The sequence below is a fragment of the Embleya sp. NPDC025285 genome, assembly GCF_055558835.1.
In genome coordinates, this window is the sequence record NZ_JBVHLU010000008.1 from 68997 (window position 1) to 181738 (window position 112742).

The 112742-nt window shown below is 70.3% G+C and carries 98 protein-coding genes and 3 tRNA genes; 43 read left to right on the plus strand and 58 right to left on the minus strand.

Annotation, left to right across the window (positions count from 1 at the left end):
- Window positions 1-144: 144 nt before the first annotated feature.
- Both ACZ4FV_RS07375 and ACZ4FV_RS07380 read left to right on the plus strand, forming a co-directional pair.
- Complete coding sequence (locus ACZ4FV_RS07375) at window positions 145-2052, plus strand: FGLLP motif-containing membrane protein (protein WP_465322102.1); 1908 nt, start codon at window positions 145-147, stop codon at window positions 2050-2052.
- 118 nt (window positions 2053-2170) lie between these two features.
- Complete coding sequence (locus ACZ4FV_RS07380) at window positions 2171-2482, plus strand: hypothetical protein (RefSeq protein WP_465322103.1); 312 nt, start codon at window positions 2171-2173, stop codon at window positions 2480-2482.
- Between the two features lie 35 nt (window positions 2483-2517).
- Here the strand turns inward: ACZ4FV_RS07380 and ACZ4FV_RS07385 are convergent, their stop codons facing one another.
- Entirely contained in the window at window positions 2518-4143 is a 1626-nt protein-coding gene (locus ACZ4FV_RS07385; protein WP_465322105.1) for an alpha/beta hydrolase, read from the minus strand.
- Entirely contained in the window at window positions 4143-4385 is a 243-nt protein-coding gene (locus ACZ4FV_RS07390; protein WP_465322106.1) for a hypothetical protein, read from the minus strand. Before ACZ4FV_RS07390 ends, ACZ4FV_RS07385 begins: the two co-directional genes overlap by 1 nt.
- Window positions 4386-4802: 417 nt before the next feature.
- Between ACZ4FV_RS07390 and ACZ4FV_RS07395 the strand changes: the two genes are divergently transcribed.
- On the plus strand, window positions 4803-5624 hold the full coding sequence (locus ACZ4FV_RS07395) for a BRO family protein (RefSeq protein ID WP_465322107.1): 822 nt from the start codon (window positions 4803-4805) through the stop codon (window positions 5622-5624).
- On the opposite strand, the gene ACZ4FV_RS07400 is transcribed toward ACZ4FV_RS07395, so the two are convergent.
- Window positions 5594-6364, minus strand: a complete 771-nt coding sequence (locus ACZ4FV_RS07400) for an ABC transporter permease (protein WP_465322152.1) — start codon at window positions 6362-6364, stop codon at window positions 5594-5596. The genes ACZ4FV_RS07395 and ACZ4FV_RS07400 overlap by 31 nt on opposite strands.
- Before the next feature lie 178 nt (window positions 6365-6542).
- Between ACZ4FV_RS07400 and pheA the strand changes: the two genes are divergently transcribed.
- Entirely contained in the window at window positions 6543-7490 is a 948-nt protein-coding gene (gene pheA / locus ACZ4FV_RS07405) for a prephenate dehydratase (protein WP_395867629.1), read from the plus strand.
- A gap of 22 nt (window positions 7491-7512) precedes the next feature.
- Here the strand turns inward: pheA and ACZ4FV_RS07410 are convergent, their stop codons facing one another.
- Together ACZ4FV_RS07410 and ACZ4FV_RS07415 are read right to left on the minus strand one after the other, a co-directional pair.
- Entirely contained in the window at window positions 7513-9159 is a 1647-nt protein-coding gene (locus ACZ4FV_RS07410; RefSeq protein WP_465322110.1) for a bifunctional phosphatase PAP2/diacylglycerol kinase family protein, read from the minus strand.
- A gap of 30 nt (window positions 9160-9189) precedes the next feature.
- On the minus strand, window positions 9190-10005 hold the full coding sequence (locus tag ACZ4FV_RS07415) for a phosphatase PAP2 family protein (RefSeq protein ID WP_395867633.1): 816 nt from the start codon (window positions 10003-10005) through the stop codon (window positions 9190-9192).
- 101 nt (window positions 10006-10106) lie between these two features.
- Here ACZ4FV_RS07415 and serS point away from each other — a divergent pair, with 101 nt between their 5' ends.
- Together serS and ACZ4FV_RS07425 are read left to right on the plus strand one after the other, a co-directional pair.
- Window positions 10107-11384 carry a serine--tRNA ligase gene (gene serS / locus ACZ4FV_RS07420; RefSeq protein WP_402234728.1) on the plus strand — a complete coding sequence of 426 codons (1278 nt, stop codon included), beginning with the start codon at window positions 10107-10109 and terminating at the stop codon, window positions 11382-11384.
- Entirely contained in the window at window positions 11381-12178 is a 798-nt protein-coding gene (locus tag ACZ4FV_RS07425; protein ID WP_465322111.1) for an HAD family hydrolase, read from the plus strand. The genes serS and ACZ4FV_RS07425 overlap by 4 nt, the downstream gene beginning before the upstream one ends.
- A 34-nt stretch (window positions 12179-12212) precedes the next feature.
- On the opposite strand, the gene ACZ4FV_RS07430 is transcribed toward ACZ4FV_RS07425, so the two are convergent.
- The 6 genes from ACZ4FV_RS07430 to ACZ4FV_RS07455 all read right to left on the minus strand — a co-directional run bounded on the left by ACZ4FV_RS07430 (window position 12213) and on the right by ACZ4FV_RS07455 (window position 18724).
- On the minus strand, window positions 12213-13481 hold the full coding sequence (locus ACZ4FV_RS07430) for a CynX/NimT family MFS transporter (RefSeq protein WP_395867639.1): 1269 nt from the start codon (window positions 13479-13481) through the stop codon (window positions 12213-12215).
- The gene (locus tag ACZ4FV_RS07435; RefSeq protein WP_465322112.1) at window positions 13478-14248 is read right to left on the minus strand and encodes a FadR/GntR family transcriptional regulator; all 771 of its coding nucleotides are present in this window, start codon (window positions 14246-14248) and stop codon (window positions 13478-13480) included. The genes ACZ4FV_RS07430 and ACZ4FV_RS07435 overlap by 4 nt, the downstream gene beginning before the upstream one ends.
- Window positions 14249-14467: 219 nt before the next feature.
- Window positions 14468-15421 (minus strand): LLM class flavin-dependent oxidoreductase, encoded by a 954-nt coding sequence (locus tag ACZ4FV_RS07440; RefSeq protein ID WP_395867643.1) that lies wholly within the window; start codon window positions 15419-15421, stop codon window positions 14468-14470.
- A gap of 2 nt (window positions 15422-15423) precedes the next feature.
- Window positions 15424-16242, minus strand: a complete 819-nt coding sequence (locus tag ACZ4FV_RS07445; protein WP_465322114.1) for a hypothetical protein — start codon at window positions 16240-16242, stop codon at window positions 15424-15426.
- A complete protein-coding gene (locus tag ACZ4FV_RS07450) occupies window positions 16239-17042 on the minus strand; it encodes an alpha/beta hydrolase fold domain-containing protein (RefSeq protein ID WP_465322116.1) in 804 nt (267 codons plus the stop codon). Before ACZ4FV_RS07450 ends, ACZ4FV_RS07445 begins: the two co-directional genes overlap by 4 nt.
- Window positions 17043-17206: 164 nt before the next feature.
- Window positions 17207-18724 (minus strand): MFS transporter, encoded by a 1518-nt coding sequence (locus tag ACZ4FV_RS07455; protein WP_465322118.1) that lies wholly within the window; start codon window positions 18722-18724, stop codon window positions 17207-17209.
- A gap of 95 nt (window positions 18725-18819) precedes the next feature.
- Here ACZ4FV_RS07455 and ACZ4FV_RS07460 point away from each other — a divergent pair, with 95 nt between their 5' ends.
- The 4 genes from ACZ4FV_RS07460 (at window position 18820) to ACZ4FV_RS07475 (ending at window position 22491) form a co-directional block, all read left to right on the plus strand.
- On the plus strand, window positions 18820-19521 hold the full coding sequence (locus tag ACZ4FV_RS07460) for a TetR/AcrR family transcriptional regulator (protein ID WP_402234743.1): 702 nt from the start codon (window positions 18820-18822) through the stop codon (window positions 19519-19521).
- Between the two features lie 59 nt (window positions 19522-19580).
- Entirely contained in the window at window positions 19581-20468 is an 888-nt protein-coding gene (locus tag ACZ4FV_RS07465; protein WP_465322120.1) for an LLM class flavin-dependent oxidoreductase, read from the plus strand.
- Window positions 20469-20542: 74 nt separating this feature from the next.
- The gene (locus ACZ4FV_RS07470) at window positions 20543-21346 is read left to right on the plus strand and encodes an HAD family hydrolase (protein ID WP_395867655.1); all 804 of its coding nucleotides are present in this window, start codon (window positions 20543-20545) and stop codon (window positions 21344-21346) included.
- Between the two features lie 170 nt (window positions 21347-21516).
- Window positions 21517-22491 carry a phosphotransferase gene (locus tag ACZ4FV_RS07475; RefSeq protein ID WP_402234746.1) on the plus strand — a complete coding sequence of 325 codons (975 nt, stop codon included), beginning with the start codon at window positions 21517-21519 and terminating at the stop codon, window positions 22489-22491.
- Window positions 22492-22640: 149 nt separating this feature from the next.
- On the opposite strand, the gene ACZ4FV_RS07480 is transcribed toward ACZ4FV_RS07475, so the two are convergent.
- The 16 genes from ACZ4FV_RS07480 to ACZ4FV_RS07555 form a co-directional block, all read right to left on the minus strand.
- Complete coding sequence (locus tag ACZ4FV_RS07480) at window positions 22641-24236, minus strand: protein kinase domain-containing protein (RefSeq protein ID WP_395867659.1); 1596 nt, start codon at window positions 24234-24236, stop codon at window positions 22641-22643.
- A 394-nt stretch (window positions 24237-24630) separates the two neighbouring features.
- Window positions 24631-25767, minus strand: coding sequence for a protein kinase domain-containing protein (locus tag ACZ4FV_RS07485; RefSeq protein WP_465322122.1), 1137 nt, complete (start codon window positions 25765-25767; stop codon window positions 24631-24633).
- Window positions 25768-25931: 164 nt separating this feature from the next.
- Window positions 25932-26465, minus strand: a complete 534-nt coding sequence (locus tag ACZ4FV_RS07490) for a bacterial proteasome activator family protein (protein ID WP_395867663.1) — start codon at window positions 26463-26465, stop codon at window positions 25932-25934.
- Between the two features lie 27 nt (window positions 26466-26492).
- Window positions 26493-29333, minus strand: coding sequence for an FtsX-like permease family protein (locus ACZ4FV_RS07495; RefSeq protein ID WP_465322124.1), 2841 nt, complete (start codon window positions 29331-29333; stop codon window positions 26493-26495).
- A complete protein-coding gene (locus ACZ4FV_RS07500; protein WP_395867667.1) occupies window positions 29330-30079 on the minus strand; it encodes an ABC transporter ATP-binding protein in 750 nt (249 codons plus the stop codon). The genes ACZ4FV_RS07495 and ACZ4FV_RS07500 overlap by 4 nt, the downstream gene beginning before the upstream one ends.
- Window positions 30076-30660, minus strand: coding sequence for a PadR family transcriptional regulator (locus tag ACZ4FV_RS07505; RefSeq protein WP_395867669.1), 585 nt, complete (start codon window positions 30658-30660; stop codon window positions 30076-30078). The genes ACZ4FV_RS07500 and ACZ4FV_RS07505 overlap by 4 nt, the downstream gene beginning before the upstream one ends.
- Window positions 30661-30824: 164 nt before the next feature.
- Window positions 30825-31643, minus strand: coding sequence for a hypothetical protein (locus ACZ4FV_RS07510; RefSeq protein ID WP_395867671.1), 819 nt, complete (start codon window positions 31641-31643; stop codon window positions 30825-30827).
- Between the two features lie 144 nt (window positions 31644-31787).
- Window positions 31788-32525, minus strand: a complete 738-nt coding sequence (locus ACZ4FV_RS07515) for a hypothetical protein (RefSeq protein WP_395867673.1) — start codon at window positions 32523-32525, stop codon at window positions 31788-31790.
- A 186-nt stretch (window positions 32526-32711) separates the two neighbouring features.
- On the minus strand, window positions 32712-33692 hold the full coding sequence (locus ACZ4FV_RS07520) for an NAD(P)H-quinone oxidoreductase (RefSeq protein ID WP_395867675.1): 981 nt from the start codon (window positions 33690-33692) through the stop codon (window positions 32712-32714).
- A 10-nt stretch (window positions 33693-33702) separates the two neighbouring features.
- Window positions 33703-34851, minus strand: coding sequence for a potassium channel family protein (locus tag ACZ4FV_RS07525; RefSeq protein WP_395867677.1), 1149 nt, complete (start codon window positions 34849-34851; stop codon window positions 33703-33705).
- Window positions 34848-36065, minus strand: a complete 1218-nt coding sequence (locus ACZ4FV_RS07530; RefSeq protein WP_402234759.1) for a molybdopterin molybdotransferase MoeA — start codon at window positions 36063-36065, stop codon at window positions 34848-34850. The genes ACZ4FV_RS07525 and ACZ4FV_RS07530 overlap by 4 nt, the downstream gene beginning before the upstream one ends.
- Entirely contained in the window at window positions 36065-36928 is an 864-nt protein-coding gene (locus tag ACZ4FV_RS07535; protein ID WP_395867682.1) for a DUF6457 domain-containing protein, read from the minus strand. Before ACZ4FV_RS07535 ends, ACZ4FV_RS07530 begins: the two co-directional genes overlap by 1 nt.
- The gene (locus tag ACZ4FV_RS07540) at window positions 36925-37677 is read right to left on the minus strand and encodes a TrmH family RNA methyltransferase (protein WP_395867684.1); all 753 of its coding nucleotides are present in this window, start codon (window positions 37675-37677) and stop codon (window positions 36925-36927) included. The genes ACZ4FV_RS07535 and ACZ4FV_RS07540 overlap by 4 nt, the downstream gene beginning before the upstream one ends.
- Window positions 37678-37790: 113 nt before the next feature.
- On the minus strand, window positions 37791-39086 hold the full coding sequence (locus tag ACZ4FV_RS07545; protein WP_402234761.1) for an HTTM domain-containing protein: 1296 nt from the start codon (window positions 39084-39086) through the stop codon (window positions 37791-37793).
- The gene (locus tag ACZ4FV_RS07550) at window positions 39073-39894 is read right to left on the minus strand and encodes a DUF5819 family protein (RefSeq protein ID WP_395867688.1); all 822 of its coding nucleotides are present in this window, start codon (window positions 39892-39894) and stop codon (window positions 39073-39075) included. The genes ACZ4FV_RS07545 and ACZ4FV_RS07550 overlap by 14 nt, the downstream gene beginning before the upstream one ends.
- 228 nt (window positions 39895-40122) lie before the next feature.
- A complete protein-coding gene (locus tag ACZ4FV_RS07555) occupies window positions 40123-41769 on the minus strand; it encodes an AMP-binding protein (protein WP_395867690.1) in 1647 nt (548 codons plus the stop codon).
- A gap of 122 nt (window positions 41770-41891) precedes the next feature.
- On the opposite strand from ACZ4FV_RS07555, the gene ACZ4FV_RS07560 reads away from it, so the two are divergent.
- On the plus strand, window positions 41892-42581 hold the full coding sequence (locus ACZ4FV_RS07560; protein ID WP_395867692.1) for a PaaI family thioesterase: 690 nt from the start codon (window positions 41892-41894) through the stop codon (window positions 42579-42581).
- Window positions 42582-42599: 18 nt separating this feature from the next.
- Here ACZ4FV_RS07560 and ACZ4FV_RS07565 read toward each other — a convergent pair whose 3' ends face one another.
- Both ACZ4FV_RS07565 and ACZ4FV_RS07570 read right to left on the minus strand, forming a co-directional pair.
- The gene (locus ACZ4FV_RS07565) at window positions 42600-42932 is read right to left on the minus strand and encodes a rhodanese-like domain-containing protein (RefSeq protein ID WP_395867694.1); all 333 of its coding nucleotides are present in this window, start codon (window positions 42930-42932) and stop codon (window positions 42600-42602) included.
- A gap of 269 nt (window positions 42933-43201) precedes the next feature.
- Window positions 43202-44014, minus strand: a complete 813-nt coding sequence (locus ACZ4FV_RS07570) for a hypothetical protein (protein WP_395867696.1) — start codon at window positions 44012-44014, stop codon at window positions 43202-43204.
- Between the two features lie 182 nt (window positions 44015-44196).
- Between ACZ4FV_RS07570 and ACZ4FV_RS07575 the strand changes: the two genes are divergently transcribed.
- Window positions 44197-44784, plus strand: a complete 588-nt coding sequence (locus tag ACZ4FV_RS07575) for a TetR/AcrR family transcriptional regulator (protein ID WP_020557109.1) — start codon at window positions 44197-44199, stop codon at window positions 44782-44784.
- Window positions 44785-44847: 63 nt separating this feature from the next.
- Window positions 44848-45693: an ATP-grasp domain-containing protein gene (locus ACZ4FV_RS07580; RefSeq protein WP_402234767.1), complete on the plus strand. Its 846-nt coding sequence runs from the start codon at window positions 44848-44850 to the stop codon at window positions 45691-45693.
- A 7-nt stretch (window positions 45694-45700) separates the two neighbouring features.
- Here ACZ4FV_RS07580 and ACZ4FV_RS07585 read toward each other — a convergent pair whose 3' ends face one another.
- On the minus strand, window positions 45701-47083 hold the full coding sequence (locus ACZ4FV_RS07585; RefSeq protein WP_465322129.1) for a DUF2252 domain-containing protein: 1383 nt from the start codon (window positions 47081-47083) through the stop codon (window positions 45701-45703).
- A 121-nt stretch (window positions 47084-47204) separates the two neighbouring features.
- Window positions 47205-47288 (minus strand) — tRNA-Leu (locus ACZ4FV_RS07590).
- Between the two features lie 387 nt (window positions 47289-47675).
- Between ACZ4FV_RS07590 and ACZ4FV_RS07595 the strand changes: the two genes are divergently transcribed.
- From ACZ4FV_RS07595 to ACZ4FV_RS07630, 8 genes are all read left to right on the plus strand, one after another.
- Window positions 47676-48566 (plus strand): FhaA domain-containing protein, encoded by an 891-nt coding sequence (locus tag ACZ4FV_RS07595; protein ID WP_395867702.1) that lies wholly within the window; start codon window positions 47676-47678, stop codon window positions 48564-48566.
- Between the two features lie 10 nt (window positions 48567-48576).
- On the plus strand, window positions 48577-49113 hold the full coding sequence (locus ACZ4FV_RS07600; protein ID WP_395867704.1) for an FHA domain-containing protein FhaB/FipA: 537 nt from the start codon (window positions 48577-48579) through the stop codon (window positions 49111-49113).
- A gap of 5 nt (window positions 49114-49118) precedes the next feature.
- Complete coding sequence (locus ACZ4FV_RS07605; protein ID WP_402234771.1) at window positions 49119-50699, plus strand: PP2C family protein-serine/threonine phosphatase; 1581 nt, start codon at window positions 49119-49121, stop codon at window positions 50697-50699.
- A 10-nt stretch (window positions 50700-50709) separates the two neighbouring features.
- Window positions 50710-52383, plus strand: a complete 1674-nt coding sequence (locus tag ACZ4FV_RS07610; RefSeq protein ID WP_395867708.1) for an FtsW/RodA/SpoVE family cell cycle protein — start codon at window positions 50710-50712, stop codon at window positions 52381-52383.
- 34 nt (window positions 52384-52417) lie between these two features.
- On the plus strand, window positions 52418-53947 hold the full coding sequence (locus tag ACZ4FV_RS07615; protein WP_395867710.1) for a peptidoglycan D,D-transpeptidase FtsI family protein: 1530 nt from the start codon (window positions 52418-52420) through the stop codon (window positions 53945-53947).
- A 206-nt stretch (window positions 53948-54153) separates the two neighbouring features.
- Window positions 54154-56052: a Stk1 family PASTA domain-containing Ser/Thr kinase gene (pknB, locus tag ACZ4FV_RS07620; RefSeq protein ID WP_395867712.1), complete on the plus strand. Its 1899-nt coding sequence runs from the start codon at window positions 54154-54156 to the stop codon at window positions 56050-56052.
- 232 nt (window positions 56053-56284) lie between these two features.
- Window positions 56285-56422: a DLW-39 family protein gene (locus ACZ4FV_RS07625; RefSeq protein ID WP_020557117.1), complete on the plus strand. Its 138-nt coding sequence runs from the start codon at window positions 56285-56287 to the stop codon at window positions 56420-56422.
- A 135-nt stretch (window positions 56423-56557) separates the two neighbouring features.
- Window positions 56558-56630: transfer RNA gene (locus tag ACZ4FV_RS07630), tRNA-Ala, on the plus strand.
- 111 nt (window positions 56631-56741) lie between these two features.
- On the opposite strand, the gene ACZ4FV_RS07635 is transcribed toward ACZ4FV_RS07630, so the two are convergent.
- Window positions 56742-57344 carry a DUF5324 family protein gene (locus ACZ4FV_RS07635; protein WP_395867960.1) on the minus strand — a complete coding sequence of 201 codons (603 nt, stop codon included), beginning with the start codon at window positions 57342-57344 and terminating at the stop codon, window positions 56742-56744.
- Window positions 57345-57545: 201 nt separating this feature from the next.
- Between ACZ4FV_RS07635 and ACZ4FV_RS07640 the strand changes: the two genes are divergently transcribed.
- Both ACZ4FV_RS07640 and ACZ4FV_RS07645 read left to right on the plus strand, forming a co-directional pair.
- On the plus strand, window positions 57546-58076 hold the full coding sequence (locus ACZ4FV_RS07640) for a peptidylprolyl isomerase (protein WP_465322132.1): 531 nt from the start codon (window positions 57546-57548) through the stop codon (window positions 58074-58076).
- 62 nt (window positions 58077-58138) lie between these two features.
- A complete protein-coding gene (locus tag ACZ4FV_RS07645; RefSeq protein ID WP_395867716.1) occupies window positions 58139-59014 on the plus strand; it encodes a rhomboid family intramembrane serine protease in 876 nt (291 codons plus the stop codon).
- A gap of 183 nt (window positions 59015-59197) precedes the next feature.
- Here the strand turns inward: ACZ4FV_RS07645 and crgA are convergent, their stop codons facing one another.
- A complete protein-coding gene (crgA, locus tag ACZ4FV_RS07650) occupies window positions 59198-59449 on the minus strand; it encodes a cell division protein CrgA (protein WP_020557121.1) in 252 nt (83 codons plus the stop codon).
- Between the two features lie 130 nt (window positions 59450-59579).
- Here crgA and ACZ4FV_RS07655 point away from each other — a divergent pair, with 130 nt between their 5' ends.
- The 7 genes from ACZ4FV_RS07655 (at window position 59580) to ACZ4FV_RS07685 (ending at window position 64982) form a co-directional block, all read left to right on the plus strand.
- Complete coding sequence (locus tag ACZ4FV_RS07655; RefSeq protein WP_465322154.1) at window positions 59580-60329, plus strand: DUF881 domain-containing protein; 750 nt, start codon at window positions 59580-59582, stop codon at window positions 60327-60329.
- A 49-nt stretch (window positions 60330-60378) separates the two neighbouring features.
- Window positions 60379-61071, plus strand: a complete 693-nt coding sequence (locus ACZ4FV_RS07660; RefSeq protein WP_395867718.1) for a class E sortase — start codon at window positions 60379-60381, stop codon at window positions 61069-61071.
- A gap of 88 nt (window positions 61072-61159) precedes the next feature.
- A complete protein-coding gene (locus tag ACZ4FV_RS07665; protein ID WP_395867985.1) occupies window positions 61160-61372 on the plus strand; it encodes a hypothetical protein in 213 nt (70 codons plus the stop codon).
- Window positions 61369-62007 carry an aminodeoxychorismate/anthranilate synthase component II gene (locus tag ACZ4FV_RS07670; protein WP_395867720.1) on the plus strand — a complete coding sequence of 213 codons (639 nt, stop codon included), beginning with the start codon at window positions 61369-61371 and terminating at the stop codon, window positions 62005-62007. The genes ACZ4FV_RS07665 and ACZ4FV_RS07670 overlap by 4 nt, the downstream gene beginning before the upstream one ends.
- Before the next feature lie 500 nt (window positions 62008-62507).
- A complete protein-coding gene (locus tag ACZ4FV_RS07675; RefSeq protein WP_402234778.1) occupies window positions 62508-63503 on the plus strand; it encodes a class E sortase in 996 nt (331 codons plus the stop codon).
- A gap of 65 nt (window positions 63504-63568) precedes the next feature.
- Window positions 63569-64348: a class E sortase gene (locus ACZ4FV_RS07680; protein WP_465322134.1), complete on the plus strand. Its 780-nt coding sequence runs from the start codon at window positions 63569-63571 to the stop codon at window positions 64346-64348.
- A 97-nt stretch (window positions 64349-64445) separates the two neighbouring features.
- The gene (locus ACZ4FV_RS07685; protein ID WP_402234784.1) at window positions 64446-64982 is read left to right on the plus strand and encodes a hypothetical protein; all 537 of its coding nucleotides are present in this window, start codon (window positions 64446-64448) and stop codon (window positions 64980-64982) included.
- Window positions 64983-65256: 274 nt separating this feature from the next.
- On the opposite strand, the gene ACZ4FV_RS07690 is transcribed toward ACZ4FV_RS07685, so the two are convergent.
- Both ACZ4FV_RS07690 and ACZ4FV_RS07695 read right to left on the minus strand, forming a co-directional pair.
- Entirely contained in the window at window positions 65257-66141 is an 885-nt protein-coding gene (locus tag ACZ4FV_RS07690; RefSeq protein WP_402234785.1) for a phosphotransferase family protein, read from the minus strand.
- A 92-nt stretch (window positions 66142-66233) separates the two neighbouring features.
- Window positions 66234-66677: a glycine-rich domain-containing protein gene (locus ACZ4FV_RS07695; protein ID WP_465322136.1), complete on the minus strand. Its 444-nt coding sequence runs from the start codon at window positions 66675-66677 to the stop codon at window positions 66234-66236.
- Window positions 66678-67157: 480 nt separating this feature from the next.
- Between ACZ4FV_RS07695 and ACZ4FV_RS07700 the strand changes: the two genes are divergently transcribed.
- Window positions 67158-68414 (plus strand): helix-turn-helix transcriptional regulator, encoded by a 1257-nt coding sequence (locus ACZ4FV_RS07700; RefSeq protein ID WP_465322138.1) that lies wholly within the window; start codon window positions 67158-67160, stop codon window positions 68412-68414.
- Window positions 68415-68428: 14 nt separating this feature from the next.
- On the plus strand, window positions 68429-68794 hold the full coding sequence (locus tag ACZ4FV_RS07705; protein WP_465322140.1) for a hypothetical protein: 366 nt from the start codon (window positions 68429-68431) through the stop codon (window positions 68792-68794).
- 783 nt (window positions 68795-69577) lie between these two features.
- Here ACZ4FV_RS07705 and ACZ4FV_RS07710 read toward each other — a convergent pair.
- The 9 genes from ACZ4FV_RS07710 to dnaA form a co-directional block, all read right to left on the minus strand.
- A tRNA-Ile gene (locus ACZ4FV_RS07710) sits at window positions 69578-69651 on the minus strand.
- Window positions 69652-69701: 50 nt separating this feature from the next.
- Entirely contained in the window at window positions 69702-70124 is a 423-nt protein-coding gene (locus ACZ4FV_RS07715) for a DUF3566 domain-containing protein (RefSeq protein ID WP_395867738.1), read from the minus strand.
- Between the two features lie 399 nt (window positions 70125-70523).
- Window positions 70524-73148, minus strand: coding sequence for a DNA gyrase subunit A (gene gyrA, locus ACZ4FV_RS07720; protein WP_391587269.1), 2625 nt, complete (start codon window positions 73146-73148; stop codon window positions 70524-70526).
- An 82-nt stretch (window positions 73149-73230) separates the two neighbouring features.
- Entirely contained in the window at window positions 73231-75267 is a 2037-nt protein-coding gene (gene gyrB / locus ACZ4FV_RS07725) for a DNA topoisomerase (ATP-hydrolyzing) subunit B (RefSeq protein WP_395867740.1), read from the minus strand.
- Between the two features lie 393 nt (window positions 75268-75660).
- Window positions 75661-76188: a DciA family protein gene (locus ACZ4FV_RS07730; protein ID WP_395867742.1), complete on the minus strand. Its 528-nt coding sequence runs from the start codon at window positions 76186-76188 to the stop codon at window positions 75661-75663.
- Window positions 76181-77323, minus strand: coding sequence for a DNA replication/repair protein RecF (gene recF, locus ACZ4FV_RS07735; RefSeq protein ID WP_395867744.1), 1143 nt, complete (start codon window positions 77321-77323; stop codon window positions 76181-76183). Before recF ends, ACZ4FV_RS07730 begins: the two co-directional genes overlap by 8 nt.
- Window positions 77324-77341: 18 nt before the next feature.
- On the minus strand, window positions 77342-78283 hold the full coding sequence (gene gnd / locus ACZ4FV_RS07740; protein ID WP_395867746.1) for a phosphogluconate dehydrogenase (NAD(+)-dependent, decarboxylating): 942 nt from the start codon (window positions 78281-78283) through the stop codon (window positions 77342-77344).
- A gap of 191 nt (window positions 78284-78474) precedes the next feature.
- Complete coding sequence (gene dnaN / locus ACZ4FV_RS07745) at window positions 78475-79608, minus strand: DNA polymerase III subunit beta (RefSeq protein ID WP_395867748.1); 1134 nt, start codon at window positions 79606-79608, stop codon at window positions 78475-78477.
- An 843-nt stretch (window positions 79609-80451) separates the two neighbouring features.
- Complete coding sequence (gene dnaA, locus ACZ4FV_RS07750; RefSeq protein WP_395867750.1) at window positions 80452-82437, minus strand: chromosomal replication initiator protein DnaA; 1986 nt, start codon at window positions 82435-82437, stop codon at window positions 80452-80454.
- Between the two features lie 350 nt (window positions 82438-82787).
- On the opposite strand from dnaA, the gene rpmH reads away from it, so the two are divergent.
- From rpmH to ACZ4FV_RS07790, 8 genes are all read left to right on the plus strand, one after another.
- A complete protein-coding gene (gene rpmH / locus ACZ4FV_RS07755; protein ID WP_010849920.1) occupies window positions 82788-82925 on the plus strand; it encodes a 50S ribosomal protein L34 in 138 nt (45 codons plus the stop codon).
- Between the two features lie 16 nt (window positions 82926-82941).
- Window positions 82942-83445 (plus strand): ribonuclease P protein component, encoded by a 504-nt coding sequence (gene rnpA / locus ACZ4FV_RS07760; protein ID WP_395867752.1) that lies wholly within the window; start codon window positions 82942-82944, stop codon window positions 83443-83445.
- A complete protein-coding gene (yidD, locus tag ACZ4FV_RS07765; RefSeq protein ID WP_020557146.1) occupies window positions 83442-83786 on the plus strand; it encodes a membrane protein insertion efficiency factor YidD in 345 nt (114 codons plus the stop codon). The genes rnpA and yidD overlap by 4 nt, the downstream gene beginning before the upstream one ends.
- A 2-nt stretch (window positions 83787-83788) precedes the next feature.
- On the plus strand, window positions 83789-84946 hold the full coding sequence (gene yidC / locus ACZ4FV_RS07770) for a membrane protein insertase YidC (protein WP_395867754.1): 1158 nt from the start codon (window positions 83789-83791) through the stop codon (window positions 84944-84946).
- 68 nt (window positions 84947-85014) lie between these two features.
- On the plus strand, window positions 85015-85566 hold the full coding sequence (locus tag ACZ4FV_RS07775) for a Jag family protein (RefSeq protein WP_395867756.1): 552 nt from the start codon (window positions 85015-85017) through the stop codon (window positions 85564-85566).
- A gap of 82 nt (window positions 85567-85648) precedes the next feature.
- Window positions 85649-86401 carry a 16S rRNA (guanine(527)-N(7))-methyltransferase RsmG gene (gene rsmG / locus ACZ4FV_RS07780; RefSeq protein ID WP_395867963.1) on the plus strand — a complete coding sequence of 251 codons (753 nt, stop codon included), beginning with the start codon at window positions 85649-85651 and terminating at the stop codon, window positions 86399-86401.
- 268 nt (window positions 86402-86669) lie between these two features.
- Window positions 86670-87602: a ParA family protein gene (locus tag ACZ4FV_RS07785; protein ID WP_395867965.1), complete on the plus strand. Its 933-nt coding sequence runs from the start codon at window positions 86670-86672 to the stop codon at window positions 87600-87602.
- Window positions 87599-88804 carry a ParB/RepB/Spo0J family partition protein gene (locus ACZ4FV_RS07790; protein ID WP_402234795.1) on the plus strand — a complete coding sequence of 402 codons (1206 nt, stop codon included), beginning with the start codon at window positions 87599-87601 and terminating at the stop codon, window positions 88802-88804. The genes ACZ4FV_RS07785 and ACZ4FV_RS07790 overlap by 4 nt, the downstream gene beginning before the upstream one ends.
- Before the next feature lie 381 nt (window positions 88805-89185).
- Here the strand turns inward: ACZ4FV_RS07790 and ACZ4FV_RS07795 are convergent, their stop codons facing one another.
- The 9 genes from ACZ4FV_RS07795 to ACZ4FV_RS07835 all read right to left on the minus strand — a co-directional run bounded on the left by ACZ4FV_RS07795 (window position 89186) and on the right by ACZ4FV_RS07835 (window position 101848).
- Entirely contained in the window at window positions 89186-90364 is a 1179-nt protein-coding gene (locus tag ACZ4FV_RS07795) for an N-acetylmuramoyl-L-alanine amidase (protein WP_402234798.1), read from the minus strand.
- Window positions 90365-90602: 238 nt separating this feature from the next.
- Window positions 90603-90929 carry a thioredoxin gene (gene trxA / locus ACZ4FV_RS07800; RefSeq protein WP_395867763.1) on the minus strand — a complete coding sequence of 109 codons (327 nt, stop codon included), beginning with the start codon at window positions 90927-90929 and terminating at the stop codon, window positions 90603-90605.
- Between the two features lie 93 nt (window positions 90930-91022).
- Window positions 91023-91964 carry a thioredoxin-disulfide reductase gene (trxB, locus tag ACZ4FV_RS07805; RefSeq protein WP_402234800.1) on the minus strand — a complete coding sequence of 314 codons (942 nt, stop codon included), beginning with the start codon at window positions 91962-91964 and terminating at the stop codon, window positions 91023-91025.
- A gap of 166 nt (window positions 91965-92130) precedes the next feature.
- A complete protein-coding gene (locus tag ACZ4FV_RS07810; RefSeq protein ID WP_395867767.1) occupies window positions 92131-93072 on the minus strand; it encodes an anti-sigma factor family protein in 942 nt (313 codons plus the stop codon).
- Window positions 93069-93782, minus strand: a complete 714-nt coding sequence (gene sigM / locus ACZ4FV_RS07815) for an RNA polymerase sigma factor SigM (RefSeq protein WP_395867769.1) — start codon at window positions 93780-93782, stop codon at window positions 93069-93071. Before sigM ends, ACZ4FV_RS07810 begins: the two co-directional genes overlap by 4 nt.
- An 84-nt stretch (window positions 93783-93866) precedes the next feature.
- Window positions 93867-96017 carry a protein kinase family protein gene (locus ACZ4FV_RS07820; protein WP_465322147.1) on the minus strand — a complete coding sequence of 717 codons (2151 nt, stop codon included), beginning with the start codon at window positions 96015-96017 and terminating at the stop codon, window positions 93867-93869.
- A 239-nt stretch (window positions 96018-96256) separates the two neighbouring features.
- Entirely contained in the window at window positions 96257-98917 is a 2661-nt protein-coding gene (murJ, locus tag ACZ4FV_RS07825) for a murein biosynthesis integral membrane protein MurJ (protein ID WP_395867773.1), read from the minus strand.
- Window positions 98918-98969: 52 nt separating this feature from the next.
- Window positions 98970-101351, minus strand: a complete 2382-nt coding sequence (locus ACZ4FV_RS07830) for a DUF6049 family protein (RefSeq protein ID WP_465322148.1) — start codon at window positions 101349-101351, stop codon at window positions 98970-98972.
- 35 nt (window positions 101352-101386) lie between these two features.
- On the minus strand, window positions 101387-101848 hold the full coding sequence (locus ACZ4FV_RS07835) for an NUDIX hydrolase (protein WP_395867777.1): 462 nt from the start codon (window positions 101846-101848) through the stop codon (window positions 101387-101389).
- A gap of 129 nt (window positions 101849-101977) precedes the next feature.
- Here ACZ4FV_RS07835 and ACZ4FV_RS07840 point away from each other — a divergent pair, with 129 nt between their 5' ends.
- Window positions 101978-103465 (plus strand): CCA tRNA nucleotidyltransferase, encoded by a 1488-nt coding sequence (locus ACZ4FV_RS07840; protein ID WP_395867780.1) that lies wholly within the window; start codon window positions 101978-101980, stop codon window positions 103463-103465.
- A gap of 33 nt (window positions 103466-103498) precedes the next feature.
- On the opposite strand, the gene ACZ4FV_RS07845 is transcribed toward ACZ4FV_RS07840, so the two are convergent.
- From ACZ4FV_RS07845 to ACZ4FV_RS07865, 5 genes are all read right to left on the minus strand, one after another.
- Window positions 103499-104161, minus strand: coding sequence for an LppU/SCO3897 family protein (locus tag ACZ4FV_RS07845; RefSeq protein WP_402234816.1), 663 nt, complete (start codon window positions 104159-104161; stop codon window positions 103499-103501).
- 144 nt (window positions 104162-104305) lie between these two features.
- Window positions 104306-104695: an LppU/SCO3897 family protein gene (locus ACZ4FV_RS07850; protein ID WP_395867784.1), complete on the minus strand. Its 390-nt coding sequence runs from the start codon at window positions 104693-104695 to the stop codon at window positions 104306-104308.
- A gap of 242 nt (window positions 104696-104937) precedes the next feature.
- Window positions 104938-106257 (minus strand): MFS transporter, encoded by a 1320-nt coding sequence (locus ACZ4FV_RS07855; RefSeq protein ID WP_402234819.1) that lies wholly within the window; start codon window positions 106255-106257, stop codon window positions 104938-104940.
- A 144-nt stretch (window positions 106258-106401) separates the two neighbouring features.
- On the minus strand, window positions 106402-107481 hold the full coding sequence (locus tag ACZ4FV_RS07860; protein WP_395867788.1) for an inositol-3-phosphate synthase: 1080 nt from the start codon (window positions 107479-107481) through the stop codon (window positions 106402-106404).
- 48 nt (window positions 107482-107529) lie between these two features.
- Window positions 107530-108189 carry a PadR family transcriptional regulator gene (locus ACZ4FV_RS07865; RefSeq protein ID WP_395867789.1) on the minus strand — a complete coding sequence of 220 codons (660 nt, stop codon included), beginning with the start codon at window positions 108187-108189 and terminating at the stop codon, window positions 107530-107532.
- Window positions 108190-108561: 372 nt separating this feature from the next.
- Between ACZ4FV_RS07865 and ACZ4FV_RS07870 the strand changes: the two genes are divergently transcribed.
- Window positions 108562-111087: a transglycosylase domain-containing protein gene (locus ACZ4FV_RS07870; RefSeq protein WP_465322150.1), complete on the plus strand. Its 2526-nt coding sequence runs from the start codon at window positions 108562-108564 to the stop codon at window positions 111085-111087.
- A 106-nt stretch (window positions 111088-111193) separates the two neighbouring features.
- Window positions 111194-112642 (plus strand): glycosyltransferase family 87 protein, encoded by a 1449-nt coding sequence (locus tag ACZ4FV_RS07875; RefSeq protein ID WP_465322151.1) that lies wholly within the window; start codon window positions 111194-111196, stop codon window positions 112640-112642.
- The last annotated feature ends 100 nt before the right edge of the window (window positions 112643-112742 follow it).

The window sequence follows — 112742 nt, forward strand, 5'->3', positions numbered from 1 at the left end:
ACCACGAGCGCCACGAGCGCCACGAGCGCCACGAGCGCCACGAGCGCCACGAGCGCCACGAGCGCCACGAGCGCCACGAGCGCCACGAGCGCCACGAGCGCCACGGTGAGCGTGACACCCGGCCCGGTGCGACCGGGAGATTCCGTGGCGATCCGAGGATTCGGGCTGGCCGGCTGCCCGACGAACAAGGTGGACGTCTACCTCCTGTCGGCCAACGGCGGCAGCTCCGGGGAGTACCTCGACCTGCTCGCGGCCGACCTGCCGGTGGACACCGCGCACGGGGACTCGATCGCGTTCCGGCACACGATGCTCGCCCCGACCTTCAGCTCGAACGGGGCAGCGAGCACGGACCGGCCGGTGAACCGGATCGCGGTGCGCTGTCCGGGGCAGGAGAAGGCCCTCGCGGAGACGGCGATCGAGATCAACGCGTTTCGTCCCGAGGAGACCCGTACCCCACCGGCCGACCTGCGCACCAGGCACCTCGTGCTGGAGCCGGCCACCGGCGTGCCCGGCACCGAGGTCACGCTGTGGACCGACCTGCGCTGCGGGGACGCGAACGCGAGCGACGACGCACGCGTGACGTGGGGTGGACGCGACCTCGCCAAGCTCAGCATCTCGGGCACCGGTGCCGAGGCCCAGCGCTTCATCGTGCCGGACGGACCCGATCGCGGCCCACGCCCGATCACCGTGACCTGCTTCGCGCAGGGCGCGGGCATGCCGGACAACGGGGTCGTCCAGCGCGCCGACTTCCAGGTCGCCCGGCCCGAATTGACGCTGACGCCCACGCAGCCGACGGCCGGTCGGCCGTTGCGCGTCGAGGGCAGCGGGTTCGTCACGTGCGGTCGGCCGGTCGACGGCGGGGCCGGGACACTGACGGTGCGTCATCGCGGCACCGTGCTGGGGACGGTGCCGGTGGCCGCCGACGGGCGGTTCGCGAGCGAGATTCGGGTACCGCGCGAACTCCCGGGTGGAGAAGGGATGTTGACCGTCGCGTGCGCGACTGGCGCGGGCTACGACGGTGACTTCTCGGTACGGGTCGCGGTGCTGGGCGCGGCCGGGACGAGCGCGGTCTCGGAGCGGTCCGAGGCTGCGGTGAACCTGCCGAGCCCGAGCGCGTTGTTCGACGAGCCCCGGCCGGTGGTGCTGGCCGGCGCGACGGCGGTGGTGGCGCTTCCGGTGCTTGGCTTCTCGGCCGAGCTGTTCAACAAGACGTGGGAGCAGAACCGGCTTCGGATCCGACGCCGCCTGCGCCCGGGGGCCGCGCGCCCGCGATCGCAGCCGCGCATGCCCGAGTTGCAGGTGCTCGTCTTCGTGCTGCTCTCGGCCGCGTTCTGCGTCGCGGTCGAACCCGGTACGGGCTGGAACGCGGGCACCGCCGCGCTCGCGCTGGCACTGGTGGCGGCGGTTCCGCTGGGCGTGCTGGTGTACGAGGGTTCGGCGGAGGCCTACCGAAGGCGTATCTCCCGCATCCGGGCCCTGCCTCGGCTGGTTCCGGGAGCACTGGGCGTCGCCCTGGTGCTGGCCGTGGCATCGCGGCTGCTGCATCTGACGCCGGGCTATGTGTACGGGCTGTTCCTCGCCTTCACCTCGGCCGGCCTGCGGCGGCTGGCTCCCTCGGACGAGGGCCGCGCGATAGCCCTCGGCTCCTGGTCCCTGGCGGGCCTCGCGTTGGTCGCGTGGGTGTGGCGCATCCCGGTGACCCACGTCCTGAACGAATCGGACGGCGCGCCCTTCGGCTGGGTCTTCGCCGAGGACGTGCTCACCCAGTGCTTCGTGGCGGCGGTGGTCGGCCTGGTCTTCGGCCTGCTGCCGATGCGCTTCATGGACGGCCACGCCCTGTGGCAATGGAACCGCTGGGCCTGGGCGGCGATCTACGCCTTGGCCCTGTTCCTGTTCGTCCTGGCCCTCCTCGACCCCACGGGCGCCGCCAACGGCCTCACCCGAGACATGTGGCTCCGCTCCACAATCCTCTTCGCCACCGCCGCACTCGCATCAATCACTTTCTGGGCCTTCTTCCGTCTCCGGCCCCCTACGAACCATCCGACGCTTTAAAGCAGGGCGCGGAAACACGAACCGCGACGCGATTCTTTTCCTGCACACCGATAGCTCGCACTACGTACCCGGCCTTAGGGTCTTGCGCTCGCATAACTGTATTCTTTACTTCCGGAGCATGAGCGTAGTCGACGATGGTCCAGCCCTGAACTTCAAGGCTGTCACGGAGGCGCTGGATAGACGAGCCAACATCGACAGCATCAACCTGATCGATCTGCCAAAAATGGGCCGCTTCCCAAACCTTCTCGCTTCCTTCCAGGTCAGATTCGCAGCCGGATACATGAAAGACATCTTTGGCCTGGTGATTCCCTTGGACTCCCAAACCGTCCAAGACTCTGCTGGACGTCACCCGCAGCGACTCTCTGACCTTTACATAGGCAGGATCACCGTCAGAGAGACTATCTCCGCTGCTCCCACTACAGCTGACTAGGAATCCGACGAGCGAGAGAACGTAGAAGCAGCGTCTCATGGGCGATCCCCCCACAGAAGGCGAACATCCTCATAGTTTCCGGAAACAATCGCGGCCTGATTATCCAAGCTGGCCGAATGACGCGCAGACCAGTACTCACTGTGCCCGTCAGCCCCGTCGGTGGTAATACGATTCGCTCCAAACCCTGAATCATCCGGGGTAACCCGCCGGGGCCTCCTACCATCAACCGGCGCATGCGCTCCAGAGCCGAGTCCGGTAACCACATCATTCTCCGCCGCCGCCACCCAAACGTGATGCGGGTTAATATGAAGATGTGCTGCGCGAGTTACATGCACCCCCGGACTTCCGGCAATGATAATGTCTTTCGCAGCAAGTCCCCCACTGTGATGCGCCGCTTGCCCCAGAACGACAGAACCATAGCTATGACCAATTACCGTCACGTGATTATTCGAGTCAATTCCCTGGGAAACGCCAACTCCCCTCAAGAAGTTCACGAAGACAGGCGCCGCAGTGTCGGCATACGACGTACTTATGGCATGCGTCAATGTGTCAGGAGCGTCATACCCTATCCATGTAATCGCAGATACCTCGCCCGGGTCCGTCATTTGCTGGGTAGCCAACCAAAGACTCCGCATCCTGCTGACATGCGAACCAATTCTCGCCAATCCCGCTCCCGTCCCCGGAACGTAGACCGCTGTGTGGGCAGCTGTGTCGGGGTTGCCGATGGCGACGATTGCGCGGCCGTCGCCCTTGGCGCTGAAGCCCATCAGGTAGAGGTCGTCGCCCGAGCGCAACGTCGCCTCCAAACCCTCGATCGCCGCCAGGCGTTCCTTGAGCGCCGTGACTCGGAGGCGCCACTTCGCGTCGTCGGTGCGGCCCGCCGCGTCCCGCTTGGCACGCGCGGTAGCAAGTTCGGCGACGAGCCCGGCCTTCGCCTCGGCCAGCGCGACCCGATTGGCGCGGTCCCGGATCTCCGTCGGCAACCCGTCCATCACCCCCAGCACCGCCGGATAGCCGGCCAGATACATCGCCCGCTCCGAAGGATTCAGCCCCGCCCACCACTTGGCCGCAGCGACCGGATCGCCCCTCGGAATGGTGGCGAGGTCCAAACCCGCCAACGCCATCACGCACGTGCCGTCGGCGGCCGTGTCCGCCCAGTCGGCCGTCCCCGTCGGATACAGCCGGGCCAACGTCTCCGCGCAGTGCGTGTCGACCTCGGTCGCCTTCCGGACCGGCGCGGCCAGGAGCTGCTCCAACTCGTGCCGCCGCGAGATCATCGCCGCGTCGGCACGGCTCGTCGGATCGGCCGGCTCCATCCGCCCGTCCTCGAACACGGTGAATCCCGCAGCCGCCGCCTCCGCCAATCCCGCCCACAAATCGCGCTGCGCGTTCCGGAGTTGGTCGGCCGCCGTGTCCAGGACGGTGAGCACGCACCGGGCCTCCTGCGCCGCCACCATCACCTGCTCACCACGCGCGGCCAACCCCCATGCCGCCGCGTCCGCGTCCGCACCCTCCCAGCGCGAAGCTCGCAGCGGCCCGCCCACCCCTGTAGTCGCCCGCCCGACCAACCCGTCCAACGCGGCCGCCAGGTCGGTCCACTCGACCACCGCACGGTCCAGGCCACCCAACGCGGCGTCGCGCAGTTGAGCCAGCGTCACCATCAGGGCCGCGCCCCGGCGAACGCACCCGCGACCGCCTGATCGGTGCGATCGTGCGCGTCGGCGTTCGTCCACAACACGTCGCCGACAACGCCGTACCCGTCGCCGAGCGCCCGCAGATGATCCGCCCACACCACCGTCAGCGCCACCGCCGCCCCCGCGACCGCGAACCCCGGACACCCCGAGACCCCCGCACTCGGCCCTCCGGCCGCCCGCCGCAGTGCTCCCGCCACCTCCCGAGCCACCGTGGCTCCTTGCCGCAACGCCCCCGTCTCGACCCGAATCGCCGCGCCGCCCCCACCCTCACCGCCACCACCAGCCAAAACCCCTCCCAGTGGTTGCCTGATCACTCAATGCAATCAAACGATACCCACCGAAAGCCGTCACTCCGTCGCCGAGCCCTGCGAATCCCCCGAGGGCGAACAGACTCACCAACCGGCGCGTAACCCCACCGCCTACCGCTCGTTCATACGTATGGGCGAACGCAATGAGCCGTTCGGGGGACGCGGGCGGCTCGAAGCGGTGGGTGGCACCGGCCGACATGTGGGCATCGCGGTGACCACAAAATCGCCCGTGAATCCGCAGGTCAGGCGAATACTGTGTCAAATCCGTACGGAATTAATCGGGACAAACGGCGCCGCCGACCCGAGCAAGGGGCCGAGATGAGCCACGCGAACGCAATTGAGGTTTTCACTTTTGCCGGCAGGGACCAGGTGCGCGTCGCCATGATCGACGGAGATCCCTGGTTCTGTGCCGCCGACGTGTGCACGGTGCTGGCATTCCAGTCCAACTCGCGCCGGGCGGTCAGCGCCCTCGATCCGGACGAGAAGAGCACGGTTGTCGTCCACAAAACCGCAGGTCAGGAGGGTAATGTAAGCAATTCTTACAGTACCAATCGGGGCAATCCGAACATGACCTTCGTCAGCGAGTCGGGGCTCTACACACTGATCCTGCGCAGCAACAAGCCCGAGGCCAAACCCTTCCGCCGCTGGGTCACCCACGACGTCCTCCCCACCATCCGCCGAACCGGCCGCTACACCCCCGCCACCAGCGAAAACATGGATGCGCTGCTCTCCCGCGCGATCGGTTCGATCACCGATCTCGCCGCCCGCACCGGCGATCTCACCAAGGCGATCGAGATCAACACCATGGCCGTCGCCCGCCTCACCACCGGGTTCGAGTCGGCGGCTCCGTTGTCCACAGTTACCTCTAACGCGCCCCCTCCCACCTCGGAAACCCACAGCCCCACCCAAGTTCTCCACAGCGATTTCCACAGGGTTATCCACAGGCCCGCGCAACTACCCACACCCGGTGATCGGCGTCGTCTCACCCCCGAGGTCGTCGCCGAGTGCCGGCGTCGGGCCCGGGACGGGGTGTCGGTCTATCGCCTCGCTCGCGAGCACGGTGTGAGCGACTCGACCATGCGCTCGGCGGTGCGCGGCCAGACCTACCGCTACGTGCCCGAGCCGCCCTTGTGCCCCTGACCCGACTGCGTCCGCGCCAGCCGCCCCCGCGCCGCCAACTCGATGGTCAAAGCCACCGCGACCGCCTGGACCTGAAGCAGCGCGACCAACACGAACAACTGCACCGCCCCCGCCTGCAGCGGTGTCGCCCCGCCGAGCAACATGCCCACGAAGGCCCCGGGCAGGGTCACCAACCCCACCGTCCTGGTCTGGTCCAGAGCCGGGATCAGCGCCCCCGCCGCGGTCGGCCGACAGATCTCCATCGCCGCGTCGCGATCGGAGAAACCCAAGGTCAGAGCCGCTTCGACCTCACCGTGGCGCTGTGCCAACTCCTCCAGCGCCCGCCGCCCCGCCAGCACCGTCGCGGTCATCGCACCGCCGATCAGGATGCCCGCGATCGGGATCAGCACGATGCCCTCGGCAGGCAGCAGACCGGTCGCCCACAGCAGGACCAGAGTCGGCGCCGTCGCCGTCACGATCGGCACCGCGGGCCAGAACAACCGTCGGTTCGCGGTCACCCGCCCGGCCGCTGTCAAGGCCGCGACGGTGTACATCATCACCACGAACAGACCCGCGAAGCCGAGTCGGTCCACCGCGTGTGTGATGACGAAGGACACCGCGAGCAACTGCGCCGTCGCCCGGAGCCCGGCCACCACCACCGCCCGGCCGTGGCCCAGTCGCGCCACCCCCGCGACCGCCATGGCGACGACCAGGAGCAGCACGGTGACGATCCCCAGGGTGGGGGTCACCGGGAGCAGTATCGCGGCGTTTTCCACAGGCCCAGCCTCACCCTCTCGGCGGTACCGCGCAGCGCGGGCGTCCACAGTCCACAACGCGTGCACACACCGCGGGCACCCGCCTCCCGCAACCGTCGCAGCCCACCCGTCCGCACCCCGGAACACGGCCGATACACGCCGGCCGGCTCAGTACAGTGACGACATGTCCGACGCTCGTACGCCCGCCGCCGCGCCCCGCTGGACCTACCTCGGCCCCGCGGGCACCTTTACCGAGGCCGCGCTGCGTACGCTGCCCGGCGCGGAGCACGCCGAGGTCACCCCGATGGAGTCGGTGCCCGCCGCCCTGGACGCGGTCCGGCGCGGCGACGCCGACGGCGCGGTGGTCGCGCTGGAGAACTCGGTCGAGGGCGCGGTGTCCATCACGCTGGACGAGTTGGCGACCGGCGCCCCGCTGGTGATCACCGCCGAGGTGCTGCTGCCGATCGCGTTCGCGCTGTTGGTGCGTCCGGGCGTGGGCCTGGACGACATCAAGACCATCTCCAGCCACTCGCACGCGCAACCGCAGGTGCGCAACTGGCTCACGACGAACCTGCCCGACGCGCACTGGTACTCGTCCGCGTCCAATGCCGACGCCGCCCGGCTGGTCCAGGAGGGGCGCTACGACGCGGCCCTGGCGGGCGAGTTCGCGGCCGCGCCGTACGGCCTGGTGCCGCTGATCACCGACATCCACGACGTCGAGGGCGCGGTCACCCGCTTCGTGCTGGTCGAGCGCCCGGACCGGCCCACCCGGCCCACCGGCGCGGACCGCACCACGGTGGTCGCGTACATCGTGGACGACCACCCGGGCGCGCTGCTGGAGATCCTCCAGGAGTTCGCGGTCCGCGGGGTCAACCTGACCAGGATCGAGTCGCGGCCGACCGGGGACGGGCTGGGGCACTACTTCTTCTCGATGGACGCCGAGGGCCATGTCGCGGACGCGCGGGTCGGCGAGGCGCTGATGGGGCTGCGTCGGGTGTGCGCGGCGGTGCGCTTCCTCGGGTCCTATCCGCGTGCCGACCAGGTCCGTCCGACGCTGCGTCGCGGGACCTCGGACGCCGAGTTCGCGAACGCGAGCGAGTGGCTGGCGCGCGCTCGCGGCGGCGGGATCTGAGTCGACGCTCCGCGGCAAGGCCTCAGGGAACACGCACCGTGAGCGAGCCGGGCCGGATCCGGACCGAGAGCCGGGTGCCGGGCCCGATCGGGTCGCCGTCCAACTCGCGCGGCTCCGGGCGATCGGTCTCGATCAGCACCCGGTGACCGGTGAAGTGCTCGATCGGGCGCAGCCGTTGCTGCTTGACCGGCACCACGGCCGGCTCCTGGTCACGGCGCCGGCCTATCACCCGCACCGTGGCGTGCGCCCAGCCGGTCATCCCGTACGGCGCGAACACCACGACGTCCAGGAGCCCGTCGTCCGGCGTGGCCCCGGGCAGCAGTTGCATGCCGGCCTGGAGCGCGCCGACGTTGCCGACCAGCACCATTCGGGCCCGCCGCCGGATCGGCTCGCCGTCGTCGACGGTCAGCGTCACCCGCATCCGCCGATCGCGCAGGTGCCGGGCCCCGGAGACCACGTACGCGGGCCAGCCGACCTTCTTCTTGAGCGCGTCCGGCGCGTCCGCGACCATCGCCGCGTCCAGGCCGATGCCGGCCATCGCGGTGAAGCAGCGCGGTTCCACGCCCGCGGTGCCGGCGAGTTCTTCGTCCGGGTCCACCGTGCCCAGGTCGATCCGCCGGTCGCGCCCGTGCATCGCGACGTGCAGCGCGTCGGCCACGTCGATCGGCAGCCCGAGGTTGCGCGCGAGCAGGTTGCCGGTGCCCGCCGGGATCACCGCGAGCGGGGTGTCCGTACCGGCCAGCGCGCCGGCGCACTCGCGGATCGTGCCGTCGCCGCCCGCCGCTATGACCAGGTCGACCCCCTCGGCCAGCGCCTTGGCGGTCACCCCGGCGCCGGGGTCGAGCACGGTCGTCTCCAGCCACAGCGGCTCGGCCCACCCGGCGTCCTGCATGATCCGGTCGATCCGGGTGCGCGACTCGGCGACGTCGAGCTTGATCGGGTTGACCACCAGCGCCGCGCGCGGCCGTCCGCCGTCCGCCCCCTGCGGCGCCTCGCGCCGGCGGGATCGAAATCCCCAGATCGATTTCGGGGACAACAGCGCGCGGTTCATCACCGCCAGCACAACGCTCGCGTACAGCAGCGACATCAGCACGTCGCTGAGGTGGTGCATGCCCCGGTACATCCGGCTCCCGGCCACCGCCAGCGGCACCGCGCCGAGCAGCACCCACACCAGGGCGACCACCGCGCGCCCGCGCAGCCGGCTCGCCAGCAGCACCGCCAGCCCGGCGTACAACGCGAACGCGGCGCCGGTGTGCCCGGAGGGGAAGCTCGACGTCGCGGCGGCCTCGTCCAGGCGCGGCACGTCCGGCCGGTCCCGCGAGACGAAGAGTTGCACGAGGAAGAACACCAGGGCCTGACCGGCCACCGAACAGGCCAGGAACAGCGGGCCGCGCCAGGAGTGGCCGACGATCCGGGCCACCACCGCCGCGAGCAGCGTGGTGGCGATGATCACACGGGTGTCGGCCAGGGTGGAGAACACGTGGGTGACGTCGTTCCAGCCCCCCGAGCGATGCTCGGCGAAGGTGCGGTCGAGGTCGTCCTCGATCGTGAACGGCCAGACACCGTCCAGGCTCTTGGTGATCAGCAGACCGAGGCCGACCATGACGAAGGTCAATATGGCAAGGGGCAGGACGATACGGCGCAGGAACCGTCCTGCTTCGGTCAGCATGACCGACATTCTTACCCGGCCACGGATCCTTCAGTTCCGCCGATCCGAAGAGTGCCCCTCCGTTCCGGGCCTAATGTGCCGAATCTCCGGATCCGGATCGTGCCCGTCGATCTCCGGTTCCAGCCCCTCGTCGGTCGCGTCCACATCCCGCAGTCCGGCGTCGCGACGCCACCATTCAAAGACCGCGGACGTCGCGGCGAGCACTATCAGGCCGAGGACCCAGCCGCCGAGCACGTCCGTGACGTAGTGCACACCGAGTGCGACCCGGGTGAACCCGACACCCACCGCCGATGCGATCGCGACCACCCACGCGATCGGCCGGCACGCCCGCGGGATCAGCGGCAGCAGCGCCAACAGCAGCACTCCGGGGCCGACCACGCCCATCAACGCGTGCCCGGACGGGAAGGACCAACCGCCCGCGTGATCGACCGGGTTGGGCAGATTCGGCCGGGCCCGGGTGAAGACGAGTTTGAACATCGCGCCCAGCAGCCCGCCGACCGCCATCGTGACGACCGCCCACACCACCAGCCGACGGGCGCCGCGCCACCACAACCACACGCACATGATCGCGACCAGGAGGCGGTACATGTTCGGATCCCAGACCCAGTCACTGAGGATCCGCAGCGCGTGCTGCCATCCGGGATGCTCGCGGACCCAGTCGTTCAGCCCGGTCGCGACGTCCTTGTCCAGGTCGAGCAGCGGCGACCACTTGGTTTCCACCAGGAGGGCGAGCAGCCCGAACGGCAGGGCGCCCACGAGCAGGGCGAGTGCGACCAGGGTCATCCTGAGGCCGAACCGTCGGTCGGGGTCGAGGCGCCTTCTGGTCCAGGTCGGGGTGGAGGTCATCTCTCATTCTTAGCCCGAATCCCGCCCGTCACTTCATTCACCCGCCATCGGCTTCGACGCACTCGGGAAATCCGTTGGCGGTCCCCCGGTAGGCTTCGGGTGTGATCGACCTGCGACTGCTCCGTGAGGATCCCGACCGTGTCCGCGCTTCGCAGCGCGCTCGCGGCGAGGACGAGACCATCGTCGACGCGCTGCTCGCGGCGGATGAGCTCCGCCGCTCGTCGGGCTCCCGGTTCGACGCGCTGCGCAACGAGCAGAAGTCGATGGGCAAGCAGGTCTCCAAGGCCAAGGGCGACGAGCGGCAGGAATTGCTGACCCGGGCCCAGGCGCTGGCCGGTGAGGTCAAGAGCGCCGACGCGGAGCAGGCCGAGGCCAAGGCCGAGACCGACCGGCTGCTCAAGGCGCTGGCCAACCTGATCGACCCGGACGCACCGGTCGGCGGCGAGGAAGACTTCGTCACGATCGAGGAGATCGGCACCCCGCGCGACTTCGCGGCCGAGGGCTTCGAGCCGCGCGACCACGTCGAGTTGGGTCGCGTGCTCAAGGCGATCGACGTCGAGCGGGCCGCGAAGGTCTCCGGCTCGCGCTTCTACTACCTGACCGGCATCGGCGCGCTCCTCGAACTCGCGCTGGTCAACATGGCGATCGCGCAGGCGACCGAGGCCGGCTTCACGCCGATGCTGACGCCCGCGCTGGTGCGCCCGCCCGCGATGGAGGGCACCGGCTTCCTCGGCCAGGCCGCGGAGAACGTGTTCCACCTCGAGGCCGACGACTACTACCTCGTGGGCACCGCCGAGGTACCGCTCGCGGCGTACCACATGGACGAGATCATCCCGGCCGCCGAACTGCCGCTGCGCTACGCCGGCTTCTCGCCGTGCTTCCGCCGCGAGGCCGGTACGTACGGCAAGGACACCCGCGGCATCATCCGGGTGCACCAGTTCGACAAGGTCGAGATGTTCTGCTTCGTCGCGCCCGAGGAGGCCGAGGCGGAGCACCGGCGTCTGCTGGCGTGGGAGAAGGAGTTCCTGAACCGGCTCGAACTGCCCTACCGGGTGATCGACGTCGCGTCCGGCGACCTCGGCTCCTCGGCCGCGCGCAAGTTCGACATCGAGGCGTGGATTCCGACCCAGGGCAAGTACCGCGAGGTCACGTCCACCTCGAACTGCACCGAGTTCCAGGCCCGCCGGCTCCAGGTGCGGATGCGCGACGAGCAGGGCACCCGCCCGCTGGCCACGCTCAACGGCACGCTGTGCGCGGTGCCGCGCACGATCGTGGCGATCCTGGAGAACCACCAGCGGGCGGACGGCTCGGTCGTCGTACCCGAGGCGCTGCGTCCCTTCCTCGGCGGCCGTGAGGTGCTGGAACCGGTGCAGGCGTGACCTTCTCCCTGGTCGCCACCGACCTGGACGGCACGCTCCTGCGCGAGGACCACACCGTCTCGGAGCGCAATCGTGCGGCGTTGGCCCGGGTCACCGCGGCCGGCGCGAAGCACGTGATAGTGACCGGGCGGGCGGTGACCTGGACCCGTCCGGTGTTCCAGGCGCTGGGCTACCGGGGCCTCGCGGTGTGCGGGCAGGGCGCGCAGGTCTACCACGCGGGCGAGGACCGACTGCTCACGTCGGTCACGCTGGACCGACAGTTGGCCAGGCTCGCCACCGAGCGGTTGACCGAGGAGCTGGGCGCGGTGCGGTTCGCGGTCAGCCGGGATGGCCTGTGCGGCGAGATCGTGGTGGAGCACGGCTACCCGTACAACCCGTTGTTGCCGGTGCGTGTGGTCCGAGAACGCGACGAGTTGTGGTCGGAGCCGATCCTCAAGCTCTACCTGCACCACGAGGACTACGACGACGACCGGTTGACCGCGTGCGCGCGCAAGATCTGCGCCGGTCTGGTGGACGTCACGCACGCCGGGACGGGCATCGTCGAGCTGTTGCCCCTGGGCCTGAGCAAGGCGGTCGGCCTGTCCCTGGCCGCGCGCAAGCTGGGGGCCAGGGCCGCGGACACCATCGCGTTCGGCGACATGCCCAACGACGTCGCGATGTTCAAGTGGGTGGCACACGGCGTCGCGATGGCCAACGCCCACGCCGAGCTGCTCGCCGTGGCGGACGAGGTGACCCTGTCCAACATGGACGACGGCGTCGCGGTGGTCCTGGAACGGCTGTTCCCCGACCACTGAGCGCCCGTTCCGGCGAGCCGAGCCTAGTCCCACCTCACCCGACGGGTGCACGATCGCCCGGCACGACCTCGCGCGCCACGCGCACGTGCATCGGGCGCGAGGCGCCCACCCCGCAGGCGAGGGCGCACACGCACAACACCAGCATCAACACGATCGGCACGGTCCACCCGTCGGTCGCCTGACGCAGCGCCCCGGCGGCCAACGGCCCGAACGCGGCGAGCACGTACCCGACCGCCTGGGCCATCCCGGACAGTTGCGCGGCCGTGTTCGGATCCGGCGAGCGCAGCACGATCAGGGTCAGCGCGAGCGAGACCGCGCCGCCCTGCCCCAGCCCCAGGAGCACCGCCCACAACCACGCACCGCCCGTCGGCGCGACCATCAGCCCCACGTAGCCGGCCGCGACCAGCCCGATCGAGGCGATCACCAACGGGCTCTGGTTGCGCATCCGACCGGCGATGATCGACCCCGCGAGCGAGGCCGGGATCTGGACGAACGTGTTGAACGCGAAGATCGTCGCCGCGGTGCCCTTGCCCATCCCGTTGTCGGTGAGGATGGTCGGCATCCACGCCAGCAGTACGTAGAACAACAGCGACTGCAGGCCCATGAAGCCGGTCACCAGCCAGGCCAGCGGCGACCTCCACAGACCCGGCACGTGCGGCATCGCCGCCGCGACGCTCCCGCGCCGACGGCGCACGTGCGGCAGCCAGACCGCCACCGCCGCGAAGGCGAGCAGCGCCCAGACGCCGAGCGCCGGCTGCCAGCCGTGCCCGATCGCCTTCTCCAGCGGCACCGTCGCGCCGGCCGAGACCGCCGCGCCGAACACCATGGCCGCGCTGTACACGCCGATCATCGCCGCCGCCCGATGCGGGAACTCGCGCTTGACCACACCCGGCATCAGCACGTTCAGCACCGCGATCCCGGCACCCACGAGCGCGCCGCCCGCGAACAGCGCGGTCAGGTCGGGAATCACCCGCAGCAGGATCCCGACGCCCACCACGACGAGCGCGCCGAGCAGCACCGTCTCGGTGCCGTACCGGCGGGCCGCGATCGGCGCGAGCGGCGAGATCAGGCCCAGGAACAGCACGGGTATCGCGGTGATCAGGCTGCCCGTGGTCGCGGACAGGTGGAACACCTCGCGCAGTTCGCCCACCAGCGGCGACACACTGGAGAGCCCGGCCCGCATGTTGAGCGCGATCAGCACGATGCCGGCGAGCAGCAGCGCGCCGCCGGTCGCCCGCGCGGTGCTCGTGCCGGTCCGGCCGGACCTGCCGGTCGGGGGTATGCGCAGTTCGGTCGTGCTCATGCGTCGTGCTCCATGGGGTGGTGCCCTGTCGGGTCGTGCAGCAGTGCGTCCAGGGCGATCACGGCAGGTTCGAGGATGCGCCGCACGGCGCGTTCGGCCGCGTCCGGATCGCCCGCCTCGATCGCGTCGGCCAACGCCACGTGCAGGGCGTGCGACGCGTCCGGCAGGGTGCCGTCGCCGACCACCGTGCGGATGCTGCGCCACAACGAGTCGCTGAACCAGCGGTAGGTGGAGACCAACGCCGAGTTGTGCGACGCGATGGCGATCGCGGTGTGGAAGGCCACGTCCTGCTCGACCAGGTCGTCCAACTCGCCCTCGGCCACGTCGCCCCGGTCGAAGTCGTGCGGTTCCGGGGTGTCCGCGCTGCCGTCGGCCGCGCCGCGCCTGCTCAGAGCGGCCCGGATCCGGTCCAGGTCCGCGGTGTCCCGGCGCTGCGCGGCGAGCCGGGCGGCCTCCACGTCCAGCGCTCGGCGCATCTCGAAGATGTCCCGCAGGTCGGCGTGTTCGATCCGGCGGACCAGGTCGCCGGGGTCGGTGGTCGAGCGTACGTAGGTCCCGTCGCCCTGGCGCGACTCCAGCATCCCGGCGTGCACGAGCACCCTGATCGCCTCGCGCACGGTGTTCCGGCCGACCCGGAGCCGCTCGGCGATCACGCTCTCGCTCGGGATGCGCGCGCCGATCGGCCAGGTCCCGGCCTTCAGTTGGGCACGGAGCTGGTCGATCGCGTCGTCGACGAGGGATCGCCGGCCGGCTGCCTGAAGCGACATGGACTCTCCCGAATTCGTGGGGTTGCCCAGTCATCCTACAAGTAGCTGCATAGTGCACGCGATAGGGCGGCAAAAAGCCGGCGCCCGCGGCCCGAGGTCCACGCACGCCGGCTTTCCCCTTCGACCGGTGCGACCGGTCCGACCTGCGCAACCGGTGCGACCAGTCCGATCCACGCGACCGGTGCACCGGTGCTGCCGGTGCGATCCGCGATCGTCGCGTCACGCGGCTCCCCGCAGCGGCGTGCCGGCGGCCTCGACCGTGCCGTAGACCTCGGCCAGCAGTCGGTACGAGCGCTCCCGGTCGGCCGGGTCGTGGGTGAACGTGTTGACCACCAGCTCGTCCACCCCGTGCCGGTCGGCCAACTCGTCCAGCCCGGCCCGGACCCGCTCGGGCGTCCCGGTCAGCAACGCACGCGCGTTGTGCCCGGCCCGCTCGCGCTCGGCGCCGGTCCAGCGGTGCGCGCGGGTGCGCGCCCGGTCCGGGAAGGGCTCGTCGAAGCCGAGGTCCTTGCGGCTGCGCCAGAGCAGGTACGCCGAGCCCAATTCGCTCGCGTCGGCCTCGGTGTCCGCGACGATCGTGCGGACCGCGAGGGCGGCGCGAGTACGGTCCGCGCCCGCCGGCCCCGCGCGGAACGTGTCCAGCGCGCCGACACCGAGCCCGGGGTTGAAGAAGTGCGCGAACGCGAAGTGGGTGCCCAGTTCGGCGGCGAGGGCGGCGGATCGGGTACCCGCGCCGAGCAGCCACACCGGCGGCGGGACGTACCCGGGGAAGTCCTGCGCCGGGTCGCCCAGGTGCCCGAGCAGTTCGGCCACCTGCTGTGGAAAACGGTCGGCCGGGCCACCCGCGCGGCCGATCCCCAGGTCCACCCGGTCCGGATACAACGCGGCCAGCACCCGGAAGACCTCGGCCGGCTTGGCCGGCGCGTAGCGCGGCAGCAACACCCCGCCGCTGCCCACCCGCAGCCGGTGAGTGTGCGCAAGCAGCGTCGCGACCAAGACCTCGGGCGCGGTACCGGCGAAGCTCGGCGAGCCGTGGTGCTCGGCCACCCAGTAGCGGTGGTAGCCCAGCCGGTCGACGGTACGGGCCAGGTCGAGAGTCGCGGTGAGCGCGTCGGCCGGCGTACCGCCCGCGGGGATCGGCGACTGGTCCAGGACGGAGAGGCGGATGGACATGATCAAGCTCCGTTCTCGATGCGCACGGCGTGTGCGGCGTGGGTGGTGGTGCTCTCAACGCGAGCAGTGCTCTCTTCGTGAGCGGCGCTCTCTTCGTGAACAGCGCTCTCGCTGTGAGCAGCGCTCTCAACACGGGCGGCGCTCTCTTCGTGAGCAGTGCTCTCGTGGTGACCACTGCTCTCAACGTGAGTGGTGCTCTCCTCGCGAGCAGCGCTCTCGACCTGACCAGCGCTCACGTCGAGAGCAGTGCTCTCCTCGCGAGCACTGCTCTCAACACGAGCACCGCTCTCCCCGCGAGCACCGCTCTCAGCCCTCCCCGCACCCCCAAGCACCCGCTCGCCACCCGTCGGTCGCGTCGTCGCCGGGACGATCCGGAAGTCCCGCAGGAAGACCAGGTTGTGCAAATCGGCGGCGGCGATCGTGCGCAGCGTGGGCAGTTCCTCGATGGCCTGCTCGGGGGTGAACACGTTCAGCGGCCATTCCCGGACCGTGCCGCCGCGTAGGTGCGGGTGATGGAAGCCGGCGCCGTAGACCGCCCGCAGCGTGATCGGCGGGACGCCGGCCGCGCGCTGCTCGGGCCAGGACAGCGCCCAGATCGCCTCCAAGCCGCCGTCCGGCGCGCGTCGGACGCCGCTCGCGGTGTACTCGCCGGTGCCCAGCAGCAGGTCGGCGTCCAGTTCGGCGAGCGCCCGGCGGGCCTGTGGGTCGAGCAGCGCGACGGCCGCGCCGAACAGCCTTTCCTTGTCCCGGCGCGAGACCACGTCGCCGTGGGTGCCATCGCGCAGGTCCGCGAAGTGCCGCAGCAGAGCGGTGGTGTTCATCGGGTCCTCCTCGGGGACGCGGTGCGGTGGGCCGCGGCGTACGCGGTGCCCAGGCGGTGTCGGAAGGCCGGGTCGGTCAGGAAGGCGCCATGCCCGGTGCCGGCGAGTTCGTGCAGGTCGATCGGGACGCCGGCGGCGCGCAGTCGGCGGGCGTAGTCGCGGACGTCGTCCACGACCGGGTCGAGCGAGCCGACCACGAGGATCGCCGGGGCAACCCCGGTGAGGTCCTCGGCCTCGTCCGGCGTGCTGTACAGCGGTCGCGCGCCGGCGGCGGCCGGGTGGGTCGGCGCCTCGCCCCGGTACGCCCGCCAGGCCGAGCCCAGCGCCGCGCGGGACGGGAAGGCTCCCGGCCGACCGCGGTAGGACCCGGCTCGGCACCCGGGGTCGATCGGCGGATAGGCGAGCACCTGCGCGGCGAGCGGCCGGCCGAGGTCGCGCCGGGCCAGCGCGGCGGACGCGGCGATCGTGGCGCCGGCACTGTCCCCGCCGACCGAGACGTGCTCGGCGTCGGCCCAGTCCAGCACGGTCAGGACGTCGATCAGCGCGGCGGGGTGCGGGTGTTCGGGGGCCAGTCGGTAGTCGACACCGACCACGGTGGTGGCCGCGATCCGCGCCAGGTGGGCCAGGGCCGGCGCCCAGTCGACGGTGGCTCCCGAGCGCCAGCTCCCGCCGTGCGCCCAGACCAGCAGGCCGGCCGAGCCGGTTCCGCCGGGAAAGACCCGGACCGGGACGTCGTGATCGGCGCCGGGAACGATGATCGTCGGCGGCAGAGTGTCGGGAGTGGTGCGGGTCACGGCCATGACGAACCTCCTCGGTCTTGTCGTGAAGCCTGGGCGCACGAACTTGTCGTACGGCCTCGGGCGTACGAAGCGGGACGGGACGGCGCGGCGCGGGACAGGGCTACGCGGGACGCGGGCCGGGCCCGCGCGGCCAGGTTGGTGCCCGCCGAGCCGCCGGTCGGCACTCAGACCGTCGTCCGCCGAGCCCGACGCGGCGCCAGGAACAGCCCCGCGAGCAGCGCCCCGAGCAGGACCAGGGCCGAGTCGATCAGGATCGCGACGGCGACCCCGGACAGGACCGCGTCGGGTCCGGTGTTGCCGAGCGAGCTCATTCGCGCGGTGGCGATCGCGCTCATGATCGGGATGCCCATCGTGATGCCGACCTGCTGGGTCATCGTGGCCAGACCGGTGGCCAGGCCCTGCTCGGCGTCCGGCAGGCCCGAGGTCGCGGTGACCATGAAGCCCACGATCATCAGCATGTTGCCGATGCCGCCGACGAAGGTCGCCGCGAGCAGCAGCCAGATCCACCCGCCGGAGCTGCCGAGGGCGACCAGCGACAGCGTGGCCAGGGCCTGGACGACGCCGCCGCCGACGATCGTGGCGCGGGTGCCGAACCGGCCCACCGCCCGGCCGCCGAGCGTGCCGCCGATGACCGTGCCGATGCCCAGCACGCCGAACGCGAGCCCGGTGGCCAGCGGCGAGTAGTCCAGGACCTCCTGGAGGTAGAGCGTGAGCAGGAAGACCAGCGAGGTCTCGGTGACGAACGCGATCAGGCCGGTGATGTTGCCCCACAGCACGCTGCGGCGCTTCATGATGCCGACCGGGACCAGCGGTGAGGCGGAGCCTCGCTCGATGAACCAGAAGGCGACCAGGAGTCCGGCACCGGCGATCAGTGCCCCGAGGGTGGTGGGCTCGCCCCAGCCCTCGGCGCCGGCCTGGGTGAGCCCGAAGACGAGTGCCAGCAGACCGCCGGTGACCGCGATCGCGCCGGGGACGTCCAGCTTGGGCCGGTGGGTCGGCCTCGAGTCGGTGATCACGGACGGCGCGAGGATCAGCACCAGCGCGGCGACGGGGACGTTGACGAAGAAGGCCCAGCGCCAGGACAGCATGTCGGTGAGCAGGCCGCCCAGGACCGCTCCGGCGGTGAAGCCCGCCGACATCAGCGCGCCGTTCAGGCCCAGCGCCCGATCCCGCAGCGGTCCCTCCTTGAACGCGGTGGTCAAAAGCGACAGGCCGGCCGGCGTCACCGCGGCGGTGGCCAGGCCCTGGAGTACCCGCGCGGTGAGCAACATCTCGGGCGAGGTGGCGAAGCCGCCGAGCGCCGAGGAGGCGCCCAGGAGGGCCATGCCGCCCAGGAACAGTCGCTTGCGGCCGAACAGGTCCGCGACGCGGCCGAAGAGCAGGGTGAATCCGGCGGCGGTCAGCGCGAACGCGGTGGCCACCCATTGGAGGTTGTTCAGCGAGAAGCCGAGGCCCTCGCCGACCACGGGCAGCGCGACGTTCAGAATCGAGAAGTCCACCGCGATCATGAACTGGGCGCCGAGGAGAAGGGTGAGGATCAGCTTCTGCTGTCCGGTCATCCGGTCGCCGCGCGATTCGGGCGGGGCGTCCGGCGATGCGTCGGCCGATGTGGCTGGCGGTGCGGCGGGCGGTGCGGCGGGCGCGGCCTCGACGGGCCTCGCGCGGTGGTCGAGCGTGGACATGTGCGTCTCCCGAGATGCTCTAACGGGTCTGCTTTCCCGTTAAGATGTCCCGAAGGTAGCACGCTGGATCGACTTAATGGAACAGGAGTCCCGTTATGACTTCGGATGGTCTCGCCGGCGATCCCCCTCCCGGCTCCGCCGACCGCTCTGCGGAACCGGCCGACGCACCGGCCGCACCGACCGCACCGACCGACGCACCGGCCGATCCGGGCACGGTCCGACCCGGCGGACGCACCGCCCGGGTCCGCGAGGCCGTGCTGCGCGCGGCCGGGGATCTGCTCGCCGAGCGCGGCTTCGCCGGTCTCGACCTGGCCGATGTCGCACAGCGCGCCGAGGTCGGCAAGACCACCGTGTACCGGCGCTGGGGCAACACCACGGGCCTGGTCGCGGACCTGCTGGTGGACATGGCCGAGAGCTCGGTGTCGCGCGCCGATACCGGGTCGCTGCTCGGCGACCTGCGGGCCAACGCGCACCTGGTCCGCCGCACGCTCACCGACGAGCGGCAGGGGGCGCTGTTCAAGGCGGTGATCGCCGCGGCGACCTGCGACGCGCGGACCTCGGAGGCGCTGCACGCGTTCTACGCGACCCGGATCAAGGAGTGGGCGCCCTGCGTCGAGGCCGCGATCGAGCGCGGCGAGGCGCCGCCGGGCACCGACCCGCACGAGGTGATCCGCGCGGTATCGGGGCCGCTGTACTACCGGCTGCTGGCCAGTGGCGACCCGTTGGACGAGGCAAGCGCGGAGCGCGCCGCGACGGCCGCCGCGGCCGCGGCCCGCGCGGGTGCCTACGTCCCGTAGCCGACGGGCCGGCCGGCCCGTCCGCCGGTCCCGCTCGGTCGGGCACGTATGGTCGACGGATGCGTTTGAGCACTGTGATCCTCCCGATCCACCGCTGGACCGAGGGCCAAAAGGTCTGGCGTCGCGCCGAAGACCTCGGCTTCCACGCCGCGTACACCTACGACCACCTGTCCTGGCGCAGCTTCCGCGAGCAGCCCTGGTTCGGCGCGGTGCCCACACTCACCGCCGCCGCGACGGCCACCGAGCGGCTGCGTCTGGGCACGATGGTCACGTCGCCCAACTTCCGGCACCCGGTCACGCTCGCGAAGGACCTCGCGGCGATCGACGACATCTCCGACGGTCGGCTGATCGCGGGCATCGGCGCGGGCGGCTCCGGGTTCGACGCGACCGCCCTGGGACAACGGGAGTGGACCCCGCGCGAGCGCGCCGACCGCTTCGCCGAGTTCGTTCCGCTGCTGGACCGGTTGCTCACCGAGCCGGCGGTGACCGAGCAGGGCGCGTACTACACCGCCCACGACGTCCGGATGATCCCGGCCGGCCGGCGGAGCCCGCGGCTGCCGATGTACATCGCGGCGACCGGCCCCCGGGGCATGCGGCTGACCGCGCGGCACGGCGAGGGCTGGATCAGCTACGGCGACCCCCGCGACCCCAAGGCCGTCCCGGCACAGGACTGCCCCGCCGTGATCGCCAGACAGTTGGCGCGGCTGTCCGACATCTGCGCGGAGGAGGGCCGCAAGCCCGACGAGCTGGAGAAGGTCCTGCTCCAGGGCTCGACGCTGGAGCGACCGCTGGACTCGGTGGACGCGTTCGTCGACTACGCGGGCCGCTACCGGGAGGTGGGCATCACCGAACTGGTGCTGCACTGGCCGGTGCCGGACTCCGTCTTCGAGGCGGACCCGACGGTCTTCGAACGCATCGCGACCGAGGGCCTGGCCCAACTCGACTGAGCCGATCCGTGCCGACGGGTCGGTCGGCCCGGCCCCCCGGACCGGGTGAATCGTTTCTGAGCGAGGATGTACCCGTGACGATCACGAATCGCCCACGCCTAGTGGCCACCGACCTCGACGGCACCATCGTGCGCGACGACGGATCCATCTCCGAACGCACCCTCGCCGCGCTCGAACTCGTCGAGTCCGCCGGCGCCGAGGTGGTCTTCGTGACCGGCCGGCCGCCGCGCTGGATGAGCCGCGTCGCCGAGGTCACCGGCCATCGCGGCCTGGCCATCTGCGGCAACGGCGCGGTGGTCTACGACCTGCGGGCCGAACGTGTGGTGGGCACCCACACGATGGACGTGACCGCCGCGCGCAAGGTGACCCGGCTGCTCCGCGAGGCGGTACCGGACGTGTCCTTCGCGGTCGAGACCGAGACCGGCTTCATGCACGAGCCCGACTACCCCGCGCTGGAGCGCGACGTGTCGATCGTGCACGCGGTCGGTCCGGTCGAGGAGTTGCTCACCGGGCCGGTGCTCAAGCTGCTCGCCCGGCACCACAGCCTGGATCCCGACGTGTTCCTCGCGCTCGCCCGCGACCGGGCCGGCGCGTACGCGGAGTTCACCCACTCCTCCTCGATCGCCCTGGTCGAGATCAGCGCGCTGGGGATCAGCAAGGCCAGCACGCTGGCCTGGTTCTGCGCGCAGCGCGGGATCCGTACCGAGGACGTGGTGGCGTTCGGCGACATGCCCAACGATCTGCCGCTGCTGGCCTGGGCCGGACAGGCGTACGCGGTGGCAAACGCGCACCCCGACGTGCTCGCGGCGGTGATCCGGCATACCGGGAGCAATCAGGACGACGGCGTCGCCCAGGTGCTGGAGAAGTTGTTCGGCTGAGCCGATCGCGCATCGCCCGGTATCGGTGTACGCACCAACCGCCTCCTCGAACGCGTGACAGCAAAGACACGCTTACGCGTGAAGGTTGCACAGAGTAGCAATATGATTGCTTTCCGTGACATAGATTGACGCCCGTGTACATCCCCTCCCGGCCAGGGTCCCCACTGGCTGTGACGATCGATCGCTACCGGGTCGGCAAGGCACTCTCGTTCCGACCCATCGCCGAGGGCCTGCTCAACCGAGGCTACGAGGTCGTCACCACCAGGGGACGCTGGTTTCTCAAGCATTATCTGAACCAACGACCCGACACCATCCGCTTCCAGCACCACACCACCCAGCGGCTCGCCGCGTGCGGGATACCCGCGATCCCGCCGGTGGCCGACCGGCACGGGCGCACCGCACTCACCTCGCGCGGACGCTGGTTCGCGCTGTACCCCTGGGTGGACGGCGAGCACCGACGCGGCACGGAACTCGACGCCCGGGGCTGCGCGCGGGTGGGCGCGCTGCTCGGCGGCGTGCACGTGACGCTGCCGAAGTTGTTGCCGCCGATCCAGCAGCCGCTGCTGGTGCCCACGGCCGACCCGCACGAATCACTGGCCACCGTCGAGCGGCTGCTCACCCGGATCCGCGCCCGGCCCGGCCCGAACGCCTTCGACCGGCTCGCCGAGCTGCGCCTGATCGAGCGCCGCGCGATGCTCCTGCGGTACGCGCACCGCAGACCACGAGACCACGAGGCGCCGGGAACCGGCTACGTACACGGCGACTTCCATCCGCTGAACCTGCTGTACCGCGCCGGCGAGCCGGTCGCGATCATCGACTGGGACCGGCTCGCGGCGCTGCCCGACACCGAGGAACTGGTCCGGGCCGCGCTGATCTTCTTCACCGATCCGATCTCCGGCACGCTCGACCTCGCTCGGGTACGCGGTTTCGTGGACGGCTATCGCGCGGTGTTCGATCCGGGGCCCACCCAGCTCGCCGCCGCCGTGCACCGGCTGTGGTGGGAGCGACTGAACGACTTCTGGATGCTCACCCGGCACTACCTCGAGCACGACCCGCGCTGTGCCCCGCTCTTCCCCGCGTCCGCCGCGCTGATCGTGTGGTGGACGATGGCCTACGACGAGGTCCTCAAGGCGTTCCTGGGCTGACGAACCGGCCCCGCACGAGAAAACCCGCGCGCGCCACCGATCGTGGCTCGCGCGGGTTTCGCGTCTTCGGCCCTGAGGTCTCAGGCCCGCAGGTCGTGCGACCCGGAGGTCGTGCGACCCAGGGGTTGTGCGACTCGGGGGCGTACGACTCAGGGGGTCGTACCGCTGCCGCCCGCCGGATTGCCCCCGGCGGCGGCGCCGCCGGAGTCCGGCGGCTTCGTCTCGCCGCCGCCCTTGGTCGAACCCTGCGGCACGGTGGCCGACGTGCTCGGCCGGCTCGTCTCGGACGGCTTGTTCGACGGGGTCGAGGACGGCGAGTGCGACTGTCCCGAGGTCGTCCCGCCCGGATCGCGCGTGTTGGACGGCGGCGTCGTCTGCCGCCACGTCTGCGTCGGGTTGGACGGGGTCGCGCCCGACGTGCCCTTGGTGTTCGCGTCGGGGCTGGGCTGGTTGTTGTTGTTCCCCGGTTGCGCGCCACTGTCGTTGGTCACCGACACGGCGGGTCCGACCGGATCGTCATCCGAGGGGCTGTCCCCGTCCCCGGGCAGGCCCTTGACCAGGAGCACCGCACCGACCAGCACCAGGATCACCGCGAGCGCGGCCACCAGATAGAGCGGCAGCCTGCGCTTGTGCGCCGGCTCCTGCGGCAGGATCGGCAGTGGCCCGGTGCCGCCGTCGTTGGCCGGCGGACGCTGCTGCGACCCGGTGCCCGACTGCCCCGGCAGCGGTGGCATCGCCGCCGTCGCGTCGGTGGAGCCGGTGTGCCCCGCTGCCGCGGAACCCGCGGCGACCTGGCTCCACGAACCGAACTCGGGCCGGTTCTGCTGGGTGGGCACCCGCGGCGGAACGGCGACCGAGACCTGCTGACCGGCGAGCGCGCGACGGATGTCCATCCGCATCTCGTCGGCCGTCTGATACCGGTCGTCGGGGTTCTTCGCCAGCGCCTTCAACGCGATCGCGTCCAGGTGCGGAGGCACCCGGGGGTCCATCATCGACGGCGGACGCGGCTCGTCCTGGACGTGCTGGTACACCACCGACAGCGGCGTGTCACCGTTGAACGGCGGACGCAGCGCGAGCAGTTCGTAGAGCAGGCAGCCACTGGAGTACAGGTCGCTGCGCGCGTCGACGGTGCGGCCCAGGGCCTGCTCCGGCGACAGGTACTGCGGCGTGCCCATGACCATGCCGGTCTGGGTCATCGTGGTCGCCGCGCTGTGCATCGCGCGGGCGATCCCGAAGTCCATCACCTTGACCGCGCCCGAGTTGGTGATGATCACGTTCGCGGGCTTGATGTCGCGGTGGATGATGCCGTTCCGGTGGCTGTACTCGAGGGCCTCCAGGATCCCCTCCGTGACCCGGAGCGCCTGCTCCAGCGGTATGGGGTTGCCCTCGCCGAGCAGTTCCCGGACCGTGCGGCCCTCGACGCACTCCATCACGATGAACGGAACCAGTTCGTCGCCGACCTGGTCCTCGCCCGTGTCGTAGACCGACACGATCGCGGGGTGGTTGAGCGACGCCGCGTTCTGCGCCTCGCGGCCGAACCGCGAGCGCGCGACCGGATCCTGCGCGAGGTCCGGGCGCAGCGTCTTGACCGCGACGGTGCGACCGAGCCGCACGTCGTGGGCCATCAACACCTCGGCCATGCCGCCTCGGCCGAGTTGGCGACCGAGTTCGTAGCGGCCGGACCCGACCGTCTTCACCTGTGTGCCGGACGTCTCACGTTCGTCCGGTCCCGTCGGCGCGGTCATCGCTCCTCGCCCTGCGCGTCGGGGCGGCCCGTCCGGGGCCGCCGAACTGTGGCGATGGCGTGCGCCGCGAGCAGGGGAGAGCGGAAAGCACCACGGGAGCGGGGGAGCACGACGGTTCCAACGATCGGCCGGCCACAAAGGCACGCCGATTCGGGCGTCAGGGTTGCGGCCGGGGACTCGGAGCTCATCCTCGACAGTCCCCTCACGTGGCGCCGGGGCGTTGGCCCGCGCCGGTGTGCAGATGAAATGTGGCGCATCCTCGCGTCAAGTCCCGAAACGATACCGGGATCAGCGGTACTCCGTGTGAATTGCCCATGGTAACGGGATTCCGGATCCCCGGCCGATGCCTTGTGTGCTCTGGGCACCGCCCACCCGCGGGATCCGGCCGACTCGATCAACGCAACATCAGGATCGAGGCGAGCACCGCCAGCACGCCGAGCACCGTCGCCGCGAACGCGGCGCCCACACCGGTCTTGCGGCCGTACGCCCCCGGCGCGCTGTGCGCGCCCGCCGAACGGGCCCGGGGTCCGAACCCGGACAACACCCGCGCCCACGGCGGACCGCCGGCGGACGGACGGGCGGGCCGCTGCGGCGTCGGCGTCCCCGGCGGCCGCCCGGACTGCGCCGGGACGCCGGCGCCGTACAGGACCGAGTCCCAGACGTCCGCGGGCAGGATCCGACGCACCGACTCGCGCATCCGCCCGGCGGTGTCGAAGCGCAGGTGCGGGTCCTTGCGCAGCGCGTGCAGGACCAGGTCGTCGACCGCGCCGGGCACGTCGGGCCGGTACACGGACGGCGGGGTCGGCTCCTCGCGCATGTGTCGATAGGCGATGTGCACCGCCGTACCGCCGTCGAACGGCGGCACCCCGACCAGCAGCTCGTGCAGCAGACATCCCACCGAGTACAGGTCGCTGCGGGTGGACGCGGGATGTCCGAACGCCTGCTCGGGTGAGAAGTACTGCGGGGTGCCCATGATCCGACCGGGGTCGGTGAGCGCGCCGTCGGTGACGAACAGCGCACGGGCGATGCCGAAGTCCATCACCTTGACCGCGCCGCCCGGGGTGATCATCACGTTGACCGGCTTGATGTCGCGGTGCACCAGGCCGCGGTCGTGGCTGTACTCCAGCGCGTCCAGCACCTTCGCGGTGATCGCGAGGGCACGCGGCCACGGCAGTGGACCGTGTGCCTCCAGCAGATCGCGCAGGGTCAGCCCCTCGATCAGCTCCATCACGATCCACGGCACGAGCACGCCGTCCTCGCCCGGGTCCGCACCGGTGTCGAACACCGAGACGATCGTGGGGTGGTTCAGCGCCGCCGCGTGCTCGGCCTCGCGGGCGAACCGCGAGCGCGCGACGGTGTCCTCGGCCAGGTCGCTGCGCAGGCGTTTGACCGCGACGAGCCGATCGAGCACCAGGTCGTGGGCCTCGTACACCACGGCCATGCCGCCGCCGCCGATCCGGCGCCCGGTGCGATACCGCCCGCCGCCGAAGACACGCCCGTTCGCCCGAGCCGGGTCTCCCGAAACGGTCACCGTCAGGCCGCCCTCCACGCCGCACGACTCGCGCACGACCCCGGCACGAATCGACCTACCGAAAAGCGCTCCCGTCGCACCGCCGACAGCCTGTCAGAGACGCGACGGGAGCGCACCGGGTCGGCGCCATCGAGCACCGCTCCGGGGTACGCCCCTCCCAAACGCTAGAGGTACGGACCCGACTGGGTGTGCGGCGGCTCACCCTGGCCACCGGGGACCACGCCGGGCGGGAGTGCCCGACGCATCGTCTCCAGTTGCGCGCGCGCCGCCATCTGCTGCGCGAACAGCGCGGTCTGGATGCCGTGGAACAGACCCTCCAGCCAGCCCACCAGCTGTGCCTGCGCGATCCGCAGCTCGGACTCGCTGGGTACCGAGTCGTGCGTGAACGGGAGCGAGAGCCGCTCCAGCTCCTCGACCAGTTCCGGGGCGAGTCCCTTCTCCAGCTCCTTGATCGAGCTGGCGTGGATCTCCTTGAGTCGCACCCGGCTCGCCTCGTCGAGAGGAGCCGCGCGCACCTCCTCCAGAAGCTGCTTGATCATGCTGCCGATGCGCATGACCTTCGCGGGTTGTTCGACCATGTCGGTCACCGCGAGTTCACCGCCCTCTTCACCGAGGCCGCCGCCGAGCGCCATGCCATCCGGCCCGACGATCACCACCTGCGGGTTCTCACCATTCGCTTCGCTGTTCGGCGTGTCCATACATCTCATCCTAGGAGCGCCGAGGGCTTAAGCCGTCCTGCCGCGCACCACCGCACGCGATCGTGTCAAAAGCGCCGCGAGCAGGGCCGCGAGGATCGGCAGCACGATCAGCGCGAGGCCCAGTTGCGACCACGGAATCACCAGTTCGGGAGCGTGCAGCCGACTCTTGGCCTCGGCCGGCATCACGTCCCACACGGCCGACTTCTGTCCTCGCCGTACGACCACCCCCGCGAGTACGCCCGCCGCGAGTCCCAACGCGGTCCCCAGGAACGCGATCACCCCGCTCTGGAACGCGGACAACCGGCGCCGCACACTCGGCGGCGCGCCCACCGCACCGAGCGTGGCCAGGTCCTTCTGCGCGTCGGCCAGTGCCAGCCCGGTGGCCACCCCGGACGCGCCGACCGTGACCACCAGCGCGAACACCGCGAGCAACAACATCCGCGCGTCGCTCATCGGCTGGAATCCGCGCTCGACGAAGACGAAGCCCTGCTCGGAGACCTTCGCCACCTGCTCCTCCAGCCGCTGCTTCTGCGCGTCCGAGGGCGAGCGCCCGGCGTCGTAGACCAACCCGGCCGGTTCGACGACGGCCCCGAGCACGCGCGCCGCCTCCGGCGAGGCGAACATGCCGGACAGGCCGAAGGGGGCTTGCACCGACACCGCGGGCAACCGCACACCCGGACGTTCCGACTCTGCCGCTCCCGGGGAGGGCATGTGGACCGATCCGAGGCCGGAGAACACCTCCTGTGACTTGACCTCCGCCTTGCCGTCCGGCCCGACGTACCCGTCCTCGAACAGGACCACCCCGCCGCGGGACAACACCTCGATCGCGCGTGGGTCGTCCGCGCCGGTCAGCTTGCGCAGCAGATCCGCGTCCCCGACCACCGACTGGAAGAAACCGTTCCGGGCCCGGGTCTCGTACCGGCATCTGGGATCGTCACGCCACCGGTCGTCGCCGGGGCGGGCCGGGCAGCGGGCCTCGGGCAACTTCTCCGGCCGGAAGGTGACGCACCTGCCTTCCTGCACACAGGTTCCGCCCAGCGTGCCCAGTGGTCCGCCCTTCGCGTCGGGCAGGATCCGCTCGACCGCCCGCCGGATCTCCTCGGCTCCACGCGTGCTCACCGCCGTCTCGCCCGGCGGCCCGCTCCCCGGCACACGCCCGGGGAAACCGATCAGGACGTGGTTCTCCTGGGCGTTGGGGCGGTACCTGTTCCGTTCGTCCGCGTTCTGGCTCGACCAGACCACCGCGATCACCACCGAACCCGCCACCGCGGCCATCACCGCCGCCACCGCCGGCGCGCTGCGCGGGCGGCTGCGGGCCGCGTCGCGCAGCGCCAATCGGGGGCTCAGCGGCAGGAAGCGACCGAGCTTCGCGGTCGCTCCGATCAGTGCCGGGCAACACGCGACCAGGCCCAGTTCGGCCACCACCACACCCGCGACGATGACCTTGTCGTTCGCGCCGTCCGCGCCGTACAGCGCGATGGCGACGCCGAGCGCGGCACCGAAGACCCCGGCGATCGGCAGCACGCGCGAACCTCGGCGCACCCCTCGGCGGCCGGACAACGACGCGGCGATGTCCTCACGGGCCGCGAGCCAGGCCGGGATCAGCGCGGCGAGTACGCCGACCGCCACCCCGACCGCGCCGATGCCGAGCAATTCGAGCGCGCGCACGTCGTAGCGGCCCAGCAGCCGGCCGGACTTCTCGGCGAACCACGGCCGCAGCAGGGCCGCGACCGCCATGCCCAGGGCCGTGCCGAGCACAGCGCCGACCGCGCCGAGCACGACACCACCGCCGAGCACCACCCCGCCGATGTGTCGACGGCTGCCACCCGCGACGCCGATGAGCCCGAGTTCGCGCCGCTTGCGGCGCGCGCCCACCGCGAAGGCCGGGCCGGCGAGCAGGATCATCTCCAGCAGGCCCAGGCCCACGCCGATGCCACCGAGCCTGAGCGCGCGCGAGTCGACCCACTGGCGCGGGGTCTCGTACTGCAACTCGTCGCTCGCGGGCGGATCCTCGAGTACCACGGCGGACTTGACCACAAAGCCCTGCCGGTTGGCCTCCTTGACCTTCGCCCACGACACCCCGCCCGGCACCCGGATCAGCTCGTCGACCTGCTCGGCGAACGAACCACTCGCCCCCGGCAGGGCACGCATCGCGTCGAGCACCGCGCCCGGCCGGCCGATCACCACGGACTTGCGCAGATGGTTCGGCAGATCGACCGTGCCGACGATGCGAAACGTGCGACCGGTGGACTTCTCGGTCAGTCGCCCACCGACCCGGTATCCGCCCGAACGACGCAACTCCTCGGTGACGACCACCTCGTCGAGGGCTTGCGGGGCCCGCCCCCGACGCTGGAACACCATGCCTTCGGCGAGCGGCGCGGTGTAGTCGAACTCGCGGATCTGTACCTCGGTCCGACCGTGCTCCGTGGACACCGTCCCGTACCCGAAGCGGTCGATCAGTCGCTCGGTCACCCCGGGAATCGCCGCACTCGCCGCCCGGGAAGCCGGCCGATCGGGCAACCCGCCGGTCGGCAGCAGTGTTACGGACTGCCCGGGCGGCGGCCGATCCAGGTCGGCCGGACGCCACTCCTCGCCTTCGACATCCTGTCGAATCGCGACCGCGGGCGACGAGGTCCCGTCGCCCTGCCGCTCCGAAGCGGTATCCCGCACCAGGGCGTCCGCCTGCCCCATCGAGCGCGAGATCACCTCGTCGGTGTCCAACTGCACGCTGCGCCAGGACACGTCGGCCGCGCTCATCCCCAGTACCGGAAGCGCGATCATCGCGACGATCAGCGCGCTGCGTCCCTTGGCCCGCAGCGCGTCCCGACGGGCGATCCGCAAGGTCGCCCGCCACGAGCCCACGCTCATCGCGAACCACCCCGGGACAGCAGCGACTCGGCGTCGGCCGTGGAACCGGTGTCGTCCACGAGCCGACCGTCGCGCAGGAACACGATCCGGTCCGCCCACGCGGCGTGCCGGGCCTCGTGGGTCACCAGGACCACTGCCGCACCGGCCTCGCATCGCGCCCGCAGCACCCGCAACACCGCCTCGCCCGTGGTCGAGTCGAGCGCGCCCGTCGGCTCGTCGGCCAGCACCAGTCGGCGCTCGCCGACCAACGCGCGGGCGATCGCGACGCGTTGTTGCTGGCCGCCGGACATGTCGTCGGGAAAGCGGTCGCCGAAGTGTTCGAGACCGACCTCGGTCAGCGCCGCCTGCGCGGCCTGCCGGGCCCGGCGGATCGACACGCCGTCGAGTTCGAGCGGCAGCGCGACGTTCTCCGCGGCCGTCAGTGCCGGGACCAGGTTGAGGTCCTGGAAGACGTAGCCGACGCTGCGCCTGCGCAGCGCGGCCATCCGGCGCCGGTTGAGCCCGCCGAGTTCCTGCCCCTCGACCAGGATCTCGCCGTGGGTGGGCCGGTCCAGTCCGCCCGCGAGCATCAAAAGGGTCGACTTGCCCGACCCGCTCGGTCCCATCACGGCGAGCATCTCGCCCGGCGCGACGGCCAGATCCACCTCGGCCAGGGCTTCGACGCGCACGTCGCCCCGACCGTGGATCCGGCCCACCGACCTGAGTTCCAGTACCGGTTCCACTGTGCCCCCTGTGCCCTTGGTCATCGACGCGCCCCGCGCTTGCGGACGGGTGCGGGTCGCTCGTCCGCGGGAGTCGGTGCCGGCTCCCGCTCGGCTGCCCGGCGGGCCAGCCGCGCCTCGCAGTGGTCGAGCCAGCGAACCTCGGCCTCCGCGTGGAAGATCAGTGATTCCAGGACGAGTTGCCACGCGAGGTCGTCCTCGGCGGCGCGGGTCTTGAGCCGGGTGTAGTCCTGCAACGCCCGCAACGTGTGCGCGCGCTGTCCCTGGACCACCGACCGGACGTCGATCCCGGGCACCGTGACCGCCATCGCGAGCTTGATCGCGAGTTCGTCCCGGGGCGGGCTGGTGCGCGAGACCGGCGCCTCGAACCACTCGCGCAGTTCGGCCCGACCCTTGTCGGTGATCCGGTAGAAGACGTGCCCCTCGTCGTCCTCGCCGTCGGGTGCGACGAGTTCGTCGCGGTCCAGGCGGCCGAGCGTGGTGTAGACCTGACCGACGTTGAGCGGCCAGGTGGATCCGGTCCGGGCCTCGAATTCGGTCCGGAGCTGATAGCCGTATCGAGGGCCCTGATCGAGCAATGCGAGCAGACCGTGCTTGATGGACATACCGAGTATGTATACCCGGTATGCTCAAGAGCGCAAGACCGGCACGCGGTGGGAGCGTCCCGGGAAACCGCCGGCGGGAGGAGGCTTGGTCGCGACCGACGACGAGGCGAACGACCCGCCCGCGGCCGAGCCGAGCCCGACCGGGCTCGACCGGCGAACGAGGGTCAGCGGTCGTTGGAGGGGGAGCCGCCCCGGCAGTTGAAGTTGAACGTGTACCGCTCGGTCTGCGCGTTCGCGACCGGCTGGAGGATCAGCAGTTGCAGGACACCGCTCGCCTCACCGAACAGTTGCGGCGGGATCGCCCAGGTGATCGGGATACTCGCCTGGCGCGGGCCGGAGCCGGTGAAGTGCAGGATGTCCTGCGGGAGCAGCAGCCCCCTCTCGTACACCCACTGGAAGACGATGTCGCCGGGACCCACCCCGTCCACGAGCACCGTTCCGACGAACGTCACCTGATCGAGTCCGTTGCAGCGCACGTAGGAACCGTTGGCGCGGTCGGCGCTGAGCCGTACGTCGCTCACCCGGAACCGCTGACCCAACGGCGGCGGCGGGGTGGGTGTCCGGCCGCCGGAGCCGGTCGTCGCGGCGGCGCCGCCGGATCCACCGGACTGTCCGCCGGGGGCGGGGGTGCTCGTCGTGTTCCCGGTCCGGCCACCGGAACCGGGCGCGTTCCCGGGCGGTGCCGTCACCGTCTCGGTCACGGTCACCGTGGGCACCGGAACGGGCTGCCCACTCGTGGGCGCCGAACCGTCGGGCGCGGGCGTGGCACCGCCGGTCGGTGCCGGGCCGGCCTCGATGCTCTGGTCCTGGGCGGGCAGTTGCGGCGGGATGTCGGCGGGCGAGGGCCCGCTCCGATCGTGTCGGGCCTGCACGCCGGGGCCGGAGCCGCAGATGTTCGTGAGTACGAGCAGCGTGATCAGGGCCAGCGCGATGATCGTCGGGCCCAGCGGTATCCGCCGGTGAAACCCGCCGATCGACCACATCACGCCTCCTTCCCCCACCACCGGTCGGACGTTGCCGGAAGGTACCGCTGTATCACGATTCGCATCCTCGACGAGCCTGCACCCTTCATCCGCGATGCGCCAGACACCCAGTCTGACCGGCGGGACCGACGTCCATCCCGCCGGTCAGCGTCGTCGCGGTGCCGGGAAACACCGGACGAGCAGTCCACCGGCGCAGACGATACCGGCTCCCCCGAGGCCCATCAGAGTCAAATTCACAACGGATGGACCGGTTTTGGGCAGCGTGGGCGGCGCATCGAAGACCGAAGAGGTGACCGGAGCCGAGGGGTCGGTCGGGGCGTGCGGGTCGGACTCCATCAGGTAGCGCGCGACGATTCGGCCGCCGGAGCGCACCGCGTACACCCCGGGTCGATCGTCCTCGGCGACCTCCGCCCCCCAGGACCGCAGCGCGTCCAGGCCGGCGGCGCCGCCGGTGAGCACGAGTTCGTTCTCGACGTCGAGCACCGCCCGGCCCGACTCGTCGGTCACCGGGCGGGCGCCGTGTCGGGCCAGCCGGTCGAGCAGTCGTTCCCACTCCTGCTGCGTCGGCGCGTCCGTGACCGGCGCGGGTCGGGGCGGCCCGGTCGGCTCGGCCGGCGCGTCCACGTGCACCGGCGGATCCGGGCGCAACTCGGGCGCGGCCGGCGGCCGGCCGCGCGGGGACGCCCCCGGGTCCGGCTCGTCGGCCGGCGGCCGTGACCCGTCGACCGCGCCGGCCGAGGGCAGGGGTGACGGGCCCGCGAGCGCCGGGGCATCGGGCAGCACCGACGCGCCGGGGAGCGCCGAGGCACCGGATAGGACGAGGGCCGCCGTGAGCACACACCCGGCAGCCAGTCGACGCGCGAAGCCGCCGGGGGTAGGCATGCGGTCAGACTAAGGAAAATCGACAAAAGACCCATTCAGCGACATTCGGCGCAATGGAATGGTCATCCGATTTTCATTCGTCCGGACCACACCGCCCGGACCACACCGCCCGGACCACACCGCCCGGACCGCGCCGCCCGGACCGCGCCGGCGCGTCGTCTGCCGCGCCGGCGGCCCCGGACCGCGTCAACGCACCTTCAGCAGGACCTTGCCGATGTGTCCGCTCTCCTCGAGCACCCGGTGCGCGTCGGCCGCCTCGGCCACCGGCAGCACCCGATCGACGATCGGCTCGACCCGGCCCGCGTCCAGGAGCGGCCACACGTGTTCGCGTACCGCCGCGACGATCGCGGACTTCTCCGACATCGGGCGGGCCCGCAGCGAGGTCGCCGCGATCGCGGCCCGCTTGGTCAGCAGCTTGTTGAGGTCCAACTCGCCACGGGCGCCGCCCTGGAGGCCGATCACCACGAGCCGGCCGTTGACCGCGAGCGCGTCCACGTTGCGATCGAGATACTTCGCGCCCATGTTGTCCAGGATCACGTCCACGCCGGCCCCGTCGGTGGCCTCGCGGACCCGGGACACGAAATCCTCGTCCCGGTAGTTGATCGCGACCTCGGCGCCGAGTTCGCGGCAGCGCTCCAGCTTGACCGCCGAGCCCGCCGTGGTGAACACCCGCGCGCCCGCGGCCGAGGCCAGCTGGATCGCCATCGTGCCGATCCCGCTCGACCCGCCGTGCACCAGAAAGGTCTCGCCCTTGCGCAGGTGGGCGACCATGAACACGTTCGACCAGACGGTACAGACCACCTCGGGCAGCGCGGCGGCCGTGATCAGGTCCATGCCCGCGGGCACGGGCAGCAGTTGGCCGGTGGGCACCCGGACCCGCTCGGCATAGCCGCCGCCCGCCAACAGCGCGCACACCCGGTCACCGACCGCCCAGCCGGACACGCCCGCGCCCACCTCGACGATCCGACCCGACGCCTCCAGGCCGGGGTAGGCCGAAGCGCCGGCCGGCGGCTGGTAGAAGCCCTGTCGCTGCAACAGATCGGCCCGGTTGACCGCCGACGCGGCCACCTCCACCAACACCTCGCCGGGTTCGGGTTTCTCGTCCGGGACCTCGGTCCAGTTCAGTACCTCGGGTCCGCCCGGTTCGGCAATCGTGATCGCAAACATGGCCACCAGCCTATGAGTCGCCCGTCTTCGGCTGCGGCTTATGCGTCTTGATCACCACGAGTCGGTCACCCGCGCCGAGCACCGCCGCCTCCGGGTCGTCGTGCCGCAGCGTGCGGTGTCCGCGCACCACGGCCACCACCAGATCGCCGCACTCGCCAGGCGACTTGCCCGCCTCGCGCTTGTCGATCGGCCGCTCGATCAGGTCCATGCCCTCGCCGTAGTGCATGAGGTCCTCCATCACCTCGCCGACGTTCGGGCTGAGCATGGAGACTCCCAGCAGCCGGCCCGCCGCGCTCGCGGTGGTGACCACCGAGTCGGCCCCGCTCTGCCGGATCAGCGGCGCGTTCTCGTCCTCGCGGACCGCGACCACGATCCAGGCCCGCCGATTCAACTGCCGCGCGGTCAGCGTGACCAGGGCGGCGGTGTCGTCCCGGTTGACCGAGACGATGATGTTCCGGGCCCGCTCCACCTCGGCCCGGCGCAACACCTCGGCCCGGGTGGCGTCGCCGGACACCACCACGAGCTTGTCGTCGTCGCTCGCCTCGGTGACCGCCTCGGGGTCGGAGTCGACGATGACGATGTTCTCGCGCGAGACCCCCTGCGCCATCAGCGTGTGCACCGCGCTGTACCCGGTCGTGCCGTAGCCGACCAGGATCGTGTGGTCGCGCAACGTGGACCTCCAACGGTTGAGCCGCAACTGCTCCCGCGTGCGCTCGGTGAGCACCTCGAGGGTCGTGCCGACCAGGATGATCAGGAAGATCACCCGCAGCGGGGTGATCACGACGACGTTCACCAGGCGGGCGCCGTCGCTCGCGGGGGTGATGTCGCCGTAGCCGGTCGTGGACAGGGTGACCGTCGCGTAGTAGACCGCGTCGAGCAGCGAGACGTGCTCGTCCACGGTGTCGCGGTAGCCGTCCCGGTCGAGATAGACGACCAGGATGGTGACCGCCAGAACCAGCAGCGCCATCCCGAACCGGCGCAACACCTGCATGAGCGGACCGGGACGGTCCTTGGGGATGTGCACGGTCGCGCCCGCCTGACCGGCCAGGCCCGCCGGTCCGTCGGTACGTTTCTTCAGTGCCGGCAGCGGCCGGGCCAGCGCACCGCGCGGCCCGCGCCGATCGGCCGGTCGGTCGTCGGGGAAGCGCACGGTCTTCATCGCGGCGCCCCGAGCACCTCTACCCGATCGCCCGCGCGCACGCCGCCCGGCGGCACCACCGCGATGCCGTCGGCGACCGCGAGCCCGCGCAGCATCGCCGGGCCGGAGAAGGCCAGCGGCCGATCCGCGCGCATCGGCACCAGCCGGGTGTCCCTCGGGTGGCCGGCGATGTCGGCGCCGACCCGGATCCGGCGCGGGCGCGGCTCCGGGCGGCCGGAGAGCCGGCGCAGCAGCGGTACCGCGAGGGTGAGCATGCCGGCCACCGCGGCCAGCGGGTTGCCGGGCAGGCCGACCAGGTAACGCCCGGCGCCGGGACGCTCGCCGGGCAGGTGCGCGAGCAACATCGGATGACCCGGGCGGACCGCGACGCCGTCCACGAGCACGTCCGCCTCCAGGTCGGCGAGCAGCGGGTGCACATGATCACGCGGGCCGTCGGCGGTGCCGCCCGTGGTGATCACCACGTCGGCGCGGGACGCGCTCACGTGCCCGCGCAGCGTGTCCAGGCTGTCTCCCACTCGGCGCACTCGCAGCAGGTCGGCGCCGAGGGTGCGCAGCCACGGCGTGATCAACGGGCCGAGCGCATCCCGGATCCGGCCTTCCCTGGGCAGCCCGGAGTCGAGCAACTCGTCGCCCAGCACCAGGAGTTCCACCCGAGGCCGGTCGACCACCACCAGTTCGTCGTAGCCGGAGGCGGCGGCCAGCCCGGTGACCCCCGGCGTGACCGTGGTGCCGGCCGGCAACAACTCGTCGCCGCGGCGGCACTCCTGGCCGCACGCGCGGATGTCGGTGCCCTGCTGGATGTGCACGTCGCCGAACAGCGTGCGGCCCTCGACCCGGCTCTGTTCGCTGCGCAGCACGGCGGTGGCCCCGCGCGGCACCCGCGCTCCGGTGGCGATCTCCACCGCGTCGCCGTCGCGCATCACGCCGATGCCCTCGCCGGCCTCGCCCGCGAGCAACCGGCCGCGCACCCGCCACGGCCCGGGTCCGGCGACCGCCCATCCGTCCATCGCCGAGGTGTCGAAGGAGGGCAGGTCGGTGAGCGCGACGATGGGCCGGGCCAGCACGTGGTCGCGCGCGTGGTGCAGGGTGCGCGAGACCACGGGCAGCGGTCGGCCGGCCGCGCGGGCCGTGGCCCGGGCCTCGGGCCAGCCCAGTGCCTGCGGCGGGTGCGACTCGGAGCGCGGCATGGTGGCCCGGTCCTCCCGAAGGGTCATCAGGCGCCCGGCTCCGCGCCGGCGCGTTCGGCGAGCTCTCGGGCCTGCCGCAGCGCCTCGGCCACGGCGGCCGCGCCGCCGCCGCGACTGGCCGCCGCGTAGCCGACCAGGAAGGAGGTGAGCGGCGCGGCCGGTCGCTGTACGTTGTGCGCCGCCACCCGGGTCATGTCCAGCAGCGCCGCGATGTCCACGTCCAGTTCGATGCCCAGCTCCTGTTTGACCGCTTCCGTCCACTCTTCCAAGCCAGTCATGTCTCTCCTCTTCGGGGCTGTGTCCATCCTCCCCGACCGGGCTCGCGCGCCGCGCACATCCGCCCAGGTGTCGCAGTCGAAGACGGCGTCGGGATCGGCCCGGATCCGGTGCAGCGCGAGCGGCTCGACCACCCGGCGCAGCGGCGCCCCGGCCGGTTCGGGCAGGGCCGCGACGCCCGCCCGCAGGGCCGCGGTGCGGTAGGCGGCGAGCAGGATCTGATCGCGCCCGTCGGCGTCCACCGCCACCGCGCCGGCGTACCCGTCGCCTCGATCCACCGCCGGCTCCAGGGCGGCGACCAAGCGGTCGATCAACGCGGTGGGCACGAACGGCAGATCGGCCGCGAGCAGCACGACCGTCTCGGCGCGAACCAGCGGCAGCGCGGCGGCCAGCGCGGCCACCGGTCCGCCGCCGGGCGGGTCCTCGCGCACCCACACCACCTCGCGCCGGGTGTTCCGGCGCGGACCGGCGACAACGGTCCGCTCGGCTCCGGCCGCGGCGGCCAGCACCCGGTCGAGCAGCGAGACGCCGGCCACGAGCAGGCCCGGCTTGTCGGCGCCGGCCAGCCGGCGGGCCGCGCCGCCGGCCAGGACCACCGCGTCGTAGCCGCTCACGTGGGCGCGTTCGCGGAGGTCTCGGACCAGCGGAAGAGGGTCATCCCGACGCTGGTGGCGAGGTTGTAGCTGGAGACCCTCGGTCGCATCGGGATGGCCACGCGCCGGTCGGCGCGCCCGCGCAGCGCCGCCGAGACGCCGTGCCGCTCGGTGCCGAAGGCCAGGATCGCGTCGTCCGGGATCTCGGTCGCGCGCAGGTCGACGCCCTCGGGGTCGAGCACGAACAGGGGGCCGGTGGGCAACGCGTCCGAGTCCACCCGGGCGACGCCGGTCGCGAAGTGCAGTCCGGCGCTGCCGCGGACCACGTTCGGGTGCCACGGGTCCAGGTCGCCGGTGGTCAGCACGGCGGCGACGCCGAATCCGGCGGCGAGCCGGACGACCGCGCCGACGTTGCCGAGGTTGCGCGGGTTCTCCAGGAGCACGATCGGCGCGGTGCGCGCGGGTTCGCCGGAGGGGCCGGCCTCGGGGCGGCGGGCGAGCGCGACCACCCCGGTGGGGCCGCCGCGCGGGATCAACTCGCGCAGGAACGGCACGGACACCTCACGCGCCGTCTCCTCTATATAGCCGCCCACGTCGGCCGCGAGTTCGTCGGCGAGGGCGCGCACCGCCGCCCGGTCGGTGGTCAGCACGACACGGATCTCGGCGCCGAATCGCAGTGCGTGCTTGACGGCGTGGAACCCGTCCAGCAGCACCGCGCCGGGCGACGCGGCCCGCCACAGCGCGAGGGTCTCCATCTCGTGCGCGTTCATGACAGCAGCGTAGGACCTGCCGCGCACGGGTCTCGGCCGGCCGGCGGGCGGTGCGCGCCTGCCGGCCGCCGGGTCCGCGACGGGCGGGATCGCCCGCCGACGGTCGAGAGCGATCAGACCCGACCCGAGGTCGAGGCCACTCCTTCGAGTCCGCCGGGTACCGGCGGGGCGGGCGCCGCCTCGCGGCCCGCGGGCGTCGGGGCCGGCCCGGTGGGTCCGCGGCGCAGCCGGTCCATCAGTCGGCCGACCACTCGCGAGCGGGTCCAGATCAGGAACGCGGTGGGCAGGAACAGCGCGTCGCCCACCGACATCGACGCGGAGAAGGCGGGCAGTCCCAGCAGGATCGCGATGCCGAAGTGCATGCCGAGCAGGATCACGATCGCGACGTACTTGACCCGCTTGGCGAACAGCATGAACACGAAGCCGACCTGGATGAAGACCGTGAGGTAGCCCATCAGGACGCCCATCTGGGCGTTCTCCCCAAGCGTGTGACTGAGCCCGGGCCACGGTGCGAAGTACTCCAGGTTCAGCACGTAGTGCATGGCCGTGCCGTCCTGCCAGTACGAGCCCTGCACCTTGTACAGCCCGGCCGCGCCGTAGATGAAGCACACCTCGGCGGCGATCACGAACAGCGCGCAGTTGTGCACGACGGTGACCAGGCCGGCCCGTACCTGTTCGGCCGCACGCGGCAGCCGCCACAGCGCGCCGAAGACGATCGCGATGCCGGGGATCCAGATCCACTGGCAGACGAACGCGAAGGAGAACTCGGGCTCCGGGGTCCACGAGTCGGCTCGGCACGTGGTGCCGAGCGCGACCATCGCGAGCAGGCCGACCAGCACGCCGACCTCGTGTCCGGGACCGGTGCCGGGGCGGATCCCGGTGCGCCTGGCCCGGCGTGCGTCCAGCGACCACACCCGTCCACAGGCGGTGAACGCGAGGTAGATCGACATCAGCAGCAGGACGGTGTCGCCGCCGTCGGTCATCAGGATGGACCGGCTGTTGAACGAGACGACCATGACCGCGAACAGCACGCTCATCGCCCGGGTGTGCCATCCGAGCACGAACAGCGCGCTCACCACGATCGCCGCGAGGTAGACGCCTTCGAACCACCAGCGCGTGTCGCTCTCCAGGAGCAGGCTCACCCCGTCGATGCCGCTGAGCAACTCCCTGGCCATCTCCGGCGACCACGCGGACCGGTCGCCCCAGATCTCTCGGCGGTTGAGGTATTCGCGGATCAGGCCGACCAGGAAGACCAGGCCGTAGCCGATCCGCAGCAGCGCCGCCTGGTGCACGGCGAAGGTACGGGTGCTCACCGTGTCCAGGGCGGACACCAGTCGACGGGCGACGGCGTCCTCCACCCGGCGGTACGGGCTCGCCGCGACGCGCGGCGTCGGGTCAGCGGAAGTCATCGGGCTTCGTCTCCCACCAGCCGAGCATGCGGTACGAGGTCTCCGGCTTGGTCTTGGCGTCCGGCCTGCCGATCGGCGTGGTGGCGACCCGGACCCGGACGGATTCGACCGAGCGGTTCGCTCCCGCGTCCTGGAACCGGTGCACCACGATGCGCCGCAGGTAGTTCTGGGTCAGCGGGCCGCGCGCGCCGATCGCCGATTCGTCCTTGGCGTCGTGCGCGTCGGCGTAGCTCGACCACGCGCGTCGGATCATGTTCTGGTCGGCCTTGCTCGGATACGGGTTGCCCCGGATGTGCTTCAGGTCGTCCCCGGTCAGGTCGGACCAGTCGGACTCGACGACGGTGCCGTCCGCGTTGCGCACCCGCGACTGGGCCTGCACGCGGAAGTTCTCCGACATCGGGTTGGGCGCGAACAACGCCCAGTTCTGCTCGAAGTAGGGGTAGATCCAGGTGCCGGTCGGCTTGCGGTAGTCCTGGGTCAGCGTGTTGTTGGGCGCGACGTGCAGGAACACGAAGAACACGTGGACCAGGGTGACCAGGATCGCGAGCACGGCGAACAGCGCGGAGATCGAACGCACCGCGGTCGAGCGCCGTTCGTCCGCGGGCACGGCCGTGTCGATCGGCACGTCCACGGGGGAGCGCTCCCCCGACTGTTCCGGGATCCGGGCGATCACCGGGTCCGGGTCGGACTCCGTGCCCCGACCCGTCGCCGGGCCGGCGGCCGAGACGCCCACCGTCGCACCGGTCTCGGATCCGGGCCTCGACCGGTCCGCCGGTTGTCCGGGCACCGCGTCGTCAGGCGACTGCATGCCTCTCCCGTGGTCGATGGGTCCACCGGTCCGGACCCGTGCTGCCGGCACGCTACCGGGTCCGGTCCGTCGCACGTACCGAAACCGTCGCCAACCAAGCCGTCGAGGCGATTTCGGTGACCCACGACCACGTTCCGCGCCCGAGCGCCGGCCCCGACCCCGGTCGCGGGTACGGACCCGCCGGGTCGAGGCGGCGCGGCCGCTCGGCTCACAGGTCCAAGGCGCGGCTCACAGGTCCAGGACGCCCTCCCGCCCGTGCGCGCGGTAGCGGTCGAGCAGTTCCGCCCGCCCCGCGTCGTCGAGCAGGCCGTACCCGGCGCCGCGCGCGGGCCGCCACCACACCGGCCCCGCCGCCCGAAAGCCCGCCCGCCGCAGACCGACCTTGTGCACCTTGTTGGTCGCCGTGGTCGGCACCTCGTCCACCACCCGCACGAACGTCGGCGCCATCTTGGCGCCCAGGTCCGACTGCTCCGCCAGGAACGCGGCGAACTCCTCCGGATCGAACACCGCGCCCTCGCGCACCTGTACGGCCGCCATCACCTGATCCCCGGTCACCGGATCCGGCACCCCGTAGACGACCACGACCTCGAACGGCGCGAAGCGCGCCAGGATGCCCTCGATGCCGGCGACCGCCAGGTTCTCGCCGTCCACCCGCAGCTTGTCGTCCGAGCGGGCGGCGAAGTACAGATATCCGGCGCCGTCCCGGTAGAAGTGGTCGCCCGTCCAGTACTGCCCGTCCCGGGCCCGGGCCGCCGACGCCTCCTCGTTGCGCCAGTACCCCTCGAAGCCGTTGCGCCCGGTGTTGACCAGCTCGCCGATCGCGGCGTCCCCGTTGACCAGCCGGCCCGCCGCGTCGAACTCGGCCCGGGCGCACTCCTTTCCGGTCGCCGGATCCAGCACCGAGGCGTTCTCGGGACACGGCCCGACCGCACCGGCGGGGGTGCCCGGCCGCCAGTTGACGCTCATCCCGCCCTCCGACGAGCCGTACCCCTCGGTCAACGCGCACCCGAAGCGCGCCTCGAAGCGCGCCATGTCCACCGCGCCCGCCTCGGTGCCGAATCCGGCGCGCAGTGGGTTGTCCCGGTCGTCGGGCCGCTCCGGGGTGGCCAGCAGGTAGGAGATCGCACGGCCCACATAGGTGAAGTACGACGCGCCGTAGCGCCGGATGTCGGGCAGGAACGCGGACGCCGAGAACCGCCGGCGCAGCGCGACCGCGCCGCCCGCGCGCAGCGCCGGCGACCAGTTCGCCATCAGCGCGTTGCCGTGGAACATCGGCATGCAGATGTAGTTGACGTCGTCCGGCCCGAAGCCGAACTGCTCGGACAACACGGTCCCGGCGCCGGCCAGCCGGCCCTGCGAGCAGATCACGCCCTTGGGCGCCCCGGTGGAGCCGGAGGTGAACACGATCAGCAGCCGGTCCGAGGGGTCCGCGACCAGTGCGGGCAGCGCGGCGTCCGCGTACGGCCGCAGTCGCTCGTCGTACCCGGGATCGTCGACCACCAGGATGCGCTCGGCGGGGATGCCCAGGTCGAGCCCGTCCAGCAGCGGCAGGTGCGCGCGCTCGGTGACGATCACCGCGCACTCGGCGTGCGTGATGTCGCGCGCCAGTTCGGCGCCGCGCCGGGTGGAGTTGACCCCCACCAGGGTGGCGCCCGCCACCGCCGCGCCGGAGAGCCAGATCGGGAACTCGGGCACGTTGTCGAGCAGGACTCCCACGTGCGGCTCGGCCCCGCCCGGCAGCAGGTCGGCCAGCAGCGCGGCCCGCGCGGCGGCGGCGCGGGCGAGTTCGTGGTGCGTCCAGGTTCGATCCTCGAAGTAGAGCCCGGTCCGTTGGTCGCCCCACTGGTGATGGACGAGTTCCGCGATCGTCACCATGCCGCACTCCCTCACCGAGATCCGGTCGGGCCGGATCTGATAGACCGTTAGATCTGATGCACCGTCATATTCTTTGCCCGCATTCTTGGCAAGATCAAGAAAAGTGTCACGGAGGTACGGGTATGAACTCGAACACCAGGCCGCTGCCGCCGGCCTCGGCCACCGCCCTCGCCGAACTGATGGCCGGCACGCTGCCCGGCCCCGAGAGCGTGACCCCGCAGGCGCTGGAGCTCGCGGATCGGGTGCGGGACCTGGTCGAGGCGGTGGTGTGGACGGACGTGGACCCGGCGACGCGCGCGGACGCGGCCCGGCGGGTCGCCGAACTGACCGCACTGCTGGGCGCCGCCCGACGCCCGCAGGCGGTGTCGCTGATCCGGTATCCGAACGGCAGGCTGGAGCACCTGACCCAGATGGGCTCGGGCCGGCTCAATCCGCAGGCGCCCAGGCTGGTGTTCGAGGAGGTCGCGCCGAGGCCGGACCCCTCGGCCGAGCCGGAGTCGATCGAGATCCACGCCCGCTGCACGCTGACCGCGGCACACGGCGGTCCGCCCGCCCGCGCGCACGGCGGGATCGTGGCGGTCGTACTCGACCAGTTGCTCGGCGTCGCCGCGTCCGCTGCCGGGGCGCCCGGGCTGACCGCCGGGCTGGACATCCGCTACCGCCGGGCGACGCCCTACGACGTACCGCTGGAGCTGACCGGACGCTGGACCGGTCGCGAAGGGCGCAAGAGCTTCGCGACCGGCGAGATCCGCGCCGACGGCGAGGTGACCGCCGAGGCGACCGCGGTGTTCATCGCGGAACGCCGCTCCTGATCGGGGCGGTGGCCGCGATCACACCACCACCGGGGCGAGGGTCGTCTCACTCACCATGGGTCGCCCGGCGGCCTCCCACGCGAGCATCCCCCCGTCGACGTTGATCGCTTCCCAACCCTGCTGCCCCAGATAGTGCGCGACCTGGGCGGAGCGCCCGCCGACCCGGCACATCACGTACACACGCGTGTCGTGCGGAACCTCGTCGATCCGCTCCAGGAGCGTGCTCATCGGGATGTGCCGGGCACCGGCCACATGACCGGCGTCCCATTCGTGCACCTCCCGTACGTCCAGGACGAAGGCGTCGTCAGGGACCGCGGCGGCGGGGACGGCCGGCGGGGGCGACAGGTGCATCGGATCTCCGGTGGGTCGGGCGCCCGGAACCCGTCCGGCCGCGCTCATCGCACATTGTCGGTCATCGGCGCCGCGCACAGGTGCCTCGAAAGAGCGAACCGTCCGGCCGTCATCCGCGACACGCGGCCGAAATGACGGCTGTGTACCGCCGCGGCGAGCAGGGTGGGCGGCAACCTCCCCGGGCCGACCGACGCCCATCCGGCCGGCCCGGGAGGGGTCCAGGCCCGGACGGGCAGCCGGCCCGGGCGATGCGGCGAGCCGAGCCCCGATCAGGACTCGACGAGCGTGCCGAGCACCTTCTCCTTCTCCGCGATGTCGTGCAGGAGCTGATCGGCCAGGTGCTCGAGCAGTCCGTCCGGGTCGTGCGGGGCGAGCTGGAGCAATTGCCCCATCGCGCCCTCCATCAGCTGATCGCGCAGGCCGGCCAGTTCGGACCGCCGGTGGGTGAGCCAGGCCAGCCGGCTGCGCAGCCACTGCCCCCGACTCTCCGCGTCCGGGCCGATCGCACCCTCCGGGGAAGTGGCCCATTCCGTGCCGAGGGCCAGCAGCTCGGTCACGTCGCCGCGCGCGTAGGCGGCGTTCACCCGGGCGATGAAGGTGCCTCGGCGCTGCTTCTCCTCGGGATCCTGGACCAGGTCCGGGTGCGCCCGGCGGGCCAGCTCGCGAAAGAGCTTGCGGGCCTCGGCTCCGGGGCTGACCCGGTGCACCTCCGGCACCGGCAGCGGCTCGTCGGCCGCCTCGCCCGGCTCGCCGCCGCCCGCGCCGTCCAGGGCACCCAAAAGCGAGTCCAAGTCCGGCATGTCCGTCACCACACCACGCAATTCGACCGCACGCCGGATGTCCGCCGGATCGCCGGTGTGCGCCGCGATCGCCTCCGCGATCAACGCGTCCAACTCGTCGAGCCGCTCGTACAGCGGCCCGAGCCGGCGGTGGTGCACGATCGCCAGGTTGTCCAGCTCGACCTGAAGGGTCGTCACATCGACTTCGTCGTCGAGCAGCGCGGTCTCCGCCGCGGCGACCTGTCGTTCCAACTCGGCGATTTCGGGGTCCGACCAGGGGGTCGGCGCGCTGACCTCGTCCATCACGTCCCTTGTGTGCTGTTCTGTTCCCGCGCGACACCGGCCGGCGGGCGCGTCTGCCGGACTTTGAAGATCAAATCACTCGCAACACCCCCCAGCAGCCTATGTGGTAGGGCAGCATGGTCAGGCCGTCCCTGGCCAGTCGATCCAACAAAGCAGTTGGCTAGAGGGGATAAGATCCAGCCATGCCGCCCGACACCGCACGCACCCGAGCCAAACTTCTCGACGCCGCCCGCGCGGAGTTCGCCGAGCACGGCATCGCCGGCGCCCGCGTCGACCGCATCGCCCTGCGCGCCGGGGTGAACAAGGAGCGCATCTACGCGTACTTCGGCAACAAGGAGCAGCTCTTCCAGCACGTGCTGACGGAGTCGCTCCAAGAGCTCAACACGGTCGTCACGATGCCCAACGACGACCCGGCCGAGTACATCGCCCAGGTCTACGACTTCTACTGCGCCCGCCCGGAGCTGCTCCGGCTGCTGGTGTGGGAGGCGTTGTACTACGGTCACGACCCGGTTCCGGACGAGGAGCGGCGAGTCACGAGCTACGCCGCCAAACTTCAGGAGTTCGCCGACCATCTCGGCGTGAAGCCCTCGCCCGACGTCGCCCAGTTGCTCTTCTCGCTCATCGGCGTCGCCGCCTGGCAACAGACGATGCCGCAGATGTCGCGGGTACTGCTCGGGGCCGACTCGGAGTCCGAGGAGGCCCGGGCGAACCGGCGCAAGCACCTCATCGAGTTCACGCGAGCGTCCATCGCGTCGATGAAGCAGTCATAGGGCGCACGGCCGGATGAAGGGTCCACCCTTCATCCGGCATGCCCACGCAATACCGTCCTCCCCATGACACCACCCCCGGGGGAGGGCGCACCCGAGGTCCTGCTCGTCCCCACGGACCCCCTGAACCCCCGCCGCACCGACCCCCACTTCGCCCCCGAGGCCGAGGCAGCGCTCGCGCTGGGGATCCCGGTGGCGCGCGTGGACCACGAGGCCCTCGTGCGCGGCGACGCGCACGAGGCGGTGCGACGCGTCCCCCACGACCGGGGACCGCTGCGCTATCGGGGTTGGATGATCCCCGGGCCGCACTACGCCGCGCTGGACGCGGCGCTGCGCTCGCGTGGGGCGAGCCTGGCCACCTCGCCCGAGCACTATCGGGCGGCCCACGAACTCCCGGGTTGGTATCCCCGCTTCCGCGACCTGACGCCGCGCACGGTGGAGGACCCCGCGCTGCTCGGCGCGGGCCCCGCGATCGTCAAGGACTGGGTGAAGTCGCGCAAGCACGAATGGCACGAGGCGTGCTTCGTGCCCGATGTCGCCGACGTCGCGCACACCCGCTCGGTGGTGCGCACCTTCCTCGAACGGCAGGGCGCCGAATTGCAGGGTGGCGTGCTCTATCGCGCGTTCGAGGAGTTCACCGGCGCCGAGACCCGGGTGTGGTGGGTCGACGGTGTCCCCGTGCTGAGCACGGCGCACCCCGACACACCCGCCGGGCACACCGAGCCGCCTAACCTGACCGCGGTCCGCACGGCCGTCGAAGAACTGGGCTCGCCGTTTTGCACCACGGACCTGGCCCGGCGCCGGGACGGCGCGTGGCGGGTGATCGAGGTCGGCGACGGGCAGGTCTCGGACCTGCCCGCCGGCGTCCCGCCCCGGGCGCTGCTGGAGCCCTTGTTCGCCGCCCGCCGCTGACCCCGGGTCAGACCCCGGTCTCGGCCGGCAGCCGACCCGAGCGCACGGCCGCGAGCAGTTGCTCGTGGTCGGCCTCGGTGCGATCCGCGTAACGCACCGCGAACTTGGCGAACGCCTCCTCCAGCTTGTCGCTCTTGCCGCAGTAGCCGGCCAGCACCTTGGGGTCCACGGAGTGGCTGTGCGCGCGGGCCAGCAGCGCGCCGGTCATCCGCCCGTAGTCGTCTATCTCGTGCGCGGCCAGCGCGCTCGGGTCGATGCTCCCCTTCATGTTGCGGAACCGCCGCACCATGTACGCGCGCCCGTCGATCGAGGTCCACCCCAGCAGCCCGTCGGTATGGGCCTGCATCCACTTCTGGCCGACCACGACCCGGCGCCCCTCGTGCTCGACGTGGGCGGGCGGCAGATACGGCGCGAGCGCGGAGGGCCGCGCCTCCTTCACCTGGAGCACCAGCGGTTCGTCGCCGTTGCCCAGCAACAGCACCACGTACGCCCGGGTACCCACGCTGCCGGTGCCCACCACCCGAAACGCCACGTCCTCGATCGCGAACCGGGCCAGCAACGGCCGCCGTTCGGTGGAGAGGGTGTCCACGTAGCCCTCCAGGCCGGCGGCCACCGCGCGGGCGAGGTCGTCGTCCACCGCGGTCAACACCGGCGGCTCCGGAACGAAGTGCCAGGTGCCGTCCGAGCGTTGCCGGGTCGACTTGGCCGCGAACCGGGCGCTGGTGTTGCGCCGGGCCTTCGCGGTCACCTGGGCCAGCAGCCCGGACAACTCGCCCGCGTCCGCGTGCGCCACCAGCGACTCGTCGGCGATCGCGTGCCACGCCTGCAACACCGGCATCCTGGCCAGCACCGCCATCGTCCTGCGATACGAGGCGGCCGCGTCGTAGGCGGCCGCACGGCACGCGTCCGCGTCCAGGCCGCCCACCCGACCGGCCACCACCAGCGAGGCGGTCAGCCGCTTGAGGTCCCACTCCCACGGACCCTGCACGGTCTCGTCGAAGTCGTTGAGGTCCATCACCAGGCGTCCCTCGGCGGTGCCGAACACCCCGAAGTTCCCGGCGTGCGCGTCACCGCAGATCTGCCCGGTCAACCCGGTGACCGGCTGCGCGGCCAGGTCGGCCGCCATCAACCCGGCCGACCCGCGCAGGAACGCGAACGGCGAGGCCGCCATCCGTCCGATCCGCAACGGCACCAGGTGCTCGAGCCGCCCGGCGTTGGCCCGCTCGACGCTCTCCACGACACCGGGCCGATCCACCGCGGGCTCGAAGTCGGCGTGCGCGCCGCGCGACACCCGCTCGCGCAGCCCCTTGCCCAGCGCCTTCGACGCCACATCGGACCTGTCCCGAAAACCCGGGACGACGAATTCCCGCCCCACCGCAGTACCCGACATCTACCGATCCTCCCCGGAGCCGGCGCACGGCCCACCGCCAAGACCCGCCACGACACCACCGGACCTACCCGGCAGGGCATACAGAAAGGCCCCAGGTCGATGACCTGGGGCCTTTGCTCGGTGCGCGAGGGGGGAGTTGAACCCCCACGCCCTTTCGGGCACTGGAACCTGAATCCAGCGCGTCTGCCTATTCCGCCACCCGCGCGAGCAATCAAAGATTAGCACGGGCGCGAGGTCCGATACGAATCCATACCCGCAGGCCGCACCGCTCACACCATGAGCATCCGTATGGACACCCAGAGCAACCAACGGTTCATCTTTGTGGACCGGGATCCCCACGACCCCCGCCTCTCCGGCATGCTTGCCCTGCACCGTACGGTGAACGGGGTTCGACCCCGGCCACGCACACGGTCGCGGCACAACTACTGCAAGCGAGCCACGGAGGGGGCAACAGGGTGTAGGAATCCCTGTGAAAGCCAACACTCCTTACAGTGGCCACGGTAGGGAACCGCGCCCGTTTCCCACGCGTGGATACGATCAGTGAGCAGACTGTAGGACCGGACCGGCCGATCGCGTACGGAAGGAGGTGCCCGTGGGTCCCCTGAAGAAGTTCGAGCAACGGCTTGAGGGCCTGGTCAACGGCGCCTTCGCCAAGGCGTTCAAGTCGGATGTCCAGCCCGTCGAGATCGCCAGCGCGCTCAAGCGCGAGTGCGACAACAACGCGACGATCTGGAACCGCGACCGAACCATGGTCCCGAACGACTTCGTCGTCGAGCTCGGCCAACACGACTATGAGCGCCTGAGTCCGTACGTGCAGCAACTCGGCGGCGAGCTGGCGACCGTGGTGCGGGATTACGCGCAACAACAGCGCTACTCCTTCATCGGTCCGGTCGAGGTCCACTTCGAGCATGCCGACGACCTGGACACGGGTCTGTACCGTGTGCGCAGTCAGGCACTCGCGGGCAGTCAGTCGCACCATGAACAACAGCAGCCCCCACACCAACCGCCCTTCCCGGGCGGGGGGCCGCAACCGGAGCAGCCACCACAGGGTTATGGATACGGTCGACCCGGCGGGCCACCCCCGCCCGGGGTGCCCGCACCACCGCCCTTCGGCCCGCCCGGGACCCCGGGAACGCCGACGCCTCCCCGGCCGCAGCCGGGGGAGCAGGCAGCCTACGGTCAGAGTCCGCCGCCGGCACCACGGCTGCGTACCTGGCTGGAGGTCAACGGGGTGCGTCACGAGCTCACTGCCCCGGTCGTGAAGTTGGGCCGCAGCACCGATGTGGAAGTTCGCGTGGACGATCCGAGCGTCTCGCGGCACCACGCCGAGATCCGCATCGGCGCTCCCGCGTCGATCACGGACCTCGGTTCGACCAACGGGATCGTCGTCGACGGTCAGCACTGTCAGCGTGCCGGTCTGCGCGACGGATCCCGCATCGTGCTCGGCAGCACCACTGTCGTGTTCCGCCAAGCCGAGGGGTGACAACGGGCGCATGTCTGAGCTGACCCTCACCGTTATGCGGTTGGGTTTCCTCGCTGTGCTGTGGTTGTTCGTGATCGTCGCCGTACAGGTGATCCGTAGCGACCTCTTCGGCACTCGCGTGACCCAACGACCCGCGCGGCGCAGAACCGCCGCGCCCGCCGCCGGTGGAGGAGGTGCCGCTCCGCCCTCGCAGGCGCAGCCGGCCCCGCCTCCGCAGCGGCAGCAGGCCCGGCCCCGCCGCGGCCAGCGCAACAACCCCAGCAAGCTGGTGATCACCGAGGGCTCGCTGACCGGCACGACGATCAATCTGACGGATCAGCAGATCACCATCGGCCGGGCGCACGACTCGACCATCGTGCTCGACGACGACTACGCGTCGAGTCGGCACGCCCGCATCTACCCTGCGCCCGACGGCAGCTGGGTGGTCGAAGACCTCGGGTCGACGAACGGTACCTACTTGGACCGTACGCGCCTGACCGGTCCGACCCCCGTGCCGCTCGGTGCGCCGATCCGCATCGGCAAGACCGTTATCGAGCTGCGCAGGTAGCCTGAATGAGCCTCTCTCTCCGCTTCGCCGCCGGATCCCACAAGGGCATGATCCGCGAAGGCAACGAGGACTCCGGCTATGCCGGCCCTCGGCTGCTCGCGGTCGCCGACGGCATGGGCGGGCAGGCAGCGGGCGAAGTCGCCAGCTCCGAAGTCCTGTCCACCATCGTCGAACTCGACGAGGACGTGCCCGGAGCCGACCTGCTGGACGCGCTGCGTTCGGCGGTCGATCGCGCCAACGACCGACTGCGTGTGATGGTCGACGACGATCCCCAGCTCGAGGGCATGGGGACCACGCTGACCGCGCTGTTGTGGACGGGGAGCCGACTCGGCCTCGCCCACATCGGCGACTCCCGTGCCTACCTCCTGCGTGACGGCGCCCTGGAACAGATCACCCAGGACCACACCTGGGTGCAACGCCTGGTCGACGAGGGCCGGATCACCGAGGAGGAAGCCGACCACCATCCGCAGCGCTCGCTGCTGATGCGTGCCCTGGACGGGCGCGGCCACGTCGAGCCGGACCTGTCGGTGCGCGAGGCCCGCCCCGGCGACCGTTACCTCATCTGTAGCGACGGCCTGTCGGGGGTGGTCAGCCGGGAGACGATGGAGGGCACCCTCCTCACCTACGCCAACCCCAACGACGCGGTGCAGGAGCTGATCCAGCTCGCGCTGCGCGGCGGCGGCCCCGACAACATCACGTGCATCGTCGCGGACGTCGTGGATCCGTCCGACCAGCCCTCGGACAGCCCGATCGTGGTCGGCGCGGTGGCCAGCATCGTGGACGACACCACGACCCTGCCGACCACACCCGCCTCCCGGGCCCGCGAGCTGACCGCCGGCGAGTACGAGACCGAGGCGCTGGTCTCCGAGCCGGGCAGCCGGCGCAAGCCCAAGCCGAAGTCCACGCTGCGCAGGACCCTGCCGATCTGGGGCGGTGTCGCGGTGCTCGTGGCCGCGCTCGGCGGCGCGTACTACTGGACCCAGACGCAATACTTCGTGGCCGACAAAGGAGACCACGTCGCGATCTACCGGGGGATCGACTCGAAGATCCTGGGCCTCAACCTCGCGAGCACGTATCAGAGCTACGACGACGTGAAGCTCACGATGATCGGCCAGACCAACCGGGACGCGGTCAACAGCACGCTCGACGCGGCCAGTCTGACCGAGGCCCGGCACACCATCGACCGGCTCAAGCGGCAGGCCGACGTGTGTCGCAGGGCCTACGCGGCGGACGACGCGAAGAAGGTCGAGGGTGTCCCCGGCGCCCAGCCCGCCGGCAGCGTGGACCTGTTCCCGCAGCAGAACCTGGGCACGCCGGCCGCGCTCCAGACCAACGCACCGGTGGGCAAGCACACCCCGACCACCGCGTCGCGCAGTGGCCGCTCGTCGGCGCCACCGACCGAACCGGGCAGCAAGGGCAGGGGTCTGTCGACCACCAGCCCGAGCGCGCCTGCCGGATCGGCGCCACCGAGTTCCGCACCGCCGGCCACGGCGCCGGAGGCACCGGGATCGGGGCTCACCGCCGAAGAGGCCGACCTGGCCAAGCAGTGCTATCCGCGACCGCCCGGAACCACCGGAACGAACTGAGGGGAGCGCCGTGAGCAACACGACGATCACCCCCCAAGCCGCACCGAATCGCCGCAACACCGAGTTGATGATGCTCGGCTTCGCGGTTCTGGTGCCGATGCTGGCTTATGCCAACGTGGGACTGGCGGGGGACGGGTCACTGCCGTTGGGGAGCCTGGTCAAGTACGGGCTCGGCCTCGGCGTCTTCGCGGGCCTCGCCCACCTGCTGGTGCGCAAGTTCGCGCCGTACGCCGACCCGCTGTTGCTGCCGTTGGCCACGTTCCTCAACGGCATGGGCCTGATGTTCATCAGTCGGCTCGACCTGGACATCGTCAAGGGGATCGGCCTCCCCAACAACGTCAAGGGCACCGCGGCGGCCTCGTCCCAGTTGATGTACTCGGCGATCGGCATCGCGCTGTTCGCGGGCGTCGTGGTGATCATGAAGGACCACCGGCTGCTCCAGCGCTACACCTACTCGTTCATGGCGCTCTCGCTGGTCCTGCTGGTGTCGCCGATCCCGTTCCCCGGCGACATGTACGGCGCCAAGATCTGGATCCGGCTCGGCCCGTTCAACTTCCAGCCCGGCGAGTTCACCAAGATCGTGCTGACGATCTTCTTCGCGGGCTACCTGATGGCCAAGCGGGACGCGCTCGCGCTGGCCAGTCGCAAGGTGATGGGGCTGTACTTCCCGCGTGGTCGGGACATGGGCCCGATCGTGGTGGTCTGGCTGCTGAGCATCCTGATCCTGGTGTTCGAACGCGACCTGGGCACCTCGCTGCTGTTCTTCGGCCTGTTCGTGGTGATGCTCTACGTGGCCACCGAGCGCACGAGTTGGCTGCTGTTCGGCGTGATCATGGCGGTCGGCGGCGCGACCATCGTCGGAACCTTCGAGCCGCACGTGCACGACCGCGTGGCGGCCTGGCTGAACCCGTTGGCGGTCTACAAGGGCGACGGCTCGGTGCAGTCCGAGCAGCTCGCCCAGGCGCTGTTCGGCTACGGCACCGGCGGTCTGCTCGGTACCGGCCTCAACCAGGGCCACCCGACCGAGATCGGCTTCGCGGCGCGCAGCGACTTCATCCTCACCACGGTCGGCGAAGAGCTGGGCCTGGCCGGGATGATGGCCGTCTTCATGGTGTACGCGCTGCTGATCGAGCGCGGCCTGCGCACGTCGCTGGCCGCCCGCGACCCGTTCGGCAAGCTGCTCGCGGCCGGTCTGTCGGTCTCGGTCGCGCTCCAGGTCTTCGTGGTCGCGGGCGGCGTGACCGGCCTGATCCCGCTGACCGGTATGACGATGCCGTTCCTGGCCCAGGGCGGCTCGTCCGTGATCACCAACTGGGCCCTGATCGCGATCCTGATCCGGATCAGCGACACCGCCCGCCGACCCGCCCCACCGGCCGGGGCGTTCGACCCGAGCGAGGGCGTCGCGCCCCGGCGCGGCTCGCACGCCTCCAACCGCGGTGGCACCCCCGCGGCCGGCACACCCACCCCGTCGACGCCGAGTTCGACGCCGGCCGGCGGTTCCGCCTCGCCCGAGGCGCTGACCGTGGCGGGCGGGGTGCCCAGTGCCCCCGGCGGCCCCGGCGCGACACCGCCCGCGGGCGGATCCGGAACGCCACCCAGACCCTTCGTTCCCCCGCCGAACCCCGGCGGCGGCACTCCGTACGGCCCACCGGGCCAGAGCGGCACCGGCGGGCAGAACCCGTGACGGCCGCAACGCACGTCCAGGGGAGGGACATACCGTGAACAAGCCTTTGAGGCGGGTCTCCGTCTTCTGCCTGATCCTGGTCGCGGCGCTGATGCTTCGGGCCAACTGGGTCCAGGTCGTCAAGGCCGACGACTATGCGAGCAACAGCCACAACAAACGGGCGATCTACGAGAAGTATTCGCACCCGCGCGGCGACTTCCTGGTCGAGGGCAAGCCGATCACCAGCTCGGTCAAGACCGACGACAAGCAGTACGAGTTCCTGCGCAAGTACGAGTTCGGCCCGATGTACGCGCCGGTCACCGGCTACATCTCGCCGTTCGTCGGCAAGAACCTGCTGGAGAGCATCGACGACGACATCCTCAGCGGCAAGGACAGCCGGCTGTTCGTCCGCAAGGTGCTGGACACGGTGACGAACAAGGGCACCCGGGGCGGCAACGTCGCGCTGACGATCAACGCCAAGGCGCAGGAGGCCGCGTACAACGGCCTCAAGGACAAGACCGGCGCCGCGGTCGCGCTCGACCCGGAAACCGGCAAGGTGCTCGCGATGGTCAGCACACCGTCCTACGACCCGAACGTCCTCGCCCAGAACAACCGCAACGAGGTGGCCGAGGCGTACGACCAGCTCACCTTGGACACGGACAAGAACCGCAAGAAGCCGGACACCAAGTTCGACCCGAAGATGCCGATGGACAACCGGGCGATCCGGTACACCTATCCGCCCGGTTCGACCTTCAAGCTCATCACCGCGGCGGCGGCGCTGTCCGAGGGCAAGGCCAAGCCGAACGAGGCACCGACGGTCCCGCTCAAGGGCGACACGCTGTTCTACCCGTCGTCGACGCAGGGGTTGAGTGAGAAGAACCACCCGGGGTGCATCGGTGCGACCGTGCAACGAGCGCTCGAGCTGTCCTGCAACACGGTCTTCGCCCAACTGGGCACCGACGTGGGCGAGGCCAAGTTGAAGGAGCAGGCCGAGAAGTTCGGCTTCAACAACTTCGGCAAGGGCGCCAACGACAACCCGCTCGACATTCCCAGCCGGGTCAAGCCCAGCCTGTTCCCGGGCGGCAACGACGGCGGACAGCTCATGCGGTCCTCGATCGGCCAGGAGAGCGTGGCGTCCACGCCCATGGAGATGGCCATGGTCGTCGCCGCGATCGCCAACAACGGCAAGGTGATGAAGCCGTACGTGGTGGACGAGTTGCGGGCGCAGAACCTCTCGGTGCTGGAGAAGACCCAGCCGCAGATGCTCAGCGAGGCCGTCTCGACCGAGGTCTCGGCGCAGTTGCGGGACATGATGCAGGGCGTCGTCAAGGACGGCACCGGCAAGCCCGCCGCGATCCAGGGCGTCGAGGTCGGCGGCAAGACCGGTACCGCGCAGCAGGGGTTCAACAACGGCAAGAAGCCGTACGCGTGGTTCGTCTCGTACGCCAAGGGCGCCGACGGCAAGAAAATCGCCGTCGCGGTCGTGGTCGAGCCCGACGACAACGTCGAGCGGGACGACATCGCCGGTGGCCAGCTCGCCGGCCCGATCGCCAAGTCCATCATGGAAGCCGTGGTCAAGAAGTGAGCCATGGCCCGCGATCGCACACCTGATCACTCCGACCACTACTGCAATCAGATACCGACGTGCCCTCGTGACTCGGGTGTGACGGTCCCGCGGGGCGTCGCACCGGTACCGTGTCGGAGAACGCGCCGGACCGGTCGGGCAACCGACCCGGTCTCGGCCGGCCGAAGACCGAAGGCCGTGGACCGGTAAGGGAAGGGCTGGAAGTTATGGAAGAGCCGCGTCGCCTCGGCGACCGGTACGAGATCGGCGCGGTCCTCGGCCGTGGTGGCATGGCCGAGGTGTACATGGGCCGTGACATTCGTCTGGGACGCAGTGTGGCCGTCAAGACACTGCGCGCCGATCTCGCCCGTGACCCTACGTTCCAGGCCCGGTTCCGACGCGAGGCACAATCCGCCGCCTCGCTGAACCACCCGGCGATCGTCGCGGTCTACGACACCGGTGAGGACTACATCGACGGGATCTCGATCCCGTACATCGTGATGGAGTACGTGGACGGCTCGACGCTGCGCGAGCTGTTGCACTCCGGCCGCCGGTTGTTGCCGGAGCGCGCGCTGGAGATGACCGCCGGTGTGCTCCAGGCGTTGGAGTACAGCCACCGCAACGGGATCATCCACCGCGACATCAAGCCCGCCAACGTCATGCTGACGCGGCAGGGCACGGTCAAGGTGATGGACTTCGGCATCGCGCGGTCCATGGCCGACAACGGCATGACGATGACGCAGACCGCGGCCGTGATCGGCACCGCCCAATACCTCTCCCCGGAGCAGGCGCGCGGCGAGACCGTGGACGCCCGCACCGACCTGTACTCCACCGGTTGTCTGCTCTACGAACTGCTCACCGAGCGTCCGCCGTTCATCGGCGACTCGCCGGTCGCGGTGGCCTATCAGCACGTGCGCGAGGATCCGCTGCCGCCGAGCACCTTCGATCCGGAGGTCTCGCCGACGATCGACTCGATCGTGCTCAAGTCGTTGGCCAAGAACCCGGACAACCGGTACCAGAGCGCCGATGAGATGCGCGCCGACATCGAGCGAGCCCTGCACGGGCTGCCGGTGGGCGCGCCGAGCGTGATGGCCGCGCCGATGGGAGCCGACCCGGCGACGCAGTACCTGCCGCCGACGGCGGGCGGGGCGACCCAGGTCATCCCGGCACACGGTCAGGGGCCGAACACCGGACAGTACGAGCTCGACGACAACGATCGGCGCCGGGACGAGCCCGGGAAGTCCCGGGGCGGTGCGTGGATCCTGCTCGCCCTGGCCTGCATCGCCGTCCTGGTCGCCGCGTTCTTCGTCGGCAAGACGCTGATGGGCGGCGACGAGGACAAGTCCGCGAGCGCGCCGGTCCTGGTCGGCAAGACCGTGGACGAGGCGAGCAGGGCGGTCGAGAACGCCGGCTTCAAGCTCAAGATGAACGACGATCCGACCCAGTGCCCGCAGGTCGCCGGCTCCGTGAAGGGGAACATCTGCAAGCAGATCCCCGAGGCCGGGGCGAGTGCCAAGAAGGGCGACACGATCCAGGTCTGGGCCTTCGGCGGTCCGAAGAAGACCACCGTCCCCACCGGTCTCAAGGGGCTGTCCGACGAAGAGGCCACGGCCAAGCTCAAGGCCGCGAACCTGGTCGCCGAGGTGCAGCGCAGTCAGACGCTGACCAACTGCACCCGCGACACCGTGTGTTCGACCAGCCCCGACTCCGGCACCGAGCTGAACGAGGGCGACAAGGTCACCCTCAACGTCTTCAGCGGCAAGCCGCAGCACGACATGCCGAACGTGGTCGGCTCGTCCTATGACGACGCCAAGGCACAGTTGGAGAACCTGCAGCTCAAGGTGACCAAGTCCGAGCAGTACAGCGCGGACAAGCCGGTGGGCACGGTGATCAAGCAGAGCCAGAACCCGGGCGGCAAGGTCACCGAGGGCAACACGATCAACCTCACCGTCTCCAAGGGCCCGCAGCCGGCCACCTCGTCGCCGCCGCCCTCCTCGGGCAGCCCCGGCGGCAGCACCGGCGGTGCCACCACTCCGCCACCGTCCACGGGCGATTCCCGTGGTGGCGGCGGCAACCCGATCATGGGCGGCGACCTCCGCGGCGGCCACGGCAACTGGCCCAACTGACCGAGGACATCCGCACACGGCAGGGCAGAGGGCCCCGGAGGCAACCGCCTCCGGGGCCCTCTGCTTCTCCCGTCCCGCCGGCCCGGCGGGTCACCGACCGGCGCCTGACCGGGGCTTTCGGTATTGGTCGGTGCCTCCGTGCACCTGTTATTGTCGAGCCCAACCCGGCCGCGGCGCTCCGGCGTACGGACAGGTGCACGAACGTCACTCGCAGGACGGAGAGGCCACGCTGATGAAGAAGCTGATCCTGGTGGCTTTGGCTGCTGTAGGTGGCCTGTTGGTCTACCGCCAGATCCAGGCGGATCGGGCCGAGCAGGATCTGTGGACCGAGGCGACGGACGCGGTTCCGGCGGGCACTGCCACCCGCTGAACAGATCTTGCGGGAGACCCCGCAAAAGCTTGAACCCATCCGGGGGAAGGGCGCGTTTCACGTGAAACGTCCCTTTCCCCGGATGAGGTGTTGTCCACCCCGACCCGGATTACCGGTAATCTGGTTCGGCACCGAGGGGCCTTAGCTCAGCTGGTAGAGCGCTGCCTTTGCAAGGCAGATGTCAGGGGTTCGACTCCCCTAGGCTCCACAGACCGCGCACCCGAGGTGCGCACGACGAAGGGCCCGCCGCACCATCCGGTGCGGCGGGCCCTTCGTCGTATGCCGTGAGTCGACTGTTGTGAGTCGACGCGGGTCGCGGTCAGTCGGTCTTCGGCGCGGTCGAGCGGAACTCGTCCTCGGCGGGCTTGACCTCGTTGTCGAGCGTCTCGACGGTCGTCGGCGTGGTCGCCGAGCCCTGCGGCGCCACATCCGGTTCGTCGGTCAGCCACTCGGGCTGCGCGTTGCGCCGCCGCCACCACGTGAAGACCACGTAGCCGCCGCCCGCGACCGCGGTGATCAGCAGGAACCGACGGCCTCGGCCGCGGCGCCGCTTCTTTCGGGTGACCTTCTCGATCTCCGCCGCGGTCACCTCGCCCTTGATCACCGACAGCGCCGCACCGGCCCGCGAGAGGGCCTCGTCACGGACGGGCTCGGCCGCCTCCCTGGCCTGGTCGACCACCAGGTGCACACGCGGCACCACGTCGTGGCGGACCCGGTGGCGGGCCATCTCCACCGCGTGCTCCACCCGCGGGGCGGCGTTCTCCTTGGCCTGCACCAAGGCGGGGACCACTCGTTCGCGGGTGGTCTCCACCGCTCGATCACGAGCCGCGCCCGCGTAGTGGGCCGCCGCGTCCTTCGCGTTGGCGGCGTGTGGGGCGAGCCGCTCCCTGGTCCTGCCGGTCGCCTCACGTACCGGATCCATGCGGGTCACGACATCCTCCTACTCGCCGGGTTCATCCGCTATCTGTTCCCGACGATCCCGGGATCATGCGCCGCGTATCCGCCCGGGATCCGTACGGTGGAACCGTGCCGGCGGCGGCCTCGTGGCAGGAGCCGCCCGCAGCATGCGAGGATTTCGAGGATTCAGGAAGACCGTCCGTGCAACCGTAGGGAAGGCGCATCAGTGGCCGAGGATCTTTTCGCCACCATCAAGACCAACCACGGGGACATCCGCATCCGGTTGTACCCGAACCACGCGCCGGAGACGGTCGCGAACTTCGTCGAGCTGTCGCAGGGGCAGCGCGAGTGGGTCCACCCGGGCAAGGGGCAGAAGACCACCGAGCGCCTGTACGACGGCACCGTGTTCCACCGGGTCATCTCCGGCTTCATGATCCAGGGCGGTGACCCGCTGGGCACCGGTACCGGCGGCCCAGGCTACCGCTTCGCCGACGAGTTCCACCCGGATCTGCAGTTCTCCAAGCCGTACCTGCTGGCGATGGCCAACGCGGGACCGGGCACCAACGGCTCCCAGTTCTTCATCACCGTGGGTGCCACGCCGCACCTGAACCACAAGCACACCATCTTCGGCGAGGTCGCCGACCCGGAGAGCCGCAAGGTCGTCGACGCGATCGCCGGCACCGAGACCGACATGCGTGACCGTCCGGCCTCCGACGTCGTGATCAACACCGTCGAGGTCGAGACCGTCAAGTCCTGAACCCCGAGCACACGGGCCGGGGCCTTCGGGTCCCGGCCCGCGTCGCGTGCCTGAAGGTGAGCATGAGCCCCGACCAGCAACAACCGGGCGCGGCGGGTCCGGCCGGACCGCCCGTGTGCTACCGGCATCCCGACCGCGAGTCGAACATCCGCTGCACGCGCTGCGAGCGCCCCGTCTGCGGCGATTGCATGGTCAGCGCGTCGGTCGGTTTCCAGTGCCCGGACTGCGTACGGCAGGGCACCCGGCAGGTACGCGAGGCACGCACCGTGGCCGGCGGCCGGATCGCGCCCGCGAACGCGATCGTGACCAAGACCCTGATCGGGCTCAACCTCGCGGTCTTCCTGCTGGTCCTGGTGGTCGGCGACAAGTTCGTCGACCGGATGATCCTCTTCGGCCGCTACTTCATGGGCGGCGAGTGGCAGGGCGTCGCCGAGGGTCAGTGGTACCGGCTGCTCACCGCCGCGTTCCTGCACCAGCAGATCTGGCACATCGCGCTGAACATGATCGGCCTGTGGATGCTGGGACCGCCGCTGGAGGCCGCGCTGGGCCGGATCCGGTTCATCGCCCTGTACCTGGTCTCCGCGTTCGGCGGCACCGCGCTGTCGTACCTGATCGCGGACCCCCATCAGGCCTCGTTGGGCGCGTCCGGGGCGCTGTTCGGGCTGTTCGGCGCGATGATCGTGCTCGGTCGCCGGCTCCGGTACGACCTGCGCCCGCTGCTCATCCTGCTGGCGCTCAACCTGATGATCACGTTTCTGAACATGAGCGCGATCGACTGGCGCGCGCACATGGGCGGGCTGGTCGCGGGCACTCTCACCGCGATCGGGATGGTCTACGCACCGCAGCGCAATCGCACGCTGATCCAGGTGGGGACCGTGCTCGCGGTGACCGCGATCATCGTGGCGATAGTGCTGATCAGGACCGCACAGATCACCTGATCGATGTCACCCGATGAATCTGCTTAATGACCCACGGTGATGAATCCGGGATGCAAGCCGTTACTCGCATCCCGGTCACTCGTTGGACCGTAAGGGGTTATCCACAGGATCTGCTCGGTTATCCCCACTGTGGATAACTCTGTGGAGTCCTCCTTGGAAAACCCGCTGAACTGCGCCGACGCGCTACTTCCACTGCGTGGAGACGCCGAAGCCGGCGGCGATGAAGCCGAAGCCGACGACGATGTTCCAGTTCTTCAGGGACTCGACCGGGAAGCGCATGTCGGTCACGTAGAAGACCACGATCCACAGCAGGCCGATCGCGAAGAGAGCCAGCATGAACGGCGCCACCCAGCGGCGCGAGTCCAGCTTTATGGTCGTCTTCTTGGGCGGCGGCGGGGTGAAGTCGTCCTTCTTACGGATCCGGGACTTCGGCACGAGAGTCTCTCCTGTCGATGTAGCCGGACGAGTGGGTGCGCAGCACACGCGACACGATCCGGTGATGTGTCGGTTAGCGTAGTCGCTGTCAGGTCCGGAAGGAGGGTACGGCGACGTGCGTATCTCCGCCATGCGGCCGTCCGGGATGTCCTGGCGTGCGATTGTACCCCGGTTGTCCGCTCTTGTGGTTTTCGCCCTGGCCGGTCTGCTGTTCTGGATCAGCGCCGACACCTCACACGGCACCAATCTGCGCAGCGACGCGCAGATGCTTCGGCTCTCCGACGTGATCCGGGACCAGGGCCGGCGCAACGAGAGTGCCCAGCACGACCTGTCCAAGCTGCAGCGGGACGTCGACTCCCTGGTCCAGGAGCAGGCCAACGACCCCCAGGCACGCGGCCGGATCGACGCGGTCGCGGACCCGGCCGGAGTCACCCCGGTGTCCGGCGAGGGTCTGACCGTGACCCTGACCGACGCCCCGCCGGACGCGAAGTCGCGGGTGCCCGGGGTGCGCGAGCCCACCGCGGACGACCTGGTGGTGCACCAGCAGGACATCCAGGGCGTGGTGAACGCGCTGTGGAGCGGCGGCGCGCGGGCGATCCAGATCATGGACCAGCGCATCGTGGCCACGTCCGCCGTGCGGTGTGTCGGCAACACGTTGATCCTGCACGGTCGGGTGTACTCGCCGCCGTACGTGATCTCGGCGGTGGGCGACACCGGTGCCCTGCGGCGCGCCCTGGACGAGAGCAAGAGCGTGTCCAACTACACCGACTACGTCGAGGCGTTCGGACTCGGTTGGAAGGTCGAGGACAGGAAGCGCCTGGACGCACCGGGGTACACGGGCCCGCTTGGCCTGGAGTATGCGAAAGTCTCCGGGACGTGATCGACAGCGGTGAACCGAGGGGAGTCTGACGACAGTGTTGCGGACCGCGATGCGAGGCCTCGGGGAGGTCTTCATCACACTGGGCGTCGTCATCCTGCTGTTCGTCGTCTATCAGCTCTACTGGACCGGAGTACTGGCCGATCGGGCGCGCGCCGACGAGATGCACAAGCTCGACGAGGCGCGCAAGCGGACCGTGGCGGCGGCGCCCAAGAACGTGCCGGTCGCGCAGACGCCCCCGCCGGCCCCGTACGAGGACGGCGAGCCGTTCGGCACCATGTACGTGCCGCGGTTCGGGAGCGACTGGTACAAGACGATCCGGCCCGGGGTCACGCCGAAGGAGCTGCAGAAGGGCCTGGGTTGGTACAAGGGCAGCGCGCAGGCGGGCGAGGACGGCAACTTCGCGATCGCCGGGCACCGCAAGACCTACGGCGACCCGTTCCTGAACGTACCCAAGCTGCAGGTGGGCGACAAGATCGTGATCGAGGGCATCACCGAGTGGTTCGTCTACTCGATCGACAAGCCGGTCAGCCTCTCCGGTGACAAGGCGGTCCTGAAGACCATCCCCGAGGACGTGCACGTGCTCGACCCGGTGCCGGAGAAGGCCTATACGACGGCCGGGAAGTACATCACCCTGACCACCTGCGAACCTGAGTTCGGCAGCACGCACCGGTTGATCGTCTGGGGCCACCTGGAGTCGCGCACTCCGTTGGCGGCCGGCAAGCCGGCGGCGTTGCAGGGATGAGCGAGTCGAGCCGCGCGGGCGGCGAGCGAGAGAGGGCCTGGGCCTGATGTACGGCTGGATCTGGCGCACTCTGCCGGGGAACGCGTGGGTGAAGCTGTTGATCTCCCTGCTCCTGGTGTTGGCGATCGTGTACGCGCTGTTCACGTGGGTCTTCCCGTGGGCGGAACCCCTGCTGCCGTTCAGCGATGTGACGGTGGATCAGGACAGCGTCACGAACACCACCGGTCCCGGCGCGCCGCGCCCGGCCGGTGCGACCGGTGCGACCTCCCCCACGACCCTGCCGGGAGGGCTGCCCGGATGAGCGCGCGCATTCTCGTCGTGGACAACTACGACAGCTTCGTCTTCAACCTCGTGCAGTACCTCTACCAACTCGGCGCGACCTGCGAGGTGCGCCGCAACGACGCGGTGACCGTGGAAGAGGCCGAGGAGTTCGACGGCGTCCTGCTCTCGCCCGGTCCCGGGACGCCCGAGGGCGCCGGGATCTGCATGGAGATGGTTCGTCGCGAGGGCGGCCGGGTGCCGGTCTTCGGGGTGTGCCTGGGGATGCAGTCCATCGCGGCGGCGCACGGCGCTACCGTTGGCCGGGCACCCGAGCTCCTGCACGGCAAGACCAGCCCCGTGCTGCATGAGGGGTCGGGCGTCTTCGCCGGCCTGCCGTCGCCGTTCACCGCGACGCGCTATCACTCGCTCGCGGTGGACCCGGACACGATTCCGGCCGAACTGGAGGTGACCGCATGGACCGAGACCGGCGTGATCATGGGCCTGCGGCACCGCGACCGACCGGTCGAAGGCGTGCAGTTCCACCCGGAGTCGGTGCTGACGGAGTACGGCCACCGGATGCTGGCGAACTGGCTGGTGACATGCGGGGACCCGACGGCGCCGACCCGCTCGGCGGGACTGGCTCCCGTCGTCGGGCGCACGCCGCTCCCGGCCTGACCGAGCCCCCGATACCCGACGGCGGGTACGGATCGGCCGAGATCGCGCCGTACGCGCCCGGAACGTATGCGGGCGACCTGGTGGAGCCCGGCTTCGCCGCACCGCCCACAACGGCCCTTCCCGCCGTTTCCGAGCCGATTCCGGGTGGCCGCGCCGCCCGGCGGCGGGCCGCGCAGGCCCGACAGGCCGAGGCGGCGGCGGGAAACCCGCTTCCACCGCCGACCGGAAGCCCGCTGCGGCCGCCGACCGGAAATCCGCTTCGGCCGCCGATGGGTGGCCCGGTCCGGCCGCCGACGGGGCCGCCCGCGGACGCGTTCCACGGGGCTCCGGCGCCGCCCGGGGTATCGGGGCCCCGGGTATCGGGGCCCGGTGCGCCGAGGCACAGGGCGGTGGGGCCCGGGACGCCGGGGCCGGGAGCGTTGGGGCCCCCGGCGCCGGGGCCACGGGCCCTCGGACCGGCGGGTGTCGAGCATTCGTCGGCCGCCGCGGCCGACCCCGCCGTGTGGTTTCGGGAGGAGGCGGGAACGGCGATCGCGGGCCCGACGCCGGTTCCCGCACTCGACCCCGCGTACGACCCGTCCCTGGGTGCCACGTCCGTCCTGCCTCCCGTACCGAGCGCCGCGGCCGTGCCGAGCGCCGCGGCCGGCGGCGCGACCGTCTCCGGTGGCCGGGCGGCCCGGCGCAAGGCACAGCGGAAGAAGGGCGGCCGAGGAGCCGCCGACCGCCCGCCCGCCGGCCCGGCGGTCGCCGAGGGGGCCGGTCGGGCCGCGCGGCGCCGGGCGGCCAAGCCGTCGGTGGGCTCACGCGTGCTGACCGCCGGTGCCCGACTCGTCGGCGAACTCGCCATGACGGTGGGCGTACTGCTGGTGCTGTACGTGGTCTACCTGACCTGGTGGACGAACATCGTGGCGGCCGAGAAGGCCCGGGAGGAGGCGCAGGACATACAGCAGAGCTGGAACAACACGCCCGGTCAGGTGGTCGACCCGCGCAACCCCGGCCAATACGTCGCGCCGAACAAGGGGTTCGCGCTGATGTACATCCCGCGGATCGGGATGGAGAAGCAGGCGGTGGCCGAGGGCACCGATCGGGCCAAGGTGCTCAACAACGGCCTGGTGGGCCACTACACGGACCCGCAGACCGCGATGCCCTGGGACGCCCAGGGCAACTTCGCGGTGGCCGCGCACCGCAACGGGCACGGCGAGCCGTTCCGCTACATCAACAAGCTCAAGCCCGGCGACAAGATCGTCGTGGAGACCGCGACGACGTACTTCACGTACACCGTCGACGCCGACCTGCCGGAGACCTCGCCGCAGCACATCGAGGTGATCGACCCGATCCCGGACAAGGGCCCGTACAAGAAGGCCGGCCGCTACATCACGCTGACCACGTGCACTCCCGACGGGGCGTCCACATACCGCCTGATCGTCTGGGGACACCTGGAGGAGGAGCGGCCCCGATCGCAGGGCAAGCCGGACGCGCTGCTCCCGGCCAAGTGAGAACACGTCACATTCCGGCCTCCGGGTCCTGACCTAACTGCTTGTCTATGCCAAGCTGTCGACCCATGGGCGTTGTGCGCAAAACGATTCGCGTCGGGGCGGAACTGCTCCTGACACTCGGCCTGGTCGGGCTGCTGCTGTGTGTACACCAGCTCTACTGGACCAACTTCGAGGCCCGCGCCGAGGCCCGCAGTGAAGTGGAGCAGCTCCGCAAGGACTGGGCCAAGGCGGGCACCCCCAGCGCGCCGGAGGCACAGGAGGAGGCGCCCCAGGCGCAGCCGCCGACCGACATCCTCACCGGCCCCACCGACGTGAGCACGGACGGCGGCAAGGACGGCCAGCAGGTGCCCGGTTCGCGCGGCAGCATCCGCGGCGACACGATGGCCGTCCTGTGGATCCCCAGGCTCGGCTCGAACTGGTTCCAGCCGATCATCGAGGGCTCCAGCCTGGCATCGCTCTCGAAGGGCGTCGGCCACTACACCTACCCGCCCTACGTCGGCCCGGGCGGCGCGGGCAACTTCGGCCTCGCCGGGCACCGCAACGGCCACGGCGAGCCGTTCCGCCACCTGAACAAGCTCAGGGCGGGCGACAAGGTGGTCGTGGAGACCAAGACCCAGTGGTTCACGTACACGATCGTCAAGGGCCCGTTCATCACCAAGCCCTCCAACGGCTCGGTGCTCACCGCACGACCCCCGGACCTGGGCGGACCGGCCGGCCGCCGGCTGATCACCCTGACCACGTGCGATCCGGAGTTCACCTCGCGAAACCGAATGATCTACTGGGGCGAACTCACCGTCACCGAAGCCAAGGTCGGCAACACCAAGCCGGCCGCCCTGCGCAACTGACCCACCGAGGGCGGCCCGACCCACACCCCCACCCGACCGGGAACGACGGCCTCATCCCACGGGGCGCCACGGGCCATCGGCTGTAACATCCTCGCTCATGCTCAGGAGACGATGGCCGTGGCGTGGTGGCAGGCAGGGCGAAGCCGATTCGTCCTCGCCCGGAGACCGCCCCTTGGTCGCGCTGGTCTCGCTCGGCACACGGCCGTCCTTCCCGAGTGACCGGATACGGATGTGGCTCGTGGAGTACGTCCGCCTCCTCGGGTTGCGGTGCGACGACGTCACCATCGACGCCGGCGCCATGCCGCGAGCCGGCGAATCCGCAGCCTGGGCCGAGCAACTCGCGCCCCGACTCGACGGCGCCGATGTCGTGCTGCTCCTGCGCCCGCAAGGCCCGCCCGAGGCGTGGAAGGTCACCGACGAAATGGTGAAACTCGCCTGCGACGCGGTCCGAACACGCTGGGCGGCGAAACCCTTCGGCGAAGTCGTGTACACCCACAGACGACTCAAGGTCCTGGACGTGCCCGGCCCGCACGACGCCTGGTTCCGCTTCCGCGACAGAGGCAGCCCCTGGTATCCCCAGGACGTCGTCGCCGCGGTAGGACTACGACTCCGCACCCTCCTCGAACGCGCCTAGGCGTGTCCTCGATCCCCCGCCGAACTCCACGACGCCGGGGCCGCCGCCCCGCGTGCCTGGGCCTGCCCGGTCCGGCAGGGCGGGGGCGGTTCGATCAGCCGCTGCGGTGCGTACCGGCGGCCCACATCGGGGCGTGACGTCCGAGCACCCATGCGCGTAAGCGGGCAATAGTCTCTGTCCTGGCTTGTCGGCTTCTCTTCAGGGATCACGGATCGGCTCATCCCGGGACCGTTGGGCGACGGTCTCCGGGCGCTTCGGTTCGCGGGTCGTGGTGTCAGTCGAGCCGGTATCGGGCCCATTCCCGGGCGGTGTCGGCAAGTGCTCGTGAGTGCGGCCGTGCCCGGGCGGATCGGGTGATGAACTCCCACATCCCGGACAACTTCACGGCGAACGCGTCGATCACCCGGTCGGGCGCCTTCGCGAAAGCCGGCACGTGCATCGCCCACGCTTCGGCCGCTTCGGGCGTATGGCCTTCGTGCATGAGGCGGACAACCACGTACGCGGCATCGATCCACGCGGCACCTCGCGCCGACCATGCCCAATCGATCACGCGCACCCGATCATCCTTGGTGAGCATGTTCGCCGGGTGCAGGTCGGAGTGAACGAGGGTGTCGCCGTCCAATGAGGCGCCACGTTCGAGCGTCACGAGCACCCCTATGTGTGCGCGTGCCCAGGGATCAAGGTCATCGGGTGACTTCGTATAGACGGCAGCCCACCCGGGGGCGGCGCCCCATCGGTCGGCGATCGAGTGCAGTGCGGCGGAGGGACACGGCGTCAACGTCTCGGCCATCGTGACGACCAGGTAGCCGATCACGTCCAGGTCGCAGGACGTCGGCGACAGCGACGGATACCGTCCGGGCACGTACTCGAACCCGAGCATGTGCCACCCGTCCTGCACCACACTCCACAGCAGCGCAGGGGCGAGCGACACGGGCAGGAACGGCGCGACGGCGGCTTCGTTGCGGTGGGTCCACGCGTACGGCCGGTCCGCACGAACCCCCTTGCAGAACACCCGGCCGTCCCGCGTCTCGAGCGTCGCCGAGAACTCCGACGACTTGCCGAACTCGGGGGCGTGCATCGAAAGCACGGGGCCGGTGTGCTGCTGGATCTTCTCCCGGACCGACTCGGGTAGTTCGGTCCAGGCATGGCGACGGGGCATGATCGATGCTCTCTCGCTTCAGGGCGGATGGGTTGAAGGGGCGCCCCCGCTCGTGACGATGCCGATCGGGGGCGCTCCTCACCTACGTGTGATCACGGGCTGTCGTGGCATCCCGCGTGGCACTGGGAGCAGTCGGCCGCGGCGACCGCCCACAGTTCGGCATCGACCTCGAAGCCGGCCGCCGTGATCACCTCGGCCGTGCGAACGACTTCGGCCCGACCCTGCGCCATAGTGCGCGGCCCGATGTCCGGCACGTGATGAACGAACCGGCCGATCCGGTCGCAGTACTCGGCGTAGTCGACCGTGTGGAGCACCCACGCGTGCCAACCGACGTCGATGAGGGCCGCCGGAACCATGCGTACCTTGGGGTCGGCCGCGCTGACCGATAGGAACTCGGCGGTCCCGGTGACAATCCGGTCGGCGAGATCGGCGTCGATCTCGGGACGGTCCGCTCGGATGCGTGCTGTAAGCCTTGCTCGAACCGCGGCAGGGACGAGTACCCCTGTCGCAGCCTTCGGTGACAGCGTGCTTGTCATGCTCGTTCCACCCTTCGCCAGACTTGAATTGGTGTGGCGCTGGATCCGCCCGACATCCCGCAGGAGTCGAGCGGCTCCGTTCAACGGAGCCGCGTCATTGGGCCGACGCAGCCAGGAGGTTGCTCACCCGCAGGCCCACTCCGGCGCCGCTCGGATTCCGCGCGGCAGAGGGCAGCTCGCAAGAGGGCATCGACATGGAGGCTCGGGCGTGCCACCCCAGGGCATGGCGTAGCTCGTGAAGGTCTCAGGAGCACGTACGTCGCTTCGGTTTCCGTCGGGCGTCAGTCGGTAGACGCGGAGCGACATCTCGTGTCCAACGGGCAGCGCCATCGGTCCCGCATTGTGAACAACCGTCATGGCTTCAGCGAACCGTCTGGAGTTGGGCTTCTCCACCGCATCGAAGCGGCACTCTTGATGCACATCCGATGCACGGGCCGTTCCACCTGGTAGTTCACGGTGAGACAGGGGAAGGAGGCCCGCGTGGGCCTTTCAGATCGCCGCAAACTCCTGGGCTACAGTCAGGAATCATTCGCATATGCACTCGGTGTCGACCGCACAACGGTGGGGCGCTGGGAGCGGGGGGAAACCACACCCCAACCTCAACTTCGGCCCAAAGCAGCCAAATTGCTGCAAGTGGATCTCGCCGGCCTCGATGCTCTGGTCATCCCCTTACAGGCTGGTTCCGAGAGACACACCGGGTCGCCGGCAGGCGACCGCCCCGGCCTGGAGAGCATTGACGACATGATTCGACGCGACTTCCTGCGGGCGATAGCCGTGACAAGTGCCCTACTAGGCATGCCTGTTCAGAACGCGGAAGCACTCACAGAGGTGGCCCAGCGGGGCCGCACTACTGACTTGTTACAGATGAACGATCATCTGTGGCAGGTGTACCTGCGCGCCCGAACCAAGGGATCGGTGCGCCCGATCGTGCGGGATCAGCTCTCCACGCTGAACAGTTCGATGGACGGTGGGTCGACCGCCGAACTCCAGGGACTGTGTGGGGCTGCGGGTGATCTATTCCAACTGGCCGGTGAACTCGCCTTCGATGGAGACCGCTACGCCGATGCCGCGGCCTCCTACACCCTGGCTGCGGTCGCCAGCAGGGAAGCGGGGTCCTTCGACCTGTGGGCGTGTGCGCTGGTGCGACATGCCTACGTCGAGCTGTACCAGCACCGCTATAGGCAAGCGGCCCGAACGTTGTCGGGCGCTGAGCAAGTAGCACGCCGCGGGGATAGTTCGCTCTCGACACGGCATTGGGTTGCCTGCGTCCAGGCTGAGGCGTACGCCGGTCTCGGCGAAATGACAGCTTGTGAACGTGCGCTCGACAACGCGGAACAAGTGGTCGAACTCGATGGCCCCAGCCACAACGGCGGTTGGCTTCGGTTCGATGGCTCCCGGCTCGCAGAGGAACGCGGTGCCCGCTACGTACAACTCGGGCACCTTGACCGAGCAGAGAACGTCCTGGTCGGCGCCTTGGCTCAAGGCGCGCTCGCACCTGGGCAATCCTTTCGGCGACGCGCAGCCGTACTGACGGATCTTGCAGCGATCGGTGCGAAGCGACGGGACCCGGACCAGGTGGTGACCTACGGTCGGGAAGCTCTTCAGCTCGCCCGTGAGTCATCGTCCGGATACGTCGCCCGTAGGCTCCAAGGGCTGCTGGGTGAGTTCGGTCAACCGGCTCATGACGGTCGCATTGCGGACCTGCAAGCCGAGATCATCGCACTGAACATGGCGTGACGAGAGGGGTAGGCATGTCGGAGCACCATGGGGCACGACTGTTCCGCGAGACGTGGATCTCAAGCGTTCACAAGTACTTTCCGGGCGAACCGAAGCCGGGATACGTAACTCCTTGGGACGACACCCCGGAGTGGGAGCGGGAAGCTGCGGGCGCCGTCTTCGACCAGGTCCGTCAGTTCCTGGAAGTCAGTGCCGGCCACGCGACCAAGCTGACGCGTGAACAGAAGGGACGCTTCGTAGCGACCTGCTGGACGGCTCAGATGTTCAAGCACTTCGAGGACCCGAAGCCGGGCTACGTCGCGGACTGGTCGGATCTGCCGGATTGGCAGCAGGAGACCGACTCCGACATCTTCGAAGCAATCGAAAGTTCCCAGAGCTAGTCAGAGCCCGTCGCCCTCTCTGATGACCTCAAGGGCGATTCCCGCGAACTCCACAGCCTGAAGGCCGACGTCCCGCCCGACTTGGGCCCCTACGGAAGACGACCCACGGCCCCAGGCCCCGGTGTGCCGGGGCTCGGGGCGGCACACCGGGGTTTCGGCGCGCGGGTCACGCAACCCGGGCATCAAATGGGGTCCAACGAAGCCGCGGCGCCAGAGCCGAGCCGAGGACAACTCGAGTCCTATACAACGAGCGCGCCCCCGGCGTGGACGAGGGCCGCGGGTCGCCCCCCAGGCGACTCGCAGCGCAGCTGCGAACCTGTCTCGCGGAAGTCGGCTTCACCACCAAGCCGTGCTCCTGGTCCCCATCGTGGTTTCGCGGTTCTTGGCCGCCGGCGCGGCTCCCCCTGGACCGAAGGCGGAGGCGGGAGGTGCCCCGGCGGCTTGGTACCGCGCGGCCCCGCGTGCGGGGTCGCCTTGAACACGTAGAGAAGGTTTGGACGCATCGCGCCGGCAGCCGCGGCTGTCGCCCAGGTCGATCGTCTCCGCCGTGGCTCGCCGAACGATGATGTGCCGGAAATGGAGCAGCGGGTATCCGACGTCCTCGAGGCTCGCTGGGACGGCTCGCTCTTGGCTCTCGACGCGAACGAACGGAAAACGCTCGTCGGGCTGCTTCCGCGCTTGGGGCCGGCGGCCTGATCCGGGTTTCCCCTAAATCTCCCCCAAGACGATCAAGGGCCCTTCCCCGAGACACGGGGAAGGGCCCTTGATCTGCACTTATGAGAGTGGGCCTAACAGGACTTGAACCTGTGGCCTCTTCCTTATCAGGGAAGCGCTCTAACCGTCTGAGCTATAGGCCCGCGTGCGTGCTCGAAGAGAGTACCGCACCGCTTGCCCGCCACCAAAATCCTTAGTCCTCCTCGGCCAGCGTGACCTCGATGCCTCCGGTGAAGGACGCGGTGAGGTTGTAGAGGAAGGCTCCGAGAGTGGCCAGCGCGGTCACCAGGATGACGTCGACGATGGCCACGATGCCGCTGAAGAAGAGCGTGTTCTTCAGGGACAGGAAGTGCTGGAGGTCGAAGCCGGCGTTGTTCTCCGACTGGGTCGCCTCCTTGACCGTGTCGCCCACCGAGGTGAACACGCCGAGGCCGTCCAGGACCAGCCACAGCACGCTCACCGCGACCATCAGCACCACGCCCAGTGCCAGGGACAGCAGGAAACCGACCTTCATCACCGACCACGGGTCCACCCGCGCCGCCCGCAGTCGGGCCCGCCGGGAGCGCGCGCTCGGTCGAGGCTGCGCCTCCGGCCCGACCCGCCCTTGCTGCGCCATGGACCGCCCCGCTGGGTGACCGGCCGACGGAGTCCCGCCGGCCGGGGTGCCCCGGGTCGGGCGCGGCGTGGTGATCGTGCCGCCGGCCGTCGGGCGGGCGGCGGCGGGTGTGCCGTTGACCGCGGCCGGCGGCCGCTCCGTACCCTCGCTCGCCGCAGACGCGGGAGGGAAGGGGGACGTGAACGGGGTGGGCGCCGAGGGACGCGGCGGACGTGCCGCCGCGTCCTTGGCGGGCCCGGTCCCCTTCACGGGAGGTGGTGCGACCGGCTTCGGCGGCACCGGCCCCGTGGGGGGCGGTGCCGCCTCGCTACGGCTCGTGCTGTCAGCGCGCCCGCCGGCCCGACCCCGGTCGGCGCGCTCGCCTCTCCCGCCGGCCGACTTCCGGTCTGTGCTCACGCGTCACCCTTCCTGCCCGCCGGGCGCGACCTCCCCTTCGACGGTGGAGGTCGGCTCGTGCGTGCCATCGGCCGCACCGGCTTCGGCCCCGTCGACCTCAGGGTCGATCTCGGCCTCGGGCTCAGGTTCGGCGTTACGTGCGATGCCGACAACGGCGTCGCCCTTACCCAGGTTGATCAGCTGCACACCCATCGTGTCACGTCCGGTGTGCCGGACACCCGCGGCGCGGGTACGGATCACTCCACCGCCGAGGGTGATGGCGAGGATTTCATCCGTGTCGTCCACGACGAGAGCCCCGACGAGTGAACCTCGGTCCTCGACGATCTTGGCGGCCTTGATGCCCAGGCCCCCACGTCCCTGGACGCGATACTCGTCCACACTGGTTCGCTTCGCGAAGCCGCCATCGGTGGCCGTGAACACGAAAGTACCCTCGCGCACCACGTTCATCGACAGCAGTTCGTCACCTTCGCGGAAGCTCATCCCCTTCACCCCGGATGTCGCCCGACCCATCGGCCGCAGCGTCTCGTCCGTGGCGGTGAACCGGATCGACTGCGCCTTCTTGCTCACCAGCAGCAGATCGTCGTCCGCGGAGACCAGTTCGGCGCCGATCACCTCGTCGTCGTCACCGGCCTCGTCCGAGCGCAGGTTGATCGCGATCACGCCCGCCGCGCGGTTGGTGTCGTACTCCTTGAGCGCGGTCTTCTTCACCAGACCGGCCTTGGTGGCGAGCACCAGGTACGGCGCGACCTCGTAGTCGCGCAGGTCGAGCACCTGGGCGATCTTCTCGTCCGGCTGGAACGCCAGCAGGTTGGCCACGTGCTGACCACGCGCGTCCCGACCGGTGTCCGGCAGCTCGTACGCCTTGGCCCGGTAGACCCGGCCCTTGTTGGTGAAGAACAGGATCCAGTGGTGCGTGGTGGTCACGAAGAAGTGGTCGACGATGTCGTCCTGCTTGAGCTGCGCGCCGCGCACCCCCTTGCCGCCGCGCTTCTGCGAGCGGTACAGGTCGGTCCGGGTGCGCTTGACGTAGCCGCCGCGCGTGATGGTGATGACGATGTCCTCTTCGGCGATCAGGTCCTCGATGGACATGTCACCGTCGAAGGGCACCAGCGCGCTGCGCCGGTCGTCACCGAACTTGTCGACGATCGCGGCGAGTTCCTCGCTGATGATCTGCCGTTGCCGGTCCGGCGAGGCCAGGATCGCCTGATAGTCGGTGATCTTCGCCATCAGCTCGTCGTGCTCGGCGGTGATCTTCTGGTGCTCCAGGGCGGCCAGCCGGCGAAGCTGCATCTCCAGGATCGCGTTGGCCTGGATCTCGTCGATCTCCAGGAGCCCGATCAGGCCCGTGCGCGCCTCGTCGACCGTGTTCGAGGCCCGGATCAGCGCGATGACCTCCTCGATCGCGTCCAGGGCCTTGAGCAGACCACGCAGGATGTGCGCGCGCTCCTCGGCCTTGCGCAGCCGGAAGCGGGTCCGCCGGACGATCACCTCGATCTGGTGCTCCACCCAGTTGCGGATGAAGAGGTCGATCGAGAGCGTGCGCGGGACGCCGTCCACCAGCGCGAGCATGTTCGCGCCGAACGTGTCCTGCAACTGGGTGTGCTTGTAGAGGTTGTTCAGCACGACCTTGGCCACCGCGTCGCGCTTGAGCACGATCACCAGGCGCTGGCCGGTGCGCGAGGAGGTCTCGTCGCGGACGTCGGCGATGCCGCCGATCTTGCCGTCCTTGACCAGGTCGGCGATCTTCTGCGCGAGATTGTCCGGGTTGACCTGGTACGGCAGTTCGGTGACCACCAGGCACTGCCGGTTCTGGATCTCCTCGACCTCGACCACCGCGCGCATCGTGATCGAGCCGCGGCCGGTGCGGTACGCGTCCTCGATCCCGCGTCGGCCGACCACCAGCGCGCCGCTGGGGAAGTCCGGGCCCTTGATCCGCTCGATCAGCGCGTCCTGGAGTTCCTCAGCCGATACGTCCGGGTTCTGCAGGAACCACTGCGCGCCCGACGCGACCTCGCGCAGGTTGTGCGGCGGGATATTGGTCGCCATGCCGACCGCGATGCCCGCGGAGCCGTTGACGAGCAGGTTCGGGAAGCGCGCCGGCAGGACCGTCGGCTCCTGGTTGCGGCCGTCGTAGTTGTCCTGGAGATCGACGGTGTCCTCGTCGATGTCCCGGAGCATCTCCATGGACAACCACTTGAGCTTGCACTCGGTGTACCGCATGGCCGCGGCCGGGTCGTTGCCCGGCGAGCCGAAGTTGCCGTTGCTGTCCACCAGTGGCATCCGCATCGACCACGGCTGGGCCAACCGGACCAGCGCGTCGTAGATGGAGGTGTCGCCGTGCGGGTGGTACGTACCCATCACGTCGCCGACGACGCGGGCGCACTTGTAGAAGCCCTTCTCGGGCCGGTATCCGCCGTCGTACATCGCGTAGAGCACGCGGCGGTGCACCGGCTTGAGGCCGTCGCGCACGTCGGGCAGGGCGCGCGAGACGATCACGCTCATCGCGTAGTCGAGATAGCTGCGCTGCATCTCGGTCTCGAGCCCGACGGGCTCGATCCGCAGACCGCCGGTACTGTTCACCGCGTCCGCCGGGTCGCCTTCGGGCGCCGGGGTGTTCTCTTCGGCCATTGCTGGTCAAAGTCCTTTCGAGGTGTGGCGTGGGGCCGACTCGGGTGTGGACATCCGCGCCGCGGCGGATCCCCCCGGCTGGTCAGATGTCCAGGAACCTGACGTCCTTGGCGTTGCGCTGGATGAACGACCGGCGGGCCTCGACGTCCTCGCCCATGAGCACCGAGAACAGTTCGTCGGCCTGCGCCGCGTCGTCGAGCGTGACCTGGCCCAGGACTCGGTGGTCGATGTCCATCGTGGTCACCCGCAGCTCCTCGGCGTTCATCTCGCCGAGACCCTTGAAGCGCTGGATCGAGTCGTCCTTGGCGCGCTTGCCGGCCTGTCGGCCCAGTTCGAGCAGCGCGTCGCGCTCGCGGTCCGAGTAGGCGTACTCGAAGTCGTCCCGGCTCCACTTGATCTTGTAGAGCGGCGGGCGCGACAGGTACACATGGCCGGCCTCGACCAGCGGGCGCATGAAGCGGAACAGGAAGGTCAGCAGCAGGGTGTTGATGTGCTGACCGTCGACGTCGGCGTCCGCCATCAAAATGATCTTGTGATAGCGCAGCTTCTCGATGTCGAAGTCCTCGTGCACACCGGTGCCGAAGGCCGAGATGAGCGCTTGGACCTCGGTGTTCTGCAGGATCTTGTCGATCCTGGCCTTCTCGACGTTCAGGATCTTGCCGCGGATCGGCAGGATCGCCTGGTACATCGGGTCGCGGCCGGACTTGGCCGAACCACCGGCCGAGTCGCCCTCGACGATGAAGATCTCGCACTTGGACGGGTCGTTGCTCTGGCAGTCGCTGAGCTTGCCCGGCAGCGACGCGGTCTCCAGCAGACCCTTGCGCCGGGTCAGGTCGCGTGCCTTGCGAGCCGCCATGCGCGCGGTCGCGGCCTGGATCGACTTGCGGATGATGTCCGCGGCCTCGGCGGGGTTGCGGTCGAGCCAGTCGGTGAGGTGCTCGTGCACGACCCGCTGTACGAAGGTCTTGGCCTCGGTGTTGCCCAGCTTGTCCTTGGTCTGGCCCTCGAACTGCGGGTCGCCGAGCTTGACCGAGATGATCGCGGTCAGACCCTCGCGGATGTCCTCGCCGGCGAGGTTCTCGTCCTTCTCCTTGAGCAGCTTCTTCTCCCGCGCGTAACGGTTGATCAACGCGGTCAGCGCGGACCGGAAGCCCTCTTCGTGGGTGCCGCCGCCGTGCGTGTGGATCGTGTTGGCGAAGCTGTGCACACCCTCGGTGTACTGCGAGTTCCACTGCATCGCGACTTCCACCGAGATGGTCCGACCCTTGTCCTCGGCCTCGATGTCGATCACCGACGGGTGCACCAGCTCGCCCTTGCGCGAGTTGAGATAGCGCACGAAGTCGGCGATGCCGCCCTCGTAGTGGTACGTGACCGAGAGCTGCTCGCCCTTCTCGTCCACGTGGTCCGGGCGCTCGTCGGTGAGCGAGATGGTCAGGCCCTTGTTGAGGAAGGCCATCTCCTGGAAGCGCCGGGACAACGTCTCGAACGAGTAGACGGTCGTCTCGAAGATGTCCCCGTCGGCCCAGAAGGTGACCTGGGTGCCCGTCTCGTCGGTCGCCTCGTGCCGCTCCAGCGGCGCGGTGGGCGTGCCCAGCTTGTAGTCCTGCGTCCAGCGGTAGCCGTCGCGGCGGATGTCCACCGCCAGGCGCGAGGACAGCGCGTTGACCACGGAGACACCGACGCCGTGCAGACCGCCGGAGACCGAGTAGCCGCCGCCGCCGAACTTGCCGCCCGCGTGCAGGATGGTCAGCACGACCTCGACCGCGGGCTTCTTCTCGACCGGGTGCATGTCGACGGGGATGCCACGCCCGTTGTCGACCACCCGCACGCCGCCGTCGGCGAGGATGGTCGCCTCGATGTGCGTCGCGTGCCCCGCGAGGGCCTCGTCGACCGAGTTGTCCACCACCTCGTAGACCAGGTGGTGCAGGCCGCGCTCACCGGTGGAACCGATGTACATGCCCGGGCGCTTCCGGACCGCGTCCAAGCCCTCCAGGACCTGGATGTCACTCGCGCCGTACGACGCCGAGTTGCTCGCGGCAGAGGTTTCCGGCGAGCCGGCCACGTCATTCTCCTTGGGGTTGCCGGAATCGGCCACGAAGCGCCCTTTCTGGCACAGCACGGCTCCCTGCCCGGGAGCAGGATCGGCAGGGAGCGTCGGACGACCGGCCGGCCGGCCCGACACGCCCCCGGGCACGGAGCCGCGGAAGTCGAAACAGGATCCGCATGAGCGGTATTGCTGGTTCAGTCTACCGGTCGGGGCGACACAAAGATGGGTTCCCAAGGGGCCTGTGTCCGCGTGTGGCGCCCTGATGTGCCCTGTCGCATGTCCCCCTACTTGCCCCGGGGTCCCGAATCGCTCTCATGCCTGTCCACGCGGCGCGACCGACTCGGACGGTAACAGCGTGTCAGACCGGTATGACACCGGACACATCGCCCCGGTCGGCGGCGGTCATGGGCGCCGCGGCCCGCCCACGGGCGGGCGCGAGCCCGATCACCCATGGCCGAAAACCGACTAGGGCTGCGCGCGCCACTGTCCCCGGCGGCGTTCCTGCGCCGGTCCCAGGACCCGGATGAACGTGACGGTGCCGTCGCCGAGTTCCTGGTTGAGCCGGGCCAGCAGTTTCGGCGCGAGCCACCGCACGTGGGTCGCGTAGTTGTCGGATTCGGCGCGAACCACCAGTTCGCCGTCCTCGAAGCGCTCCGGGCGGCAGTTTGCCGCCAGCGCCGGTCCGACGATTTCCGGCCAGCGCTGCAGGACACCGTGCACCGCCGCCGGGGTCTGCCAGCCGCGCTCGGTGACCAGGCGTCCCATGATCTGCCGCAGCGGCTGGGGGTCGCGATCGTCGGGACCGGAACCACTGCGTTTCAAGCCACGTCGGGCCTGTGCCTGGTCCTGTCGAACGTCGTGGCGGGTCCGCGCCTGGGCCCGGGCCTGAGTCAGCGCCGCGCGGGCCAGGTCGATCCCGCGAGTCGGCTCGGCGGGCGGCTGCTCGGCCCGCCCGGGGCCGCCGGCGGGCGGGATGTGGGCCTCGTCACTCATCCCCGACCCTCCGAACCTCGCCCGCGGCGACGTCGTAGCGCGCGCCCGAGAGCGCGGCCGGCACGTCCTCGGCCACGGCGGCCGTGACCAACACCTGCTCGCCGTGCGCGACCATCTCCGCGAGCCGCGCCCGCCGCGTGACGTCGAGCTCGGCGAACACGTCGTCGAGCACCAGAACCGGCTCGCCGCCGTCCGCGCGCAGCAGTTCGTAGGAGCCCAGCCGCAGCGCCAGCGCGTACGACCAGGACTCGCCGTGGCTGGCGTAGCCCTTGGCGGGCAGCGGGCCCAGGCGCAGGACGAGATCGTCGCGGTGCGGGCCGATCAGCGTCTGGCCGCGCTCCACCTCCGCCGCCCGGCCCGCCGCGATCGCCGCCGTGAGCACCGCGTGCACGCCGGCCCGGTCGGTGGGCAGCGGATCCTCCGACATCGAACTGCGGTAGTCCAGGACGATCGGTCCACCGCCTGTGGACAACGCGTCGTAGGCCTTGTCCACCAGCGGTTGCAGCGCGGCGACCAGATCGAGCCGGGCACAGGTGAGTTCGGCGCCGGTCGCGGCCAGGTGCTCGTCCCACACGTCCAGCGTACTCAACGCGCCGCTGCGACCGCCGCCCGCCCGCCGGGCCAGGGCCGCGGTGCGCAGCAGCGTGTTGCGCTGCTTGAGCACCCGGTCGTAGTCCTGGCGCACGCCGAGCAGGCGCGGGGTGCGCGCGGTCAGCAACTCGTCCAGGAACCTGCGGCGTTCGCCCGGGTCGCCCTTGACCAGCGCCAGGTCCTCCGGCGCGAACAGCACGGTGCGCAGCAGGCCGAGCAGGTCGCGAGGCCTGGTCGCGGCCGAGCGGTTGATCCGGGCGCGGTTGGCCTTGCCGGGATTGATCTCCAACTCGGCCAGCGCGCTGCGGCCGTCCTCGCGGACGATGCTGGCCCGTACGTACGCCCGCTCGGCGCCGAGCCGGACCAGGGGCGCGTCGGAGGCGACCCGGTGGCTGCCGAGGGTGGCCAGGTATCCGATCGCCTCGACGAGGTTCGTCTTGCCCTGGCCGTTGGGCCCCACGAACGCGGTCACGCCCGGTTCGAGGGGAACCTCGACCCGGGCGTACGACCGGTAGTCGACGAGTGAAAGGTGCGCTACATGCATGGGCGGGCGGGCCGGCGATCAGCCCGCGTCGGCCTCCTTCGGCGGCGTGGTGTCGGCACCCGGGGCGTCGGCCCCCTTGTGCGTCGACGCGGCGGTGACCGCGTGGCCACCGAACTGGTTGCGCAGCGCCGCGACCATCTTCATCTGCGGCGAGTCGTCCTGACGGGAGGCGAACCGGGCGAACAGCGACGCGGTGATCGCGGGCAGCGGGACCGCGTGGTCGATCGCCGCCTCCACGGTCCAGCGACCCTCGCCGGAGTCCTCCGCGTAGCCGCGCAGGCCCTCCAGGTGCTCGTCGTCGTCCATCGCGCGCACGGCCAGGTCGAGCAGCCACGAGCGGATGACCGTGCCCTCCTGCCAACTGCGGAACACCTCCCGCACGTCGGTGACCACGTCGGCCGCCTCCAGCAGTTCCCAGCCCTCGGCATAGGCCTGCATCAGCGCGTACTCGATGCCGTTGTGCACCATCTTCGCGAAGTGCCCGGCGCCGACCTTGCCCGCGTGCACGAAGCCCGCCGGACCCTCGGGCTTGAGCGCGTCGAAGATCGGCTGGACCTTCGCGATGTTCGCGGCGTCGCCGCCGCACATCAGCGCGTAGCCGTTGTCGCGACCCCAAACGCCGCCGGAGACACCGCAGTCGACGAAGCCGATGTTCTTCGCGGCCAGCGCCTCGGCGTGCTTGATGTCGTCCGTCCAGCGGGAGTTGCCGCCGTCGACGACCACGTCACCGGGGGACAGCAGTTCGCCGAGCTCGTCGACCGTGGCCTGGGTGGCCGCGCCCGCCGGCACCATCACCCACACCACGCGCGGCTCGGGGAGCGCGTCCACAAGTTCCTTGAGGCTGTGCACATCCGCGACGTCCGGGTTGCGGTCGTAGCCCACGACCGTGTGGCCCGCGCGCCGCAGACGCTCGCGCATGTTGCCACCCATCTTGCCGAGGCCGACGAGTCCGAGCTGCATCCTGAAATCCTTCGTTCGCTGCTGCGATGCCGGGTGGGGCACCACCGAGGCCGCTTCCACACCCCTTGTGGGGGCTTTTCACCGCGTCGACGGTACGCGGGTAGCGGTTGCCCGTGCTGCTGCGGGGTCATGCACGGTGGTCGCGGCCGAACCCGGGTGTGGATCGTGCCCGGTTCGGCCGCGGCCCGGCGTCAGCCGGACAGGCGCACCGGCATGATCAGGTAGCGGTACTCGTCGGTGGCCTCGGCCTCGACGTCCGGCTTGCCGGTCATCACGGCCGGCTTGGTGGACGTGGTGAAGGAGATCTGGGCGACCGGGGAGCCGATCGCGCTGAGCCCTTCGAGCAGGAACGTCGGGTTGAAGGCGATCGAGATCTCCTCGCCCTCCAGCGTCGCGTCGATCGCCTCGGAGGCCTGCGCCTCGTCGCCGGAGCCGGCTTCGAGCACCAGCCGACCGTCGGAAAACGACAACCGCACGGGGGTGTTGCGCTCGGCGACCAGGGACACGCGCTTGACGGCGTCCACGAACGGGGCGGTCTCCACCGTCGCGACGGTCTCCGACTGCTCCGGGAACAGCGCCCGGTACTTGGGGAATTCGCCTTCGAGCAACCGCGTGGTGGTGCGTCGACCGGCTCCCTCGAAGCCGATCATGCCCTCGCCGATCTTGTCCCCGGAGAGCGCGATCTGCACGCTGTCGCCCTGGGTCAGCGACTTGGCGGTGTCGTTGAGGGTCTTGGCGGGCACCAGGGCGACCGCCGAGGAGAGGCCGTCGGCCTCGGGCTTCCAGTGGAACTGGCGGACCGCGAGCCGGTATCGGTCGGTGGCGGCGAGGGTGACCAGGTCGCCCTCGATCTCGACCCGGACGCCGGTCAGCATCGGCAGCGTGTCGTCGCGGCCGGCCGCGATGGCCACCTGGGCCACGGCGGCGGCGAACACGTCCCCCTCGACCGTCCCGGCGGCGGTGGGCATCTCCGGCAGCGCCGGGTAGTCCTCCACAGGCAGGGTGGGCAGGGTGAATCGGGCGCTGCCGCAGACCACGGTCACCTTGGAGCCGTCGGTGGACACCTCGACGGGGCGGTTCGGCAGGCTCTTGGAGATGTCGGCGAGCAGTCGCCCGGACACCAGCACCCGGCCCGGTTCGTCGATCTCGGCCTCGACGCCGCCTCGGGCGGAGACCTCGTAGTCGAAGCTGGACAGCGTCAGTCGCTGGTCCGCCGCTTCCAGGAGCAATCCGGCGAGGACGGGAACCGCCGGCCGCGCCGGGAGACTCCGCGCGGTCCACGCCACCGCATCAGCGAGAACGTCACGCTCGACCCGGAACTTCACCGGTTCACCGCCTCCTGCCGTTACCGGCCGTCTGTCTGTCGTCTGTCTGCCGTTCGTTGGTTCGGCATCGGTGCCGGGCCGTCGGGGCCTACCACCGGGACACAGTCTGACGCACCGGGCCGACAGCCCGCGCAGCCCCCGGCAAACCCGCAGTCCACAGATTCGGGCCGACCCGACCGTTTTCCGTGGATCTCTCTTGAACTCCGTGTGGTCGTAGTAGTAGGGGGTGTGGATACCGTGGATAACCGGTATATGCACAGGTCAGAGGCTGTTTTTTGTCCACTTCGAGGTGTGGGTGGACCAGTGGATAAACCCCCTGTGTCTGTGGATGCCCGAATTGGCTCCACAGGCCGTCCCCAGCCGTACCCGTACTTGTCCCCAGTCAATCCCCAGGTTGAGGGCCACTTGTCCCCACCCTCTGCGGACGCCGCTCGGCACGGGATTCACCGTAAGGGGTGAAACCGGCCCGACTGTGGACAGATCCGTGGACAACCTGGGGACAAGCTCGGAATTTCGGTGGACGGGACGTGGACAACCAGACAACACAGCGGTGGACGACGCGCGAAGGAAAAGTTATCCACAGTCTGTGGAGGAATCCGCTCCACATCACCACAGGAACCTGACCTGCCGGCTCGCCGGCGTTTTCCCCAGGATCCCGGAGCCATTGTGGGGAACTCGACGGCAAACGCGTCATCCCCATGGTGTGGACGCCCAAGTCGGCGCCGATCGGTGGATAACTCGGCCTCCGTGGAGACGATGAGACGAAGGTCACATCGGACATGCGAAGGCCGGCGGCCCCGAAGGGGAACGCCGGCCGGTACGAAGCGGTCTCGAGACGCCGAATCAGCTCTTGATGCGGTTCGTCAACTCGGTCACCTGGTTGTAGATCGAGCGCCGCTCGGCCATCAACGAGCGGATCTTGCGGTCCGCGTGCATCACGGTCGTGTGGTCGCGCCCGCCGAACTGGGCCCCGATCTTGGGCAGCGACAGGTCGGTCAGCTCACGGCACAGATACATCGCGATCTGGCGCGCGGTGACCAGCACCCGGCTGCGCGAGGTGCCGCACAGGTCCTCGACGGACAGGCCGAAGTAGGCGGCGGTGTGCGCCATGATCGTGGTCGCCGTGATCTCCGGCCCCGCGCTGTCCGGGATCAGGTCCTTGAGCACGATCTCGGTGAGCTGCAGGTCCACCGGCTGGCGGTTCAGGCTGGCGAACGCGGTCACCCGGATCAGCGCGCCCTCCAACTCGCGGATGTTCCGGGAGATCTTGCTGGCGATGTACTCCAGTACGTCCGGCGGCGCGTTGAGCCCCTCCTGGATGGCCTTCTTGCGCAGGATCGCGATCCGGGTCTCCAACTCGGGCGGCTGCACGTCGGTCAACAACCCCCACTCGAACCGGTTGCGCAGTCGGTCCTCCAGCGTGACGAGCTGCTTGGGCGGCCGGTCCGAGGAGATGACGATCTGCTTGTTCGCGTTGTGCAGCGTGTTGAAGGTGTGGAAGAACTCCTCCTGCGTCTGTTCCTTGGTCTCCAGGAACTGGATGTCGTCCACAAGCAGCACATCGACATCGCGGTAACGCCGGCGGAAGCCGTCGGCCTTGCCGTCGCGGATCGAGTTGATGAATTCGTTGGTGAACTCCTCGGAGCTCACGTAGCGCACCCGGGTGCCCGGATACAGACTCTTCGCGTAGTGCCCGATCGCGTGCAGCAGGTGGGTCTTGCCCAGGCCCGACTCGCCGTAGATGAACAGCGGGTTGTACGCCTTCGCGGGCGCCTCGGCCACCGCCACCGCCGCCGCGTGTGCGAACCGGTTGCTGGACCCGATGACGAACGTCTCGAACAGGTACTTGGGGTTCAGCCGCGCGGCGGGTTCGTGTTCGACCACGCCGTGCTCGCGCCCGGTTCCGGGCCGGGCCAGCCGCAGCGGTCGCCCGCCGGGCACGTCGGCCGGTGGTACGGGCGGTGCCTGGTGGGGCGGCTGGGACTGCTGGGGCGGCTGCGAGGCGCCCGGCGGCTGCTCTCTGTCGCCGGATTGATGTGTCGAATTATCCACAAAGCTGTGGACGGACGGTGTGGAAAAGCCGGGCGGTCCGAACAGGTCCTCGCGATCCGCGAAGAGCGTTCCGTCGGACGGCGGAATTCCCGGATGATCCGAGGGGGCGCTCGGGCTGCCTCCGTACCCGTATTGATCACGAGAATCCCGCGGGTCGCGCGCGTCGCGCGGATCGCGGGTGTCCCGGGGCTCACGCGGCTCGCGGGGATCACGAAGATCCCGCTGCTCACGGCCGTCCCGACCGTCCCGGGGATCGCGCTGCTCGCGCGGGTCACGCTGATCCCGGTACGGTCCCGGCGCGTAGCGCTCGTGCGGGTAGTCCTGCTGGTACTGCGGCTCGGCGTACGGATCACGGTCCTGGCGATACGCCTGCTGGCCGTAAGGCTCCTGGGGGTAACCGTCGCGGCCGTAGCGGTCGCCGCCATAGGAGGAGCGTCCGTACGGGCCGGGGTTGTAGTCGTCGTGCCGGGGCGAGCGGTCGTGCCGCTCGGGCACCGGCTCGGGTTCGCCGGCTCCCGGCTCGACGCTGACCGCGAACCGGATCGGCCGGCCGAAACCGTGGCTCAACGCGTCCGTGACCACCTGGCGGAGCCGGGTCTCCAATACTTCCTTGGCGAACTCGTTCGGCACCGCCAGCAGCGCGGTGTCGGAGAAGAGGGTCAGCGGCTGCGTCCGCTGGAGCCATCCTTTGTCCTTGGCCGTGACCGAGTCGTCGGTGGCCAGTCGTTCCAGGAACCGTGCCCAGACTGCGGCGAGGTCGCTGGTGATGTCAGCCACAGTGCACGCTCTTTCATTGCATCGACGCAGGTCTCGGGAGGGCTCCCAGTGTCCCGGACCCCGGGAGCGAGCGCTCCGGTCCGACCCACCTGTTCACGGTAGTGGCGCCCGGTAACCTGCTCAACCCGTTGTCCACAGCCTGTGTACAGCCTGCTCGATACTGTGTTTCCGCAGGTGGGCGACGTGCCCCGGATCCCCCATTTGACCCCGTCGCCTATTGGTACGTACCGTGGGCCGGTCTAGTTGTCTGACGACCGCTGCCGCATGTCCGAGATCATGTCGATGCGGACGTACGGTGGTGGCCGGCGGTCTTTTCTGCCGGCCCACGATTCAAATCCTGGAGCCCCCGAGTGAGCAAGCGCACCTTCCAGCCGAACAACCGTCGCCGGGCGAAGACCCACGGGTTCCGGCTGCGCATGCGCACCCGTGCCGGTCGCGCCATCCTTGCTGCCCGTCGCCGCAAGGGCCGCGCGGAGCTTTCCGCCTGAGTTCGCGGATCTCTCCGTGCTGCCTGCCGATAACCGGCTGAGGCGGCGCGAGGACTTCGCGATCGCGGTTCGCCGCGGGCGTCGAGCCGGCCGTCCGAACCTGGTCGTCCACCTGCATCGCCAGGAGACGAGTGGGCTCGTGACGTCCGAACGCACCCCGGTGACCGCACGGCCGTCCGAGCCGGACACCCTGCGCCAATCTGTGGCAGAGGACCCGCACGCGGATGTGGAGCACGCTCCACCACCGCGTGCGGGTTTCGTCGTGAGCAAGGCTGTCGGCCCCGCGGTTGTCCGTAACGTCGTCAAGCGTCGGCTACGCCACCTCATACGCGATCGGATGGCCCTGCTCCCGGCAGGTAGCCTGGTCGTGGTACGGGCATTGCCACCTGCTGCCCAGGCGGAGCACTCCGCCCTGGCACGGGATCTGGACGCAGCGTTCGACCGGCTTCTGGGCCGGGCCGGGCGCCCTGTCGCGGTTCGCACGGACGGACCCGCGGCCAAGCCGGGAGCGACGGCGTGAAGTACCTGTTCATGGGGTTCATTCGGGTCTATCAGTGGACGATCAGCCCGATGCTGGGGCCGGTGTGTCGCTTCTACCCGTCGTGCTCGCATTATGGGTATGAGGCGATGTCCGTCCATGGCGCGTTCAAGGGCACCTACCTCACCGTGTGGCGCATCCTGCGCTGCAACCCCTGGAACTCTGGCGGTGTCGATCCTGTGCCGCCGCGCACACGCCGACCGTGGCGACTCCCCGAACGGAAGTCGCGCTCGGAGTCGGAGCCGCACGAGCGGCAGCAGACGTCCAGCACCGGCCGTACCGAGCCCGCGCCCGGTGCGAACACCACCGCCCGAGGAGCTTGACCGTGGGGATTCTTAACCCCCTATATACCGCCGTATCCTGGATCATCGTCCAATTCCACTCGTTGTTCAGCCCGATCTTCGGCAAGGACAGCGGTTGGTCCTGGGGCTTGTCCATCGTCTGCCTCGTGGTCGTCATCCGGATCTGCCTGATCCCGCTCTTCGTGAAGCAGATCAAGGCAACCCGCGGACTCCAGGCGCTGCAGCCGCGGATCAAGGAGGTCCAGAAGCGGTACAAGGACGACCGTGAGCGTCAGTCCCAGGAAATGATGAAGCTCTACAAGGAGACGGGTACCAACCCGCTCTCGAGCTGCCTTCCGATCCTGGTCCAGTCGCCGTTCTTCTTCGCCCTGTTCCACGTACTGCAGCGGATCTCGCAGAACCGCACGGTCGGTGTGATCGACCGTGACCTGGTGAACAGCGCGCAGCAGGCGCACATCTTCGGTGCGCCGATCGCCGCCAAGTTCACCGACTCGGCGGCTAAGATCGCCGGCCTCGGGGCCGACCTGACCACCGTGCGCATCGTCACCATCGTGATGATCGTGCTGATGTCCGGGTCGCAGTTCTTCACTCAGCGCCAGCTGATGACGAAGAACACCGACCCCGCTTCGCTCGTGGGCAACCCGTTCGCGAAGCAGCAGAAGCTGATGATGTACGCGTTCCCGATCATGTTCGCGGTCTTCGGCATCAACTTCCCGGTCGGTGTGCTCGTCTACTGGCTGACCACCAACGTGTGGACGATGGGCCAGCAGCTCTTCGTGATCAACCGCAACCCCACCCCGGGCAGCCCGGCGTTCAAGGTGCGGCAGGAGAAGCTCGCGGAGAAGGCGCGCAAGCAGGGCAAGGTGCTGCTTCCCGACGGCAAGGTGATGGACGCCGCCGAGTACGAGGCCCAGCAGGCCGAGCTCAAGGCCCAGGCCGCCCGGCGCCAGCAGCCCACCAGGCTCACCAAGTCGCAGCGCAAGGCCCGGGCTCGGGAGGACGCGGAAGCGGCGGGCAAGGACGCCGAGGAGACCTCGGAAGCCGGTACCGCGGCGAGCAACGGCACCGCCCGGTCGAACGGCTCGGTCAAGGGCTCGACCGCGCGGACCCCGCACTCCGGTGCGCGTAACGCCGGCCCGCGCAAGCAGACCCAGAGCCGGAAGCATCCGAGGAAGAAGTGACCACCCTCGAAGGGCCGGCCGCCGCCCACCCCAACGACTCGCTCACTCGTCCACAAAGGAGTTCCCCTGTGACGGAAGGCACGACCCCCGCCGTCGACTCACCCGCCGCCTCGCGTCGGATCACGCTCACCGCGGAGGAGATCAGCCGTCTGGAGCAGGAGGGCGAGATCGCCGCGGACTACCTGGAGGCCCTGCTCGACATCGCCGACCTCGACGGCGACATCGACATGGACGTCGAGGGCGGGCGCGCGTCGGTCTCGGTGATCGCCGGGGACGAGAGCGAATCCTCCGGCGCAGACCTCAAGCGTCTGGTCGGCCGCGACGGTGAGGTCCTGGAGGCTCTCCAGGAGCTGACCCGGCTGGCGGTTCACCGGGAGACCGGCGAGCGCAGCCGGCTGATGCTCGACGTGGACGGGTTCCGTGCCGCCAAGCGGGCGAACCTGGCGGAGATCGCCACCGAGGCGGTGGCAGAGGTCAAGGCTGCGGGTACCTCTCTCAAGCTCAAGCCGATGACCCCGTTCGAGCGCAAGGTCGTGCACGACACCGTCGCGGAGGCCGGACTGCGCAGCGAGTCGGAGGGCGAGGAGCCCAATCGCTGCGTCGTCGTCCTGCCCGCCTGATCGGGTCCACGGATCCGTTTCCGCAAACCGTCGCGCCGGCCCCACCTGCATCACAGGTGGGGCCGGCGCCGTTCCTGGGATGATGTTCCACGTGAAACGTCAGGACGACACGACCCCCGATCCGCCGGTGGACGAGCGCGCGCCCGAGGCGCCGGAGGCGGCAGGCCGCCTCTTCGGTGCCAACCTGGACCGCGCGATTCGCTATGCCGATCTGCTGGCCGGGCCCGGTGTACGCCGGGGCATGGTCGGCCCACGCGAAGTCGGCCGGCTCTGGGAGCGGCACCTGCTCAACTGCGGGGTGGTCGCCGAATTGATCGCGGAGAACGCGATCGTGCACGACGTCGGTTCGGGCGGTGGCCTGCCGGGCATCCCGCTCGCGCTGGTCCGACCGGACCTGCGGATCACCCTCGTCGAGCCGTTGTTGCGGCGCACCACGTTCCTCGACGAGGTGGTCGAGGAACTCGGCCTGGACAACGTCGAGGTGTTGCGCGGCCGCGCCGAGGAACTGCGCGGCCGTACCGCCGCCGACGTGGTCACCGCGCGCGCCGTCGCGCCGTTGGCCAAGCTGGCCGGGTGGGGGCTGCCGCTGCTCGGTTCGGGCGGCGAGATGCTCGCACTCAAGGGCGACTCGGCGGCCGAGGAACTGTTGGAGTCCGAGGCGGACCTGCGCAAGCTCGGCGCGGTCTCGTGGCGGGTCGAGCACGCCGGGGCCGGGATCGTCGATCCGCTGACCACCGTCGTGCGGGTGCGGATCGGCACCGTGTCGGCCAAGGAGTCCAAGACGACGAAGGCGCGGCGGGCCGCGAAGACGACCAGGCGGCGTCCCGGGAAGTAGTCCGTCCCCGGGTTGGGCCGGACGGCTGAAACGCCGTTCCTGCCCGCTCGGGGTGTGTCGTGAGCGTGCTCCCACCGCGATACCCGAGATCGTGTTTCACGTGAAACGCCTTCCGTGGAAACGCTTCTACTCACCTGAGGCGCGCCGGAACGTGACACCCTCTGAGGGTGCCGCCGCAGTGCGTGGTCATTCCGTCGGCCCGAGTTCCCATGTCGCCGCGGCAGGAGAGGAGAGTGGACCGTTGCCGTCCGAGTACCCGACAGCCTCGATGCCGGCGCCCCGAGTGGGTGCCCCCATCGACGTTTCACGTGAAACAGAGGCGCCCGGTATCGAAGACACACCCATCGCCCGAGCGGCCAGACAGGCCGTCGAGACGATGGGCCGTGCTTCGGAGGGGCTTCCCCGCCCGGAGCGCACCCGGGTCATGGTGGTCGCGAACCAGAAGGGTGGCGTCGGCAAGACCACGTCGACCGTGAACCTCGCGGCGGCGCTGGCCATGCACGGTGCCCGTGTCCTGGTGATAGACCTCGACCCGCAGGGCAACGCCTCCACCGCGCTCGGGGTGGACCATCACGCGGGCACGCCGTCGATCTACGAGGTGCTGGTCGAGGGCCGCGACCTGGCCGAGGTCGTCCAGCCCGTGCGCGACGTCGAGGGCCTGTTCTGTGCGCCGGCCACGATCGACCTCGCCGGCGCCGAGATCGAACTCGTCTCGCTGGTCGCTCGGGAGAGCCGGCTGCAACGCGCGATCGCGGCGTACGAGCAGCCGTTGGACTACATCCTGATCGACTGCCCGCCGTCGCTCGGCCTGTTGACCGTGAACGCGCTCGTGGCCGGTGCCGAGGTGGTCATCCCGATCCAGTGCGAGTACTACGCGCTGGAGGGCCTCGGGCAGTTGTTGCGGAACGTGGAACTGGTCCGGGCGCACCTGAACCCGAACCTGGCGGTGTCGACGATCCTGCTCACCATGTACGACGCCCGGACGCGGCTGGCCTCCCAGGTGGCCCAGGAGGTGCGCGACCACTTCCCGGACGAGGTGTTGCCCACCGCGATTCCGCGTTCGGTGCGCATCTCCGAGGCACCCAGCTACGGGCAGACCGTGATGACCTACGACCCGGGTTCCACCGGGGCGTTGTCGTATCTTGAAGCGGCTCGGGAGATGGCGCTGCGCGGCGTGGCGAAGGCGAAGGAGGAAGTATGAGCGGGCAACGCAGGGGATTGGGCAAGGGGCTCGGATCGCTCATCCCCCCTCGACCGTTGCAGCCCTCGTCCTCCGCTGCGGCGACCCTGCGCAAGATGGCGGAGATAGCGACGGACGAGTCGGCGCTGTCGCCGACGTCGGTCCCGGTGCAGGATTCACCGAAGACCGAACCCGCGCCCGCCGCCGCGCTGTACGCCGAGTTGTTGCTCGATCTGATCGTGCCGAACTCCCGCCAGCCGCGTGAGGTGTTCCACGAGGACGCGATGGCCGAGCTGGTCCAGTCGATCCGGGAAGTGGGCGTCCTCCAGCCGGTCGTGGTTCGGGCGACCGCCGAGGGCACCTACGAGCTGGTGATGGGCGAGCGGCGGTGGCGGGCCTGCCGCAAGGCCGGGCTGACCCACATCCCGGCGATCGTCCGGGTGACCGACGACGACAAGCTGCTGCTCGACGCGCTTCTGGAGAACCTGCACCGCTCCGAGCTCAACCCGCTGGAAGAGGCGCTGGCCTACCAGCAGTTGTTGGAGGAGTTCGACTGCAAGCAGGAGGAGCTGGCCGACCGGATCGGTCGCTCGCGTCCGCATCTGACCAACACGATGCGGCTGTTGAAGTTGCCGGTGGAGGTCCGCTCCAAGGTCGCGGCCGGCACGTTGCTCGCCGGTCACGCGCGGGCGTTGTTGGCGCTGGAGGATCGACCCGACGAACTGACCAAGCTTGCCAAGCGGATCATCGCCGAGGGCATGACCGTGCGGACGGTCGAGGAGATCGCCCGCTCGATCAACAACGAGGGTCCGGCCAAGTCCAAGGCGCACAAGCCGCGTGCCGGTCGGATCGTCGCGCCCGCGTTGAACCATCTCGCGGACCGGCTCAAGAACCGCTTCGAGACGGAGGTGAAGGTCGTCCTCGGGCAGAAGAAGGGGAAGATCGTCGTCGAGTTCGCCTCGATCGAGGACCTGGAGCGCATCCTCGCCTCGATGGCACCCGGCGAGGGCGACCACTTCGCCAAGCGGCTGTCCGAGCCGGAACTGCCCGGTCAGACCGGGCCCGTTCGGGCCGGCGCGGCTTCGGCGGACGCGGCGGACGTGGACGCGGTGGCGGTGACGCCGGTGGACGTGGACCCGGTGGACGTGGACCCGGAGGACGCGGACCGGGAGGCGGATTCGACGTCCGCAGCCGGCACGGAAACCTCGTTGCTCGTCCCGTAGTCGGCAAAGGAACGCGGGAAGGGGCCCTCGGTCGTTGACCGAGGGCCCCTTCCTTGCTTGTGTTTCACGTGAAACGTGTCGTCCGGCCCGCCGTGCGCGGTGTCACTGTTCGCGCCGCGTTTCACGTGAAACGCGGCACCACCCGTGGAGGGGCGATGAGATCGATGCGCTGGGTCGTCGCAGGTCTCGGAGTGGGTGCCGTCGGCGGATTCGTCGGCGGGCTGCTCGCCGGGTCGCCGCGTCCGCGAGGGCCGGTCCCGACGCCGTGGACGCCGGACGGGCCCGTGATCCCGGTCCACGCGCTGCCGCGGGGTTCACGCCGGCCGGTGGATCCGGTCGTACCCGAGGACCCGACGTGCGATCGGGCGAAGGCCGATCGGCTCAGGTGAAGACGGGCAGCCGCAACATCCCCGTGGGGACGTCCTCCTCCGGCGGCAGGTAGAGCCGCTGGAGCGCCACCACCACCGACTCGGCGGCGTGGTCGCGGAATTCCGACGAGGCCAGTCGGGCCGCGTCCTCCGCGTTGGTGAGGTAGCCCACCTCGATCCGTACGGCGGGCATCCTGGTGCGCCGCAGCAGCGTCCACGCCTTCCCGTGCGTGCGGCCGTCCACCATGCCGGTGCGCGCCACGAGTTCGCGCTGGACCAGGCTCGCGAAGTGCTCCCCGGTCGGCGAGCGCCGCCCGTACCGGTCGCTGCCGCTGCCGTAGTAGTACGAGGAGACGCCCGCGGCGCGCGGACTCTCGTTGCGGTCCGCGTGCAGGGATATGACCAGGTCCGCGTCCGTGGCGTTGGCGAAGGCCGCGCGATCCTCCTCGCCGATGCCGTCGGAGTCCAGGCCTCGGGTGAGGTACGCCTGCACGCCCAGGGCGGACAGCCGGCCCTCCAGCCGCCGGGCGAGGTCCCAGACGATCTCGGCCTCGGTCAGCCCGTGCGCCGTCACGCCCTGATCCGTGCCGCCGTGGCCCGGGTCGATGACCACGGTCTTGCCGGCCAGCGAGGGGCCGGAGCGGTGCAGCAGCTCCGACTCGCGCATCGCGTGCGGTTGGCCGCCGACGACCGTGCGCGCGAGCCGGTCGAGGGCTCGGAACGTGGCCGGTCCGCACGTACCGTCCGCGCCGAGTCCGTAGTTGCGCTGGAATTCGCGCAGGGCGCGCTCGGTGGCCGGGCCCAGGATGCCGTCCACCCGGCCGCAGTCGAAGCCCATGTCGAGCAGTCGCTGTTGCAGGGTGGCCACGTCGTCCCCGACCGTCGGGTGACCGATCGAGTAGGACAACATGCGGTCGCCCAGGCGCCACCGTGCCTCGTCGAGGTGACGGTAGGTCTCCGGGCCGACGACGCCGTCCACGGTCATCGCGCGCTGCTGCTGGAAATGCCGGACGGCCAGGTCCACGGAATCGTCGAACACCGCGTCCGCGTAGCCGCCGTGGCCGTCCGTGTCGCCGGTGCCGTGGACGGCGTGGGCACCGGCGGGCAGGAGGCCGAGCAGCACCAGTTTGGACCTGATCTCGGCCACTGCGGGGCCGGTGTCACCGCGTCGGTACCGCCGCTGCATGGTCATGGAAAGGAGTCCTCCCGAGTTTTGACGCAACACTCGATCGTACGCGCGCATTCGGCCGTTCCCGTACCGGAGCGGGGCTCTCGGGGCCCGGATTCCGGCTCGAGCGGGCGGGGTGTGCGGCTCGCGTTCGCCGCCCACCCGCCGGTCGACGGTACGCCCTGACACGCACGAGGGGCGCTTCCCGGTTCCGGGAAGCGCCCCTCGTGTGCCGTGCGGCCGGTGCGTGGAACGCGTCGGCTCAGACGTACTCGGCAAGCTCCTTGAGCAGCATCGACTTCGGCTTCGCGCCGACGATCGTCTTGACGATCTCGCCGCCCTTGAACACGTGCAGGGTCGGGATCGACATCACGCCGTAGCGGGTGGTGATCTCCGGGTTCTGGTCGATGTTCAGCTTCGCGACGGTGAGCTTGTCGGCGTTCTCCTCCGCGATCTGCTCCAGGGCGGGGGCGATCTGGCGGCACGGGCCGCACCACTCGGCCCAGAAGTCGACGAGCACGGCCTTGTCGCTCATCAGGACGTCGGTGTCGAAGGTCTTGTCGGTGACGGTGGTGGTGGCCCCGGCCATGGTTGCTCCTCGGTGTGCTCGGGTGGCGGTCTGCTCGGGTGGCTTGTGCTCGACTGCGGGAAGGCGGAACGAAAACCGCCGGACGGGTGTGCCTCAGGCGTCGTCGGCGAGCGAGGCGAGGTAGCGCTCGGCGTCGAGGGCGGCGGCACATCCGGTGCCGGCCGCGGTGATCGCCTGTCGGTAGGTGTGGTCCACGACATCGCCCGCCGCGAAGACACCGGTGAGGTTGGTGTGCGTGGTCGGCGCGTCGACCCTGATGTAGCCCTCGGCGTCCAACTCGATCTGGTCCTTCAGCAATTCGGTGCGCGGGTCGTGGCCGACCGCGATGAACAGACCGGTCACCGCCAGGTCGCGCAATTCACCGGTCACCGTGTCGCGCAGCTTGACGCCGGTGAGCTTGCCGTCGCCCACGATCTCGGCGACCTCGCTGTTCCACGCGAAGGAGATCTTCTCGTCGGCGAACGCGCGGTGCTGCATCGCCTTGCTCGCCCGCAGTTCGTCCCGGCGGTGGATCACCGTCACCGAGCGGGCGAAGCGGGAGAGGAACGTGGCCTCCTCGATCGCCGAGTCGCCACCGCCGACCACGGCGATGTCCTGGTCCCGGAAGAAGAAGCCGTCGCAGGTGGCACACCAGGAGACGCCCCGACCGGACAGCGCGTCCTCGTTGGGCAGGTTGAGCTTGCGGTACGCGGACCCCGTCGCCAGGATCACCGCGTGCGCCTTGTGCACGGTCCCCGCGCCGTCCGTGACGGTCTTGACGTCGCCGGTCAGGTCGACGGCCACGACATCGTCGGGGATCAGCTCGGCGCCGAAGCGCTCGGCCTGCTTGCGCATGTTGTCCATCAGGTCCGGACCCATGATGCCGTCCGGCCAGCCGGGGAAGTTCTCGACCTCGGTGGTGTTCATCAGCGCGCCGCCCGCAGTGACGGCGCCTTCGAAGACCAGCGGCTTCAGGTCCGCGCGTGCTGCGTAGACGGCGGCCGTGTACCCGGTCGGACCCGATCCGATGATGATCACGTTGCGGACGTCGCTCACGCTGAGCCTTTCCTGGTTCCTTGTCGAGCCTCGTGCCGGTGACCGGCGTCGGCTGTGCGGGTCTGCGAGCCCCGCGCCCCGATGAGATGCGGTGTCTCGTTCGACAACGGATCCTAGGTGCGCACCATTCCCGGGTCCCAACGCCGCGGGCGCGGCGTGCCGGGGATCACCCTCGGGCGACCTCGGTGCTCAGCAGTACCGAGCCCGCGAACGTGCTCGAAGGCGCCGCCGAGTGCGCTCGGGTGCAGGACGAGTCCACGATGACCACCTTGACCCGGCCGGCGTTCGAGCCGTCCAGGACCACCACCCAGGCCGGGACGCCGGCATAGGTACCGGTGTCGACGGCCAGCGCTCGCGCCGCGTTCGGGCCGACCGCGGTCGCGACGCACCCGGGCAGTTCCCGGGTCGGCGGGACGGTGCCGCGGCGGAGCAGTTGCGAGATCTGTTGCGGCAGTCCGGCGGCGGTGTACTCGCGGGGCGCGGCGATGGACGGCTTCTCCAGGCTCGGCGCCTGTTCCTCGGACTTCGCGCCCGGTTGGTCGCCGGCCTTGGCGCTCGCCCCGGCCCCGCCCTGGGGCGCGGACACGGCGGAGTTGTCCCTGGCGGCGGCGGGGCGGCCGGACGAGTCGCGGTCCTCACCACCGGTGCCGACCACGACCGTGACGCCGAGGGCCACCGCGGCCACGGCGGCCGCCGCGAGCAGCAGCGGACCGCGCCGGCGCCGCCGGCGGGCGGAGTCGAGCCGGACGACGTTGTCGTCGCCGGCCCCGGTCCGGGCGTCGGCCGGGGCGGACGGCGGGACCGGAGCAACCGGGGTCGGCAGGGCGAAGAGTTCCGCGGTGGGGATCCCCACCGAGGGTGCCTCGGCGGGTCGCGGCGGCGGGAGCGCGGCCAGAGCGAGCGCCTGGTCGATCCGCGTGATCACGTCGGCCGGCATCGGTTCGGGGGGTTGACCGCCGAGCAACTCGCGGACCTCCGCGAGCGCGTCCCGGGTGTCGCGGCACTCGGCGCACTCGGCGAGGTGCGCGTCCAGGGCGGCCGCGCGCTCCGGGGTGAGCAGTCCTTCGACGAGGTCGGACAGCACCTCGACGTCGATGTGCTCGCTCATCGTGCGCCACCTCCCTCCATGCTCGTGCCACCCGTGTCGGGGGTCGGACCGCCGGCTCTCGGGCGGCCGTCCGTCGATGGGACGGATTGTCCGGCTCCGGGGTTCCCGTGTGCCCGATCCGCCCCGGGTGGTCCGGCCTCGCGCAGGTGCCGCACCAGCGGCAGCAGCTTGGCCCGGCCCCGGGCGCAGCGGCTCTTGATGGTGCCCGACGCGACCTGGAGGATCCGGGCCGCCTCCTCGACGGGATAGCCCTCCATGTCCACCAGCACCAGCGCGGCGCGCTGTTCGGCCGGCAGCGTGGCCAACGCGGCGAGCACCGCCGCTCGGGTCTCGCCGCGAATCGCCGGATCCTCGTGCACGGGCGCGGGCAGTCGCTGGTCGAGATCCTCGGGCAGCGGTACGGCCGGCCGGGCGGCCTTGCGCCGGGCCCGGTCCAGGCAGGCGTTCACCACGATCCGGTGCAGCCACGTCGTGACGGCCGAACGGCCCTCGAACCGACCCGCGGCACGGTACGCGGAAACCAGGGCGTCCTGGAGGGCGTCAGCGGCTTCCTCGCGGTCTCCCAAGGTGCGCAGGGCCACCGCCCACAGCCGGTCGCGGTGTCGGCGGACGAGTTCGCCGAACGCGTCGGGGTCGCCGCCGCCGTGCCGGGAGAGCAGATCGGCGTCGGTGACGTCCGCGTATGCCGATCCGGTCTGCTCGGTGCCCACTGCCTACCTCCCCCTGTGCCGGGATCATCCTGGCACGGGCCGGCCACCGGTTGGCGAGGGGTTCGCCTCGATCGTCGCGACGGGTCAGCCGAGCGTGGTGAAGGTGACCTCGCGCCAGGCGTTCTGGTAGCCGGCGTTGTAGATCTGGTAGTCGCCGACACTCGCCTCGACCTTGGGCATCGCGGTCATCACCAGCAGGACGTACTGCGCCTTCACGGGCTTGGCCGCGGTGATCCTCAGGGTGTTCTCGGAGGTCGACGCCTGGCCGACCTCGACCCGGAACGCGCTTTCGGAGGTGGGCATCGACTTCGCGTCGGGCGCCGCCATCAGCTTCATGTCGGTGCGCGGTCCGCCCGCGCCGAGTTGGATCTCGACGCTCTGGATCTCGTGCACCGCACCCAGGTCGTAGACGATGCCGTAACCCTTGCGGTTGTAGGTGATCGCCGGGCCGTCGACCATGTAGTTCGTGCGCCAGTAGGTCGCGGGGTTCCCGTCGATGGTCAGCTTCGCGGCGTCCGCCTGGGTCGGCGAACCGCCGCCGATGGAGATCTCCCGGGCGTTCTTGGGCGTCGACGTGACCGGAGTCGGGGCCGCGGTGCTCGGCGGCGGGACCGACGACGAGGTGCCCCCCTGCGGCTTCAACGGGTCCTTCTTCTTCTCCCCGTCGCCCAGATGGCTGGCCACCTGCCAGGTCACCAACACGATCGCGAGTACCACCAGTACCGCGACCGCGCCCTTGACCGTCGCGCCGAACCGGCCGCCCAGCGGCGGCGGTGGCGCGATCGGAGGTCGGACCGAGCCGTTCGAGCCGCCGCCGTAGCCGGCCGAGGTGTAGACGGTCCGGGTCGGCGTCGGCGTGTAGACGGGGTACTCGTCCTGCTCCGGGCCGCCGACGATCTCGCCCTGCTCGGGCGGATGGATCTCCGGGATCGCGGCGATCGCCGCGGAGAGTTCGCCCGGAGTCTCGAACGCCGGGTCGTGCTTGACCTCGTGGCCGAGCGCGCGCATCGCCAGCGCGGCCAGCGTGTCGTCCACACCGGCCCGGATCTGGCCGGGTGCGCACAGCTTGCCGCCGGTGAACGGCGCGGCCTGGAGCCCGTATTCGGTGCCGTCGACCCAACGCCGGGTCAGCGCCGCGTACATCAGCATGCCGACCGCGTGGGTGTCGTCGCGGGCCGCGTCGGTGGTGTCGTGGCCGTACAGGGCGGCCTCGACGGCCAGGCCGACGATCTTGTACTGGCCGGTGTGCATGCGCAGCACGTTCTCCGGCGTCAGGCGCAGGTGGGAGAGGCCGGCCCGGTGGGCGACGGACATCGCCTGGGCGACCGCGCGGGAGAGTTCGTAGACCTCGTGCGGCGGCAGCGGCGCGCTCTCGAAGACCTTGGTGAGGTTGTCCGCGTCGGGCAGCCACTCCTTCACCACGTAGATCAGGCCGTCCTGTTGGGCGCAGTCGAGCACCTGGACGAAGCGCGGGTCGCCCATCAGCGCGGCGGCGCGGGCGGCGGCGATCACGGCGCGGCCGTGCTCTCCTCCGGCGGGCACGATGTGCACGCCCACCGCGCGCCGCAGCTTCTCGTCGACGGCGCGCCAGGTCTCGCTGCGGCCGTTCTGGGAGAGGCGGTGTTCGAGCCGGTAGCGGTCGGCCAGTCGGGTGCCCCGGCTGACGGCGACCCGGGGCGGCGCCGGTTCCGGGGCGGGATCCGGCGCGTCCGCCGCGGCGTCCACGCCGGTGCGCGGGGTGGCGGGCTCGGTCTCGCTCGGCTTCGCGGTCGCGGTGTCGTCGGGCGTGGGGTCCGCGGCCGTGGTCTCGGCCCTCGCGGGTTTGCGCTTCGCCCGTTTGTGGGTGACCGGTTCGTCCTCGACGGGCGCGTCCGGTGCGGGTGTGGCGGAGGCGGGCGTGGCTTCGGCGGCGGGGAGCTCCGCGGCGGGTGCGTCCGCGGTCTCGGGCGAATCGCCCTTCCCGGCGCCGCCGTTCGCTGATGCGGTGACCGCGCCGGCCTCGGCCGCGACTTCCTCGACCGAATCGGATTCGGGCTCGGTACCGACGGGCAGAACCGTGGTGGTGTTTCCGGAGACCTTGCCGTCCGAACCGACCGGATTGTCCGACGATGTATCAGAAGCCTTTGTCGGTACGGGGTTTGCCTCGTCCGTCGCTAGGTCGACGGATCCTGCGGTTCGGTCCGTCACCTCGGCCTCATCCTCCTCGTCGGCGTACTCATCGTAGAGGTGAGCCATCTCCGGCCGTTGGCCAGGGACGACCTCCACACAACATGAGACTCCCGGACCGCGTCTCGGGTTGCCTCGTCACAAGATCCGAAAGGAAACCGAGACCGGCGTATCGGGAGCTTTACCCCGGTTCAGGCGCACGGCACACCCTCACTCGCCCATGGTGGTACATCCCCCACGGATCCGCCCGCCGAATTCCCGGTGGGGGATTCGGCGGGCGGATGTAGACACTCCGGACGGGCTCGCGGTCAGCGGCCGAGGCGACCCTTGATCATCCCGGTCATCGCGCTCATCTCCTCGACCCGCATCCGGTTCGCCGCGATGAAGAAGACCACGAACATGGTCACGATGCCCGCGCCCACGGCGATCGCCGAGCCACCCATCGCCGAGCCGAAGTGGCCGGTGCACATCCGGGCCACGAAGAACGCCGCGGCGCCGCCGATCCCGGCGGCGATCAGCAGCCGGGTGTACGTCCGGGTCACCCGTCGGCCGTCCAGGTCGCCGAGTCGTTTCTTGAGCCGCTGCGCGGCCAGCACCACGCCCACGAGGTAGGCGAGGCTGTAGCCGCCCGCGATGCCGACACCGGCCCACTTGGTGGGCAGCGCGATGAACGCCAGGCCCGCGAACGCGGCCTGGGCGCCCGCGATCCAGACCGTGTTCAGGAACGGCGTGCGGGTGTCCTCGTACACGTAGAACCCGCGCAGCAATACGTACTGCGCCGAGTACGGGATCAGGCCCAGGCCCAGCGCCATCAGCATGTAGCCGATCCAGTGCGCGCTCTGTTCGCCGGTCGGGGCGAAGATGAAGCCGCCGATGTCCCGGCCCAGCGCCACGAAGATCGCCGCGCACGGGATCATCGCCACCGCCGACAGGCGCAATCCGGAGGAGATGTCGCCGCGCACGCTGGCCAGGTCGCCGTCGGCGGCGGCCCGGCTCATCCGCGGCAACATCGCGGTCATCACCGACACGGTGATCACCGCCTGCGGCAACTGCCAGATCAGCAGTGCGCTGCTGTACGCGGTGAAGCCGACGCCGTACTGGATGTTCTCGTCCCGGGCGTTGACGTCGATCGCGGTCGCGAGCTGGGTCACCACCAGGTAGCCGGCCTGGTTCGCGAGCACGAACAGGAACGTCCACTTGGCCAGTCCGAGCGCCTTGCCCATCCCCGAGCCGCGCCAGTCGAACCGGGGCCGGAAGCGGAACCGGGCGGCCTTCAGATACGGGACCATCGCCATCGACTGCACGATCATCCCGAGCAGCGTGCCCAGGCCGAGCAGCCGGATCTCGTCCGGGGTGATGGTGTCCGAGTTCTGCCCGGTGTTCTTCGCGGTGCCGGCGACCCAGATGTAGAGGCCGAACGTGGCGATGATGACGATGTTGTTCAGGACCGGGGTCCACATCATCGGGCCGTAGCGCTCGCGCGCGTTGAGGATCTGCCCGAACAGCACGTGCAGACCCATGAAGAAGATGATCGGCAGGCAGTAGCGGGCGAAGGTGATCGCCAGCTCGTAGTCCTGATGGTGTTTGGCGAGCGAGTTCGCGAAGGCCCGGATCAGCAGCGGCGCGCCCAGCCAGGCGATCACCACCAGCCCCGCCAGCACCGTCATGACCAGGGTGAGCAGACGGTTCGCGTACGCCTCGCCGCCGTCGTCGTCCTGGCGCATCGCGCGCACCAGCTGGGGGACGAAGACCGCGTTCAGCGCGCCGCCGCCGACCAGGATGTACAACAGCGTCGGCATCGTGTTGGCGACGTTGTAGGTGTTCGCCAGGATCGCCGTGCCCAGGGCCGCCGCGGCGACCAGGTTGCGCACGAAGCCGGTCATCCGGGACACGATCGTGCCCGCCGCCATCACGGCGGAGGATCGCATTATCCCGCCGAGCTTGCTGCCCTTCTTGCCTTCGCCGCCGACCGGGATGCCGGCCATGCGCTCCTCGGCGCCCGAGCCGGGCATCCGGTAGACGGGCGACGTGGACGGGTTCAGCGGCACCGGCGGGGCGTCCAGGACCGCGCTCGCGGACATCGACGCGGCCGCGGCCTCGGCCCGGTGCTGGGTCTCGTAGCGCTGGTAGGCCTCGGTGTAGGAGGGCATGCCCGCGATGTCGCCGGCGAGGCCGAGGTTGATGCCGGTCAGCGTCTGGTCCATCAGCCAGCCGCCCGGCCGGTCGTAGTCGCCCCAGCCGCCCTGCCCCTGCTGCGGGCTCGGCTGCTGCGGGACGTACGCCTGCTGGTGCACCGGCTGCTGGTGCGCCTGCTGCTGATGGGGCTGCTGGTGCGGCTGCTGTGGGGGGTAGTTCTGGGCCGGTGGGACCTGGTGCTGCTGCTGGTACGGGTCGCCCGAGCCGTAACCGCCGCCGTACTGCTGGGCCTGGTGCGGCTGCCCGCCCTGCCCGGACGGGTCGTACGGCGGGGACGGGTCGTAGTACTGCGGGGCCTCCGGTGTGAAGAGCTCGTCCACGCCCACGTACGGGTCGTTCGCCGGCGGATCGCTCAACTCGTCCCGGAACCACGCGCCGCCGCCGTCCTGGGCGGCCTGCTGCGGGGGCTGCTGCTGCGCGTACGGGTCGTAGCCGCCCTGACCCGACCCGGAGCCGTACGGATCCCCGTAGACCGGTTCGGGCCCGCCGCCGTAGCCGCCCTGGCCCGGATAGCCGCCCTGCTGCGGATAGGGCTGCTCGCCGTACCCCGGCTGTGGCGCGTTGGGGTCGTGGTAGCCAGGGTCGCCCGGCTGCGCGTACGGATCGTGCGGCTGCGCGGCGTAGGGATCGGCCGGCTGTCCGTACGGGTCGACGTACTGCTGCAGGTACGGGTCGGCGGGCGGCCGACCCCGGTAGGGATCGTCGTGCGCGCCGTCGTCCGGCTCGGCGGAGCCGCCGGTGTACGGCTGACGTTCGTCGCTCCGGTCGCTCATGCGGGCGGGCCCTCGTCTTCTCGGTCAGGTTGAGTGTCCGGTGCCCACTTTCTCATTCGGGGCGGTCGGTCGTGGATCTCGACGGTGTGTGTCCGCGCGGGTCGGCCGGATCGGGCGGTCCGTTTCCGCCGGCGTGGGGTGCCACGGGATGGAGTGGCGGCCACCCGGAGGTCGGTTCGTTCCGGTCGTTTTCGGTGTCGTCGAAAGAGTCGGGATCCGACGGCGCGTCGTCGCGGTCCTCACCATCCTCGCCGTTCGTGTCCGGGGCAAGGGCCGCTTCCCGACGTTTGCGCAGGAACGCGCGGAGCGAGAAGACCGCGAGCAGGAAGGCGAGGCCGCCGATGATCCAGCGGGTCAGCGCGTCGATCGTGGTCGTGTTGACGAAGAACGACTCGGGCGTTTTGACCGCTCGCCCGTCCGGGGTGAGCAACTGGACGTCGACCATGACCTTGCCGTTCGCGGCCGACTTCGCCGAGATCGGCACCTCCCGGCGGCGCCCGTCGGGCACCGTCACGGTGGTCGCGTCGCCCAGCTTGAGCCGGTTGGGCTGATGCGAGACGGCCGCGATCCGTACGGTGACCGGCTGCTGGAGGTTGTTCACCACGGTGACCGGGATATTGCCCTCCTCGCCGGAGAGCGTCACACCGGTTCTGCGGATGATGTAGACGAGTGATTCGAGTTCGCGCAGGCCGCGGGTGACGCCGAGTCGATAGCGGTCCGCCCCCCGGGGGTCGCCGCGCCACTGGGTCGACAGCAGGCGCAGCAGCGCGGGGTTGAACGGGCCGGTGACCCGCTCGGGCCGGGTCAGGATCGAGGCGAAGGTCTGCATCGACCGGACCAGGTTGTCGGTCTCGGCGATGTACTGCTCGGACGGCTCGCCGGCGCGGACGTCCTTGGGGTAGCCGGCGAGCTTGCGCGCGGGCAGCGGGGCGGGCTCGGCGGCGAGCTCGGCCAGGGTGGCGCCGTGGGTCCAGTCGACCGAGGCGTTCATGACGTCCTTGAGCACGCCGGCCAGCGAGGCGTCCATGGTGCGCGGCGGGGCGATCAGCAGGCTGCGGGCGGGCTTGAGGGTGGGCTCCTGGAGCGCGATGGTCAGCAGCTCGGCCAGCAACTGCTGGGTGGTCAGCACGCTCTGTCCCGGCGCCCTGGTGTCCGCGGTCAGGGTCTTGTCGATGTCCGGGTCGGTGACCAGCGCGGTGCCCTTGTCGGCTCCCGGCAGGGCCGCGGTCGCCAGGGGGGTGACGTTGAGTTCCTTGGTCGGCGGCAGGCTCGCCCCGGAGGTGAGCACGGTGCTCGCGCCGTTCCCGATCGCGAGGTCGACGATCGAGGGGTCCAGCGCGCCGCCGGCGGGCCACGCCACGTCGTTGCGTACCGGGCGGGCGAACGTGCGCTGCATGACGGTGGCGGCTTCGGCCTGGGCCTCGCTCAGTTGCGGGCGCAGGTCCGCCTTGCCCGCGTCCAGCGCGTGCGCGACGGCGGCCAGGTCGGGGTCGGCGTAGGGCAGGGCGATCACCGGCTGGGCGCCGATGCCGGTCTTGAGCCGATCCAGCCATCCGGCGGCGACCTGGCCGCCGCCGCCCGCGAGCGTGTTCTCGATCTGGTTCGGCGTCGCCTTGGCGGTGTCCTCGTCGCTCGGGGCCTTGCCGTCCCGGGACTTCTTCGGCTTGTCCGGATCCAGGCTGCCCGGCGGCGCGACCCGATAGCCGCCGGCCATCCGGGTGGCGGAGTCCAGCAGCTCGGGGTCGACGACCCAGTCGACCTTCATCCCGGTGCCGATGTTCACCAGGTCGTACAGCCGCCCGCCCGGCGCGAACAACGCGGCCAGGTCGTCGTCGCGAAAGACCGGCGTCTGGGCCTCGTCGCCGAGCGTGGTGCCGTCCCGGTGCGGCCGATCGACCAGCGGCCAGACCATGCCGATCCGCATGCTCTTGACGTCCTTGAGGCCGTTCTTGGGGATCCACGGCAGGAAGGTGCGGGCCGCGCCGATCGTCTTGCCGCCGGCCCTGGCCTCGATCGCGAGCGGATAGGCGCCGGCCTCGACCAGGCCGAGCGGGTCGGCGCGGAAGGTGAACGTCCACGGTTGGGCCGTGCCCGGTGCCAGGTTGCGCAGCGTCACCGGCTTGGGATCGCGCAGCAGGGTGCCGCCCGACTGGGCGTCCTCGGCCGAGCTGATGCCGCTGCGGAAGAGCGGTTCGGAGGTGCGGAGCCGGACCGCGACCTCGGCCGAGTCGATCGTCTTGGTGCCGGAGTTCAGCACCTGACCCTCGATGGTGATGGTGCCGCCGGCCTTGGCCACCGGCGTCATCCTGGTGATCAGGACCTGGATCCCGTCGCCGTCGGCGGCGCGCGCGATGTTCGGCGGCATCATCGACAACAGCCCGGCGGCGAGCGCCAGGATCAGTATCAGGATGGCGGCCGGCCGGCCGCGGGGCACGTTCGTCGGGGTCCCGGATCGGAACCGTCCATCGCTCACGCGCTGTCCGCCAACAGTTCCGGGGCGAGCGTGACCAATCGCCGCTCGTCGGGGTAGGCGAGACGCGCGGAGAGCGCGCCGAGCGGAACCCAAGCCACCGCTTCGACCTCGATGTCGTCGTCCGACAGATCCCCGCCCGCCGCCTCCATGAGGTAGTGGTGGACGGTCTTGTGCACCCGCCGGTCCGGCGCGGTGAACCAATAGTCGATCACCCCGAGCGGGGCCAGCACCCGACCCACGATGCCGGTCTCCTCCTCGACCTCGCGCAACGCGGCGTCGACCACACTCTCGCCGTTCTCGATGTGCCCCTTGGGCAACGACCACAACAGCCGGCCGCGTCGGTCCCGGCGCGCGATCAACGCCGCGCGCAACGTGAGTCGATCGACCACCAGACCACCCGCCGAGGTCTCCTCGACCACCTGCAGCCGACGGCGCGGCGGCGTGGTCTCGGAAGGCATCCGCCAAGCTTAGTGCGACATGCGCCACGCCATAACGCCATGATCACTCCATCGCGCGGCCCGCTCGCGGCCTCGGCTGCGGCGTAATGCGCGCGAGACCCGCGGCCTCGACCCGTAACCTTGTCTCCCGTGCCGAACGCCAAGAACACACCCCACCCGGACGACCCGCCGGCCACCGGCGAACTGAGCGCCGTACAGCGCCGCGCCGTCACCGAACTGTTGCGCGTCGCCCCCGTCGCCGACGACCTCGCCCGTCGCTTCGAGGCGGCCGGGCACACGCTCGCGCTGGTCGGCGGCTCGGTGCGGGACGCCCTGCTCGGCCGGCTCGGCAACGACCTCGACTTCACCACCGACGCCCGCCCCGAACAGGTGCTGGCGATCGTGCGCCCGTGGGCGGACGCGGTGTGGGACGTGGGGATCGCGTTCGGCACGGTCGGTTGCCGCAAGAAGCTCGCGGACTCGCCGGACTACCAGATCGAGATCACCACCTACCGCTCCGAGGCCTACGACCGCGCCTCGCGCAAGCCCGAGGTCTCCTACGGCGACTCGATCGACGACGACCTGGTCCGCCGAGACTTCACGGTCAACGCGATGGCGGTCGCACTGCCCGGGATCACCTTCGTCGACCCGCACGGCGGGCTGGAGGACCTGGCCGCGCGGGTGCTGCGCACGCCGGGCACGCCCGAGGCGTCCTTCGGCGACGACCCGCTGCGGATGATGCGGGCCGCGCGCTTCGCCGCGCAGCTCGACTTCGAGGTCGCGCCCGAGGTGGTCGCGGCGATGACGGACATGGCCGAGCGGATCGACATCGTCTCCGCCGAGCGGGTGCGGGACGAGCTCAACAAGCTGATCTGCTCCGACCACCCGCGCAAGGGCCTGGAACTGCTGGTCTCCACGGGGCTGGCCGCGCGGGTGTTGCCCGAGCTGCCCACGCTGCGCCTGGAGGTGGACGAACACCACCGGCACAAGGACGTGTACGAGCACACGCTCACCGTGCTCGAGCAGGCGATGGCGCTGGAGGCGCCGGGCGAGCCGGACCTGATCCTGCGGCTGGCCGCGCTGCTGCACGACATCGGGAAGCCGCGCACGCGGCGCTTCGAGCCGGACGGCCGGGTCTCGTTCCACCATCACGAGATGGTCGGCGCGCACATGACGCGCAAGCGGCTCAAGGCGCTGAAGTACCCGAAGGACGTCACGGACGACATCACGCGCCTGGTCGAACTGCACCTGCGCTTCCACGGCTACGGCACGGGAGAGTGGACCGACTCGGCGGTGCGCCGCTACGTGCGGGACGCGGGGCCGCTGCTGGAGCGGCTGCACAAGCTGACCCGCTCGGACTGCACGACCCGCAACAAGCGCAAGGCGGCCACGCTCGCGCGCGCCTACGACTCGCTGGAGGAGCGGATCGCGCAGCTCGCCGAGCAGGAGGAGCTGGACTCGATCCGGCCGGACCTGGACGGCAACGCGATCATGCGACTGCTGGACGTGCCGCCGGGCCCGCTGGTGGGCAAGGCCTACCGGCACATGCTGGAGATGCGGCTCGAACACGGCCCGATGGACCACGACACGGCGGTCGCGGCGCTTCGGGAGTGGTGGGCCGCCCACGGGAGCGCGTGAGCGGGCCACCACCGGATTCGGGCGGGGGCTGCCTCAGCTCCCGCCCAGCTCCTCGAGCTCCTCGTCGCTGACCTTGCCGTCGGCCATGATCTTCTGGATCTGCGCGATGACGGAGGGGGTGAACGTCGTGCTGGCACCGGGCACGCCCGAGAACGACTCCGGGGTGGTGTGGTCGGTGACCGTCACGCACAGCAGGCCCTTGTCGGAGCCCTTGCGGTAGAGGCCGAGCACCGAGCCCTTGCGGGCGATCTCCTCGGTGTTGCACTTCTCGGTGTCCGAGGTGTCGGTGAACTTGGCGACGACCTTGAACGCGGCGTCCGACTTGGAGCAGGAGACCACCTTCGGGCTCTTGTTCTTGGTGCCGGTGATGCAGTCGCCGACATTCGCCTTGTCGACGGCGTCCTTGTTGAACACGCCGGTGCCGACTACCGCGCCGATGACCGCCACCACCAGGACGACAACGCCGATGACGATCCACTTGGCCTTGCTCTTGCGCGGCGGGGGCGGCGGCGGGCCGCCGTAGAAGCCCGGCTGACCGCCCTGGGGGTAGCCGCCCGGCGGGAAGCCACCCTGCGGCGGTTGGCCCGGCTGCTGCCCCCAACCCTGCTGGGGCTGCTGCGGCTGACCCGGCTGCTGGTTCCAGCCCTGGTTCGGCTGCTGGGGACCGTTGGGGTCGGGCGGGAAGGGATTGGACATGGGGACGATCTCCGTTGCAGGGGACTGGTGAGACAGTCCGGAACACTAGGGCTCCGGCCGGACACCCGCAGCGGGGATTCCCCTTGTCCCGGTCGAATGTGAGCGGAATAACGGGCATAAAGAGCTAATCGCAGGAGCGATGCGTCATTTCCGCTCGGCGAGACACAACACGAAGCTCTCCACGGTGGGATCCGAGGTCAACGCGATGGGGTCCCCCGGTACCGAGTCGCAGACGCCCGCGAACGTGGTGCCCTGCACACGCTCGACCACGATGAACCGGGCCGCGGAGTCCTCGCAGCGCACCGGGTCCTGGTCGATCCCGGTCTTGTCCCGCAGACAGTCGCCCTCGTGGATGCGCGGCCCGTCATCCTCCTTCTGCACGTACCACCAGCCCCCGGCGGCGGTACCGCCCACCAGCAGCACGGCCAGCACCGCGACCAGCACCCCGCGCCCACGCCGGGCCGGCCGGGCCGCCTCGCGGCGCGCCGCGCGCCCGTCGACCGGTGCCCGGCGTACGACGGGCGCATGCGGCATCGACGCTTCCTGCGGAGGAAGCGGGAGCCCGTGCGGCGGGGTGTTCTCGGTCCACGCCGGTATGTACGGCAAAGGATCGTTTTCACCCGAACCGGCGTTATTGGACATGGAGTATCTCCAGAGGTGCCGAAAGTCGCTGGATGTGCAGGTTAGAACCTCGGCCTCGGTAATGCACTACCCGCAGGTAATTTCCTGGGGATACCGCCGGGTGAAATAAGCCGCGATCGGCATCAAAAGGGATATTATGGCCGGCGGTCGTCCGCCGGGACGGTCTGCACGATCACCGGAGGGTGGCGACGCGCTGCCAGCGTGTACAGGGCGCCGGTCAGCGCGTACACCCCGGCCACCCCGAGCAGCACCGCCGGGGACCGGCCGTCGTCGGGCAGCCCCAGCGCCGCGACGGCGGCGGCGCCCACGAACGCGACGTTGAAGAGCACGTCGTATACGGAGAACACCCGACCCCGATACGCGTCGTCGACGGTGGTCTGCACGATCGTGTCGACGCCGATCTTGGCGCCCTGCGAGGTCACCCCGAGCAGGAAGGCGCCCACCACCATCGGCGCGAACACGAAGGGCAGGCCGAGCGCGGTCTGGCAGACCGCCCCCGCGAGCGCGCAGGTGCCGATCCAGGCCGCGACGCCGATCCGGGTGGTGATCGCGGGCGTGGCCACGGCCGCGACGAAGAAGCCGAGCGCGGAGACGCTCACCGTGACTCCGAAGGTGGCCAGCCCTGCGTCGGTGTCCGCCGGATCGTTGAACGTGTTGCGGCAGAGCAACACGGTCATCACGGTCAGCACGCCGTAGCAGAACCGCATCGCGGTGATCGCGGCCAACGCGTGCGCCGGCGCCCGACGCCGCCACACGTGCACCGCCCCCTCGCGCAGCCCGCGGGCCACCGAGCGCAGCGCCTCCCCCGCGCCGGGCAACACCCGATCGGGATCGGGCCCGAGCAGATCGGCCGGCATCGTCGCCGCGACCGCCGCCGAGCCCAGGTACAACACCCCTGACACCACGATCACCAGCGCGGTCGCCCCGGAGCCCTCGGCCAGGAACGCGTGAACCAGCAGCGCCGACCCGCCGCCGACCGCCGCCGCGACCGTGCCGGCCGTGGGCGACACCGAGTTCGCGGTCACCAGCCGCTCGGCCGGCACCACGCGCGGCAGCGACGCGGACAGCCCGGCGAGCACGAACCGGTTCACCGAGAGCACTACCAGCGCGGCGGCGTAGAAGATCGGGTCGGGCACCCCGAGCAGCACCAGGCCCGCGGTCACCGTCACCAGCGCCGCCCGCAGCAGGTTGCACAGCACCAGCACCTGGCGCCGCCGCCACCGGTCGAGCAGCACCCCGGTGAAGGGTCCGACCAGCGAATAGGGCAGCAGCAGGACCGCGAACGCGGTCGCGATGTCGGCCGCCGAGGTCTGCTTCTCCGGCGAGAAGAACGCCTGGCCCGCGATGGCCACCTGGAACGCCCCGTCGGAGAGCTGCGAGGTCAGTCGGGTGGCGAAGAGCCGACGGAAGTCGCGCAGCTTCAGCAACGAGCGCAGATCACGGATGAGGGCCACGGCGCCCACCGTAGCCGGCCCCGGCACGCGGACCGGAGACCGGCACCGATCGGACCCGGGCACGCCGAAGGCCCGGCTCCTGGGCGGGAGCCGGGCCTTCGATCAACCCGAGGTCACCCGGCCGGATCGGCCGAGTGAGGTGGGTCAGCGCTCGATGTCGCCCTTGATGAAGGACTCGACCGCGTTGCGGGCCTCGTCGTCGAAGTACTGCACCGGCGGCGACTTCATGAAGTACGAGGACGCCGACAGGATCGGGCCACCGACGCCGCGGTCCTTGGCGATCTTCGCGGCACGGACGGCGTCGATGATGACACCGGCCGAGTTCGGCGAGTCCCAGACCTCGAGCTTGTACTCCAGGTTCAGCGGAACGTCACCGAAGGCGCGACCCTCGAGGCGCACGTACGCCCACTTGCGGTCGTCGAGCCACGCGACGTAGTCCGACGGGCCGATGTGCACGTTGTCCGCGCCGAGGTCACGGTCGACCTGCGAGGTGACGGACTGCGTCTTGGAGATCTTCTTCGACTCCAGGCGCTCGCGCTCGAGCATGTTCTTGAAGTCCATGTTGCCGCCGACGTTGAGCTGCATGGTGCGCTCGAGCAGGACACCGCGGTCCTCGAAGAGCTTCGCCATCACGCGGTGCGTGATCGTGGCGCCCACCTGCGACTTGATGTCGTCGCCGACGATCGGCACGCCCGCCTCGGTGAACTTGTCCGCCCACTCCTTGGTCCCGGCGATGAAGACCGGGAGAGCGTTGACGAACGCGACCTTGGCGTCGATGGCGCACTGGGCGTAGAACTTCGCCGCGTCCTCGGAGCCCACCGGGAGGTAGCAGACGAGGACGTCGACGGCCTGGTCCTTGAGGACCTTGACCACGTCGACGGGGGCCTCGGTCGACTCCTCGATGGTCTCGCGGTAGTACTTGCCGAGACCGTCCAGGGTGTGCCCACGCTGCACGGTGACGCCCGACGGCGGCACGTCGCAGATCTTGATCGTGTTGTTCTCGCTGGCACCGATGGCGTCCGTAAGGTCGAAGCCGACCTTCTTGGCGTCCACATCGAAAGCGGCCACGAACTCGACGTCACGCACGTGATACTCGCCGAACTGCACGTGCATCAGGCCGGGGACGCGGCTGTTCGGGTCGGCGTCCTTGTAGTACTCGACGCCCTGCACCAGCGAAGCGGCGCAGTTGCCCACGCCGACGATGGCTACGCGAACCGAACCCATTCCGGTTGCTCCCTGTGATCTCGACGAAGCCGCCATGAACCGGCGACCTCAGTTGTTGGATGCGGACGGGTCCGAGGCCACGTCCTGGGTGGGGGTCCGAAGCCGGTCGGCGTCCTTCGACGCGTCGACCGGGGTTTCGGGACCGGCGGCGTCCGGAGTGGCTCCGGCGTGCCGCTCGGCGGTGATGAGCTCGTTCAGCCAGCGCACTTCGCGCTCGACCGACTCCAAGCCGTGTCGCTGCAACTCGAGGGTGTACCCGTCGAGCTTCTCCCGCGTCCGGGTCAGCGACCCGCGCACCCGGTCGAGGCGTTCCTCGAGCCGGCTGCGCCGACCTTCGAGGATACGCATGCGTACCTCGTGGTCGGTTCGACCGAAGAAGGCGAAGTGCACGCCGAAGTTCTCGTCCTCCCAGGCCGAGGGCCCGGACTCGGACAGCAGTTCTTGGAAGTGCTCCTTGCCCTGTGCCGTCAGCTGGTAGACGATCCGGGATCGCTTGCTGCCGGCGAGTGCCGTCACCTCCGGAACCTCCTCCGCGAGCCAGCCCCGTTCCAGCAGGGACTTCAGGCAGGGGTAGAGGGTGCCGTAGGCGATGGCACGGAACGAGCCGAGCACGGTGTTGAGCCGCTTGCGCAGTTCGTAACCGTGCATGGGGGAGTCGTGCAGCAGGCCGAGGATCGCGAATTCGAGGACGCCACCGCGCCTGCTCATCGCCTTCCTCCATCCATGCTGACCGGGCCGGACGTGGGTCCCTCCGCGATCGTGGGATACGGTCGCAGCCGACCTTCGTCCGGCCGGGGCTCCTGTGCCCCCGGCTCGATGTACCGGCCCGATGTATCGAACCGATACATCGAGACGATAGGTCTCCTTGCCGTGTGGTGGCAAGGCGGCCGCCGGTGACTCGGGTCACAGGCAGGTCACAGTGAGGTCGCGAAAGCGGTTCCGCGTAGTCTGTTCCGCCGTGTGGTACCTCAAGCCCCGCTTCCTGCGGAACCGCCCCCCTCGCGCGTGCGTCCTGGGGAGCGGAGAGCCACGACCCGTGCGTCCGACCTCCGCGTCGTACGGCCGAGGAGTAGCGAACGCATGAGTGAACATCGCCGTAGATCACAGCAGCCGCGTCCCGAGGGGCGCGGTGACTCGTATTCGGGGGGCGCGGCCGGCGCCGGGGGCGGGACGCCGCCCGGCGGCTCGTCGCTGCCCGCCGGGCCGGGAGGAGACGACGAGGAGCGCCCGCTCTCGCGTGTGGAGGCCCGAGCGGCCGCCCGCGGGGGCGGTCGACGCGCCGCCAACGGCACCGCGGCCGGCGGCCGATCACGGGCCAACGCCGGTCCGCCCCGGAAGAAGCGGTTCATCGACTACCCGAGGTACGGCAAGACCGGCGTGCGCCGCTGGTTGCCGTCCTTCAAGCAGATCCTGGCGATGATCCTGTTCTTCCTCGCGTCGATCATGGGCCTGGCGGCCCTGGCGTACGCGATGGTCAAGGTGCCGGACCCGAACGCGAACACGACGTATCAGTCGAACATCTACTACTACGCCGACGGGAAGACCGAGATCGGTCGGACCGGTCAGGTCAACCGGCAGAACGTGACGGTCGACCAGATCCCCAAGCACGTACAGCGGGCCGTGATCGCGGCGGAGAACCGGTCGTTCTACAGCGACTCGGGCGTCTCGCCGAAGGGCCTGCTGCGCGCCGGGGTCACCATGGTCAAGGGTGGTGACACGCAGGGTGGTTCCACGATCACCCAGCAGTACGTCAAGAACACCTATCTGACCCAGGAACGCACCTTCAAGCGCAAGTTCAGCGAGATCTTCATCGCGCTCAAGGTCGACCGGCAGATGCGCAAGGACGACATCCTCGTCGGTTACCTCAACACCGCCTTCTACGGCCGCAACGCGTACGGCATCCAGGCCGCCGCGCAGGCCTACTACGGCAAGAACGTCGGCGAGTTGAACGTGGCCGAGGGCGCCTATCTGGCGACCCTGCTCAACGCGCCCGGCATCTACGACGTGATCGAGTTCCCCGGTCAGATCGAGAAGGTCAAGGGGCGCTGGGCCTACGCCTTGGACGGCATGGTCAAGGAGGGCTGGCTGACCAAGGCGGAACGCGACACGCTCCAGTTCCCGATGCCGATCAAGCCCAAGCCGGCCGCGAACAAGGCCGGCCAGGCCGGATACCTGATGAAGGTGACCGACCAGTACCTCAAGGCCAACAACGTGATCCCCGAGGCCGAACTCGCGCGCGGCGGCTTCAAGATCGTCACCACGTTCGACAAGGCCAAGCAGGACGCGGCGGTCGCGGCGGTCAAGGACCAGTTGACCTCCGAGCTGAAACCGGAAAAGAACGAGGCGGACCGCTACATCCGCACCGGCCTGGCCTCGGTGGTCCCCGGCGACGGGGCGGTGGTAGCCCTCTACGGCGGTCCGGACTTCGTCCAGCAGGAGTACAACGACGCGGTCAGACGCGACATCCAGGCCGGTTCGACGTTCAAGTTGTTCGTGCTCGCGGCGGCGCTGCGCGACGGCGGGGCGGACGCGAAACCGATCGGCCCGGAAAGCATGTACAACGGCGACAGCAAGATCCCGATCAAGCTGCAGAACGGTCAGATCTTCAAGGACGACAAGTCCGGCAAGGAGTATCTGGCGCCGAACGAGGGTGACGTCGACTACGGCCCGGTCCCGATCACCAGAGCCATGGAGAAGTCGGTGAACACCGTCTTCCTCCAACTCGCCGCCGATGTCGGGCCGGAGAAGGTCAAGAAGGCCGCGATCGACGCCGGTCTGCCGCCGGACCTGGGCTCGTTCGAGCCGACCCCGACGATGGCGCTCGGTGTCGCGCCGCCGAGCGCGCTGGACATGGCCGAGGCGTACGCCACCTTCGCGGCCCGCGGCCTGCACGCGGATCCGTACTGGATCAAGGAAGTCACCCACGGGGGCTCCAAGGTCGAACTGCCCAAGCGCGAGACCAAGCAGCTCTTCCCCAAGAACGTCGCGGACACCGTCAACCAGGTCATGCAGCGGGTGGTGGACAACCCGCCGCTCGGCGACGGCACCGGCCGCGCGGCGAAGGCGCTGAACCGGCCGGTGGCCGGCAAGACCGGTACCACCGACGGCAACAACTCCGCATGGTTCGTGGGGTACACGCCCAACCTGGCCACGTCGGTGGCGCTGTTCCGGGAGGACCCGAACACGCACGCCCGGCTGTCCCTCAAGGGTCTGGGCGGTCGTGACTCCGTGCACGGTGGTGACGTCCCCACGCTGGTGTGGACCGCGTACATGAAGAGCGCGATGCAGGGGATGCCCACGTCCGACTTCGCCACGCCCGGCGAGAAGTTCGAGGACAAGGACAAGGTGACGCTGCCGCCGACGACCGCGCCGCCGACCACCCGCGCGCCCACGACGCCGCCGCCGTCGTCCACCGCGCCGCCGACCTCCGCGGCGCCGCCGTCGTCGACCTCGCCCGGTGGATCGCAGGGCAGTACGGGTGATCCCGGGGGTGGTGGGCACACCACCAAGCCGCCGAGCAGCACCAAACCACCGAGCACCGAATCGCCCGGGGGCGGCCCCCGCGGCGGTTCGAACGGCTTCATCATGGGCGGCCGGGGCGGTTGACCGGCGTTAGCCTTACGCGTGCCCCATCGCTTCGGCGGTGGGGCACGCGTTGTCGTATCCGGCCGGCGAGGGCGACCTCCTCGTGGATCGCGAGAGGATGGGCGCCATGACGCCGACATCGACCGAACCCGTCCTGCCCACTCGGGACGATCCGGTGGTCCGCGCCGGCAGCGAACTCGTCGGTGGTCCGGCCGGGCGGCGGATTCGTTTCGCGCCGAACCGGTGGTGGACCCCCGTCCGGGTGCTCGTGCTGCTCGCGGTGGTCTGCTTCGCGCTCGGGATCATGCAGAAGAAGCCCTGCTACGACGGGGGTTGGTTCTCCGGCAGCACGCAGTACTCGCACGCGTGCTACAGCGACATGCCGCACCTGTACATCAATCGCGGTCTCGCGGACGGGAAGATCCCGTACTTCCAGGAGACCGGCGACAAGGACATGAAGTTCCTGGAGTACCCGGTGATCACCGGTGGGGTGATGGCCTTCGCCGGGACCCTGGCGCGCGCGGCCGGGGACATCACCGACGGCGATCTCCAGGACGAGCAGTTGTGGTTCGTCATGATCAACGCGTTGATCATGATGGCCTGCGCGGTGGTGACCGTGGTCGCGGTCAAGGGCACGTCCGGGCGGCGGCCCTGGGACGCGGCGATGGTGGCCTGCGCGCCCGCGTTGGCGCTCAACGGGCTGATCAACTGGGACCTGGTCGCGGTCGCGCTGACGGCGGTGGCCATGTGGACGTGGGCGCGGCGCAACATCGTGGTCGCCGGGGTGATGATCGGCCTGGCGACCGCGGCGAAGTTGTATCCGGTGTTGTTGTTGGCACCGTTGTTCCTGCTGTGCCTGCGCTCGGGCCGGCTGATCCCGTTCGCCAAGACCGCGGCGGCGGCGATCGTGTCCTGGCTGGTGGTGAACCTGCCGGTGATGCTGGTCTACGACGGCCATTGGTACGAGCGGCGCGACTGGTACATCCGTGAGGGCTGGAAACTCTTCTACACGTTCAGCCAGGACCGGCCCGCCGACTACGGGTCGATCTGGCTGATTATCCAGCAGCGCGACGGCAGACCGCTGGAGCACCTCAACAGCTACGTCACGGCGAGCCTGGTGCTGTGCTGCCTCGCGATCGCCGCGCTGGTGATGTTCGCGCCGCGGCGGCCGAGGTTCGCCCAGGTGGCGTTCCTGATCGTGGCCGCGTTCGTGCTGACCAACAAGGTCTACTCGCCGCAGTACGTGCTGTGGTTGATCCCGCTGGTGGTGCTGGCCCGGCCGCGCTGGCGGGACTTCCTGATCTGGCAGGCGTGCGAGGTCACGTACTTCCTCGGCGTGTGGATGTACATCGCCTCGTTCTCCGGCAAGGGCCTGTCGCAGAACGCGTACCACGTGGTGATCCTGCTGCACCTGCTCGGCACCGCGTACATCTGCCTGGTGGTGGTGCGCGACATCCTGCGCCCCGACCGGGACCCGGTGCGCGCGGACGGCAGCGACGACCCCTCGGGCGGGGTGCTCGACCGCGCGCCGGACGTCTTCGTGCCGACCTCGGTCCTGGTCCGCGCGGGTCGCTGAACACCACGAGGCGGCCTCGGGGGGGGGGGGGGGGGGGGGGGGGGGGGGGGGGGGGGGGAGGGGGGGGGGGGAGGGGGGGGGGGGGGGGGGCAGGGAGGGG

Excerpts from the sequence above, each read along its gene's own strand:
- ACZ4FV_RS07380 (WP_465322103.1), top strand. The coding sequence starts at position 2,171 with ATGAGCGTAGTCGACGATGGTCCAGCCCTGAACTTCAAGGCTGTCACG.
- ACZ4FV_RS07385 (WP_465322105.1), bottom strand. The coding sequence starts at position 4,143 with ATGGTGACGCTGGCTCAACTGCGCGACGCCGCGTTGGGTGGCCTGGAC.
- ACZ4FV_RS07395 (WP_465322107.1), top strand. The coding sequence starts at position 4,803 with ATGAGCCACGCGAACGCAATTGAGGTTTTCACTTTTGCCGGCAGGGAC.
- pheA (WP_395867629.1), top strand. The coding sequence starts at position 6,543 with ATGTCCGACGCTCGTACGCCCGCCGCCGCGCCCCGCTGGACCTACCTC.
- ACZ4FV_RS07410 (WP_465322110.1), bottom strand. The coding sequence starts at position 9,159 with ATGCTGACCGAAGCAGGACGGTTCCTGCGCCGTATCGTCCTGCCCCTT.
- ACZ4FV_RS07415 (WP_395867633.1), bottom strand. The coding sequence starts at position 10,005 with ATGACCTCCACCCCGACCTGGACCAGAAGGCGCCTCGACCCCGACCGA.
- ACZ4FV_RS07430 (WP_395867639.1), bottom strand. The coding sequence starts at position 13,481 with ATGAGCACGACCGAACTGCGCATACCCCCGACCGGCAGGTCCGGCCGG.
- ACZ4FV_RS07435 (WP_465322112.1), bottom strand. The coding sequence starts at position 14,248 with ATGTCGCTTCAGGCAGCCGGCCGGCGATCCCTCGTCGACGACGCGATC.
- ACZ4FV_RS07440 (WP_395867643.1), bottom strand. The coding sequence starts at position 15,421 with ATGTCCATCCGCCTCTCCGTCCTGGACCAGTCGCCGATCCCCGCGGGC.
- ACZ4FV_RS07445 (WP_465322114.1), bottom strand. The coding sequence starts at position 16,242 with ATGAACACCACCGCTCTGCTGCGGCACTTCGCGGACCTGCGCGATGGC.
- ACZ4FV_RS07450 (WP_465322116.1), bottom strand. The coding sequence starts at position 17,042 with ATGGCCGTGACCCGCACCACTCCCGACACTCTGCCGCCGACGATCATC.
- ACZ4FV_RS07455 (WP_465322118.1), bottom strand. The coding sequence starts at position 18,724 with ATGTCCACGCTCGACCACCGCGCGAGGCCCGTCGAGGCCGCGCCCGCC.
- ACZ4FV_RS07460 (WP_402234743.1), top strand. The coding sequence starts at position 18,820 with ATGACTTCGGATGGTCTCGCCGGCGATCCCCCTCCCGGCTCCGCCGAC.
- ACZ4FV_RS07465 (WP_465322120.1), top strand. The coding sequence starts at position 19,581 with ATGCGTTTGAGCACTGTGATCCTCCCGATCCACCGCTGGACCGAGGGC.
- ACZ4FV_RS07480 (WP_395867659.1), bottom strand. The coding sequence starts at position 24,236 with ATGACCGCGCCGACGGGACCGGACGAACGTGAGACGTCCGGCACACAG.
- ACZ4FV_RS07490 (WP_395867663.1), bottom strand. The coding sequence starts at position 26,465 with ATGGACACGCCGAACAGCGAAGCGAATGGTGAGAACCCGCAGGTGGTG.
- ACZ4FV_RS07495 (WP_465322124.1), bottom strand. The coding sequence starts at position 29,333 with ATGAGCGTGGGCTCGTGGCGGGCGACCTTGCGGATCGCCCGTCGGGAC.
- ACZ4FV_RS07500 (WP_395867667.1), bottom strand. The coding sequence starts at position 30,079 with ATGACCAAGGGCACAGGGGGCACAGTGGAACCGGTACTGGAACTCAGG.
- ACZ4FV_RS07505 (WP_395867669.1), bottom strand. The coding sequence starts at position 30,660 with ATGTCCATCAAGCACGGTCTGCTCGCATTGCTCGATCAGGGCCCTCGA.
- ACZ4FV_RS07510 (WP_395867671.1), bottom strand. The coding sequence starts at position 31,643 with ATGTGGTCGATCGGCGGGTTTCACCGGCGGATACCGCTGGGCCCGACG.
- ACZ4FV_RS07515 (WP_395867673.1), bottom strand. The coding sequence starts at position 32,525 with ATGCCTACCCCCGGCGGCTTCGCGCGTCGACTGGCTGCCGGGTGTGTG.
- ACZ4FV_RS07520 (WP_395867675.1), bottom strand. The coding sequence starts at position 33,692 with ATGTTTGCGATCACGATTGCCGAACCGGGCGGACCCGAGGTACTGAAC.
- ACZ4FV_RS07525 (WP_395867677.1), bottom strand. The coding sequence starts at position 34,851 with ATGAAGACCGTGCGCTTCCCCGACGACCGACCGGCCGATCGGCGCGGG.
- ACZ4FV_RS07530 (WP_402234759.1), bottom strand. The coding sequence starts at position 36,065 with ATGACCCTTCGGGAGGACCGGGCCACCATGCCGCGCTCCGAGTCGCAC.
- ACZ4FV_RS07540 (WP_395867684.1), bottom strand. The coding sequence starts at position 37,677 with ATGAACGCGCACGAGATGGAGACCCTCGCGCTGTGGCGGGCCGCGTCG.
- ACZ4FV_RS07545 (WP_402234761.1), bottom strand. The coding sequence starts at position 39,086 with ATGACTTCCGCTGACCCGACGCCGCGCGTCGCGGCGAGCCCGTACCGC.
- ACZ4FV_RS07550 (WP_395867688.1), bottom strand. The coding sequence starts at position 39,894 with ATGCAGTCGCCTGACGACGCGGTGCCCGGACAACCGGCGGACCGGTCG.
- ACZ4FV_RS07555 (WP_395867690.1), bottom strand. The coding sequence starts at position 41,769 with ATGGTGACGATCGCGGAACTCGTCCATCACCAGTGGGGCGACCAACGG.
- ACZ4FV_RS07560 (WP_395867692.1), top strand. The coding sequence starts at position 41,892 with ATGAACTCGAACACCAGGCCGCTGCCGCCGGCCTCGGCCACCGCCCTC.
- ACZ4FV_RS07565 (WP_395867694.1), bottom strand. The coding sequence starts at position 42,932 with ATGCACCTGTCGCCCCCGCCGGCCGTCCCCGCCGCCGCGGTCCCTGAC.
- ACZ4FV_RS07570 (WP_395867696.1), bottom strand. The coding sequence starts at position 44,014 with ATGGACGAGGTCAGCGCGCCGACCCCCTGGTCGGACCCCGAAATCGCC.
- ACZ4FV_RS07575 (WP_020557109.1), top strand. The coding sequence starts at position 44,197 with ATGCCGCCCGACACCGCACGCACCCGAGCCAAACTTCTCGACGCCGCC.
- ACZ4FV_RS07580 (WP_402234767.1), top strand. The coding sequence starts at position 44,848 with ATGACACCACCCCCGGGGGAGGGCGCACCCGAGGTCCTGCTCGTCCCC.
- ACZ4FV_RS07585 (WP_465322129.1), bottom strand. The coding sequence starts at position 47,083 with ATGTCGGGTACTGCGGTGGGGCGGGAATTCGTCGTCCCGGGTTTTCGG.
- ACZ4FV_RS07600 (WP_395867704.1), top strand. The coding sequence starts at position 48,577 with ATGTCTGAGCTGACCCTCACCGTTATGCGGTTGGGTTTCCTCGCTGTG.
- ACZ4FV_RS07605 (WP_402234771.1), top strand. The coding sequence starts at position 49,119 with ATGAGCCTCTCTCTCCGCTTCGCCGCCGGATCCCACAAGGGCATGATC.
- pknB (WP_395867712.1), top strand. The coding sequence starts at position 54,154 with ATGGAAGAGCCGCGTCGCCTCGGCGACCGGTACGAGATCGGCGCGGTC.
- ACZ4FV_RS07625 (WP_020557117.1), top strand. The coding sequence starts at position 56,285 with ATGAAGAAGCTGATCCTGGTGGCTTTGGCTGCTGTAGGTGGCCTGTTG.
- ACZ4FV_RS07635 (WP_395867960.1), bottom strand. The coding sequence starts at position 57,344 with ATGGATCCGGTACGTGAGGCGACCGGCAGGACCAGGGAGCGGCTCGCC.
- ACZ4FV_RS07645 (WP_395867716.1), top strand. The coding sequence starts at position 58,139 with ATGAGCCCCGACCAGCAACAACCGGGCGCGGCGGGTCCGGCCGGACCG.
- ACZ4FV_RS07655 (WP_465322154.1), top strand. The coding sequence starts at position 59,580 with ATGCGGCCGTCCGGGATGTCCTGGCGTGCGATTGTACCCCGGTTGTCC.
- ACZ4FV_RS07660 (WP_395867718.1), top strand. The coding sequence starts at position 60,379 with ATGCGAGGCCTCGGGGAGGTCTTCATCACACTGGGCGTCGTCATCCTG.
- ACZ4FV_RS07670 (WP_395867720.1), top strand. The coding sequence starts at position 61,369 with ATGAGCGCGCGCATTCTCGTCGTGGACAACTACGACAGCTTCGTCTTC.
- ACZ4FV_RS07680 (WP_465322134.1), top strand. The coding sequence starts at position 63,569 with ATGGGCGTTGTGCGCAAAACGATTCGCGTCGGGGCGGAACTGCTCCTG.
- ACZ4FV_RS07685 (WP_402234784.1), top strand. The coding sequence starts at position 64,446 with ATGCTCAGGAGACGATGGCCGTGGCGTGGTGGCAGGCAGGGCGAAGCC.
- ACZ4FV_RS07690 (WP_402234785.1), bottom strand. The coding sequence starts at position 66,141 with ATGCCCCGTCGCCATGCCTGGACCGAACTACCCGAGTCGGTCCGGGAG.
- ACZ4FV_RS07695 (WP_465322136.1), bottom strand. The coding sequence starts at position 66,677 with ATGACAAGCACGCTGTCACCGAAGGCTGCGACAGGGGTACTCGTCCCT.
- ACZ4FV_RS07705 (WP_465322140.1), top strand. The coding sequence starts at position 68,429 with ATGTCGGAGCACCATGGGGCACGACTGTTCCGCGAGACGTGGATCTCA.
- ACZ4FV_RS07715 (WP_395867738.1), bottom strand. The coding sequence starts at position 70,124 with ATGGCGCAGCAAGGGCGGGTCGGGCCGGAGGCGCAGCCTCGACCGAGC.
- gyrA (WP_391587269.1), bottom strand. The coding sequence starts at position 73,148 with ATGGCCGAAGAGAACACCCCGGCGCCCGAAGGCGACCCGGCGGACGCG.
- ACZ4FV_RS07730 (WP_395867742.1), bottom strand. The coding sequence starts at position 76,188 with ATGAGTGACGAGGCCCACATCCCGCCCGCCGGCGGCCCCGGGCGGGCC.
- recF (WP_395867744.1), bottom strand. The coding sequence starts at position 77,323 with ATGCATGTAGCGCACCTTTCACTCGTCGACTACCGGTCGTACGCCCGG.
- gnd (WP_395867746.1), bottom strand. The coding sequence starts at position 78,283 with ATGCAGCTCGGACTCGTCGGCCTCGGCAAGATGGGTGGCAACATGCGC.
- rsmG (WP_395867963.1), top strand. The coding sequence starts at position 85,649 with ATGTTCCACGTGAAACGTCAGGACGACACGACCCCCGATCCGCCGGTG.
- ACZ4FV_RS07785 (WP_395867965.1), top strand. The coding sequence starts at position 86,670 with ATGCCGGCGCCCCGAGTGGGTGCCCCCATCGACGTTTCACGTGAAACA.
- ACZ4FV_RS07790 (WP_402234795.1), top strand. The coding sequence starts at position 87,599 with ATGAGCGGGCAACGCAGGGGATTGGGCAAGGGGCTCGGATCGCTCATC.
- ACZ4FV_RS07795 (WP_402234798.1), bottom strand. The coding sequence starts at position 90,364 with ATGACCATGCAGCGGCGGTACCGACGCGGTGACACCGGCCCCGCAGTG.
- trxA (WP_395867763.1), bottom strand. The coding sequence starts at position 90,929 with ATGGCCGGGGCCACCACCACCGTCACCGACAAGACCTTCGACACCGAC.
- ACZ4FV_RS07810 (WP_395867767.1), bottom strand. The coding sequence starts at position 93,072 with ATGAGCGAGCACATCGACGTCGAGGTGCTGTCCGACCTCGTCGAAGGA.
- ACZ4FV_RS07820 (WP_465322147.1), bottom strand. The coding sequence starts at position 96,017 with ATGGCTCACCTCTACGATGAGTACGCCGACGAGGAGGATGAGGCCGAG.
- murJ (WP_395867773.1), bottom strand. The coding sequence starts at position 98,917 with ATGAGCGACCGGAGCGACGAACGTCAGCCGTACACCGGCGGCTCCGCC.
- ACZ4FV_RS07835 (WP_395867777.1), bottom strand. The coding sequence starts at position 101,848 with ATGCCTTCCGAGACCACGCCGCCGCGCCGTCGGCTGCAGGTGGTCGAG.
- ACZ4FV_RS07845 (WP_402234816.1), bottom strand. The coding sequence starts at position 104,161 with ATGTCCAATCCCTTCCCGCCCGACCCCAACGGTCCCCAGCAGCCGAAC.
- ACZ4FV_RS07850 (WP_395867784.1), bottom strand. The coding sequence starts at position 104,695 with ATGCCGCATGCGCCCGTCGTACGCCGGGCACCGGTCGACGGGCGCGCG.
- ACZ4FV_RS07860 (WP_395867788.1), bottom strand. The coding sequence starts at position 107,481 with ATGGGTTCGGTTCGCGTAGCCATCGTCGGCGTGGGCAACTGCGCCGCT.
- ACZ4FV_RS07865 (WP_395867789.1), bottom strand. The coding sequence starts at position 108,189 with ATGAGCAGGCGCGGTGGCGTCCTCGAATTCGCGATCCTCGGCCTGCTG.
- ACZ4FV_RS07870 (WP_465322150.1), top strand. The coding sequence starts at position 108,562 with ATGAGTGAACATCGCCGTAGATCACAGCAGCCGCGTCCCGAGGGGCGC.
- ACZ4FV_RS07875 (WP_465322151.1), top strand. The coding sequence starts at position 111,194 with ATGACGCCGACATCGACCGAACCCGTCCTGCCCACTCGGGACGATCCG.